Origin of the sequence: Zunongwangia mangrovi (genome assembly GCF_900112105.1) — a bacterium.
Classification (GTDB): domain Bacteria; phylum Bacteroidota; class Bacteroidia; order Flavobacteriales; family Flavobacteriaceae; genus Zunongwangia; species Zunongwangia mangrovi.
This window is the reverse complement of record NZ_FOKV01000001.1, coordinates 1,093,670-1,209,012: the sequence shown is the minus strand read 5'-3', so window position 1 is coordinate 1,209,012 and position 115,343 is coordinate 1,093,670. Positions and strand designations below refer to the sequence as shown.

Below are 115,343 nucleotides of genomic sequence, written 5' to 3'. Positions count from 1 at the left end.
TGGTGTGGTGATAAGTATCGTGACCAACTTCTTCAAGATCGTTATGCTTACCACTTACTCGAAGACATTTTTGCGAATCTGTTACCCGGGTATTTTTTGGCACAGAATTCCCAAGAAAAAACTCTTTAAACTGCACCATCCCGGCATTGGTAAACATCAGGCTTGGATCGTCCTTAAGAACCATTGGTGCTGAAGGTACAATGCTATGTGATTTGGCTTTAAAAAATTCTAAAAAACTTTTACGAATTTCCTGAGATTTCATGTACTATATTTTCTTGTAAATATTATTAAATTATGCAGGCTATAAAACAATTGCTATCTTTGTTCGTTACCGTATAAACTTGCACGCTTTTTGTGCAGATTATGGCAACAAAAATACTATAAATTTAACTCATGTCGAAGGTTAAATATTATTACGATAGCGAGACGCTTTCTTACAAAAAGATCGAACGAAAAAAAGGTCGTCGATTTGGGATTGTCCTGCTTAGTATCTTTGGAAGTTTTCTTGCCGGTTTTCTTTTACTTTTAGTCTACCTGAATATTCCGCAGATCGAAACGCCCAAAGAAAAGGCACTTAAGCGAGAACTGCAAAATATGCAATTGCAATATGGCTTACTGAACAAAAAAATGGATCAAATCCAAAATGTTCTTGGAAACATCGAAGATCGAGATAACAACATTTACCGATTATATTTTGAAGCTAACCCAATTCCTGAAGAAACCCGTAAAGCCGGTTTTGGAGGGATAAACCGGTATAAGGATCTAGAAGGTTTTGATAACTCTAAACTAATCACAGAGACCACCAAGAGAATGGATGTTCTCACTAAACAATTGGTGGTACAATCTAAATCTCTAGATGAAATCGCAGAGTTAGCGAAAGAAAAAGAAGATCTTTTAGCCGCTATTCCTGCCATACAACCTGTAAAAAATGAAGATCTTACCAGGATCGCATCTGGTTATGGCTGGCGAACAGATCCTTTTACCAAAGTAAGAAAGTTTCACTTTGGGATGGATTTTACGGCTCCCAGGGGAACACCGGTTTACGCCAGTGGTGATGGCCGGGTAATTAGAGCTGATAATCGTAGTACCGGTTATGGAAATCATATAAGAATAGATCATGGCTATGGTTATACCAGCCTTTATGCTCACCTTTATAAATATAATGTTCGAAGAGGACAAAAAGTAAAAAGAGGTGATGTTATTGGTTTTGTAGGAAGTACAGGAAGATCTGAAGCTCCACATTTACATTATGAGATCTTTAAGGATGGTGAACATATAAATCCTATTAATTTTTACTACGGAAATCTTTCTCCTGAAGAATTTGACGAAGTGCTGAAAAAAGCACAACAAGAAAACCAATCTTTGGATTAATGCAAGTCGAGCTACCTGAAAAAAGATATTATAGCATTGGTGAAGTAGCCAGAGCATTTAAGGTGAATACTTCCCTAATTAGGTTTTGGGAAAAAGAATTTGATGTAATAAAGCCGAAGAAAAACGCTAAGGGAAACCGCAAATTCACTCCTGAAGACATCAAAAACCTGGAACTTATTTATCACCTGGTAAAAGAGCGTGGTTTTACTTTGGAAGGTGCTAAAACACATCTTAAAGAAGAAAAGCAAAAAACACTGAGCAATTTTGATATTGTTCGTAAATTAGAAAAAATTAAAACTAGCCTAATCAACATCAAAAATCAATTATAGAAAATGAAAAAATGGTTAATTCCTCTAATCGTATTAGTTGTTCTTGGAATCATTGTGTACAGCATGACAGCCGGAGTAAACAATACCGGAGTAGAACTTGAAGAAAAAGCAAAAGAAGCATGGTCTAACGTAGAAAGTTCTTACCAAAGAAGAAATGACCTTATTGGGAACCTGGTAAAAACCGTACAGGGCGCTGCAGATTTTGAACGTGGTACCTTAACCGATGTGATCGAAGCCCGTGCCAAAGCAACTTCTGTAAATGTAGATGCTTCTAATTTAAGTGCCTCTCAAATTCAACAATTTCAACAGGCACAAACAGGATTATCTTCAGCTTTATCCAAATTGCTGGTAAGTGTAGAACGTTATCCTGACATTAAAGCCAATCAAAATTTCTTACAATTACAGGCACAGATCGAAGGGACCGAAAATAGAATTAATGTTGCCAGAGATCGCTACAATGCTGCAGTAACAGATTTCAATACATTCATTAGAAAATTCCCAAACAATATTTTTGCAGGAATGTTTGGCTTTGAGCGTTTGGAAAGATATCAGGCCGATGCAGGTGCTGAAGAAGCTCCAGATGTAGAATTCGACTTTCAATAAAAACTCTTCAAAATAACCAATATGAGCCGCAAAGACTTTTCTCTAAAGACCGAAGATGAAAATGAAATCGTTGAGGCGATAAGAACTGCTGAAAAAAGCACTTCAGGAGAGATTCGCGTTCATCTTGAAAAAACAGCAGGATCTCAGGATATTTTTGAGCGAGCGATGGAAGTTTTCCATCAATTAAAAATGGACAACACCAAGGAAGAAAACGGGGTGTTGATTTATGTTGCTACAGAAGATCGAAACTTCGTTATCTATGGCGACAAAGGAATTAATGATAAAGTTGAGGACGACTTTTGGGAAAGCACAAAAGATGTAATCCTTAATCACTTTAAAAAAGGTGATTTTAAACAGGGACTTGTAGACGGTATTTTAATGGCCGGCGAGCAATTAAAGCGACATTTTCCCTGGCAGGAAGATGACGAGAATGAACTTTCAGATCAAATTTCAAGAGGATAAATGCTACAATTTAATAAAAAGCTTAGCCGCTTAACAAGCTGCATAGGTCTGCTATTTTTACTTATAAGTTTTGTTGGATATGCCCAAAGGGATATTCCGCCAAAACCTTCTAAGCAAACAGCAGTTTATGACGGTGCAGATCTTTTAACTACTTCAGAAGAACAACGACTTACCCAAAAACTGGTTAGCTACGCTGATACGACTTCTACACAAATCGTTATTGCAACCATAGAATCTTTGCAAGGCGAATATGCTGGGACTTACGCCACACATTGGGCAGAAGAATGGGGTATTGGAATGGACGGAAAGGATAACGGATTGTTTATTCTTGTTGCTGAAAAGGAACGAAAGATCCAAATCCAGACCGGTTATGGTTTAGAGCCTTATATGACTGATGCTTACACTTACCAGATCATTAATAATATAATTTTACCTGAATTTAAGGATGGTGACTATTATGCTGGTTTAGACAAAGGAACTACAGCAGTTTTCGAGGTTTTAGCGGGTACTTTTAAAGGAACACCACAACGAAGAGGTGGCTCTGGAAACTCAGCTAAACCTATTGCTATTTTTATTGTTGTATTCATCATCATAATCATTTCGCTTATTGGTAAAAGCCGTGGCGGCGGCAGAGGCGGCGGTCGTCGTGGTCGTAGCACACTTATGGATGCCATTATTTTAAGTTCTCTTGGTCGCGGTAGTTTTGGCGGAGGAGGATTTGGTGGCGGCTCTGGCGGTGGATTCGGCGGAGGCGGCGGATTTGGTGGAGGCTTCGGTGGAGGTGGCTTTGGCGGCGGTGGCGCCGGTGGAAGCTGGTAACTTTAGAAAAAAATATTCAGAATTATACAATCTTGATATTGTATAAAAATGACGGTCTTTTTTAAAGAATTTCGACTTGTAGCCTTTTCAGATTAAATGCCTAGCAAGCAAAAAGCTGCTCGATAAATTTTATATTTTCTCTTTAAGAAGTAAACTACCCCGGGGCAAGCCCTCGAGGCATTCGTTGGAAAAAAAATTTTAATTTCGAGGCAAGCCTCTTGGGTATTATACCCTTTGGCTGCGCCAATAAAATATATCCAAAAATACGTACAAAAAAGCCCAATCTTAGATCTAAGATTGGGCTTTTTTAAATGCTTTTATTTAACAGACTATCTTGGTGGGCCTCTTCTTCCTCCTCTACCCCCAAAGCTTTGTCCTCCAAAATTCTTCAGGTTATAAGTAAAGCTCAGCATTGCATATTGCTCAAGCACTAAATTATCAACGTCCTGGATGTAATCGCCACCTATTTGTCTTCTGGTATTGATCACCTGGTCTAATACATCATAAACCTTCAGCTTAATATTGGCTTTCTCGTTCCAAAATTGGTATCCTAAACTGGTGATCCACATGATGGAAGTATTATCAAATTCCGAAGAAACATTTCCGAATTTATTATAAGAAATATCGTTGCCAAAAACCACATTCTTAGGCCAGTAAGTGGTTACTTCAATGCCTGCGCGTTGATTAACAAACTCTTGATCGTTAAGCGTGTTTATACTGTAACTTGAATTATTGTATTCAATTCCAATGTTTGGATTTAATTCAATTACATCATCCATTGCATATGTAAATCTAACCCTAGGCTCAATGGTCACGTTTTCAGAATTAAATTTCTCTTCATTGGAAAAACCGACATTCTTATCGTAACGCCCATTTAGTGACAATCGATATCTAAATTCACTATTTTCGTTTTTCTTTTGCTTGTTGTAGAAAATCCCTAGGTTGGCAGACATCGCTCCATCGACATTGGTATAAGTTGTAGTCCTGGAGAAATCTGTTGTATCTGTGATCGTTCTGGCTACCACACTATTCTCTGTAAAGCTCATGTTAAAATAGCTAAATATTCCACTACGCTTAGAGAAATCGAAATTACGGTATCCCGCACGAATATTATGACTGTAAGAAGGTCTTAGATTAGGGTTACCCGTAACGATGTTATTTGGGTTAGTACGATCTACAACTGGTTGTAATTGCCTTAAAGAAGGTACATTTGCATCTGTAGAATAATCTATTGATAAACTTTTAGAACGCTCTACTTCATAACGCACACGCGCTCTTACATAAAGGTTGTTATAGGAATTGTTAAAAGAAGTTTCAGACAGGAAATTGTTATTTTCTAAAGTGGTATTTAAAAGACCAATATTGGTATCTACTCGCCATACATCACCTTCGTAATTAATCCCGGCATTTGGTCGATGCTGTCTACTTTTCACTTCAAAATCACTACTTAAAGTATCGTTGATCACGGTATAATTTCCGTTAGCATCTGCCTCGTAAACAAAGCGATCATTCTCATCGTTATTCGATGAAAAATTATACGCAAGATCTAAGAACAGGTCGTCTGATAAAACACTACGTTGCGATACGCCAAAGGAATAATTCTCACTATTGGAATCTTCATCTATAAATTGATCCTGAATTCTGGCAATTTCTTCCCCATCGCGATAATCAAAACTTTCAGAATAAAAATAATTATCGTTCTCCTGAGTATCATAAGAGTTTCGGAATTCTAATTGAAGATAAGCTCCGCGGCTTCCAAAACGCTTTACAAAATCGATATTATTACTAAAGCTATTGCTAAAAATATCTTCAGATTCAGATGTTAAAGAATTATTTACCAACTCCCCATCTTCATTTAATCGTTCTGATGAGCTTCCTCTTTCAGAAAAACCTGTATTAGCCGTAAATCTTGGCGAAATAGAAAGTTGCGTTAGTGTATCGAATTCTATTTCGAATCTTGCATTCGCACGGTGACTATCGTTTACGAGATCACTAAAGCTATTGGAGTTTACAAAGAATGTTTGATCTGGCAAGATATTTTGTCTTTGGATAGATGTTTCCTGCCTGGTATCATTTCTTCCGAAGAAATAATCGCCATTAAGTTCGTATTTATCGTTCCACTCGTTCGTATAATTTGCTCCGGCAGTTTCGGCTTTAGTGATTCCACCGCCTCCACCTCCGCCAAAAACAGAGCGTGCGCCAGATCCACCCATCATACCGTAAACCTCATCAAAACTAAAACCAGAGCTATTGATATTGTTAGAACTTGCAAGAATACTCAAACGCATATCATCTTTGTACATATTAGCAATACCGCTAAGCTCGTATCTATCGTTAGTACCGCCACCAGCAGTAGCTCTGGCAAAATATCCTTTATTCTTATCTTCTTTAAGGGTAATATTTATGGTTTTATTGTCTGGATCTCCAGCTTTTCCCGTAAATTCTTCAGATCTGGTTTTTTGATTAGAAACCTGGATCTTTTCAATAATTTCCTTCGGTAGGTTCTTGGTAGCGATCTGTGGATCGTCTCCAAAAAATTCTTTACCATTTACCTTTATGCTCGATACCGGTTTCCCATTGATAGTGATCGCACCATCTGAATCTACTTCTACACCTGGTAATTTTTCTAGTAATTCTTCAAGATTTGCATTTTGCCTGGTCTTAAAACTATCAGCATTAAACTCTAAGGTATCCTTTTTTAAAGTTAAAGGTGGTCTGGAAGCTACAACGGTTACTTCTCCTAATTGATTATCCTGAAGTTCTAACTTAAGCTCACCAACGTTTTGAGTTCCCTCTTTAATTTCTATCACTTTCCTAAACGGTTTGAAGCCGGCATAAGAAACTAAGAGATTTAAACGCTCTTCTTTAGATTTACCTGAAAGCATAAAGTTTCCTGAAGCTTCAGAAATAGTATAGGTCACTAAAGTACTATCTGAAGGCTTTTCTACATAAACGGTAGCAGATTGAAGTGGATTCCCTTCTGGATCCAAAACTTTCCCAGTCATTTCAAACTCCTGAGAAAAACTTATCGCGCTGATAAAAAGGAACGCGACAACAAGATAAAATTTCATTGATCGATGTTTTAAATTTTCGGTTTAGGTTTTAATTCTAATTATGTGGTGTGAGCTTCTATGATTTTAGACTGCACAAAACCAAAAACGTTTAATAAAACATCAAAAAAATCTAAAATTTAACTAAAAAAGGATTCTTAATATCTTCTAGATATTAAAAATCCTTTATCTATTTAAGAAGTATTTTTCTTTTATTTTTTTCTGAAATAAACCGCGATAGGCACCCCTTTAAAATCGAATTCTTCTCTAAGCTTGTTCTCTATATAACGTTTGTAAGGATCTCTTACATACTGCGGAAGATTACAGAAGAACGCGAATTGCGGCTGAGGCGTTGGTAACTGTGTACAAAACTTAATTTTCACGAACTTACCTTTGTACGCCGGTGGCGGATTATTTTCGATAATAGGAAGCATTATATCATTAAGTTCTCTTGTCTTCACCTTTTTGCTTCTGTTCTCATAAACCTTCACAGCGGTTTCTATTGCCTTGTAAATACGTTGTTTGTTTAGAACCGACATAAATATGATAGGCACATCTGTAAATGGTTCTATTTCCCTACGAATCATTTGCTCGTAAGTTTTCATGGTATTGGTTTCTTTTTCTACCAAATCCCATTTATTTACAAGGATCACAATTCCTTTACGGTTACGTTGTGCTAACCAAAAGATATTTTGTACCTGTCCATCAAAACCACGATTAGCATCTAAAACAAGTAAACAAACATCTGCATTTTCGATGGCTCTTACAGATCGCATTACAGAGTAAAACTCTAAATCTTCTTTTACCCTGGACTTTCTACGAATACCTGCAGTATCTACCAGGTTAAATTCAAATCCAAATCTATTGTATTTGGTATCGATAGAATCTCTGGTGGTTCCTGCAATATCTGTCACGATATAACGCTCTTCCCCAATTAATGCATTTATAAAAGATGATTTACCGGCATTAGGTCTTCCTACCACCGCAAATCTTGGTAACTCACTTTCTTCTTTATAAGTCTCTTCTGGTAAAGATTCGATAACAGCATCTAAAAGATCTCCCGTACCACTACCATTTGTGCTGGCAATAGGAAAATAATCTCCCAGACCTAAAGCATAGAACTCTACCGCATTCTCTAAACGCTTGTTATTGTCTACTTTGTTTACGGCAAGAAAAACTGGTTTGTTTACTTTTCGAAGTAATATGGCAACATCTTCATCCATTGGTGTAATACCAGATTCGACATCTACCATAAAAATTATAACATCGGCTTCGTCGATCGCCAGTTCTACCTGCTTATCGATTTCAGATTCAAAAACATCATCACTACCAATTACGTAACCACCAGTATCGATCAAAGAGAATTTACGACCATTCCAGTCTGATTTCCCATAATGACGATCACGGGTAACACCGCTTACAGAATCTACAATCGCCTCACGACGTTGGATTAAACGGTTAAAAAAAGTAGATTTCCCAACATTAGGCCTTCCTACGATAGCAACAATACCACTCATATCTAAAAATTATTGGCAAAGGTAGTATTTAACAACCGAACTTTAAACAATAATGTTTCAGGAATTTAAATAGGTATTTTATGCTATAGTCTCAAATTGTGCTCAGAAAGCACTTCAACTTATGCACCAGTAAACTACCTTGGGCAAGCCCTCGAGGCATTCGTTGGAAACAAATTTTCAATTTAGAGGAAAGCCTCGGGGTATTATAGCCTTTGGCGGTGCCAATAAAAACCAAGTTTAAAAAAGAGACTTAATTTATCGAATATCAGCTATATAAAATTAGTCCTTAGAATATCCAAAACGACGCAATTGCCGGTCGTTACTTCGCCAATTCTTATTCACTTTTACGTATAATTCTAAATGCACCTGTTTCCCAAAAAACTTTTCGAGATCTTTACGAGCTTCTACTCCCACCCGTTTTAATGCATTTCCTTTATGCCCAATAATAATTCCTTTTTGGGTATCGCGCTCTACCATGATGATACTTCGCATTCTTATAATATTTTCTTCCTCAAAAAACTCTTCAGTATCTATTTCTACGGAATAAGGAATCTCTTTTTTATAATGCATCAGTATCTTTTCACGAATAATTTCGTTCACGAAAAAACGCTCTGGCTTATCGGTAAGACTATCTTTAGGATAAAATGCAGGACTTTCTGGAAGTAATTCTACGATCCTACTAAAAACTTCAGAAACATTAAAACCTTCTAAAGCAGAGATTGGATAGATTTCAGCATTTGGCACTTTTTCCTTCCATAGACCAACCTGCTCTTCCAGTTGCTCCTGGTTAGATTTATCTATTTTATTCAGCAATAATAAAACAGGAATATCGGCATTGATGATCTTATTAAAAAATGACTCATCTTTTAATTCTCGTTCACCAATTTCTACCATATACACTAAAATATCGGCATCCTCGAAAGCAGATTTAACGAAATCCATCATCGATTCCTGTAGTTGGTATGCTGGCTTGATAATTCCCGGGGTATCACTTAAGATCACCTGAAAATCCTCACCGTTCACGATCCCTAAGATTCGATGTCGCGTGGTTTGTGCTTTAGAGGTTATGATCGATAAACGTTCCCCTACAAACGCATTCATTAACGTAGATTTCCCAACATTTGGGTTTCCTATAATATTTACAAAACCTGCCTTATGTGCCATACTGAATTTTTTACAAAGGTATTTTATTTAATTGCTGCATCCTAAAACCAAGGTATAATTTGAAAAAAACCTGAAAAGCAAGTTCTAAGATCATAAAATTTTGATGCGAATTACATAATTACCAGTATTTTATATTACGATACCATTAAAATTTGAAGGCTTTTAAGCGCTATCCTTTCTTATTAAATTTAATTCTATAATTTTGCGGCTTCTTAAATTTAAGCCTAAGGGTTTAAATATCAGGATTAAAACGCAAAACATTTAAAAATGAAACAAGTTTTCAATCTCTTTGATTTCTCCCAAAAAGTGAATTATAAAACCGAGATTCTGGCTGGGCTAACCGTAGCAATGACGATGATCCCAGAGTCTTTATCTTTCGCTATTCTTGCAGATTTCCCGCCATTGGTAGGGTTATACGCTGCATTTATTATGGGACTAATCACCGCTATCTTTGGTGGACGCCCAGGTTTGGTTTCTGGTGGTGCCGGTGCAACGGTGGTTGTTTTAATCGCTTTAATGAATTCGCATGGTTTAGAATATGTTTTTGCAGCAGTAGCCATGGCCGGAATAATTCAAATTGGGGTTGGTGTTTTTAGGCTTGGTAAGTTTATACGATTGGTGCCACAGCCCGTAATGTTTGGTTTTGTAAATGGTCTGGCCGTTATTATTTTTTCGGCACAATTGGAGCAATTTAAAGTAATGGTAAATGGTGAAGCCGAATGGTTAACCGGCAGCCCGCTTTTAATTATGCTTGCTCTTGTAGCTCTAACTATCGCAATTATTTTGGTTTTTCCAAAGATCACCAAAGCAGTACCGCCATCTTTAGTAGCGATATTGGTTGTTTTCGCGATCGTTTATTTCTTCGGAATTGACACTAAACAGGTTAAAGATATCGCTTCGGTAAGCGGAAGTTTACCTCCGTTTCATATTCCCCAAGTACCACTAACTTTAGAAACACTGAAGATCATTTTCCCATACGGACTTATAATGGCAGCGGTTGGATTAACTGAAGGTTTACTTACCCTAAACCTGGTAGACGAAATTACAGGAACCCGCGGCCGTAGTAATAAAGAATGTGTTGCACAGGGAACCGCAAATATTGCTAATGGATTTTTCTTTGGCATGGGTGGTTGCCCAATGTTGGCACAAACGCTGGTAAATTTATCATCTGGATCTCGCGCCAGACTTTCAGGAATTATCGCTGCAATTACTATTTTGGTGATTATTCTTGTTGGTGCCCCGGTAATCGAATTATTACCAATGGCTGCACTTACCGGCGTAATGATTATGGTAGCTTTTGGAACTTTTGAATGGGCAAGTTTTAAAACGCTTAATAAAATGCCTAAACACGATATTTTTGTGATGGTTGTGGTGACTTTAATCACCATTCTACTTCACAATCTTGCTCTTGCTGTACTTATTGGAGTGATTATCTCGGCATTGGTTTTTGCATGGGATAACGCAAAACGAATTCGTGCAAGAAAACGTATTGATGAAAATGGTGTAAAACACTATGAGATTTACGGACCACTTTTCTTTGGTTCTACCACCGCTTTTAATGAAAAATTCGATGTTTTAAACGATCCAGAAGAAGTGATCGTAGATTTTTCTGAAAGTAGAATCGTAGACATGTCTGGTATCGAAGCCGTGAATAAATTAACCGAGCGTTATGCAAAACAAGGCAAAAAACTACATTTAAGACATCTTAGCCAGGATTGCAGACAATTATTAAGCAATGCCGATGCTATTATTGAAGTAAATATTATAGAAGATCCTACGTACCGAGTAGTTACCGATAAGGTGCAATAGATTTCTCTTACTAAATAAAAAAAGGGCTTCAAAATATCGAAATTCGATAGTTTGAAGCCCTTTTTTTTCTGGATTGAAAACTCTCTATTCTGTTTCTTCAGATTCGTCTAAAGAACTGAAGGATTTAATCGCTTCGTTAGGTTCCATGATATTATATCCATCCCAGAATTCGGCATTATATTTTTTAAATTTCTTATAGTCGAAATTATTATTGGTTTCTAAAGATGCATACGCATCCTTACTTAAACTTTCGTCATCATAAATGATCCATTGTGATTTGGAAACATTACTGGCGATAATATCCATTTCCAGGTCTAATTCTTTAAGACGCTTGTTCCAGATCCAACTTCCTTTTTTAACCAGTAGAGTTAAAGGTCGATCTACACCAAAGGTATTGCCGGCACTTCTTTCGATGTATTTAGGATTGTATTTTCCGCTTTCATTTTTAGCAAAGATCATCTTCCCGCTATATACATCTTCTTTATTGCTCACCCCAAAAAGCTTGAATTTCTTTAAGGGTTTTACATTTTCGTAATCCAGGCGATATAGTCCAAAATCCTCGGTGCTTACAAACATTTTTCCTTTAAAATCGGCACCACGCTTTGGTTCAAAATTAATAACGTAAGCTATATCATTTCCAATTTGAGTATAACCTGCCACATCAAATTCGTATTTCCTTGATTTTTCAAAAACATCTAAAGTGAGATCTTCTTTCCAAAACATAGAATTTAAGTTATTACCAATTCGTCTTTGAAGTCCTTTTGTGATATTTTCGTAGCGTTTTATGCTGTCTTTTACTTTTTCTTCGGGTGTTTTTTCTTTGGGTTCGGCAGCTTCCATATCTTCAAGAAATTCTTCACTATCCATTTTTACGCCCAAAAGACCCGATTTTACTTTTACGTACGTGTCTTCTCCCAGATTGTCTTTAATAATTTGCTCTAAACGCTCGCCCAGTTCCTCAACACCTTCCTCGTTAGTTGGATTGTAGAGATTAGCTATTTTTATAGGCTGAATTTTTTGCTCTTCATAATTTCCGTAGAAATCACCAAGATATTCAGTATAACTATCTACATATCGCGGAATCTGGCTAAGCGCATTGTTCACAAATTTCTGGTCAATCTCTGGGATAGTGCTTTCTTCAACTTCCATATCTAAACGACTAATATTGTTGAAAAAAGAGCTTCTGTAAAAAAAGCGTTTCTTTGAAAGCTCGAAATTATAATTCGAGTCGATTTTAGCTAAAACCCGCTCTAATATTTCTTCGCCACTTAGATCTTTATCAGAAAGAAAAACCTCGGTTAAGGCTATAGATGACGGCTTAATAAACAGCGTATCCTTTAAAGCTGAAACAGAAATCTCGGTTTCCTCGTACCCAAGAGAAGATATTTTAATTTTTGTTTCTGCTGAAGTTCCTTCGGGAAGTACAAAAACTCCCTCGTCGTTAGTAACTACTCCTTTATTTTCTCCATACTGAATGGTTGCAAAAGGAATAATCTCTTTGGTCTGGGCATCGGCCAGCACGGCAGAAAATTCTAATTGCTGACTAAATACGCTAGACGAAATTAATAAAAGCGCCTTAATAATTAATGTTCGCATTTTGATCATGGTTTTAGTAAGTTAGATGAACTATCTAAATGAGGTTTACAGTAAACTACCTTAGAGCAAGCCCTTGAGGCATTTTTTTGAAAATCGCCATTGTATCGAGGCAAGCCTCAGAGCATTTAATCTCGATTATCGAGTAAAATACTGTTACACAAATTTAGAATTTTAATAGATGTTATAGATTGAGTTTCTTTATTTAACGCTCGATCATCAAAAAATATTATAAAATATCTAACATAGCTTTGCAATACACTCTTCAGAATAATTGTATTTTTAAGCAAAGAATGCCTAAAGGTCTAATCTATGCCAATTAACGTTCAGGGAGACAAGGAGTTTAATAATGTAACTTCTATTCAGAATAAAGCCCTACGCATCAATCTTAATGAAAATATCTACGGAACTTTTGCCGAAATTGGTGCCGGCCAGGAAACCGTAAGAAACTTCTTTAGAGCGCCAAATCCTACCGGTACGATCGCAAAAACGATGAGTGCCTACGATAAGGACTTTAGTGATGCAATTTATGGCGCAGAACCGGCTAAAAGATATGTTACCGAACCTCGCCTAAAAGCTATGATGGCTTACGAAACCGGACTTATTGAAAAACGGATCTCTCGCTTAAAGCATCCCAATAAACTCTTTTTTAGTTTTGCAAATACGGTTGCGACTATAGATTGGGCAAAAAAATATAAAGGTCATGGTTGGATAGGAATTAGATTTCAAACAGCGCCAAAGGAAGAATACAATGAAATTATTATGCATGTGCAGCTACACGAAAATAAGGCAGCACAACAGCAAATAAGTCTTGGGATCATGGGCGTAAACCTAATTTATGCCGCTTATTATCATCATGACGATCCAAAAACACTTTTAAAACATTTATATGATCATTTAAGCCCTGATAAAATTGAAATTGACACGATCAATTTTACAGGCCCAACTTTTAAAGATGTAGACAATCGCTTAATGAGTTTGCAGCTGGTTAGAAATGGCATGACCGATGCGGTGATGTTTGCTCCTTCCGGGAATAATGTGCTGCCGGCAAATGTATTGTATAAAAAGAATATTCTTACACTACGCGGAAGTTTTAGACCGGTGACCAACGTAAATATTAGCATGTACGAAAAATCATTGCAAATGTTTATGAAAGAACATGAAGTAGAACGAGCTGCTACGGAGGTTATCTTCGAAATGACACTCTTTAACCTGAAGGCTGAAGGTGATGAAATTGATGAGAAGGACTTTTTAAACCGCGCCGATCTTCTTTGCGCTTTGGGGCATACGGTAATGATCTCTAACTTTCAGCAATATTATAAAGTTGTAGATTATTTTGCTCAGTTTACTTCAGAGCAGATTGGGCTTACAATGGGCGTAACCACGCTAATTGATATTTTTGACGATAAATATTACAAAGAATTAAGCGGCGGCATTTTAGAGGCTTTCGGGATTCTTTTTGCCAGAAACGTGAATATTTACCTTTATCCGGCCAAAGACGAAGAAACGGGAGAAATTTTATCTACCAAAAACTTAAGGGTAAATAACAATACTCGTGGTTTATATAATTTCTTTAAACAGAACGATCGCATTATCGATATTACAGATTTTGAAGAGCAATCTTTAGACATCAACTCCAGAAAGATCCACGAAATGATCTTAGAAGGTAAAAGCGGCTGGGAAGAGATGCTCCCCGAAACTGTAACCAAGCTTATCAAAGAAAAGCAGATGTTTACTAAAAAATAGCTTTGTCTAAAATCATCGAATATCAAATTAAAATAAAATAGTCTTTGTATAGAGCCAAGCCTCGGAGCATTTAATCTTGATTATCGAGTAAACAAAAAAATCCCGGCAATGCCGAGATTTTTTATGATATGATTAAAGTTATTCTAGTTTTGATAGAATGACTCTCCTGGCCAGCTATCATTAGAATAATCTACATCTGGTAAGATCTTATCTGGATCGATCTCGATACTTTTTGGAGCTTTATCTGTTTCCACTAAATGGCTCCAGGTGTCACCACGCTGCCAGATCTCTACAGGAAGCGTAAGATCTTCTGAAGAACCATCCTGATAAGTGATCTTCAACTTAACCGGCATTGGCACTTCACCTTTATTTGCAAGATTGATAATGAAACCTTTTCCTTCTCTATTTCCACGGATACCTTCAATAGCAAGATCGATATTTCCTGTTCCGTAGAACCAGCTACCAAAGAACCATGATAGATTTTCGCCTGCTACATTTTCGATATGATTAAAGAAATCTTTTGGTTGAGGATGTTTGTATGCCCAGGTTTTGATGTAAGATTTAAATGCATTATCAAATCTTTCGTGACCTAAAACATATTCTCTTAGCATATACAATCCAACGGCTGGCTTGTAATAAGCCACCATTCCAAGATTTCTAAGATTCGCTACATCTGGATATGTATCGATTCCCTCATGAGTTTCAGACTTAAACCAACCTGTCATATTTCTGGTTTTGTTAAGGCTTGTTGGGTATTCCCCAAATTCCTGAGTACTGTAATAGTTAATAAAGGTATTAAAACCTTCATCCATCCATGCGTATCTTCTTTCGTTAGATCCTACGATCATTGGGAACCAGTTGTGACCAAATTCGTGATCTGTAACTCCCCAAAGTGAAGCTCCTTTACTTCTCCAACCACAAAAGTTAAGACCAGGATATTCCATTCCTCCAATTTCAGCAGCAACGTTAGTAGCTACCGGCCAAGGGAACTCAAACCATCTGTTAGAGTAATTCTCTATTGAATGTTTACTATATTCTGTAGATCTTCCCCATGCGTCATTACCTGCACTTTCTTTTGGATATACAGATTGTGCTAAGATATCTTTACCGCTTGGCAAATCGATCTTTGCAGCATCCCAAATGAATGCATTAGAAGAAGCAAATGCAATATCGTGAGAATTTTCCATTTCGAAATGCCATGTAAGTGTTCCTTCCTGTTTGGCTCTTAAAGACGCATCTTTAATTTCGTCTTCACCAACAATAGTTACAGTTTCGTCACTTTTTCTGGCTTTATCTAAACGCTCTCTCATTTTAGATGAAAGTACCTGACGCTCATTCACTAATTCACCAGAACCTACAACAATATGATCCCAAGGTGCAGTGATCTCGTAATCAAAATCACCATATTCTAAATAAAACTCTCCAGCACCAAGATATGGCTCAACATTCCAACCTTCGATATCATCGTAAACAGCTGTACGAGGATACCATTGCGCCATTGCGTAGATCGTACCATCTTCTACATCTAATCTTCCCATACGATCCATTCCTTTTACAGGAATTTTATAGGTAAAATTCATAGAAACTGTTGCACTACCACCATTTGCTTTTATTGGCTCTTCGAACCAAACCTGCATTCTGGTATCATTTATAATATGTTTTGAAGAAGTACTTCTTCCAGTTTTCGCCTGAAGATTAGAAATTTCGTAACCACCATCTACATCTCCATTATATCGATTGCCGCCAATTGGAGTAGTTAAAGTTCCGCGTGAATTTTCTGTAAAGCGGTTTTGCTCTAAATATAACCAGATAAAAGGTAATTCATCTGGACTGTTATTGGTATACGAAAGAGTGATTTTACCACTTAACGTATGTGCCTCGTCGTCTAAAGTTGCTTTAATTTCGTAATCGGCTTCATTTTGCCAGTAATCTGGTCCTGGAACTCCTGAAGCTGAACGGTAACGATTACCGGTACGATTCATAAATTCATCAAAATCCTGCTGATTGCTCCCTACTACTTCCTGAGCCTGAGACATAAAGCTAAAAGCTCCTGTGAAAGCTAAGGCGAGAACAGCCTTTGAAAAATATTTCATTTTTAAAATTTTTATTTAGTCGTCGCTAATTTAAAGAAAGTATTAAGAAAAATGTATTAAAACATCAAGGAAAATAGGGAAGTAAATCGATTAACTAATTATTGCTGAAATTCGATAATTTCAGGATAAATTTATTTTTAATAAAAATGAAAGGGATAATTATATTTTTGCACTTCGATCGTACATGATAATACTACCTGCAACCGAAACATTTAAACTTAAAGTCGACTTGAATTTCACTAAAAAATGAGATTTCTCTATAGCTTGTTTAGAAAGGCCGTGATCCTCGGCTCCTAAAAGATACACACAACGGCGAGGATGCTCAAAAGTTTCTAAATCCTGGGCCTTTTCATCTAATTCTACCCCAACTAACATAGCGCCTTTGGGTAAATGCGCATAAAAATCTTCAAAAGTCTCGTAATGAAAATACGGCATCGCTCCTACTGCTTTATGCGTATCACAAGCCTGCTTTGCATAGCGATTACCAATGGTAAAAATAAAACTTGCCCCCATATTTTGGGCAGAACGCCATAATACGCCTAAATTTTCAGGAGTTTTTCCATTCTGAATTCCAATCCCGAAGAAACCTTGTTCTAGATTATCCACTTTCATGGCCGCAAGGTATTATTTTAGATTTAAACCTGAAATTCTATAATTTCAGCATTAATTCTTCTAAAATCGATCTAGAAAAAAGTAACCGAAAATCATCGAATATTATTTCTTCTTTTCGAAACGGCTCAAAAAGTTTTTAATAAGCAATTGCATGCTTCCCAATTCTTCTACTGGCGTATTAAGCACTCTGGATAAAGAAAACGGAATTCGTTTTGCTTTCGATTTTAGGGCCTGCCCGGTTGTAGTTATGCTAACTTTAGTTTCTAGTGTATCTGGATCCTCATCCTGAAGCGTGATAAAAGATTTTTGCTGAAGTCCGTTTAGAATCGGCATCAAACTCTCCTTATTTAAATAAAGCTGTCTTCGAATTTGGCCAATATTCACTTCGTTATTCTCCCATAGCATCAACATCACCAAATATTCTGGATAACTTAACTGAAGTTTTGCCAAAACAGGCTGATAAAGTCTTGAAATAATTCGGGTAGAACCATAAACAGGGAAACAAAGCTGTTCGTTTAAGCTAAGGGTAGATTTAGTAGTCATTCTGCGCTATTTTAGAAGTTTTTGGATATCCTTTTCTATTTTTTCTGGTGAAGTTGTTGGGGCGTACCTTTTATAAGGCTCACCATTGGGAGCAATTAGAAATTTTGTAAAATTCCATTTAATTCTTTTGCCTAAAGTTCCTGGCAAAGACTGTTTAAGATATTTAAATATAGGATGAGTTCCACTACCGTTCACCTCTATTTTTTGAGTAAGCGGAAAAGTTACTCCGTGATTGAGCTTGCAGGTTTCTTCCATAGTTTCGTTAGATAACGGCTCTTGCCCTGCGAATTGATTACAAGGAAAACCAATAACTACTAAACCTTTACTTTTGTAATCCTGATAAAGTTTTTCCAGACCTTCGAACTGTGGGGTAAGTCCGCATTTTGTTGCGGTGTTCACAACCAAAATCGGTTGGTCCTTAAAATCTTTAAATTGAAGAGACTGCCCACCGGCAGTTTTTATATCGAAATCATAAATTTTCATAGCAAATATTTCCCATCTTTTTCAAACCCGAATTTCATCAATTCGTACAGTAAATTAAAAGAATCCTCATAAATAAACTTTATGAGGATATTATCTTTTCTTTACTTCAAATTTAAGTGAAAATCAGCGAATAAAACTCTTTTTCAACTAAGAAATAAATTAATTTAATTAACTGGTAATCAGAACCTAAAACAAATTAAAAGCAACCTGAATAGCACCATAATCCTGTACCGGGTTCCAACTAGCCGTAGCAGACACAGGAAGGGTGAATTTATCGAAAATATTAAGGTCTCTATTATAGATAAATCCTACGTTGGTTATGCCAGGTTCGTCTCCATAAAAATGAGCTTCCTGCGGTGCAAAAGACCATGATCCTCCAACCAATCCAGATAAAGACCAGTTGCTTTTATCTAAAATAACATAACTGGCTTCTACGTAATTTGAATATGCATTTCTTAATTGCCCTTCGTCATTTATAAAAGTATCCCTACCCTGCACAATGGTGCTCCAGGATAATTTTAATGGTACTTTTTGAAATTGATATGCTAACGTCACATCTATAAAATGTGAAGTTGCGCTACGATCATAATCAAAAATCTTAGCATCTGGAAAATCACTATAATTATTAATATCCCAAATGGCCAAAGACCATCCATTGTGCATAAAACTTACATAATAATCAAACTCGGTATAATCGCCATTGAAACCTCTACCACCCCAAACTCCGGCTTTAAAAAATCCGTTTTTAGAAGTATAATTAAGATCGACTGCCGTCATTGGTGCATCGGTAACATGTAAACCTTTCCAAAGGTGCATGTTTTTAAGCTGAAGATTAAAATGGAATAACTTAGAATCATCTTCCACCTCTTCTTCATTACGCTCTTCCACGATATTCTCTTCGCTAACCTGAGCATGAGAAACCTTACCCGCCAACAAAACTGCCAGCAGAAAAATAAAATTTATCTTTTTCATAGCATTATTTACCTAAAATTAAAAACAGTCCAGCTGCTATTGCTGCACCAATAATTGGCCCAACAATAGGAATCCATGCATATCCCCAACCGCTATCGATCTTTCCTTTAATAGGCAAAAGTGCATGAACAATTCGAGGTCCAAGATCACGAGCAGGATTAATTGCATATCCAGTTGTTCCTCCCAAAGAAAGTCCTACTCCCCAAACGATAAATGCAACAGGGATTGCTCCAATGGCTCCAAGTCCAACTTTTGTTGTAGATCCTCCAGTGCTTTCAAAAGAAGCATCGGCAAAATAAAATACCGAAATTACCAAAACAAAGGTTCCAAGAATCTCGCTCATTAAGTTCCTGAAGTTATTTGGGATTGCCGGGTCTGTACAAAAAACAGCTCTTTTCAAACCGCCTTCTTCTGTAGCATCAAAATGATCTTTATACATCACATATACGAAGAATGATCCTATCATTGCTCCTAAAAATTCACCGGCTAAATAAGTAGGTACATCTGCCCATGGAAATAATCCTCCAATAGCAAGACCAAGTGTAACGGCGGGGTTTAAATGTGCACCGCTATAAGGTCCTGCAATTACAACTCCGGCAAATACGGCAAGCCCCCAGGCTGTGGTAATACTAACCCAACCGCCGCCTTTACCTTTGGTTCCGTTTAAAATATCGTTGGCAACTACTCCACCTCCTAAAAGGATAAGTATAGCTGTTCCTAAAACTTCTGCAATAAATGGTGTCATATCTTATTACAAATTAAAGTTTAGTCCACTCTTCTAAAGCTTTTACAGCTTTATACCAACCTTTGATTCCATCTTGTACAGCATCCTGATTTTCTGTTGGCTGAAATTCTTTTTCTACCTGCCAGATCTCTTCGATCTCTTCCATACTATCCCAGTAACCAACAGCTAAACCAGCAAGGTAAGCTGCACCAAGCGCCGTAGTTTCTGTAATTTCTGGACGTACAGTTTGGGTATCTAAAACGTCACTTTGAAATTGCATAAGCATATCGTTCACTGAAGCCCCTCCATCTACACGAAGTTGCTTAATATCGATACCGCTATCTGCTTCCATAGCTTTAAGAATATCCATAGTTTGATATGCTATCGCTTCTAAAGAAGCTCTTGCTATGTGAGCGTCTGTTGTTCCACGGGTGATTCCGAACATGGTTCCCTGAGCTTTTTGATTCCAATGTGGCGCTCCTAAACCAGAAAATGCTGGAATAAAATAAACCCCATCTGTACTATCTACAGATCCGGCAAGATTTTCTACATCAGATGATCTTTTAATAATTCCTAAACCATCTCGAAGCCATTGCACAACCGCTCCAGCAATAAAGATCGAACCTTCTAAACAGTATTCTGTTTTCCCGTTGATTCTCCAGGCTACAGAAGTAAGTAAGTTATTTTCTGAAACGATTGGTTCTTCACCGATATTCATTAACATGAAACAACCAGTTCCATAGGTATTTTTAACCATCCCTTTTTTAGTACACATTTGTCCAAATAATGCAGCCATCTGGTCTCCAGCAATCCCAGCAATAGGAATTTTTGATGCAAAAACGGTGGTTTTGGTATGCCCGTAAACTTCGCTAGAATCTTTAACTTCTGGCAGCATACTTCTTGGCACATCGAAAATTTCTAATAATTCGTCGTCCCAATCCATGGTATTTATATTGAAGAACAACGTACGACACGCGTTGGTTACATCGGTTACGTGCAATTCTCCCTTAGTGAAATTCCAAATAAGCCAGGTATCGATGGTTCCCATAATAAGATCACCGGCTTCTGCTTTTTCTCTGGCTCCTTCAACATTATCCAGAATCCATTTCACTTTAGTTCCAGAGAAATAAGAATCGATAACGAGCCCAGTCTTTTTCTTAATTAGGTCTGCTTTTCCATTCTTTTTTAACTCATCACAATACTCTGAAGTTCTTTTATCCTGCCAAACAATTGCATTATAAACAGGATTTCCAGTATTCTTATCCCAAACTACAACGGTTTCGCGCTGATTTGTAATACCGATTCCAGCAATGTTTTTTCCGTTCATCCCATGCTTTGTTGTGGCTTCTGCAGCTACACCAGCCTGAGTTGACCAGATTTCGCTTGGGTCGTGTTCTACCCATCCCGGTTTTGGAAAATATTGCGTAAATTCCTTTTGAGCTACAGACACAATCGTACCTTTCTTATCGAAAAGGATTGCGCGAGAGCTGGTAGTACCCTGATCCAGGGCTAACATGTATTGATCCATAACTACTTTTATTTAATTTGGGCTCATTAAAAAATGAGTAATCCCAGGCTCCCGGGAAAAACCCGAGAGCTATCTTGATTAATAATTGGTTTCTATTTTTAGATTTTAGATAGTGTAGTGTGATGCTATCTCTTTAAAATCAGCTATTTGTTTTTCTACCCATACATCATCCTTTTCTAGTTCTTTAGCTAATATTTTAGCAACTTCTGGAGCACACTCGATAGCGGCTTTAGAATCCATAAATAACATTCTTACCCTTCTGGCCAGAACATCATCTACCGTTCTCGCTAGTTCGTGACGTGCTGCCCAAACAACTTCAGCTTTTAGAAAATCTAATCTAGGATGAAGCTTTTCTCCTAAAGATTGATCTTCTTTTATCAAATTTTGAATTTCTGGCTGATCACTTCCGTAGATATATAAGTGATTCGACAAATCTGGATTTTCCTTTGCCCCATGAATCTTAAGATCCACAGTTTTACACTCTTTTTTAGGTAATTTACCTAAGGCTATAGCTTTATCGACAGTATCCTGGGCCATCCTTCTAAAAGTAGTCCATTTACCTCCGGTGATCGTAATCAAACCGGTTTTGGACACTAAGACTTTATGACTTCTTGAAATCTCCTTAGATTTTTCTGAACCGCCTTTTGGCGCCGCAAGTGGTCTTAAACCTGCGTAAATACTTCTTACGTCATCTCTTGTTACTTGCTTTTCCAGGTAGTTATTGAAGGTTTTAAGAATAAATTCTATTTCTTCTTCTAGTGCTACCGGCTCGAGGCTATGCTCATCTAACTGTGTATCTGTCGTACCAACAATTACTTTATCATGCCATGGCACAGCAAATAAAACTCTTCCATCTTCAGTTTTTGGAATCATGATCGCATCATCTCCCGGAAGAAAAGATTTATCAAAAACCAAATGTACTCCCTGGCTAGGTTTTACCATGTTTCGAGCATCTGGATTTTCCATTCTTAAGATCTCATCGGTAAATACCCCGGTTGCATTGATCACCGCATCTCCAAAGAATTGATGGTTTTCGCCCGTTTCCATATCTTTTGCTGAAACCCCTTTGATCTGATTCTCGTCGATCACCAGATTATTTACTTTAAAATAATTAAGCACTGAAGCCCCTTGCTCTACGCAAGTTTGTGCAACGTTTACAGCAAGACGAGAGTCATCGAACTGACCATCTTTGTAAACAACACCGCCTTTTAATTTATCTCTACGAATCGTTTCTAGACGATTCATTGTTTCCTTTTTATTAATATGAAGTGATTTTCCTAAGCTTAATTTACCAGCAAGAAAATCATATACTTTAAGTCCTACCGTGTAAAACATCCCTTCATACCATCTATAATTAGGAATAATAAAACTCTGATTCTTTACTAGGTGAGGCGCATTTTTACTTAAAAGCCCTCTTTCATATAAAGCCTCTTTTACAAGATCTATATTTCCCTGGGCTAAATATCTTACTCCACCGTGAACAAGCTTTGTACTTCTACTCGAAGTTCCTTTAGCAAAATCTACCTGCTCTAACAATAAGGTTTTATAACCTCTGGTAACACTATCTAAAGCAACACCTAATCCTGTTGCTCCACCACCGATCACGATCACATCCCATTTTTCAACAGATTTAGCCGAATTGACCAATGATTTTCTTGAGTATATATTTTTAGCACCCATAATTTGGAATCTTCTAATTTTCAGCTAAAATAATAAAATTATCTCAAAACGAAACATTACGAAAGAAAATATTAGTTAAAGAAAATAAACGAAAGTGTTAATGAAAGCTCATGAAGCTATATATTCCCTTAAAATTTATATAATTATAGGTTTTATTTCACTTTCTTTCGTTTTAGAAAAACGCTTTAAAGCAGCTAATTTTATACATTTGTAAAGGCCATTATTTTAGTTATGAAAAGACACCAACTAATTTTAGACAAACTTAATCACGAGCAACACGTAGAAGTTTCAGAACTTTGCGAAGAGCTTAATGTTTCGGCAGTTACGATTAGAAAAGATCTAAAATTACTGGAAGACAAAGGTCTTTTGTTTAGAACCCATGGTGGTGCTTCTTTAGAAAATCCATACATCAATGACAGACCGGTAAACGAGAAAGAAAAAATCTCGGTAATGGAAAAATCTGATATTGCGAAAGAAGCAGCAAAATTGATAAAAGATAACGATTCTATCATGATCGCTTCTGGAACCACGGTTCAGCAATTAGCAAAATCTATAACTAATAAAGGAGCCCTAAACGTTATAACCTCATCTTTAAATGTTGCTTTAGAACTATTGAATCATCAAAATATACAGGTGATTCAACTTGGTGGTAATTTAAGACATACTTCTTCCTCGGTTACTGGGCATTATGCTGAACATATTTTAGAGCACATTTCTTGCAATCAATTATTTTTAGGAGTAGATGGTATCGATTTGGAATATGGCTGTACCACAACCAGTCTGGAAGAAGCCTTGTTGAATCAAAAAATGATGAAATCTTCGCAACGCACCATTATTTTAGCAGATTCTTCTAAATTCGGAAAAAAGAGTTTTGGCAGAATTTGCGCCATAGAACAAGTCGACCAGATCATTACCGATAATGGAATTTCTCCCAGCCTGGCTAAAAAAATAAGGGACCTGGGAATTAAATTTAGTATTATTTAGTCCAGGTTTTCACAGCTTACTCAAAATCAAGTATAAAGCTTCAGTTTTAGATTCTACCTTAATTTCCCCTCTTCAGTTTTAATTAAAAGCTAATATTACTTTAAAAACTTCAGGATGTAGATTTAAAACACTAATTTAAGGGCAAGATTACAGGTTTATCCTATTAATTTTTTCAGGATAAAATAATCTTGAAGGCCTAACCACCTTCATTAAAAACTAACCAATTATTACGACCCTTATGAAGCAGGAAGTACAGCTTTATTCTTTATTCACAGATTTCGACATTTCTCTATTCAAAGCAGGTAAACATTACAGAATTTATGAAAAACTAGGCTCACACATTATAGAAGTTAACGGTGTAATAGGTACTTATTTTGCAGTTTGGGCACCATCAGCTAAAGAAGTCTCTGTAATCGGAGATTTTAATTATTGGACAGAGCACGAACATAAACTCTCGGTTAGATGGGACAGTAGCGGTATCTGGGAAGGATTTATTCCCGGTGTTGGCAAAGGCTCCAGATATAAATACAAAATCACCAGTTGTATAGATAATATTAAGACTGAAAAAGCCGATCCTTACGCTCGTAAATGTGAGCATCCACCTGCCACTGCATCTATCGTTTGGGAAGACGATTACCCATGGAAAGATAGAAGATGGCTTAATAGCCGAAAAAATAAAAATACGCTGGATCAACCAATATCAGTTTATGAAGTTCATTTAGCCAGCTGGAAACGAAAATGGGAAGAAAACAGATCGCTTTCCTATATCGAAATGGCAGATGAGTTAGTTAATTATGTGAAAGAGATGGGCTATACCCATGTAGAATTTATGCCGGTAATGGAATATCCATACGATCCTTCCTGGGGTTACCAGGTAACCGGTTACTTTGCTCCAACTTCGCGCTTTGGAACTCCAGATGAATTCAAGTTTCTGGTTGATGCTTTTCATCGTAAAAACATCGCTGTAATCATGGATTGGGTTCCTTCGCATTTTCCTGAAGACGATCATGGTTTAGGGCGTTTTGATGGTTCTCACTTATACGAACATCCCGATCGTCGAAAAGGATATCACCCAGATTGGAAAAGTCTTATTTTTAATTATGGACGTAACGAAGTACGTTCATTTTTAATTAGCAATGCAATTTTTTGGTTAGACCAATATCATATTGATGGCCTACGAGTAGATGCTGTAGCTTCGATGATCTACCTGGACTATTCTAGGGAAGAAGGAGAATGGGAACCTAATATTTTCGGCGGAAATGAAAACCTTGAAGCTATTTCTTTCCTGAAGGATCTGAATATGGAAGTCTATCAAAGCTATGAAGGTGTGCAAACCATTGCTGAAGAATCTACAGCCTATTCAGGTGTTTCTAAACCTATTTATTTAGGCGGACTAGGCTTCGGTATGAAATGGATGATGGGCTGGATGCACGATACCTTAGAATATTTTAAAAAGGATAGTATTTATCGCCAATATCACCAAAACGAAATAAGCTTTAGTCTTACCTATGCATTTAGCGAAAACTTCACATTACCATTAAGTCATGATGAAGTAGTTTACGGTAAAAATTCACTTTTAGGCCGAATGCCAGGAGATGAGTGGCAACGCTTTGCTAACCTAAGATTAATGTATGGTTATATGTATTCGCACCCCGGAAATAATTTACTTTTTATGGGAGGCGAAATTGGGCAATATAACGAATGGAATTATAACTCAAGTTTAGACTGGAGTCTATTGGAATATCCAATTCATAAAGGTTTAAATACACTTGTAATAGACCTCAACAAAGTCTATAAAAAATATCCGGCTTTATACGAAAAGCAATTTAGCCCAGAAGGTTTTGAATGGATCTCGTACGATGATAGCCAAAATTCAGTATTATGCTATCTGCGAAAAGGAAAGGAAGAAAAAGATGATCTTATCATCATCTGTAATTTTACTCCTACCGTTTTAAACGATTATCGCATAGGAGTCCCAAAACCAGGAAAATTAAAAGAGATCCTCAACACAGATAATTCTAAATACGAAGGTTCTGGTGTAAAAAATAAACCTTTAAATATCGAAAACCAGGCATTTCACGGGAAAGATTATTCTGCAGTAATTACAGTACCTCCCCTGGCTAGTGTTTTTTTCAGCATAGAATAAATCCCTAAATGTTTTTAATACCTAGAATATGATTACAAATACAGAATTAGAAAAGAAAGGAAACCTATTCCCCTCTAAATTGGTTTCTTATGAGCAAAACGGAGATTCTATTTGTTTTACTTCTGAAAATGGCGTACAACTTATAATCACTGTAGTGCGAGACAGCATGCTTAGGTTTAGGTATGCTACAGATGGAATTTTTGAAAATGATTTTTCTTACGCCATAGATGAAGATCAATCTCATGGCTACTCGGTTTTAGACCTTACTGAAGACGAAGAATTTATTTGGATAACCACAGAACAAATAAAATGTCGCATAAATAGAGTTGACATGAGAACTGCAATGTTCGATCTTGAAGATCAATTGATCCTTCAGGACGAACTTGGATTTCACTGGGAAGAAAGTTTTGAGTTTGGTGGTAACTACGTAAAAATGAGTAAGAACTCTATGGATGGCGAGAATTTTTACGGTCTTGGCGATAAACCCACTACTTTCAATTTAAAAGGAAAGCGATTAAGTAACTGGAATACAGATCAATATGCTTTTGGGAAAGATCTACCAGAATTATATAAAACAATCCCATTTTATATCGGCCTGCATAGTGCAAAAGCTTACGGGATCTTCTTCGACAACACCTTTAAAACGCATTTTGATTTTTGCCACGAACGCAGGCACATTACCAGTTTTTGGGCAGACGGAGGCGAGATGAATTACTATTTTATCTACGGTCCAAAGATTGCCGAGGTTGTTACAAAATACACCAATCTTACCGGGAGACCAGAATTACCGCCGATGTGGGCATTAGGTTACCATCAAAGTAAATGGAGTTATTATCCAGAAGCTAAAGTAAAAGAACTTGCTGCCGGATTTAGAGACAATAAATTTCCTTGTGATGCTTTGTATCTGGACATTGATTATATGGATGGCTTTAGATGTTTTACCTGGAATAAAGATTATTTTCCAGAGCCTAAAAGAATGGTAGAAGAACTGGAAGATGACGGATTCAAAACCGTAGCAATCATCGACCCGGGAATTAAAATTGATGAGAAATACGAGATTTTTGCAGACGGATTAGAGAAAGATTATTTCTGTAAACGTGCAGATGGGCCTTATATGCGCGGAAAAGTATGGCCTGGAAACTGCGTTTTCCCAGACTTTACAAATCCTGAAGTTAGAGAATGGTGGGCAGATCATTATAAAACCTTAATTGCTGAAACCGGTATTAAAGGCGTTTGGAATGATATGAACGAACCTGCTGTTATGGAAGTACCGGGAAAAACATTTCCTTTAGATGTAAGACACGATTACGACGGGAATCGATGTAGCCACCGTAAAGCACATAATATCTATGGAATGCAGATGGCCCGTGCTACTTACGAAGGAGTAAAAAAATATATTTTCCCAAAACGTCCTTTCACGATTACCAGGGCCAGTTACTCGGGTGGGCAGCGATTTAGTTCTACCTGGACGGGTGATAACCTTGCCAGCTGGGAACATTTATGGTTGGCCAATACTCAAATTCAGCGTTTGGGGATGAGTGGCTTTAGCTTTGCCGGTACCGATATTGGTGGATTTGCAGATCAGCCAACAGGCGAATTATTTACCAGGTGGATTCAGCTTGGTGTATTTCATCCATTTTGCCGCGTGCATTCTTCTGGAGATCATGGAGAGCAGGAACCATGGTATTTTGGTGAAGAAGTGCTAGATATTACACGTAAGTTCGTAGAGTTGCGTTATCAATTGCTTCCCTATTTATACACTGCATTTTATCAATATTGTGAAGATAATGTACCTATTCTTAAACCATTGGTTTATTTCGATCAGGAAGATGTACAAACACATTATCGTGCAGATGAATTTATCTTCGGAAATCACTTTTTGGTTTGTCCAATCCAGGAACCAAATGTACAGGGACGCCGAATGTATATTCCACGCGGGCGATGGTATAATTTCTGGAATGATGCCGTTATTGAAGGTGGAAAAGAACTTTGGGTAGACGCTGCTTTGGATAGCATGCCTATTTTCGTAAAAGAAGGAGCCATTATTCCTAAGTATCCCGTGCAGCAATATGTAGACGAGCTAGAGATCGAAGAACTAAGTTTAGATGTTTACTATAAAAATGGAAAACAAAATTCGGTTTACTACGAAGACGATCATGATGGATATGATTATAAAATGGGACTTTTTAACCTAAGATCATTTAAACTTACGGGTAAATCTAAAGAGATCATTGTTCAGCAGCACGTTGCCGGCACTTACGAATCGAATCTAAAAACAATGAAAGTTACTTTTCATGGATTGCCTTTCGAAATTAAATCGGCTAGCGTAAATAATGAGGATGTAAGCCTGGAAAGTATTGGTTACGATAAAGAAAGTAACACAATTATCTTACAGGAAAACTTTACAGATCTGCGTCTAATTAGCGAATAGCATAAACTTGGGCTGTTAAACAAGCAGGTCCTGAAAAAATTCAGAAAAAAAGAAAAAGAAAACGGATTGGCTTGACCTAGTCCCCACCAATCCGTTTTCTTCTAATGTAAATTAAACTCTCCTTTTTTAGGGCAAAAAAGTGTCTCCTCGTTACTTCTCTATCAAATAATGATGTTGCAAATCATAGGGTGTTTGGCTCATCAATTCAATAAAAAAGATTTGTTTGTTTTGGTACTTATTTTGGGTAAATTCTTCAATCGATCTACTACATAAACAAAGCGCATTCGCTGCGGTAACTCTACCATTTTTTCTTGCTTCTTTCTCGATGTAGGCTTTTACTATTTTATGCTGATAGACAGATCCCGGTTTCCTTTCTGGATCTTTAGCTCTAGCATAAGTTCCCTGCATATTTTCAGCTTCGCAACAGCTTACAAACTGCTTGTTGCTGTAGACCTCGATAGTCACCTCTATCATTTCTCCGTTTGTATTTTCTACTGTTACGTTCATTTTGTGCTTATTTATACCCTAAAATTACTATCAAAAAGCTGCAAAATGAGAAGATTTCGATGTAGTCCTTTTTATCTATCGACCAATGGTAAGGGTTAAAAGTTGGATTGAATGATTTATAGATGGCCTTTTGCTAAGAATTGTTATTTTTACGATTAAATTTTTACAAAATGTCCAAAGGCTTTATCGCAGAAGGCGAAAACTATATTCAGGAAGAAAACTTTATTGAAGCAGTTACCATAGATTGTGTGGTATTTGGATTTAATGAAGGAAAAATGGAAGTTCTTCTGGTAAAGCATGCTGAAGGAATTAGTAAAGACAAATGGGGATTACCCGGGGGATGGATAACCGAAAAAGAATCTATAGATAATTCAGCTAAAAGAGTTTTAAGAGATCTTACCGGATTAGACAATATCTTTTTGGAGCAATTACAGGCCTTTGGTGAACCTAATCGTTTCCCTACCAGCCGTGTGATCACTATTGGATATTATGCACTGGTTAAAAGTGAAGATTATGAAATTGCCGCCGGTTTTACTGCTTCTGAAGCTAAATGGTTTTTAGTTGAAGAACTGCCAGATCTTATTTATGATCATAAATTTATCTTCGAAGCTGCCCAGGAAAAACTTCGAAATCGTGTAAGACAGGCGCCGATTGGTTTCAACTTACTTCCTGAAAAATTTACGCTACTTCAGTTAATGCATCTTTACGAAGAAATTCTAGATGTAAAAATGGACAAACCTAACTTCCGTAGAAAATTTTTAAAGATGAAACTCCTTGTTGATATTGGCGAAAAACAAAAGGATGTTTCGCATCGTGCTGCCAAGCTTTATAGTTTTGATGAAGAAGTTTATCAAAAACTGACTAAGAAAGGTTTTACGTTTGAGTTTTAAAAGCTCCGAGTGAATTTCTACTTAATTTCTAATTTTTCAGAAATCTTCTTCTTATAAATTTCGAGTTCTTTTAGGAAAGTCTCTTCGGCATCAATCGAATCATCTTCAAATCGGTTATGTCCTAAACTAATCTGATCGATCAATTTTCTATTCCGGAAGATATAAATTCCATCAAACCCACCATCAAATTTATTTTTATCCATTTGATGAGACTTGGTATCGTAGCCGAAATATTTAGCGCAATCCCGCACCAACACAAGTTCTTCATTTTCTAAATAGAATGAATAATATTGTATTCCGTAGGAAAGAAATAGTGTAACCGTAATTTTTCTTATTTCGTTGTTAGCAGCATCGTAAAAACCAATTAACTCACCTCCACCATCTAAAGATCCTTCAATAAAATCTTCATTTTCTAAAATGATAGATTGCAAAGAATCCTTATTATCTAAAGCTTTTTCCAGTTCCTTTACATCTGGATATCTTTCAAGGAGGTTTTGAGCATTTAGAGAAAGTCCTATAAAAAGAAATGGAAGTATCACAAATCCCTTCATAAGCGCCTGGTTAGTCAGGAATTTTAGTGACTTCCATAGCGGCTTCGCCGGTAAGACTTAAATAAACATACAGGTCTTGTGGTGCAAATTCGAAATGTGAAATATTAAGCTGATCTAATTGAGCATCGACCAATAAACCTTCCGCCGGTTCGTTATTTTCTTTAAGCTTTGAGTTGATCTTGGTTAATTCCTGCTGTAATTTTTCTGATAGGTTTTGCTTCGATTTTTGTAATACTTTCTTCTGAAGAAATTTATTTAGAATAATCTGAACGATCTTATTCATCAGTTTATTCTGGTTTTCACCAACTGCTTCATAATCTTCCAAAGAAAATTGATTGGTCACTGGATCAAAATTGAACTTAAGATGAATTTTAAGCTCTAATTCTTTATTTTTAAATAGAAATGTTTTGGCTTTTAAACGTAAACCAAGCGTGATATCATAATCTACTTCAGGATTTTTCTCTAGCCATACAAATTTCACTTCGGCATACTCAGCAATGCTATTTTCTTCTTCATCTTCTTCCTGCATCTTCTCTTCGATCACCTTTTCTAAAACAGCATAAGGTAATTTTACAGGAATATTCAGAATTAATCCTTTTTGGTAATCTTCAATCATAGTTTGCGGGCTTTCTTTTAAAGGTATAAAAGAAAAAGCGCCGCAAATCTAATATTAGGTTAAAATTGATTCAAAATTCAACTAAACCCAGCTTCTAGCGAATCTAAGTAACTAAGAATACATCGCCGGTTTGCGATACAATTTATCGCGAAGCCAAAAAGAAACACGTACTAAAAGAATTAGCGCTGGCACTTCTATTAGGGGACCAACGATACCAACAAAAGCCTGACCAGAATTTAATCCAAAAACAGCAATGGCTACGGCTATGGCAAGCTCGAAGTTATTCCCGGCCGCCGTAAAAGAAATGGCAGCGTTTTCGTCGTATTTTGCCCCCGCCCATCTACTGGCAATAAATCCAATCAAGAACATTAATGCGAAATAGATCATCAATGGAATAGCGATTAGCACTACATCTTTAGGAATTTCTACAATTAAATTTCCTTTTAAGCTAAACATCACCACAATGGTAAAAAGCAATGCAATTAAGGTGATTTTGGATATTTTAGGGATAAATTTTTCTGAATACCATTTTTCACCTTTCAACTTCACTAAAACTAAACGACTAACAATGCCCATTAAAAACGGAACTCCTAAATAGATTGCAACGCTTTCTGCTATCGTCGCTACAGAAATATTAACGATACTTCCTTCGTAACCAAAATACGGCGGAAGCTTTGTGATGAATAACCAAGCATAAAAAGAATAGCCAAAAACCTGAAAAATACTGTTTAAAGCCACTAATCCCGCTCCATATTCCTTACTTCCATCGGCAAGATCATTCCACACCAAAACCATCGCAATGCAGCGTGCCAGCCCGATTAAAATTAAACCGGTCATATACTCAGGATGATCGCCTAAAAATAAAATTGCCAGCGAAAACATCAAAATTGGGCCTATAATCCAGTTTAAAAGTATAGAAATACTAAGGATCTTTACATTTCTAAATACCTTAGGTAGCATTTTATAATCTACTTTCGCCAAAGGTGGATACATCATTAAAATTAGCCCAACAGCTATAAGAATATTGGTAGAACCAGCACTATAGGAATTAATCGCTTCTGGCACCGCCGGGATAAAATAACCAAGCCCAACACCTACCGCCATGGCAATAAAGATCCAAAGGGTAAGATAACTATCCAGAAAACTAAGTTTCTTTTTCATAATTCTTTATTTTGAAAGTTCTTTGGCTTTTGTAAATACGTACAATAGATCTGTTGCGATCTCTTTGCTCTTTTCCTGATATTTCTCCAACTCTTCTGGCGTACCATCGCTTACTTTAGGATCTTCGAAAGTAAAAGGGATTCTAGCATCGGCTCCCGGCACAAAAGGACAGGCTTCATTGGCCTGAGAACACGTCATTACCGCTGCGAAGTTTTTCTGCGGATTAAAACCATGATCATAAACTTTCGAAAAACTAATGATCGGCAAGGCATCTTCAGCAAATTTTAAATAGCAAACCGGATTTTTATCTTCTGAAAGTTTCTCTACGGAAAAACCTACACTTTGAAAGGCTTTTAATACTGAAGGATATACCGCCGTAGCTTCTGTTCCACCAGAATAAGAACGCACATCTTTTAACCCTAAATATTCAGCAATGGTTTGTGCCCAGATTTGTGAAAAATGACTTCTTCTTGAATTGTGCGTACAGATAAAATTGAGGTTTACAGGATCCTTCTTTTGAATTTTTTCAGCAATAAAAGAAACAAATCCGTCTAAAGCATTTTTACGTTCTTCACTAATTTTATTGATATCTAAAGCATCAATAAATTCTTGGATAGCATTATACATTTTGAGGTATATTTTCGATTAGCAACAACCAGATCCAGACTTACAAGCAGTAGCTACAGCAGCTGTTTCCGTGAGATCTTTTAAACTTCTTTTTGGCTTTTCTGAAGCGGTTTCTGGAATTCCGCATTGATCCTGGGCAAGACATGTGGTAAATTTATTGACTAGCAAAAATCGCTCGCCATTAAATTCAAGATCATATTTACCTATAGTATTTTCCTGGTATTCAACTTCAATTTCTGAATTTTCATCTAAATGCAGTACATTTTCTGAAAGTTCGATGATCGAAAGTAATTTCTCTGGATGCAAGCGATGATCGTAGTCATTTGCTTCCCATAACTGAAAGCTCGCTTTGGCTTCGTCTCTAAGCGTACCGCCACAGTCTATAAATTTCTTTTCTACACGACCAATTTCGGTAACATGAAAATGAGAGGGCACTAAGTTGCCATCTGGCAATTCAAATTCGATAGTCGTTTTTTCCTTTAATATCTTCTTTATTTCTGCTAATTTCATAAGTCTGAATTTTAATTATCGTAATATTACGATTAAACTTCATTGCAATATTACGATAATTAAGTAGACTTTTAAAAGTGGAGCTTAAATTTTTTATTTAAATATGTTCTTCAGGGAAATAGCAATCGTGAAGCATCTTGTAAACATCGGGATGTTTACGCTTTAATCGCTTAGGATTTTCGAAAAAATATTCACTGGCTGTGGCGAGAAATTCGGCTTCGTTCGTACCGCCATAATTTCGAATATCAGATTTATTTCTATTAATAGCTTCCATTTCTTCGTGTACCATTTTTAGCCACGGAATGGTGTAAGCTTGTTTTAATAATCGCTCGGGGACACCATCTGTTACACCATCTACTTTATCAATTAAATGAACAAATTCATGAATCCCGGTATTTAAACGATCATTGTAATTCTTAAAACCACCATGTAAAGCACGACGGGAAAGGATCATTTGATGCTCGAATCTCCCAGTTCCCACCAATCCCATCACAATTTTATCTTCTCCGCTATTTTCAAAAACTAGATTTTTATTGAAATGATCTGGATACAAGATCACTGTGCTTAAGTTAGAATAATGCCAGTTCTTAAAACCAAAAACAGGGATCACCGCACTTGATGCAACTAAAATTTTATCTAAATCTTCTAATTTAAACGAAACGCTCTCGATATAAACTTCACTTAAGAAGATCATGATTCGCTGCTGAAATCTATTTTGTTCCGAAGTAGATAATTCGGCATAAAACTCAACGTGATCTAATAACAATTGATGCCAGTTTGCAGGAAATGCTGCTATTTTCTTTTTCTTCTTGTGGGTAATCCTGTAAATAATAAAGGCTGCAACGATCACCACTACCAGAATGGCTTGAAAAAGTTTATCCATTTAGAATATGCGTTTCAAAAAATTCAGCTTAAAAATACCTAAAATCGATTCTAATTTTAAGCTTAAACTTCTAAATGTTTCTTCCGGTAATTACTGGGCGTCATCCCGTAGAGGTCCTTAAACTTTGTAGAAAATTTTGAAGTACTCGAGAATCCCACAGCATAGGCAACCTCAGCAATATTTGTACGTTTAGAAACCAACAATGTTGCTGCTTGCTTTAACCTGATATTTGTGATCAATTCTCCCGCAGACTGATTGGTGAGTTGTTTTAATTTTCTGTATAAATGCACGCGACTAATCCCTAATTCTCCCGCGATCATTTCTACATTAAGATCTGGGTTATTGGTATTATCGTTTACCAACTGCATAAATTTCTCTAACAAAGCTTCATCGCCAGATTTAATATCTACTTTTTTGATTTTATCTTCCTGAAGTTGATTTCCTGCATACGTATTCTTTAACAGCGTCCTGTTCTTTATAAGGTTTTTAGCCGTTTTTCTAAGAATCTCGATATTGAAGGGTTTATTGATATACGCATCTACACCAATATCCAGGCCTTCAATATTGGTTTCTTTATCGGTTTTTCCTGTAAGTAAAATAACAGGCACATGATTAATGTAGATATTCTTTTTGATTTTTCGGGTAAAAGTGATTCCATCCATTTCGGGCATCATCACATCACTAATAATAAGATCTGGCGGATTTTTAGCCACTTCTGGGAAAGCAACTTTTGCATTCGGGAAGGTATGCACATTGTAAGTTTCCTTAAATTCGCCAGCAATATAATTCCTTATCTCATCATCATCATCGACGATAAAAACGGTAGGAATATTTTTTTCTGTAGCGTCTTCTTCAAATTCTTCAGAAGAGGAATTCAATAAATTCACTTTAGTCTCATTTGTGAATTCTGTAGGCAATTCTAAGACTATATCCTTTTCATCTAAATGATCTTTTCCTAAAGGCGCCGTGATCACGAACTTACAGCCAGGCTGATCTTTATTGTTTTCGGCTTTTACCGTGCCGTGATGAAGTTCTGCAATAGATTTAGTTAAATGAAGCCCTATACCGGTTCCTTCGAACTGGCGGTGTTCTTTACTCGAAATTCGATAAAATCGATTGAAAATATTTTCAATATCGCTTTCTTTAATTCCTACACCATTGTCTTTAATCACAATGCTAAACTTCTTCCAGTTTTCGCTGGCTTCGATATCGATTTCTATATTGCCGCCCTGTGGCGTAAATTTTATCGCGTTAGAGATCACATTTTGAATGATCTTATCAAAGTGACGCGGATCGATATATGCATACAACTCTTCTTCACGATGCCTTACTTCAAAATGAATACGCCTGCTTTCTACCTGATCGTCAAAAAGGGAAACTATTTTTTTAATAAAGCTTATGATCTCTGTTTTTCTAAATTTAAGCTCAATTTTTCCCTGGTCGATCTTTCTAGCGTTAATTAACTGGTTTAGCAAATGAAGCATACGCTCTGAGTTACGCTCCATGATCTTATAAAGTCTTTGACGCTCGGGTTGAGAATCGTTTTTGATCAACTTATTCAGAGGGTTCATGATAAGCGTGATTGGCGTTTTAAGATCGTGAGAAATGTTGGTTAGAAACTGTAATTTCGCCTCGTTCATCTCTTCAGCCTGCAAATGCGCTTCTAATTTCTTCTTTGTACTTTGTCTTTGCCTAATGATCTGGATGATCACGTAGGTAATAAACATAAACAGAAACACGTAGGCCAGTTTAGCCCAACTAGATAGATACCATGGCGCATGAATTACAATGATGAGTGATCTCGCACCGGTATATTCATCAATATCCTTCGCCTTTACTCTAAAATTATAAGTACCGGGATCAAGATCGTTAAAAGTTACGGTGTTCATTCCCGGTCGTAATTTTATCCAGTTTTCAGAATTTAAAGAATAGGCATAAGTGATCCATTCCTGGTGTTTAAAAGAAAAAGAGGAGAATTCGATACTAAAATCATTATCAAAATGAGCCAATTCTATCGTATCTGCTTCTATGATTGGCTTGTTGATTATCGAATATGAACCAGATTTCATACCTTTTTTTACGGGTTCGTCCTGCAGATAAAATTCTGTTATCCTAAGATCGATATTACTTCCTGTAGCTTCTATTTCTGAAGGTTGAAAAAATGTAATTCCGTTAGTATTTCCAAAATATAACTTTCCATCCTTATCTGAAAATGAAGCATTTTTATTGAATTCATTTCCCTGAAGTCCATCCCTGAAATAGTAATTTTTAAATTGCTTAGTTTCCCTTTCGAACTTAGCGATCCCATGGTTTGTACTAATCCATAAATTATTCTCCATGTCGGGTTCGATAGCACAGATCACATTACTGGGTAAACCATCTGAAGTATTGTAAACTCTTGTGATTGTATCGTTTTTGGGTTTAAAATATAAACCTTCTGAAGTGCCTATCCACAAGTTAAGTTCTTCATCTTCGTAAAGATTATAAATGATCTTATTTCCAAGGATATGATCTTCCCCGCTTTCATTTAGAAAAGTATTCTTGTTAAGATCTAAAGCCGACAAACCATCATAGGTCCCAATATATAGTTTATTGGTCTTGGAGAATAATAAACAGTTGATCCACTTATTATTTATATCTTCTAAACCGTCCTTTTTTTCTATTCGATTATAATTACTGAAGCTTTTAGTAGTTATATCGTATTTAAAGAGTCCGTAACCAAGTGAGCCAATCCAAACGTCTTTTTTATCATCTTCAGCAAAGGCATAAATTCGTTCTACACGATTACCTTTTTCGTCTTTTAATTCAGTACTAAAATCTAATTCGTTTTTAGTTCTATTCAACTTTGCCAAACCTTGAAGGTATGTTCCTACCCAAAGTGTATTATTGGCATCCTGAAACAAGCTCATCACACTGGCCGAGCCCTGCCCCGTATTAGCGGTTATATGAGATTTTTGTCTTGTATTTGTACTAATCCCATAAAGTCCGTCACCATCGGTGCCCACCCAAAGTGTTTCTTCGTTATCTTTTACAAGGGAAACAATGCTGTTAGATCCAATAATATTATTTTTTACAGACTGGTAACCTATATATTCAAAATTATGCGCTCGATCTGGCACCAGCAAAACACCCTTCTGGTAAATACCTAACCAAAAATTATTGGCCTTATCCTGAATTATAGAATGAATCTTTGTTTTCGTAAAATCGAAATTAGCGATACTAAAGTCATTTTCTCTTAGTTTATTATTTGCAGGATCGTACACCCAAAGCCCCTTACCATCGGTTCCTACCATAACTTCATTCTGGTTGCTTATCTGCAAAGATTTTACCGGCAAGTTTTGGGAATCTTCAATAAAAGAGAATTCGTCTAATTCACGATCATAACTAAACAACCCCTTACTTAAGCTACCAACATATAAATCTTCGCTTTCGCTTTCAGCAATAGTAGATATTGAAGCATCTACATCAGAATTTATAAAATATGCTGTTACCTGATTCTCTGCATCGATCTTATAAAGTCCCAAGTTTTGGCTGGAAACCCATAAATTCCCTTTTGTATCTTCAAAAAGATCTTCGAAATACTTTTCGGGCAGCGTACTTACAATTTGCCGGGCAACTAATTTATCTTCATTTCTTTCTAATTTCACTATACCCTGACCTGAAGTACTAAACAGAATCTCACCTGTTTTTCGTTCTAAAATTGAAATTACATGAGATGGATATAAGTAATTATTTCCCACGTATATAGGAATATCATGAAATTCCTCGGTTGCATAGTCGTAGTATTGCAAGCCATTAAAAAAACCGAAATACAATCTCCCACTACTATCCTGGTATATCGACTTTACATAATTATTTTTAAGAGAAGTAGAATCGTTCTTGTTTTGTTTGTAGACTGAAAACTTAGCACCATCATATTTATTTAAACCATCCTCTGTTGCAATCCAAACAAAACCTTTATCGTCTTGATAGATTTGGTTAATTAAACTGCTGGAAAGATCGGCATCGGTAGAAAACAATTTCCCAACCTGTGCATAACTAAGACTTTGCGCTATGAGAAAAAGAAACAACCCAAATACATACTTGTAGTATCGGAAATTATCTTTGGCCGTTTTATTCATTAATCTCGTATTTCAATTAGCAGAGAAGTTTGATTCTTTTTCAAGGTAAAAAACCATCTAAAAACTCTTATAGTTTTATTGACTACAAATTAGTATATTTTAATGATTTTTCAATATAAAACCCAAAATAAAAATATTTATCAAATAATCACTTCTTAATATTGATAAAACATACTTATTGAAGTTTTATTTTAAAATACACACTTTACTTTTCAAGCTATTTTATAGTATTGAAGAAACAGATTGATAATAGAAGACAACCGGACTATTTTTTCAAACAAATTTTAAACTTTTGAATGGAATCAGAATAAATTTTAATAGTCCGAGTTGTCTGGAGGAAACTATTGTGCAGCTAAATCAATTAAATTTTTCACCACTGGCTTTGGTTGGTTTTGCCTGTCGAATAACAGAGGGTAATCTGTTCTTCCCGCCACAGGCCAGTCATTTTTCCAGGAATTCCCGTCGTTTACACCCCAAAATGTTATTCTAGAAATCTTATCCTTATGTTTTAAAAACAGCTTAAAAAAGCTCAAATATCGATCTGTAAATTGTTGTTCTACATTCTTAGGTAATTGTTCTGGAAAAGGATTCATTTCATCTTCATATTCGAAGTTATCTGAAATATTTGCTCCGGCATCGCCCCAAGGCGAAGGCAACACACTAAGATCTAATTCTGATATAGCGACTTCACCTAACTGGCCAAAAGCTTCTATGCTTTTTTCGAACTCAGAAATTTCAGGATAATTTAAGCCAATATGACCTTGCATACCTATACCGTGAATAGGCACGTTATTATCCTTAAGGTCTGTAACCATTCTTACTACACCGGCTCTTTTTTTAGGATTTGCCATGGAGTAATCGTTATAATATAATTTTGCATCTGGATCTGCCTGATGCGCGAACTTAAAGGCTAATTTTATATAATCCTCGCCTATAATTTTATAAAATTTACTTTCGCGAAGGCTCCCATCATCCAGAATAGCTTCATTAACTACATCCCAGGATTTTATTTTCCCTTTATATCTTTCTACAAGTGTAAAAATGTGCTCTTTCATTCTGGAGATCAACTCCTCTCTACTCACGTCTTCTCCATTTTCATCTACAAAAAACCATTTGGGAGTTTGTGAGTGCCAAACCAGGGTGTGCCCATGGATCGCCATATTATTTTCTTCTCCAAAATCAACGAATTGATCTGTAATTTCGAAATTGAATTTTGCATCATCAGATCGAATTCGGCCACTTTTCATACAGTTTTCAGCAACGATCGAGTTAAAATGAGATTTTACCACATTTGTCTCGTCTAAATTTTTACCGGTGATCTGGCTGGTATTTAATGCTGTTCCTATTAAAAATTGATCTTTAAAGGCCTCCTTTAAAGAAACAACTTCAGTATTTGCTTCAGGTTCCTTATTTGTTCTAAAACTGTAAATAACGAAACCTACGCATACCAAAAGAATAGCTGAGGCAATTATTCTTTTAATCATAATATCTATTAATCTTTGTGGGTGTTTTTAATGTTTGATTTGAAATTGATCATTAGATTAAAAAGTTCTCCCGTAAACACTAAGTTCATTCAGCAAAAGTTACACTGCCACCTCAACAATAATACTGCGACGCATTGTTGATGCAGCTTTAAAGTGCTACAGGAGAACTACTAAGTAAAAATCACAAGTATCTAAAATTCAATTTATGCCGCAGTATTTCTTACATATCGCTTAAGGCTTCGGCAAAGCTTTTATAAGCAGGTTTTCTGTTTAGATTGATATCCCATAATCCCTGGTACTCTCCTGCAAGCCAACTTGCATTTTCTGGGCTATCGCTTATTCCCCAAACTGTAATCCCATAGCGTTGTTCTTTAGGTACATTTGCGAGATAAGATTCTACTACGAACCTGTACATATCGGCTTGTTGTTCCAACACCTCTGGTGTAGGCTCGTCTGCATTTGTTCTTACATCTAGCTCAGAAACCTTTACCAGTTTCCCTGAAGCTGCGAGCAACCTAAACATTTCAGCAATTTTCTCTCTATCAGAATCTATACTAATATGCATTTGAGTTCCTATACCATCTACCTGAGCTCCCTGACTTTCGATATATTCTACATATTCGATAATCCCCTTACACTTATCCAGGTTATATTCCAGATTGTAATCGTTAATAAAAAGGAGATCCTCTGGTTCGCCATATTGTCTTGCTAAATTGAAGGCTTTAACTGCATAATCTTTACCCAGGTAATCCTGCCAGTAAAATTCGTCATCCTGAACATTAGAGTCTCTTGCCTCGCTTTTTAACTCGTAAGGATTACCATCGTCCATTGGTTCATTTACCACATCCCAGGCATCGACATAAGGTGTTGCGGTAACAACAGTAGAAATATATCGTTCTAATTCTTCTTCTATAATTGCAGATTTCGTAGCATCGTCTCTTACTAATATTGTCGTTGAACCGCCACCACCGGCTGCATTGGTTAAACTTACATTATCAAGATAAACGGTTCCTGCAAATTCACCATAACTAAAGATTAATCTTCCTCTATCGTCAGCATTTACAGTTGTTTGTACTTCTACCCTTTTCCACTCTGTACCCACGTTAACCTGCCCAAAACCGTCTGAGCTATAATTTGGGCTTTGCAATTCTGGTCTTATAATACCTTCAGCATCACCTTTTACCCAAAAACTAAGAATATAGGTTTCTCCACTTTCCAAAGGTTCAGGAAAATTATAGACTGTTTGTACAGACCAATATCCTGATGTTATCGAAGGATTGGTTACAAAAAATGCCTTCCCTTCGTTACCAAAGCCTAAGCCGTCTTCTGTAAGTCCTCTGGTAGATCCATTACCCCAGCCTCCCCAGCCGGTACCACTTTCGAAGTTTCCATTAGCGACTAAATTGTTTTGCATAGGTTCTCCCTCTAGATCATAAACATAAAGATTGGTAATATCTATCATGTAATTTACACCTGGCTGAGCTCCAAAATTGAAATTAAGACTGAAAGAATCTGACTCAAAATCACTGATTCTGAAACGTATTTCTTTCCATGCAAAATCTGTTTGAAAAGTTTCTGTAGCCTCGCCATCATTATTATAATCTATAAGTGGCATATTTTCATTTAATCCATCAAAACTTATACTTACTTCCCCGGGCATATCAGACTTTATAAAAAAGATCACCTCATATTCATGATCTGTCATTACAGGGATATCTGGAGTACTAAACTGGAAATCTTCAGCATGGGCTGAACCAGAAGGCACAGCAAATTGTATCGCATTCGTTTCGTCCCCTATTCCTTCATTTTCTGCAATCGTAATATTTTCTTCCGCAGTATTAGAAGTATAACCCGTAAAACTACCATCCATTAAACCAGATTTATCGAGATCGTTAGGAATAGATGGAGACTCTATCACCAAAGGTTCTAAAAGACTATTTAAGTAGCTTGCATTTTGATTAGCATGCCAGGTTAAAGTATGTCCATAAATACTGGTTCCTGCCTGCTCTGCAGTTGTTATAAGTTCATTAACCTGTGTTAGATCTATATCTCCGTTAGCACGAACTATAGCTCCATGCTTCATACCGTAGTGCAAGGTCAACTCATCAAAATTTCTGTTGATCAACCGGTGCATCACCCCTTTGTTATTATATTCTGAAATTGAAACTGCTCCGCCTAATTTAAAATCTGCATTAGAAGTACTATTTATATAACTTTTCAAAGAGGCGTATTCGTTTATTTCCTGTTGCGCATCCCAACCTTCTGGTTTTTCAACTTCGAACTCTAATGGATCTGGATCTGCACAAGAACTAATTATCGACAACAATCCACCAAAAACAAGTAAGCGATTTAAATATTTCATAATCAATATCTTTATATTATTCTAATACTGGTGAGAAAGTTTCCATTGTCACACCTCGATCTCTTAATACTAATGTATCCTGAGTACTCACCGTAATTTCCTCTAGATTCACCTGATAGTCCAGATATAATGCATTTCTATCTTTACCTCCCCAACTATTTTCTTCTCCATCTTTTACAAACTGGCCACTTCCTGAAGCGGTATAATCCTCTGAAGCTGCACTAACAGTACAATTGCCGGAATCATCAAAACTTAAGATCAGTGTGCAGTTCACTGCATAACCCTCACTGTTTTGAAAAACAAGATCTAAAGAAACATCTTCTAAAGCTGTAGTGGTTAGAGAAGTAACCTCATCATCTACCACGTATTCTTCTCTTCTTACTACGGTATCATCTAAATCCTCGTTACCAGGTGTTCCTTCGATAACATCTACACCTCTGCGCAGATAATTACCATGCCAGGGATTTACATATTTTACTGCATAAAGAATAAAATCTTTAGGCACCACATCCCAATCTTCTGCAACCGGTTTTCTTGCTCCGGCCATAAGTGGCACTCCAGATAAAATAGAGTCGGCACTCATAACATTTGTCATTTCCAATGGTATCACATAATTTCTACCAATAGCCTGCTCGTCTTCAAAAAAGGCATCTGTTAATTGAAATTCTACACCTCCAATCAATTCTCCTTTTGGGATCATGATTTGATCTGCAGCAAGCGTATAATAGCTCTGTGGCATTGCCTGCACAGGGCTCCCATTTTCTTCAAACAAAAGTCCATCTACCAAAGAATTATTAACCTGAACGTCTATTAAAACATCCTGAGGATTATTGTAAGTACCACCTGTTGTAGCCATAATTACAGCTTTACCTTCATTATCCAGCGTAGTATCAAAAATATCCTCTCCCAAAGTGATAGTTCTTATGGGATACTGATAAGCAAAATACACGGTTTGAAATTCGTAATCTGGAAACTCCCAACTATCATTCTCACAAGAAGTAAGCCCGGCAAGAACTAATAATGCGATTATATATATTCTATTTTTCATCTTCTATCTTTTTATATTCAATAATTACCAGCCTTGATTTTGAAGCAAAGCATCATACTTTAGAACCTCGCTAAATGGTATAGGCCCATATCGCATATATTCTTCGTAGACTCTATTTTCTACATTTATCGTTTCATGGTTACCATTTTGTATACTAACCCCACGCGCCTGCTCATTTAGATCTTCATCCCAACGACGTAGGTCCCAAAAACGCAAGCCTTCAAAACATAATTCCAGGCGTCTTTCATTACGTATTAATTCTCGCATTGCGTCCTGATCTGTCCCTGCTATTGCTAAATATTCATCGGGCTGAGTTATTCCTGCTCTTTCTCTAATGGCCTGAATTACATCGTAGGCTGAAAATCCAAAGCTACCAGTTCCCTGTGGACCCCAGGCCTCATTTGCTGCCTCTGCATAGATTAAGTATAATTCTGTATAACGTAACCTTGATCTATAATGCTGTTGCGTATTGTTGATCACCGGATCCAGATTAACATCCTGTCTTAGTAGTTTTCTTAAATAATATCCTGTCCTTGTAGAAGTTTCTACTGCATTCAATGCGTCGTTAGTAGTCCCATCTGCAGCTGTGATTATTGTTTCATTATTTGCACCAGCCGTGCTTCCATTAACCAATACATAATGATCTAGTCTTGGATCCCTGTTAGCGTATGGATTCTCTGCATCAAAACCACTGGCAGGATCATCGATTGGATATCCGTTAGCCATTGGAAAAGAATTTACAAGGTTTTGCGTAGGATTAATTCTACCATCACCAAATAAGGTTGGTGGAAAATTTTGTTGCTCTAAGGTGCTGGTTTCAGTTACATCTGTACGCCAGATAATTTCAGGTGGATTATCACCTCCTCCTATAGAACTAATTTGAGCTGTATTTTTGTACCAGGTATGTCCATCTGGTGCGATTCCGCCTACACCACCATTCGATGCTAAAACATCACCGGCATAATTTGCTACATCCTGCCATGTTGTTGTATTTCCACTGGCATAAGCAGGGCTAGCTGCTAATAACGCTGCTTTAGCTTGAAAAGACTTTGCGATTCTGGCCGTCATTCTTTGTTTTGCATACTCTCCAAAAACACGGTTATAATCTGCCAAATCTGAATATCCAGCTGGTAAATTATCTAATGTTTCGTAATCTAATGGTAGTAATTCTTCAGCCATTGCAACATCTGAATATAATTGTTGCATACAAGCCTCGAAAGTTGCTCTAGGCTGATTAAAATCTGAATCGGTTTGTTCTGGCTCTAATACAATTGGCACGCCTAAAAGTTCACCATTTACCCAACCTGAGTGTTGTCTTAGTAAGTAATACATATATAATGCTCTAAGACCGTAAGCTTCTCCTTTAAGTCGATCATTAAACATCGCACTAATATCTTCGTCCGAAGCCCAGGTCACTTTATCTGCTTCAGCTAAAAAAATATTTAAATATTGAATCGCAGCACGTGCATTTCTCCATTGATCGAAAGGGTTATTTTGAGCCGTCCATTGGCCTGTAGCTATCTCTCTGTATTGATTATCTATATCGTTACTAACTGCATCGTCTGTAGCGACATCACTAAAAGAGTAATTATTATTAGGTAATCTTGTATATCCATTAAGTAATATACCCTGCGCATATTCTGCTTCAGCATACATATCCTCAAGACTTCTGTTGTTTTCTATCGCTGGCTCTAAAAGATCATCACAGCTTGTCATAGAAACGACTATAAATAAAAGAAGTAGTATTTTACTTTTCATTTCCGTCCTTTTTTTAATTTTTAAAATATTGCTTTAATCCCCAGATTATAGAATCTATTTTGTGGCGCACCTCCAACGCTTAATTCCAAAATTTCACGCTCTGGCGAAACTGTTAAAAGGTTTGTCCCACCTACATACACACCAATCTCTTGCACAAAAGATCTATTAAACATGGCTTTAGGCAGATTATAAGATATCTGTACTTTGGCCAGATCAAAACGATCTGTAGAATACATCCAGAAATCTGAACTTCTAAAGTTGTTATTACTTGTAGTAGTTGTTAATCTTGGATAGGTAGCAGTTTCGCTGGTTTCTGGTGTCCAACGATCTCTAACTACTTCAGAGTACTTATCTTCTCCATCTACCCAGAAATATGAGTTATTTCGCATGGCATGAGCACCAAATCTTCCCATTCCTAAAGCAAAAAAGCTAAAGTTTTTCCACTCGGCCGTAAAATTTATTCCTAATGTGAACGGGGCTCCAAACCAACCGGCTTTTCCTAAATACACTACATCCTGGTTATCTACAAGTCCGTCTCCGTTTTGATCGATATATTTGATATCTCCTGGCTGCACTTCTCCAAAACTTGGTGTGGCAGAATTCTCGATTTCTTCTTCATTCATAAAGAAACCATCGTTTTCTAATCCCCAAATACCATCTAAAGAAGTTCCCTGGCGATTTTGATAAGCATCCTCATATCTTTCAGCTCTTTTTGAAGCTTTGGTATCATAATATGTTCCTACGAATCCCAAAGTAGTTTCAACTTCACCTATTTTTTGATTCCAATCAACTCTAAAATCAAAACCAATTCGTTCATCTTCATTATAATTTACAAAAGGAATAAAAGATGAGTTTGGCCAACCTGTGGTAAAATAATTGGGGTACAATATCGAATTTTGCACAATATTTCCAGAAATTCTATTCGCAAAGAACGATCCCTGCACATAAAATAAATTATTGAGTAAGGAGGCTTCTAAACCAAAGTTTATCTCTTCTCTTTTCGCAAAAGTAAGATCGTAATTTTGCCCTCTTCTAGAATCTGTAGATCTACTTAAAGCTCCGTCACGCCAGTTAAACCAGGCCCCATCAGTTTGTGTATAGATACTTTCGTAAAGGTAATATTGATCTATATCCATATCTGTATTTAAAATACCTGCAGAAGCCGTTAATTTTAGATCATCAAATACGCTTGAATTCTTTAAGAAATTTTCTTCAGACAACCTCCATCCTAGAGTTAATGTTGGAGAAAAAGCCTGTCTATTGCCTTCCGGTAGCTTAGCTGAATGAACAACTGCCCCACTAAAATCTGCATAGTATTTATCCAAATAGCTATACCCTAAATGAAGCCCAAGGTTTGCATTACTTGTTCTGTGATATTCTTCTGAAACAGATTGCTGAAAACCATTTGCTAACAGAATAGCAGAAATATTATGATCTTCTATCTTAGTCTCATAATTAAACTGTCCTGAAAATGAAATGGTTTGTCGATACCAACTATCACTGATATTTTGAACTCCAGATCTTGCATCCTGACCATATTGCGTTAAACCGGCAATTAAACTCTCACCGTTATAATTGGTCCAACTTGGCTGATAAACAGCATACTCATTATTATATGATTGGTTGTAGGAGGTAGAATAATCTACCCCAAAGCTAGAATGAAAACTTAAACCTTCTAACAAATTAGTAAGATCTGCACCAATACCAGTATTGAATTGAAATTGTCTACTGGTATAATTATTACTGCCACCTGCGTATATCGCAGCAAATGGATTAGTTTGATCTAATTGCGTTCCACCCAGTAGATATTGGTTGTCAATTAAGAAACTGCTATTATTTACATATTGCATGGAATTCTCATCAGATTCTTCGATCATTCCAATCGGAATTAAAGGAGAAAATCTATTAGGTCTTAATCTGGCAGCATCGCCCCAATAATTTGCATTAACACCTCTACCATTGTAATACACAGCAGAAGCTCCTACGGTTGCATATAAATAATCTGTTATATCGATATCTACATTACCTCTAATATTAAATCTTTGATTGCTATTTTTGGAAGCTTCACCAAAGTCTAATAAAGAACCTGCCGTGTAAAAACCTAAATTAGTATAGTATTGAGCAGTTTCATTTCCTCCTGAAATTTGCGCTGTAGCGTCATAACGATTATAACTTTCCTGCAAGTAATCTGACGAGTAATAGTTTACGTCAGGATAACGATAAGGGTTATTACCAGTTGCATGGTTATATATGGTTTCTTCATCATATAGCTCACTTAAGCCATCATTAGCTCGCGCTTCGTTATACAGGGTCATATATTCAGCAGAGCCTAAATATTTTGGAAAGCTCTTTGGCGTATAAAGACCAGCATTCATTCTCACTTCGATCTTTTGCTTCTGGATCTTACCTCTCTTGGTAGTAATTTGAACCACACCTTTCGCAGCTCTACTTCCGTAAAGAGCAACCGCTGCTACTCCCTTCAGAAAACTAATTTGATCGATCTCTGTTGGCAATATACTCCCGGCATCTCTGGGCACCCCATCTATCAAGATTAGATATTCGTTCATTCCCCAGATATTTCCATGAAAACCATTCGCTAGAGCCGTCATATTTTCTAGTGAAGATGTATTGTAACTTTTCTCCATTAATTGTTCAACATCTATCGTTGTAACTCCGCTAATAAGATTACGTTTTTCTACTTTTCGAAAAGCTACATTTACATCTTTATAAGCTTCAATTGGTTCTAAGCTTATATTCTCTATATCTTCTTTTACTATAATTAATCTAGGCTGATATTGATTAGCCTGAATCGTTATTTCTGAAAAAAGAGGAACTGATACTTCAAAAACTCCCAAAGAATCGGTTAAAGTAGTACTAGATGATGTTATGATTGTTGCCCCAGCAATTGGATCTCCACTCTTACCTCGAACGGTGGCCTCTACATCTATTTCTTCAGATGTTTGAGAGAACCCCAAGTATGGTAAAAAGAGGAACAGGGCACTAAAAACTATTTTAAATTGAATATTATTCATTCTCTCTCTGTTTAATATTGAATAAGAAGGGACTACCATCCTGGATTTTGATTTAATTCCATGTACATGTTAACATCCACGTTTTTAAGTGGTAGCCAGTAATGCTTGCTACTATAATTTCTCTCCAGGATCACTTCTTCTCTTAGGTTAAGTACCCTGTTTTGAGAAGGATCATCTGTATTTAATTCACCTGCTCGGTCAAATTCTACAGAGGTTTTTAATGTATATGGACTTTCTGCCAGTAACAACCAGCGTCTTAGGTCATTAAAACGATGTCTTTCAAACGAGAGTTCTACAGCACGTTCACGTCTTATTTCACTCATAAAGTCATCGATATTTCCTAGAAATTTGCTAGCTACATTCCCCACACCTGCTCTATCTCTCACAAAGTTTACTGCATCTACAGCGGTTCTATTGTAATTAGAAACCTGCCCTGTAGGTGATTGATAGGCCTGCGCAGCAGCTTCAGCATACATTAAATACACATCAGCAAGACGCATATATGGTAAGTGAATATTTAAATTATTACCATAACCATAACCCTCGTCGTATTTATTGGCCGTCATTGGTATAAACTTATAAAGCATATATCCCGTTCTACTACCTGTACGTTCATTACGATAGCTTCCTCCTGTAAAAAGATTAGCATATCTGTTATACTCCTCACCGTCTGGCATAGAACCTTGTACGGTTCTTACCCCATCGTACACAATATCATTGTAAAATCTTGGATCTCTGTCTCTCCAAGGATATTCAGGATCATAACCTGATTCTGGATCAGCTTCAGTAATATTTTCTATAGGCAATCCATTTGCCATTCCGTAGAAATCTACATAGTTGGCGGTTGGTAAAAATTTCACATCACCATCAACCAAAATTGGTGCAGGCTGGTACTGTTTTGCCGTACCATAAGTAGATCCATGCGCTCCATAATATGGTCCTCGGAAAATCGCCTCTGTACTTCCAGGCATTTGCCAGTTCTGCCCGGTGGTATAAAAATTAAGGTAATAATCTTCAAAAGGTACAAGAGAATAATCTGCCTGTCCTGATTCACATAGGCTAAGTAACTCTCCAAAAGCTTCTGCAGCCCTTTGAGCATAAGATGTATTATAACTGGTACTACCTGTAGATTCCTGATTCATTAATGGACTTGCTGCCCATAAATAATTTTTACCTAAATAGCCCAACGCCATGATCTTATTAATTCTAAGCTGATTTTTACCTAAGGTCGCTCTACCGGCATCGGTTTCGTCCCAGTCTACAGGAAGTAAATTTGCTGCTTCCTGGAAATCCTGCCCAGCAAGATCTGCTGCTTCGTGATAACTAAGTCTTGGTAATTGAAGTGGCTCATCACTTGGTAAAACTTCATTTATATAAGGCAGCCCTCCAAAATACTGTATGATCTGAAAATGAAACCAACCTCTAAAGAACAATAATTGCCCGCGTATGAGATCCTTTTCTTCCTGTGTAGCATCTGTAAGTTTATCAAGATTAGCCAAACCAATATTTGCTTTTCTAATCCCGTACCAACCAAGAGTCCACATATCTTTACTCATACGGTCATCGTTGGTAGAAGCATCGTTTCTATTCATCCAACCGGCATCCCAACCATCGAATTCGTGTTGCCATGCCCAAAAGTTACCATTCTCGAACTTCACCAGAATATGAAAGTCACGAGCTGTCGATTGAATTTCGTCGTCTCCCCAATTCCAAGAATTCGTCCAGTATGCATTGGTAAAATCTGGAATACAGTGATATAATTCTTCAGTATAGCCCTGGAAATTCGTAAAGTTTTTAAAAGCCTCTTCTTCAGAAACTATAGATTCTGCTTCCCGGTCTAGATAATCTTCACAAGATGTGATAAAAACCAGTGCACAAATAGCTAAACTTAGTTTTATAGTATTTTTGAAATAAATTTTCATAACAGCTCGTTTTAAAAAGTAATGTTCAATCCTAAATTAAATCGCTTTACAGTTGGATAAGCACCTTGGGATGCCCAACCGGTTCCGGCAAAATTAGACTCCCTATCATCTGGCATATCTGTCCATAAAAACAGGTTGTTACCGCTTAAGAATAATCTTAAGTTTTTAACCCCTAACCTCTCTGCTAAACTAGAAGTCGAATCGAACGTGTACGCGATCTCTGCATTTTTAAGTCTTAGATAAGATCCATCGTACATATACCTATTGGCTACATTGTAACTACTAGGAGTTGTAAGCCATCTTGGTACCGGAGAATCTGCATTCATGTTATTTTTAGACCAGTAACTTCCTTCTTCGTAAACCACATGGTTTTGAGATGAAAGACTTCCTAATACCACCTGGCGTGTTACGTTTTCTACACCATAGAATTGTACATAACTACTAAAGCCCTTCCAATCGAAACCTACCGTAGTATTATAGGTTCTTTGTGGTGATCCTGTAAATCCATACGGTATATTATCATAATTATCGATCACACCATCACCGTTAAAATCTACCAGGTGATAATTTCCTGGTAATTTTTGATTGTCATTTGTGTTGTGGATTGTACTACCGTATAACTGATCCCAGTTGTTATAGAATCCAGGAGTCACATAAGAATATGCCTGTCCAATCTGAAATCCTGCGTTTTTTTGATATGCAGGTAGTAAAGATGGATCATCTGCATTGATCACTTCATTTTGCGCTAATGTCATATTTACATTAGACCATAATCTTAATCCGTTTTCGAATCTGTAGTTTAAGTTTACATCAAACTCGAAACCTTCATTTTTCACTTCTCCAAGGTTCGCAACAGGAGCTTCTGTACCGTAATAAGACGGTATAGCTCTACTATTTCCGTTAATAAGAATATCTGTTCTTTCATCTCTAAAGTAATCGAAGCTACCTTCAACAAAACCATTAAAAAATCCAAAATCGATACCTATATTCGCTTTTTTAACTCGCTCCCAAGAGACTTCTGGATTTCCAACAGATTGCTCGTTAAACCAAGTGTAAGGACTTTGCTCTGCTGCCTCACCGGTAACACCCATTCTAGATTGACCTCCATACCCCCATTGTGTCATGTATAGAAAGCGACCGTTTACATTATCATCTCCTATTTCACCATAATTAGCTCTAAGTTTTAAAAGGTCAAGCCAGGAAACTTTTTCTAAGAGTCGTTCTCTCGACAATATCCAGCCTAAACCACCAGAGGAGAAAAATGCGAATCTATTTTCTGGACTAAATTTCTCTGATCCATTATACGCACCATTGTACTCCAGGGTATATTTATTATCGAATGTATAAGTTGTTCTAAACACCCAGTCTTCGCGGAATCTAGGAATTTCACTACCTGTGGCATTTTCATTTCTATTCATTAATCCCATCACAGCCAAATCGTGTTTACCACCAAAGTTTTTAGCATACTTTAACTGGAATTGATAGAATAACTTTCTATAGGAAGACCAATCTCTTACGGCTCCAGGACTTGTTGTCCATTCTACACCTTCCTGAAAATCGAAACGACTGTTTGGATTATAACTTTGCTGAAATAAAACGGTTCCCGTTGCTGGATCTATCCATTTTTCCTGGGTATCGTTATATTGATCGTTAATTCCCCGATCGGCTTCTACAAAAGTGTTATCTAAAGCAATGGTTCCATTAAAATTTAAACCATCCAAAATAAAATCAAGATCCTGATCTAGAGTGAAATTTGTGGTAAGTCTTGTAGTTGTTATATACTGAATACCACTTATCGCTAAGGTTCTAACCGAGTTAGAGGCCGCTCCTTCGTTAGGTGCATAATATCCCCATGCCCCGTCTGCATATCTTGGAAGAAAGGCATCTGGCGCAGTAGAATATGCAGCTAACCATCTTGTATATTCGTTCGCAGTAGACCACGGACTTTTTCTAACTCCGTGCGATCCTGCAAGATTTACCTGAAATAATGTAGATGGTGTTATCTGAAAATCCAGATTTCCCCTAACATTTAAACGATTAAAGGCATATCCAGGATCATAACCTCTACCATTATCATAATCTCTCATTAGATCTCCTTCACGAAGAAAATCTGCCGTAGTAAAATATTTTACAAAATCTGTACCTCCACTAACGTTTACGTTTGCATTGTAAGACATTGCATACTCTCTAAATAAAGTATTTGCCCAATCGACGTTTGGATAACGCTCTCTCTCTTCAAGATTTGCAGGATTACGGTATTTATCGATAATATCTAAAGGCAGATAATCGTTCCAAGCATTGGGGTTTAAAGCCAGTTCATTTTCTATAGCTTCGTTCTTAACACGTAAAGCATCGTAAGCATCGTACTTACCTGGTAATTTAGAAGGCACTTTCACAATAGTGTTTACTCTAGCTCTAATAATAGCTTTACCTTTTTCCCCTCTTTTCGTCGTGATAAGAATCACCCCGTTCGCTCCACGAACACCATAAACCGCTGTTGCTGATGCATCCTTTAACACCGAAATAGATTCTACAGATCCTATTGCCACACTAGACATTGGTCGCTCTACACCATCTACTAAAATAAGCGGCCCAGCATTATTCCAGGTACTCTGTCCCCTAATAAGGATTCTAGGATCTTCCTGTCCCGGCATCCCAGTACTCGCGCTGGTGACCACACCGGGAACATTCCCTGTAAGTGCAGACCCAATGTTGGTTACCCCACCTGTTCTTTCCAACGTTTCACCATCTACAGCGGCAATCGAGGCAACTACACTTTCTTTCTTTTGTTGACCGTAACCTACGATAACAACCTCTTGCAAGGCATCCTGATCTGGATCCATTACAAGATTAATTTCTGTACGACCACCGATTTTACGTTCTACAGTTTTGTAACCTATAAAACTAAAGACCAGAGTTGCATCTCCCGGTGCAGTGATAGTATAATTTCCATCCATATCTGTTACCGCACCAAGGTTCGGTACTTCCTTCACAAAAACATTAACTCCGGGAATACCTAAATTATCCTCTGAAGATGTTATGGTACCGCTGATACTTATTTGATCAACTTCCTCGGTTTCTGCACCGTAAACCGAAGTATTTAGAAGAAAATTAATCAACAGCCCAATAACAAACAGCTTTGTTAGATATGGGTGATCAAGTAATTTTATTTTCATATTTAGCTTGTTTTAATTCGATTTAAGCGATATAAAATCAATTTAATTCGCATAGTTCCTTTTCTTCGATAACGTTGTAGTAACTGAATTAAGAAAAAGAGAAATCAGATATCTCTTAGAAAATTCTTGCTGAAACGATAATGTTGTAAAATAATCTTTCACTCCTTTTTTGCTTTAAGTTTTAAATTTGCTCGATCCCAAAACCTTATTTAAAAATGAATGCGAAATACTCTAAAACGAAAGAGATTTAAGCTTAATTGAGGAAATTTTAATTTTAAGCGTAATTATTACACTATTATCAATTTTAACCCTCGATTAAATTCCTTTTTTTAGGTTTTGTTAACAGAATCAAATATATCTGTTAATTTGCTTTAACAAACCAAAGCATGTTACAAATACTTTACGCTATGTTACATTTGATATTCAACGATAAAGATCGAAAAAGGAAGAAGTAGCAAATAGACAGTAAAACCTTATAAAACAGATAATTAAATGGTTTTAATGTATTTGTTACATGTATTTTTTAAAATTGAAGAATAACTGAAGAAGAACGAACTCAAATTTATTCTATAAAAAGATTTTGGTATAGAATACAGGCTAAGAGTCCTAATAATAGCATATAAAAATTCATCATTTATATATTTTAAACACTTAAAAAGGCAGGGAATAAAAAATCACTGCAAATCTATGCTTTAAGTAGAACTAAAACCTAAGGTTCATTTCGAAGAAACTATTAAATTCAATTTTTTGTATGGGAATTTTATAGAAGAAGAAAACCTATAATTCTTTACAATATCAAACTGAAAAATGTCTTACTAAAAGTTGTAAAATAAAAAAGCCAGCATTTCTGCTGGCTTTTTCTTAGTAGCGGGAACTGGACTCGAACCAGTGACCTTCGGGTTATGAGCCCGACGAGCTACCTACTGCTCTATCCCGCGATATATATTGTATAATATCTTATTTCAGTATGTCTTGATATCGCTTATTGCGTTATCGGGATGCAAATATACGACGCTTTTTCACTTCTCCAAAACTTTTTTCAGAAAAATATTCAGTCTTTATAATGAATATCAAAATTGGATATTTTGAAGAAACATTTTTATACAAATTCGCTTCAGTCAAATCACTTAGGATCAATTCATTTCAAAATAAACATCCAGAAGATTCTGAAATTTCACCTTATTTGGGTTATCGAAAAAAATTTCAATTTTCTTTACAATCTTGAATAATGAGATGCGATAAATTTTCCGCAGCAAAAAAAAGAACTAAAAAGTATCGAAAATCAAAAAATCTTGCTATTGTTCTATACTATCTGCGGCAAACTCAATTAGTTCGCCATCCTGAAAAGCTACTCTAAATTCTATTGGATTACAACAATTCTCACAATCTTCGATATAAGTCTGTTGTCGTACAGAAGGATCTAAAAGTACTGAGATCTCTTCCCAGCAATACGGACATTGAAAAAAGTGTTCAAACATATCAAAACTCAATATTCAGCAATTGCCCGGTTAATTGCAGCAATTGCAATTCGGCTAATTTTGCATCGTATTTAGCTAAATTAAGACTCGTTTTGGCATCCAACAAATTAATTTGCGCCTGTCTAAACTCGATCGAAGATATTTGTCCTAATCGATATTGTTCTTCAGAACGATTAAAATTATCCTGGTTGGTAAGTACATTTTCTTCCTGAACGCGATAGATATAAAGCTTATTTTCGTAATCTCCCAATGCATTAGCGATATCACGTTCTACTTCTAACTCTATCTGTTTTTTCTGAAGTTTTTGATTTTCCTTACTAATTTTTGCATTCTGAATAGCGACACTGGTTTGCCCACCATCAAATAGATCCCAGGATAAATTTAAACCGGCTGAGAGTCCATCTGTAGTTGTGATAGAACCCGGAAAAAAGGCTGTAGCAGCACTAATATTTCTATTCCACCCATAAGAACCAGTAAGTCCAACTGTTGGTAAATATCCAGATTTACTTACTTTAATATCATAATCACTAATAATAATATTGCTTTGCGCCTGAAGCAAGCTTACGTTATTGTAAGCAGATTGCTCTAAGAACGACTCGATTTGCAACTCTGGTATAAAATTGACCAATGTATCTACCTGAAATTGGCGATTATTGATATCCCTGTTTAAAATCACATTCAAATCTCTTTTTGTGTTTTGTAATTGCTGGCGGGTTTCGATAATATTAATACTATCGGTATTCACATCTACTCGAGCATTTAAAACTACAAGATTGTTGGACTGCCCATACTCAAATTGATATTCGGCTCTTTTTACACGTTCCTGAGAAATTTGAAGCGTTTCTTCTAAAACCTCCATGTTTTCGCTTAATCTTGCTACTTCATAATACACCGTTAAAAGCTGAAGGATCGTATTCTCTATAGTTTCCCTGGCTTCTAGCTGCGAAAGATTATACTGTTCTTTTAAGCTTTTATAATTATAAAATCGGCCTAAACCATCAAAAAGCGTATAATCCAGGTTTATCGAAGTGCTATAAGATTCTCCCTCGATACCACGCTGATCTACATCATCTCCTTCTTCTGGTTCGGTTAGTCGATCATTTAGATCGTAATTATATCCTCCAACAGCTCTTACACTTGGTAAATAACCCGAGTTTAAAATACTCTGATTATTTTCTGCAATTTCAACATTATTATTGGCCATTTTTATACCGAAATTACTTTCTAAGGCCCTGGCAATAACCTCGTCCTTGGTAAGCAAGCTATCCTGTATACTTTCTTGCGCGTTCACTGAAAAACATAGCAACCCGAAGAAAAAGATCGTAAAATGTATAATCTTAGTATTCATCTCTATTTTTTTCAGATTCGTGTAATTCTTTAATTGTTCGCTCTACAGATTCTCGTTCTACCCTATTTCCAGTGGCCAGCCATTTGCTTTCCACTTTTATACTATTGGTGATCGATAGTAGTAATGGTAATAAAAATAGCGTTAATAAGGTAGCAATTGCAATCCCGTAACTTATTGAAATTGCCATTGGCTTTAAGAATTGCGCCTGTCTGCTCTTTTCTAAAAGTAATGGTGCCATCCCGGCAATCGTGGTTAAAGACGTTAAAAAGATGGCTCTAAAACGCGATTTCCCTGCTTCGTAGATTGCTTCTTTGAATTTTAAACCATCCCGTAAATTTCCATTGTATTTCCCTATAAGAACGAGCCCATCGTTCACCATAATTCCCACCAGGGCAATAATTCCTAATGCTGAAAGCATATTGATAGGAAAATCGTGAACCCAATGCCCCCAGGCAACACCAATTACACTGAATGGAATCATTAACATTAATAAGAATGGCTGACTGTAACTTCTGAAGGTAAAAGCTATAGTTGCATAAATCAGGAATAAAATAACCGGTAAAACGGCACTTGCTGAACTTACCAGTTTTCCCGCTTCACGATTTTGACCTTCGTAAGACACACTTAAACTTGGATATTTCGCCAATAGATCTGGCATTACATTTTCCTGAATATCGGTAAGAATATCTGTAGAACTTCCGTTAGGATCTTCCATATCTGCGCTTACACGAATTTCTCGCATTCCATCAAGGTGGCTAATAGATTCGGTTCCACGAATAATTTCATAATTAGCGATCTCATCGAAAGGAACACGATTTCCTGATGGTGTTACGATACGCATATCATCAAGATCATTTATCGAGGATCGGTTTTCAAGATCGTAACGCACCCAAACGCGAATCTCATCCTGCCCACGCTGAAAACGCTGTGCCTGCGTCCCAAAGAAACCATTTCTTACCTGTCGCATTACTTCGGCAAGATCTAAGCCTAAAGCGTAGGCGTTATTCTTAAGATTGATATTAATTTCTTTAATTCCCTTAGGATCGCTATCGTTCACATCTTTAAGCAGCGGATTATTTTCAAAAATCGCTTTAAGATCTTTTTTTGCAGCCTCTAGTTCTTCAAGATTATTCCCCAGTAATGAAACCGAAACAGGATCGCCACCAAAATTTCCTCCAGAACCAAAGGTTAAGGTTTCTACACCATAAACAGGACCAACTTCATCTCTAATAGCATTGGTGATTTCTGGAGCCCCAAAATCACGCTCCTCACCCGGCAATAAGTTAACCTGTACAGAAGCTTTATTATTTCCCGGTCCTACTCTTTTTATCGTATTTTCTATTACAGAAAGGTTTCCAGTTTGTCGCTCTGTAAAATCCTCATTAACCTTCCAGGCTGCATTTTCAACCATTGTAATGATAGAATCTGTTCGTTCAGGATTAACACCTTCAGGCATTAAAAGATCTATCGAAATTCTATCACTCGCTACACTTGGAAATAAAGTTATTCTAATAATACCACCCCCAATTGCTCCAAAAGTCAAAATTAAAACCGCCAAAAGAATCCCGATACTTAAAATCTGCTGTCTAAGAATAAAATCTAAAATTGGTGCGTATAGTTTATCTCGCAGATAGATCATCACACGATCACCAACCTTATTTACATTTCGCATCTTCTCAAAAAATCTGCCTATGGCTGACTTTGGTTTTGGTGCATTACGCTTTAAAGCTTTTGAGTGCGCAATGTGCGCAGGTAAAATAATTAGTGCTTCTACTAACGAAACCACCAGCGTTAGCATCACTACGGTAGATACTTCGCCAAAAAATTCGCCGATCCGGCTATCCAGAAAAAGAAAACTCGCAAAAGCTAATATTGTAGTAATTATTGCTGAAATAATTGGAGGTACAACTTCGATCGTTCCATCTAAAGCCGCTTTGATAGGGTTTTTACCCATCTCGAAGTGCTGATAGATATTTTCTGAAATTACAATACCATCGTCCACCAGGATCCCGATCACAATGATCATCCCAAATAGAGAAAGTACGTTTATGGTTACCCCGAATTGTTCAGCAAAAATGAACATCCCTAAAAATGCAACCGGTAAACCAAATGCTACCCAAAAAGCAAGTCGTGTATTTAAGAAAAGTGATAAAAAGAAAAGTACCAATACAATTCCCATCACTCCATTTTCTACTAAAAGCTGGGTTCTTTGCTGTAATCGAATAGAAGAATCAAAAATAACATCCAGTTGCACATTACTGCTTCTTCGATTATAATCTTCAATATACTCGTTAACCTGTTCTGCCGCAGCCAAAAGATCTTCAGAATTGGTGTTACTTATCGTAATATTCACACTCTGATTTCCATTGAAAAAAGATGCATTGGGTGTTTCTGAAAATTGATCTGAAACCCTGGCAACATCAGAAAGTCTTATGATTTCACCACTAGTGGTAGATTTTAAAACAAGATCCTGAAGATCTTCAGCATAATAAGAACGATTATTAGCTCTAATTAGATAATCCTCACTGCTGGTTTTAATAGTTCCCCCGGTGGTTAAAATATTAGCTCCAGAAACAGCCTGGGCTACTTCTTCAAATGTAAGATTGTATGCTAGAAGGTCATTTTCTCTAACGGCGATTTCAATTTCTTCTTCAGGAAAACCATCAATTTCGATCTGAGAAATACCGTCCATCATTCGCAGATCATTTTCTATCTGCTCACTGATTCTTTTTAAAGTTACCAGCGGAATTTTCTCTCCACTAATGGCAAACCTAATGGTAGGACGTATAGATTCTTCTTTTGCAACGATTAAAGGTTCCATTCCGGTAGGAAAAGTGGGAACGCGATCTACCGCATTTTTCACTTCGGTAAGCATCACGTCTATATTCTCGTCGCGCTCGATCTCTACCGTGATCGATCCACCGCTCTCACGTGCAACGGAGGTAACCCGTTCTATCCCATCTAAACCTTTTAAATTATCCTCTATTTTAAGAATAATTCCTTCTTCGATCTCCTCTGGTGCAGATCCTGGATAAGTGACATTTATATTGATCATTCGGCTTTCCTCTAGTGGAAAAAACGATGATTTTAGTGTAAAGGCTCCAATCGCTCCAAATAGAAGGAAGGCGATAATTACGATATTTACCGCAACTTCGTACTTTATAAAGTAACCAATAAGTTTTCTCACAGCTATTCTGTTTTTGCGGTGTCTTCTATTTCTTCAGCATTTACTAACTGCCCGGCATAAGCTCCCGGCACAGATGCTGCAAGCATTTTTGTACCGTCTTCTAAACCTTTTACAACAACAGTTTCTGTACTAAAATATACCGGCTCTACACGAACCAAGTCTAAAACGCTATCTTTTACCACGTACACTTTAGAACGCTCTACTAATAATTCCCTCGGAATTTCAAGTGCATTTGGTTCTTCCTTGGCATCGAGCATTGCTTCTAAATACATCCCTTCCTGGATGTTTTGCCCTTCAACGCGAATAAACACCTGGATGGTTTGTGTTTCAAGATTTACCCTTCCGTTAATTCGGCTTACAGTACCAGTGTATTCTTGAGTTCTATCTAAATTCTGAAGTTTTACTTCTTTACCAATCGCTAATAGATCACTAAACTTTTTGGCAATGGAAACCTGAAGCTCATAAACCGATGGATCTATAAATTCACCCAGTTTTTGTCCAGATCTAATAAGTGTTCCTTCTTTTACTAAAGCTTCGGTTAAAATACCATTGAAAGGCGCAACATGCGTATATTTGCGCAAACGCTCTTCCAGATTTTTAATATTATAATAAGACGATACGATACCTCGACCACTTATAAAGTACTTTTCTTTATCATTTTCGATCTCAGGAAGATCAGGAACAGATTTATTAATGCCGAAATTGTTTAAATAATCCTGCCATTTTTCGAAGACTTCAGGATAATCCAAACGTAAATCTGGCATTATCGCTGTGATACTGTTATAAAGATCACTTTTAGCCGATTGTACGCTGGCGGCATATTCCGCAGAATCGATATTCAATAAAACCTGACCTCTTTTATATTCCTGCCCGGGCAAGAAATTATGACTACTACTTCTAAATATCCCCTGAACTTCTGAGTAAAGTTCGAGTTTTCTTAAAGCAGAAACATTTCCATTAGCGGGAATACTAATAGGAACAGTGTCGTTTTTTACTGTTTTTACAAATACGTTTTTTACAACCTTTTGAATTTTGGGATCCTCTTTTACGTTACTATCGATGATCCACTTCGCTGCAAATACGGCTCCAACGATAAGTAGGAGTCCAAGAACTGAAAGAATTATTTTGCGTTTATCCATAATTATTTAATTGGACTCTTAAAACCCGTTAAAGTTTAATTGAATATCTTAATTTTTTAAGAAACTAGCTAATACCCTCTATTTCCAGCTGTACACCCTCCCATTCCTTCATTAAGGATTTTAAGTGCTTCTTCTTATCGTTGTAACTATCCAGAAAGTTTGGCTGGGCAATAGTCTTTTCGTAATTAGTTGCTAATTCGTGATCTTTCTTTTTAAGATCCTTTTCAATTTTAGTGATTTTAGACTCTATTTTACTCAACCTGTTATTTAGCCCTTTTAATTTTTTCTGGTCTTCGTAAGATTGCTTTTCTGTAGTTTCTTTTTTTACCGTAGCTTTTGGAGTTTTATCTCTTTTCTCCACCGCACGCATATCTTCAAGTTTACGCTGCTCTAAATAATAATCGATATCGCCTAAATACTCTTTTATCTTTTTATTTCTGAATTCGTAAACGGTACTTGTTAAGCCCTGAAGAAAATCCCTGTCGTGAGAAACAATGATTAAGGTTCCTTCAAAGTTCTTACAGGCTTCTTTTAAAACATTTTTAGATTTAATATCCAGGTGGTTGGTAGGCTCATCCATTACCAGCACATTAAAAGGCTGTAGCAACATTTTACAAAGCGCCAACCTGTTACGTTCCCCTCCAGATAAAACTTTCACTTTTTTTTCTACATCGTCCCCACGGAATAAGAACGATCCCAGCATGTCACGAACTTTTGATCTATTGCTCTCGTTTGCAGCATCGACCATGGTGTCGTAAATACTTTTTTCTCCGTCTAAATAATCGGCCTGATTTTGTGCAAAATAACCCAGCTGAACGTTATGCCCTAATTTTAGATTTCCGGAGTGAGAAATTTCATCGATTATAATTTTCGCCAAGGTTGTTTTTCCCTGACCGTTTTGTCCAACAAAAGCGATCTTACTTCCACGCTCGATAAGTAAATTAATATCATCTAAAACCTGGTGTTCACCGTACGCCTTACCCACATGCTCGGCTTCTACAACCACTTTCCCAGGCTGAACAGAAACCGGAAAACTAATATTCATCACCGCATTATCATCTTCATCTACTTCGATACGATTAACCTTATCCAGCTTTTTTATTAATGACTGTGCCATCGAAGCTTTAGAAGCTTTTGCTCTAAATTTTTCGATAAGCTTCTCTGTCTGCTCAATCTCTTTTTGCTGATTTTTCTGAGCAGCCAGTTGCTGTTCTCGGAGTTCACCTCTTAGCTCTAAATATTTAGAATATGGCTTTTTATAGTCGTAAATTCGGCCTAAGGAAATTTCTATTGTTCGGTTGGTTACATTATCCAAAAACATTTTATCGTGAGAAACTAAGATCACACAACCGGGATAAGAATTAAGGAAACTTTCTAACCAAATGATACTTTCAATATCAAGGTGGTTAGTAGGCTCATCGAGCAATAAAATATCGTTATTCTGAAGTAAAAGCTTTGCTAGTTCTATTCGCATTCGCCATCCTCCAGAAAAAGTATCGGTAAGCTTTTCGAAATCTTTTCTTTTAAAACCAAGACCAAGCAAAACTTTCTCTGTTTCTCCTTCGTAATTATAACCACCAATAATTTCATATTGATGGGTAACATCGGTAAGCTCCTGAATTAACTCTGTATAAGAATCGCTCTCGTAATCTGTACGCGTTGCTAATTGATGATTAATTTCATTCATTTTAGCCTCCAGGCGTTTAATTTCTTCAAAAGCCTGATAAGCTTCATCTAAAACAGTACGACCCTGTACAAAATCGATATCCTGCTTAAGAAAACCAATTCTTAGATCTTTATCCTTGGCAATCTGTCCGCTATCATATTCCTGATCTCCAGAAATAATTTTTAACATTGTAGATTTCCCGGCTCCATTTTTACCAATAAGACCTATACGGTCACCGGAACCTAAACGAAAACTAATTTCCTGAAATAAATATTCTCCTTGAAAAGAGACTGAAAGATTATGTATGTTGAGCATTATTGTAACTAAAGTATCTTATGATTCGTGCAAAGATGACTAAATTTGTAATGCAAAAAAAATATTATGAAATTCTTAAAAGGCACTAAGTTGTATAGCATATTCACCGGCACCTGTCCTGTATGCCAGGAAGAAAGCATGTACAAAGAGAAAAACCCTTTTAAACTAAGCAAGGTGTACGAAATGCACGAGCATTGTTCACATTGCGGGACTAAGTACAAAATAGAGCCTTCTTTCTTTTATGGAGCTATGTATGTTAGTTATGCGGTTGGAGTTGCGTTTGCTGTTGCTTCCTTTATCATTGCACATTATTTTTTGGGCGGCGGATTATTAACTTCCTTCTTCGCTATCGTTGGGACGTTAATTATCTTTATGCCTATAATCATGCGCCTTTCGAGAAATATATGGATTAATTTTTTCCTGAATTACGATAAGGACGCTGTTGCGAAGGCAAAACGGCAAAATCAGGATCTATAAAATTTCTTCTGAAAACGCCGAATATCAACCTCTGGCGGTAACGGAATTTCATCTTCTATAAAATTAAGCAGCTTTTCTGAAATCAAAGGAGCTATTAAAACACCACGGCTTCCAAAACCATTACAGATAAACAATCGTTGATGCTCTGGATGATTTCCTGCCAACGGACGACGATCTGATGTCGCTGGGCGTATCCCGGCAACCTGATCTACAATTTCGTATTTGCAATTGATCATTTTATCAAGATCCATCTTCAATTTTTCTTTTGCTGCTAAGGTGGGGGCCTGAGTTTTATCCTGATGATTATAAGTCGCCCCAACCTTGTATAAATCATTTCCTAACGGAAGGATGAAAATCGATGATTTTACAGCCTGTTTTAACTGAAGTTCTTCCGATCTAATCACTAGATACTCACCTTTATTCCCTCGCAACGGCAAATAATTGAAATAAGGATTATTTACAACTCCAAAACCCTCACAAAAAATAATATTTCTGGCTTCCAGCCCATCATAAGAAACGCCCTTCCCACTAATTTTCAGTTTAGAATAATCGAAGCGTTGATTTTTTAATATTTGATGTTTTTCAAGGTATTCTCTATAGGTTCTAACAAGTAATTCAGTATCCAAAGCTCCAGTTTTCTCTACTTTCCCAAATGAAAAATCTCCGGGAATAGCATTATTTACCTGCCGTATAAGTTGTGTATTTAAAAATGGAGATAATCTGAAATTATCGGCAGCCTCAAACCAGTTATTCTGTTCTTCAATCGAATGAAATCTACGGTAAATATTGAATGGTTTTAAAAGCTTTTCATCAAGCTCCTCTTCCAATTTTTGATAAAATGGAATGGAATAATTTATCTGTTTATCGGCTTCCCAAGCAAGCGTAAATCGCTTTAAAATAACCGGATTATAAATTCCGCCAGCAACTTTTGTTGAAGTTTGAGAATTATCTTCAAAAACAACAAAACTGCGCCCTCGTTTTTGCAACTGACTTGAAATTGCGATTCCGCTAAGTCCTAAACCAACAACTATATAATCCAGCATAATTTATGTTTAAAAACTACAAATTAAGAATAAAAAAAGCGCCTCTAAAAGGCGCTTTTCAATTATTTATAAAGAATTATCTCTTAATAATTCCACATATCCTGTTCAAAATTTCTAATCTGCTCCTTAATACGTTCAGATTCCAATAATTGTAGAAAGCTATTATCAACAATATAATCATTGATTTGGCGATCGCCCTGCACATTATCTTCTTTGAAGATCACAGCATTAAATCGTCTCGCATTTAAGAGTTGATCAAAAGAAATGGTCGTATTATTACCAATATAAGCTTTTGCATCATAAAGTACTTCTCTGGCATCTGGATACCAAACCCAGAAAAGATCTACTAATTCATTCCCAAGTTCAGAATCATCAATAAAGTTAACATCTGGAGCTCTAGGTGCAATTCCTAAAATTCTATATTTCAGTTCGGCCTGTCTTTTATCAAAGTACCAAATACCACGAATCTTATATTCCTGAATATCTGCAGCTCCAAGATCTCTACGATCTATAAACTGTTCTTCAACTTCCTGACCGGCATTATACTGTTCGATACCGTAATCTGTTGTATCAACTTTAGAAATTGTTGCCTGAATATCTTTTAATGTCCTTTTTTCAGTAAAATAAGAATCCGCATAAATATTTTCGATCTTACCATCTTTAATAGCTCTAATCAAAACATCATACAAGGATCTTCTATTTGCTGAAATATTTAAAGTATCAACGGGATAATACAAAGGAAAATTCACTCGTTCATCTAAATCGATGATCTCCCAGGTACCTTTAGACCACAGTACATCACGATCATCTACATAACCATACTCTAAAGGGCCTCCATCAACATTTTCTGCGATTTCCGCATTACGTGACTTCCCAATATCTTCAGGTTTTTCAGCATTTAAAATATTAGCTGTTTGTGCTACGCCAGAAAAACTAACAAGCCAAAACAAACTATATATTATATATTTCCCTTTCATAATATTCTACTTTTCTTAATTCGTAAGTTCTATAAAAACCGGAGCTATCTTCTTAAGCTTATAACCACTATTAGTAGTTAGAGTAGCGTCAATATCAAAGATTTGTACAGTTTCTCCTCTACCAGCTCTACGCAATGCAGCCTTAGCAGCATTATCTAACCTATTACCTCTAACAGTAACCGTTGGTTGTCCAGAAACTTTAAAGCTAAATCCTGTTACTCTTAACCCAATATCGAAGTCGAAATCTGGTAGCTCAGCTCCTACCTCAGAACCTTCTAAACTGTTTCTCTGCATTTTTACTGAACCAGTTTCTCTTCGTATTGATCCAACCGGACTTGGAATATCTTTAATTCTGAATGTTGAACTAGAAGGGTAACTTTTCCCGTCAATTGTTCCCGTGACATTGATCTTAACTTCTCTTTGCTGAAGTGAAGTTACATCCATTACATAACTACTTCCAGAAGTTCTTGATAAACCAGGTGCATTTGCCTGAACATTATTATCTGGAACACCAGCCATTGAAATGGTCAATGGGTTTTTTACTCCACGATAAAGAACATTCATTTTATCTGCAGAAATTGTTGCTGAATTTGGTTTTGGGATTACAGCAAACTTTTGGTTTACAGGAACCTCTATAGGATCCTCTTCTCCTTCATTAAACACAAGTTGACCAGTAATTGTGTGATCCCCTGCATTTCCTGCCGGAACGTTTAGCACAACTCTACCACCCTGAAGGGAATAATCATCTTCAGAAAGTGTTCTCCCGTCTAATTTTAATTCAATTTTATTAGGCTTTGTAGTTTCATCACTTCTCCCAAGAACAATAGCTCCGTTAAAAGTTTCACCCTGATAATAAGCTGATTTTTCAGCTTGCAAGATCGTGGTATAATTACTCATAGAAACTTCCTCTTGTAACTGTCCAGCTAACATGGCTGATAGAACATCATTCTCAGTAGTTTTAACATCAGATTGCAATTGAGTTAACTGAGTGATTGAAGCTATTAGTGGAAAGCCTTCAAAGTTATAAGTTAGCCATGGTTTTTTTGTTCCTTCACTATCTTCTACCTCATCGGTATTGAACTTACGAGCAATTTCATTATTTAAAGAACTAAACTCTTCTCCTAAAATATTGATAATACTTTCACGATAAGTGTTTATCTTATCTACAAATTCCTGACCTTCAGGACTAATTTTACCTCCTTTAAAGAACTTCTCGTCTAAAACATCTGTTTTATCCATCGCTTGATAATCCTTTGGATCATCTAATTCTCCGGTTAAATCATTTTTCACCCCAGCAATATAAGTATCTAATTCCTGAGATAATTGATTTATAGTTTCTGCTTTTTGAGCCAACTCAGCATACTTTTCAGCTTGCTCGTTTGCTTTGGTTTGTAAACCTTGCATTGCTGCAACATTTCTTTGCTCGGTAGTGGCGTTAGATTCCTCTAACCTTTCATTCATCGAACCAAAGGCTACAAGAACCTCCTTAGACATATTAAGCGCCATCATCGCGATGAACACTAAATACATCAGGTTGATCATCTTCTGTCTAGGGCTTTGTTTTCCTGATGCCATTTATTTATTTTCTAATTAGTTTATTAATATAAAGTATCAAAAAAATTAAGCTCTTCTTTGTACATTCATAGCAGTAAGCATACCACCATAAACTCCATTTAAAGAAGCTAAGTTTTCAGTTAGAGAATCCATCTCAGCTTTAAGCTTGCCAGCATTTTCAGCCACAGCCTTATTAACTTCAGCTTGCTTAGATGCAGATTCTACCTGAACTTTATATATACTATTTAGAGTTTCCATTTGAGTTGCAGCAGTTGTTAATTCCTGGCTATATTTTTTCTGTGATGCCATGGCATCTACAGTTGGCGCTATACCTTTGGCAGCACCTTCAAAGTTCCTTATACTATCTCCAAGACTACTCATTAACGAAGCATCTACTTTTGCATCGCGTAACATTTCATCTAGTTTCTTAGAAAGCATTCCCTGTGCATCTTTAGTCTCTTCGATCACTGTTTCTTTTTTTCTTGGGGATGTGATCGCTGCACTTCCCTGTGCTAATTCTGGATAAACAAGGGACCAATCGTATCCTTCGTCCACAGGTTCAAAAGCAGATACAAGGAAAACAAATGCTTCAGTTACAAGACCAGCTATCAACATCTCGTTACCAAAAGGCCAGTGCATAATTTTAAAAAGCGCTCCAATGATAACTACGGCTGCACCAATACCGTATACCATATTCATAATTTTCGCTCTAGTTTTTGATTGTGCCATAATAAATAATGATTAAGTTTTTTAGATTGTTATTTAGGGGGTTGTTGGTTATTCTAATTTGAAGGCGTTTGTTGGTTAAGTGGCACGTCGTTACCTAGATAATCCTGCACTGTTCTAAAACCAATATAACTTCTTGCTGAATCTGCATACTCGTAGTCTCTCGATGACACCTGTAAGAAGTAAGCCACATCTTTCCAAGATCCACCTCTTACTACTTTTCTAGGATCCTCATAATCATCTACGGTAGGATTCATAGAAGACATATAATCATAAGATGAAGCATCGTAAGAAGAGTTAACCCATTCTGCCACGTTACCAGCCATATTATATAATCCATATCCGTTAGGATCAAAAGATTTTGCTTCAACAGTATATAAAGCTTGGTCTGCAGCATAATCACCTCTTAAAGGCTTGAAGTTAGCCATAAAACATCCACGATCATTTTTAGTATAAGGACCTCCCCATGGGTAAGTTCCTCCTTCTAAACCTCCACGTGCGGCATACTCCCATTCTGCTTCAGTAGGTAATCTGTAATGAGGAACATTATTATCTCCTCTGGATTTACGAAAGTCGTTATTGTATTTTGTTCTCCATTGTGAAAAAGCTCTGGCTTGTTTCCAGTTAACTCCCACTACAGGATAATCATCAAAAGCACTATGCCAAAAATAATCGTTATGCATAGGCTCATTGTAAGAATAATTAAAATCTTTGATCCAAACTGCAGTATCTGGATATACCTCAACAACTTCAGTTTTTACATAATCACGACGTTCACCTGTTCCTCTCGCTGCAGCCTGAACATCCATCCAGCTATACTTAAATTTTAGTTGCTTTACATCTATCGTTCTGGTTCCGTTAAAAGCATCTTCCTGCGGAATGTATAATTGATCCATTACTCGAGCATAGGCTACATCTGGATAATCTTCAGTATCCCACTCAATATCTATATCTTTATTTAATTTACGGTTTTCATAGGCATCCATTTCTCCTCCTGTACCATAAGTCTCTAGCATATATTGCTGATACGGAGTAAGATCTGATTCATCTGCATCTGCAAAAGCATACTCTCCAATACCATCTGCACCTGGAGTAGCTCCTTCAAGCTCTGCTTCCATTGCAAGCATAACGCGCACAACTGAATCTTTGACGTAATTTACAAATTGGCGGTATTCAGAATTCGTAATTTCGGTTTCGTCCATGTAAAATGAGTTGACTGTAACCGTCTTTGGCGGAGCATTTAGTTGTCCTGCTATATCATCATCAGACTTCCCCATAATAAACGATCCTCCCGGGACCAACACCATCCCAAAAGGTTCTTCAGGGTTCCATCTTTTTCCTTCCGCACCTACAAGTTGCCCTCTGTCATTACTTCCACAACTGTAGATTAAAGCAAGAACAGCAACCAGCGAAACAATTTTCTTCATAATACTTTTTAGGTTAAGACATCTCAATTTAAGGCAGTAAACCTATCTAATTATTTTCTAAAAAACAATAGTTTTAAGAAAATTACAATATATATAGGCTTGGCCAAAGTCTATTAAACTTCGTTTTTTCTTTTTGCTTTATACCATCTTTCTGGAATAACCTGATTGCAGGCTTCCAAATAATCTTCTTCACTACATGGTAATAACGTGCTTCTTTTTAATTTAGTATTAGCATCTGCTACGTACGGAATTTCGATCCACCACCGACCGCTAACCGGACTTTTAAAAAACACTAGTACATCATCATCAATTGGCACCTGATATTTAATAAATTCCTGTTTTGCCGCTAAAGTATTCTCGTTATTCCTGTAGTTAACACCTTCAGCAAAATACCAGATCATCTGCGCTAACAACATATTAGACAATTCTCCTAAAGATGAATTATATTCAAAAACTCCAAAAGAACTTACCTTATCACTTAAGCCGGCATATCTAGAAATTGCACAGATCTCTTTACCATTAAATCCATTTGGCGATCTAAAAAATGTAGTTCCCAGAGATCCAGAATCCACACAATTTAAATCTACACTAACTAAATTGGCCGCTCTCATTATGGGTTCGATAAGTGAAATATCATTACTAATTTCACCCAGACGATAAGCATCAAAAAATAATCTATCCATCAACTCTATTTCATCCTGAGAATTAAAATAGGTTTGATATCCAATATTAGAATAATTGAATAAATTGTAAGGTTCGTTTACTATGATCTTAGAAACATAAGATTTATTAGAGATTACCTGTTCTGCATCTCCAAGATCAAATCTTGCATCTACATTTACAAGGTTCACCATTTCGTCTAAGGTATCGTAGGCACGGTACTGTGCATAAATAAGGTCCTGTGAACCACCGAGTAAAACCGGAATAACATCCATTTTCACTAATTCGGCTACCGTTTTTTCTACAGCAAAATAGGTATCCTTTACACTATCTCCCTGCTGGATATCTCCAAGATCTGCAATATTCACATGCCAATTCCCCGGGAACAAACTATAAAAAGCCTTTCTTATTCCGTCGAAATTCAAAAGTTCGTCTTCATAAGATTCAGCTAAACGATTTTCCCGAATTCCAACTATAGCGATCTGAACATCAGTTAGATCTGGCAAGCCGTTTAAAACCGAATTAAATTTTGCTTTTGCACCAATACTATGCTGACTCAAAGCTTCAGCATAACTTATCAACTCATCACTTACAGGACTTAAAAAATCCAATTCCATTCAGTTATTTTTTGGAAGTTTTCTTCGTTGTTTTCTTAGTCGTTTTTTTAGCAGTTGTCTTCTTTTTAGTAGTCTTTTTAGCCGCTTTTTTCTTTGGCGCTTTTTTAGCTATGATCTCTTTTGCTTCCTCTAAAGTAATCTTAGTAGCATCTACTGTTTTAGGCATTTCAACTTTTGTCTTACCTTTTATAACATTAGATCTACCCCACCTGGCCTTCTCGACTCTAATTCCTTCTTCTTCCCAATTGCTAATGATCTTCTCGCGCTCCTTACGCTTCTTATCTTCGATAAGTTCTACAATATCCTCATCAGACAAATTATCGAAATCGTATTTTTTATTCACATTAATAAAAATACCATTCCATTTTAAGTAAGGACCAAAACGACCGACTCCTTTTTGAACAGGCATATCCTCATATTCATAAATAGGAGCATCTGCTTTCTCTTTTTCTTTGATAAGCTCCATAGCGCGATCAAAATCAACACTCATTGGATCTTCCCCTTTTTCTAAAGAGACATATTTTTTACCGAATTTCACATAAGGTCCATAACGGCCATTATTTACCTCTACTTTTTCTCCTTTATATTCACCTAATTCCTTCGGAAGTTGAAAAAGATCCATCGCCTCTTCATAAGTAATACTATCTAAGGTTTGATCTGGACCTAAACTTGCAAATTTTGGCTTTTCATCGTCTTCTACAGATCCTATCTGAACCATTGGTCCAAATTTCCCTAAACGCACACTTACCGGCTTTCCAGTTTCAGGATCTTCTCCTAGGATTCGCTCTCCAACTTCACGATCTGCGTTCTTTGCAACATCCTGGACATGGGGATGAAAATCGGTATAAAAATCCTTCATCATTTTTGTCCATTCTTCATTTCCTTCAGCAATATCATCAAAGCTTTGCTCTACTTTTGCTGTGAAATTGTAATCAAGAATATTAGAAAAATGATTCACTAAAAAATCATTTACTACCTTTCCTACTGCAGTGGGTACTAATTTTCCTTTATCACTCCCTACGGTTTCGCTTAATTTCTTTTCTGAAATTTTCCCGTTCTCAAGGATAAATTGAGTGTATTCACGTTCTGTTCCATCAACAGAACCTTTTTCTATATAATTTCTATTCTGAATAGTTGAAATCGTAGGCGCATAAGTAGATGGTCTACCTATCCCTAACTCTTCTAACTTTTTAACTAAAGATGCTTCAGTATAGCGATAAGGCGGTCTCGTAAAACGTTCAGTAGCATTTATAAAAATATTCTGAAGCTCTTCATTCACCTTCATATCTGGCAGCATTCCGCTTTGCTCTTCAGAATCTTCGTCGTCACTTCCCTCTAAATAAACCTTTAAAAAACCTTCGAATTTCAATACTTCACCATTAGCGGTAAAAAGTTTATCGTGTTTATTCGCTTCGATCTTTACATTGGTTCGCTCCAATTGCGCCTCAGACATTTGTGAAGCAATAGCTCGTTTCCAGATCAATTCGTATAAACGCTGTTCATCACGATCTGCTTTAACGCTGTGACTCGCAAAATTAGTTGGACGAATTGCTTCGTGAGCTTCCTGCGCTCCTTTAGTTTTACCCCTAAATTGTCTTGATTTAGCGTATTCTTCTCCGTATGCTTTAAGGATCTCACGCTTCGCTCCTTTTCTTGCATCATCAGATAGGTTTACACTATCTGTTCTCATATAAGTAATATGACCGGCTTCGTAAAGACGTTGCGCCAAAGTCATCGTTTTACTTACAGAAAAATATAATTTTCTTGAGGCTTCCTGTTGTAATGTAGAAGTTGTAAAGGGTGGCGCCGGTGATTTTTTCGCAGGCTTTTTTGTAAGATCTGCAACTTTAAAATCGGCTCCTAAATTATCATTTAAGAAAGCTTCTGCTTCTTCTTTAGTATCAAAATTCTTAGGAAGTTTAGCTCTAAAAGTTTTACCTTCAGCATTAGCAAATTCAGCATCGATTCTATAGGAAGCTTCCGGAGTAAAATCTTCGATCTCACGCTCACGTTCCACAATTAATCTTACTGAAACACTTTGCACCCTTCCGGCAGAAAGTCCTCCTTTTACTTTACGCCATAAAACGGGCGAAAGTTCATAACCTACTAATCGATCTAAAACCCTTCTTGCCTGCTGCGCATTTACAAGATTATAGTTTATACCTCTTGGGTTTTCGATCGCATTTAAAATGGCAGATTTTGTGATTTCGTGAAAAACAATTCTCTTGGTGCGATCATTCTTAAGCTTCAATTCTTCGGCCAGGTGCCAGGCGATAGCTTCCCCTTCACGATCCTCATCACTTGCGAGCCAGATCATTTCAGCATCCTTCGCTAAGCCTTTAAGCTTTCTTACTACATCTTTCTTGTCTTTAGAGACGATATATTTAGGAGAAAAATCTCCTTCTGTATCTACTCCTAACTCTTTGGTAGGTAGGTCTGCTATATGCCCAAAGCTTGAAGCCACCTTATAATCTTTCCCCAAAAACTTTTCAATCGTTTTTGCTTTGGCAGGAGACTCCACGATCACTAAATTTTTTGCCATAGTTTACATTTTTGTAAGTGCAAAAGTATATCAATTTTTTTTTAACCTAATAAATGATTTATTAAATAGGTTTTAAATTAGAAGTATTATAAGCTATTGAGCCTTATTTTGAAAGTATTTTACACAAAAATCACATGCCCGCAACGAGGCGGGCATGCAAAAATAAACCAAACATAAATAACAATCGTAATTAAGAAACTTAATAGATTGATTTTATTATCTTTATACCAAATTACAACTAGTGTTTACCCCGATCGGTAACAGTCATCATTAGGCAGAATTATTTCATAGGTGTTATATTCTTTATTGACTTTGTTAGCATTGATCGGGGGTTTCACTCTTTTCCCCTTTTTCAAAATCTTTCTCCCTTCTCAATTTTTCCTAAAAAATTTTAATCATTTAATACCAAAAAGCCAGGCCTTTTTTATTGGTTTTCATCTTTTAGATGTCCGATTTTATAAAAGGTTGCGTAAAAATTTTAAAAAATTTTACTGCCACTTTGTCACAAGAACCTTAAAACGTATCTTTGCCACCTAATTACCTTAGCTTAGTAAAGCATTATGGAGAAGATTATTGATGAAAAGCAACAGGGGAACTCCCTGGTAATGGAGCCAAAGACAGAAAATAAGCGTAAGCTTTTTATAGAATCTTATGGTTGCCAGATGAATTTTAGTGATAGTGAAATTGTAGCTTCTATTCTTTCTAAAGAAGGTTACAACACTACCCAGCAATTAGAAGAAGCTGATCTTGTTTTGGTAAATACCTGCTCGATTAGAGAGAAAGCCGAACAAACGGTAAGAAAACGTCTTGAAAAATATAACGCCGTAAAACGTACAAACCCAAACATGAAAGTTGGGGTTTTAGGCTGCATGGCAGAGCGACTAAAAAGTAAATTTCTTGAAGAGGAAAAAATCGTAGACCTGGTCGTAGGACCAGATGCTTATAAAGATCTTCCTAATCTTATCAATGAAGTTGAAGAAGGAAGAAATGCTGTAAATGTAATTCTTTCTAAAGAAGAAACTTATGGTGATATTTCGCCGGTGCGTTTACAAACAAACGGAGTTTCTGCTTTTGTATCGATCACCCGTGGATGTGATAACATGTGTACTTTTTGCGTGGTCCCTTTTACTCGTGGTAGAGAGCGTAGCCGTGACCCGCAAAGTATTATCGAAGAAGTTAATGATCTTGCAACTAAAGAATATAAAGAAATCACTTTATTAGGGCAAAATGTAGATAGTTATCTATGGTATGGTGGCGGACTTAAAAAAGATTTTAAGGATGCGACGCCAATGCAAAAAGCTACGGCTACTAATTTTGCTGCACTTCTAAAAATGGTTGCTGAAGCACAGCCAAAAATGAGAATTCGTTTTTCTACTTCCAATCCACAGGATATGACCTTAGATGTTATAGAAGTAATGGCCGCTCACCGCAACATTTGCAATTACATTCATTTACCAGTACAAAGTGGTAGTGATAAAATGCTTAAAAAGATGAATCGTCTTCACACCCGTGAAGAATATTTCAGTCTTATCGATAATATCAAAAAAATCATCCCAGATTGTGGAATTTCGCATGATATTATTACCGGCTTTCCTACCGAGACCGAAGAAGATCACCAGGATACTATTTCTTTAATGAAATATGTAAAATACGATTTCGGATTTATGTTTGCTTATTCTGAACGACCCGGAACCATGGCTGCAAGAAAATTTGAAGATGATATACCTGAAGAAACTAAAAAAAGACGGCTATCTGAAATTGTTGCTCTTCAGCAGGAACATAGTAAATATAGAACTGAGCAATTCTTAGGAAAAACCGTTGAAGTTCTTATCGAAAAAGCTTCTAAGAAATCTGATGCACATTGGAGTGGTAGAAATACTCAAAACACCGTAGTAGTTTTCCCTAAAGAGAACTACAAAGTTGGTGATTTTGTAAATGTAAAAGTTAACGATTGCACCAGTGCGACACTAATTGGTGAAGCTGTTGGATATAGTGAGAATAATTGAATCTAAAATTTAAGGTTTCAAATTTAACAACAAATCAATAACACTAAATAGCACACACCTTAAATGGAATCAGTACAGGCTATAAAACAACGTTTTGGTATTATAGGCGACGACCCAAAACTAAATAGAGCGATAGAAAAAGCCATCCAGGTTTCTCCTACAGATATTTCGGTACTAGTAACCGGGGAAAGTGGTGTTGGTAAAGAAAGTATCCCTAAAATAGTGCACTCGCTATCGCATCGTAAACATGGTAAATATATTGCTGTAAACTGCGGAGCTATTCCTGAAGGAACTATAGATAGTGAACTTTTTGGTCACGAAAAAGGAGCATTTACAGGCGCTACCCAAACAAGAAGCGGTTATTTTGAAGTTGCCGATGGCGGTACCATATTTTTAGATGAAGTTGGTGAATTGCCACTCCCAACCCAGGTAAGACTTTTGCGTGTTTTGGAAAACGGAGAATTTATCAAAGTAGGTTCTTCTAAAGTTCAAAAAACAAATGTTCGTATCGTTGCCGCGACCAACATAAACATGTTCGAGTCGATCAAAAAAGAAAAATTTAGAGAAGATCTTTATTATCGCCTAAGCACGGTAGAAATTCATTTACCACCACTTCGCGAACGTAAAGGCGATATCCATCTATTATTTAGAAAATTTGCTTCAGATTTTGCTTTAAAATATAAAATGCCAACCATCAGATTAGAAGATGACGCCGTACTTTTAATGCAAAAATATCACTGGGGTGGGAATATTCGTCAGCTTCGAAATATTGCTGAACAAATTTCAGTTCTAGAGCAGGATCGTTCAATTAATGGTAAAGAGCTTAAAGAATATTTGCCAGATATGGGCAGCAATTTGCCGGCGGTAATTTCAGATAAGAAAAAGGATAGCGACTTCAGTAATGAAAGAGAGATCCTTTATAAGGTTCTTTTTGACATGAAAAATGACCTTAACGATCTTAAAAAACTTACCTTAAAATTAATGCAGGAAGGCAATTCTAAGGAAGTTCGTGATGAAAATGAAGGGCTTATTCAAAAGATCTACGGTAATGGAGACGAGGACACTGAAGATTTTAATGTAGAGGATCTGGATAGCGATAATCTTGAAGTACTTCAAATACCGCAACAAAGTAGCAGAAGTGAATATGAATCTCCAGAGCCAGAAAATCTGTCTGAAAAAGACAAATATCACTTTGCTGAAGAGATCGAAGAAGAGGAAACCCTGTCACTTCAGGATAAAGAGTTAGAACTGATCAAAAAATCGCTAGAGCGCCATAACGGAAAACGTAAAGCTGCGGCTGAAGAATTAGGGATTAGCGAAAGAACACTTTATCGTAAGATCAAGCAATACAATTTATAATTACTGAATTTCGTTCTAAAAACAGCGAAATTTACGATCTATACCTATGAAGAAATTAGGACTTATTTTATCGATTTTTAGTGTTTTAACGCTAGTTTCCTGCGGTATTTATTCTTTTACCGGGGTATCCCAAGGTGATGAAGAAACATTTCAGGTAAATAATTTCCAGAACACTGCAAATTTAATAGAACCGGGAATCGAAAGAACCTTTAAGCTTAACTTACAGGATCTTATCCAAAGCCAAACAAATCTTACCTTAACTAATAATAACGGCGATTTGATATTTGAAGGGGAAATTATCGATTATTACATCGCCCCAATGACGGCGACTGCGCAAAACACAGCGGCACAAAACAGGCTAACAATTGCGGTTCAAGTAAGATTTTATAACACGCTAGATCCTGAAAAAAATTTCGACAGGCGTTTTTCTTTCTATTATGATTATCCGGCTGGTCAACAGTTAATTGGCTCTACCTTAGATACAGCAATAGAACAAATTTACGACAGGATAACACAGGATATCTTTAATGCAGCTTTAACCGACTGGTAAAATTAGCTATGGATTTAAAGAATTTCACATATTTATTAGAACATCCCGAGGAGGTTTCCCCACAGGAAACTCGTGCTTTGGAAGATATTCTTATCAATGCTCCTTACTTTCAGGCGGCACGTGCAATTCGATTAAAAGGCCTTAAAGATGCAGATAGCCCATCTTATAATTCGGCTTTACGAAAAACTGCGGCTTTTACTACCGACCGTGAAATCCTTTTTGAATACATAAGCTCTATCGATTTTAACCAAAATCGCATAGCGCATCAAATTAAAAAACAGGAGGAAAAACTTAACAATCTTGAGGTTTACGAACCAATAGAAGTTTTAGGCAAAAAAAGTATGGCGATTGATGAAGCTATACAAATGAAGCAGGACGAATCTGACAAGGTGATGGATCCTGAGCTTTTTGAGCGTTCAAAAAACAAGAAAAGCGAAGAAGAGTTACCAGAAGAACAACTAAAAATTGGCAAACCACTACAATTTAATAATGCAGAATCACATAGCTTTTCAGAATGGCTTAGATTAACTTCTGCCAAACCTCTTGAGCAGCAAAAACAAGCTAAAAAAGAAGAAGACGCCCCAGAAAATATTCAGAAGAAATTCGACATTATCGACCGTTTTATTTCTAAGAATCCAAAAATAAAACCGGCTAAATCTTCACCAAAAGCAACTGCTCCAGATCTCTCTAGCCCGGCACCCGAAGCCTTAATGACAGAGACTTTAGCACGGGTTTACCTAGAACAAAAAAACTACAAAAAAGCCATTCAGGCATATAAAATTTTAATTTTGAAAAATCCCGAAAAAAGTGGTTTCTTTGCAGACCAAATTCGGGCAATCGAAAAATTACAGGAAAATAATACAGATAAAGAATGAGCACATTCACAATTTTTTTAGTTTTAATAGTTATCGTAGCATTTTTGCTAGTGGTAGTTATCATGGTGCAAAATCCTAAAGGAGGCGGTTTATCATCTTCTATTGGTGGCGGCGGTCAACAAATTGGTGGTGTACAAAAGACAAACGATTTTTTAGACAAAAGTACATGGACATTAGCAACCGTTCTATTAGTACTTATCCTAATAAGTAATGTTTCTATTATGGATGGCAGCAGCGGTTTTGGAGATTCTAAGATCTTTGATGAGAACGAAGTAGAAAATGCTTTACCAGAAGCAGATCCTGCACCAGCACAGCAAAACGAGCAAACTCTAACTGCTCCAGCTACAGATAGTGCTCAGTAAAAAATAAACCCATTTTTATAATAAAATGCCAGCTTGTCACAAAGCTGGCATTTTTTATTTATTAATGTCAGCTTTTTTTGAGTGGCATAATTTTCGAAATATTCAGAATCGAGTATTTAAAAATTAATTAATCAAAATAAATTTAAAGAAAATGGGACTAAACATTAAACCGCTTTCAGACAGAGTTCTTATCGAGCCTGTAGCAGCTGAGACTAAAACAGCTTCAGGTATCTACATTCCAGAGACTGCAAAAGAAAAACCTCAAAGAGGTAAAGTTGTGGCAGTAGGTAAAGGAACCAAAGATCATGATATGACTGTTAGTGTTGGTGATATGGTTCTTTATGGCAAATATGCCGGTACCGAACTTAAATTAGAAGGTACAGATTATCTTATCATGAGAGAAGACGATATCCTAGCGATCGTATAATTTCTTTCTCAAATTCAATCGTAATTAAAATTAACCAATTTTTAGCTGAATTTTTCGGCTACTAAAATTTATAATAAAATGGCAAAAGATATAAAATTTGACATCGAAGCACGTGACGGTATTAAGCGCGGTGTAGATGCTCTTGCAAATGCAGTAAAAGTAACTTTAGGACCAAAAGGTCGTAACGTAATTATTAGTAAATCCTTTGGTGCTCCAACAGTAACAAAAGATGGTGTTTCTGTAGCTAAAGAAATCGAATTAGATGACGAGCTAGAGAACATGGGAGCGCAAATGGTAAAAGAAGTAGCTTCTAAAACTAACGATCTTGCGGGTGACGGTACTACAACTGCTACTGTTTTAGCGCAGGCTATCGTAAAAGAAGGACTTAAAAACGTTGCTGCTGGTGCAAACCCAATGGATCTTAAAAGAGGGATCGATAAAGCAGTAGAAGCTTTAACTAAGAACTTATCTGAGCAAACTCAGGAAGTTGGAGATTCTTCAGAAAAAATTAAGCAGGTAGCTTCTATTTCAGCAAACAATGATGACCTAATTGGTGAATTGATCGCTGAAGCTTTTGGAAAAGTTGGTAAAGAAGGAGTTATTACTGTAGAAGAAGCTAAAGGAACAGATACTTATGTAGATGTTGTAGAAGGTATGCAATTCGACAGAGGATATCTTTCTCCTTACTTTGTAACGAACAGTGAGAAAATGACCGCTGATCTTGAGAATCCTTATATTCTTCTTTTCGATAAGAAGATCTCTACTATGAAGGATCTTATGCCAGTTTTAGAGCCGGTAGCTCAATCTGGAAAGCCACTTCTGATTATTGCTGAAGATGTAGACGGTGAAGCACTTGCAACTTTAGTAGTAAACAAATTAAGAGGTTCTTTAAAAATTGCTGCTGTAAAAGCGCCAGGATTTGGTGATCGTAGAAAAGCAATGTTAGAAGATATCGCAATTCTTACTGGTGGTACTGTAATTTCTGAAGAAAGAGGTTTCTCTTTAGAAAATGCAACTATCGATATGCTAGGTACTGCAGAGAAAGTAGCTATCGATAAAGACAACACAACGATCGTAAATGGATCTGGTGACGATAACGCAATTAAAGAGCGCGTTAACCAAATTAAAGCTCAGATCGAAACTACAACTTCAGATTACGACAAAGAAAAACTACAAGAGCGTCTTGCTAAATTAGCAGGTGGTGTTGCAGTTCTTTACGTTGGTGCAGCTTCAGAAGTTGAAATGAAAGAAAAGAAAGACCGTGTAGATGATGCACTTCATGCAACTCGTGCAGCTGTGGAAGAAGGAATCGTTGCCGGTGGTGGTGTAGCTTTAGTAAGAGCAAAAGCTGTTCTTGACGCTATCGCTACAGAAAATGCAGATGAGGCTACAGGTATCCAAATCGTAGCTCGTGCTATCGAATCTCCACTAAGAACGATCGTTTCTAACGCAGGTGGCGAAGGTTCTGTTGTGATCAACAAAGTATTAGAAGGTGATAAAGATTACGGATACGATGCGAAAACAGATACTTATGTAGATATGATGAAAGCTGGTATCATCGATCCTAAGAAAGTGACTCGTGTTGCTTTAGAGAACGCAGCTTCTGTATCTGGAATGATCTTAACTACAGAATGTGCTTTGATCGATATCAAAGAAGATAATGCTGGTGGCGGAATGCCTCCACAAGGAATGGGTAGTGGAATGCCAGGAATGATGTAATCACATCACAAACCCAATAATTTTAAAAGCTGTCTTATTCATTTAAGGCAGCTTTTTTTATGCTGAATTTTTAAGATGGAAATTCCATTTTAGAAAATAAAAATCAGAAATCTACAAAACAGCTATTCATTGTTAAGTATCAAGATATTCTGCGAGTGTTAGAATAAAAATTGATTTTGAAAATACTATCTCGAAAAGACAGATTTCTGCTAATTACTGAAAAGACCTATTTTAATTTTGATATAACTCGCCTACTGAAATTCACGAGTTTCATAACGAAGAAATTAGCAAATTTTAAGACCTTCTTTGCTTAGTGTAGAAATGCACCTAATAGCCCGGCCTTAAAATCACTCCAATCCATAATTATCTGAAAAACAACGATTGCCAGAATAATTAGAACTGCTGTTCTTAATTTAGCCTCTGGTTTTCCTTTCTGCTCAGTATTCATATAAAAAACGTTTGGATTAGCTAAATTATAAAAAAATATTAAAATGCACCAAGAATTCGGCGACCATGATAGGCCCGCGCACCGATACTTTTATGTATTTCGTCTAAATTTTTATTTGTAACCCGGCCGGCCGGCATGATTTCCAGTTTATTACCGGAAACAGCAATCATATTTTTTAAAGTTGAAATTCCTTCTTTTGCTGTCGCTTTTCCACCTGAACTTAAAATTGTAGAAATTCCATCGATTTTCGATAATTCTTCAGTAGCTTTTAAAATATCTGGTGTTTCATCAATGGCTTTATGGATTACTACTTTTAATGGTTTAGAAAGTGCTACCAAAGTTGAAATTCGTTCTAAATCCAAAGTGTTATCTTCTTTTAGGATTCCAAAAACAACTCCTTCTACTCCAATTGCTTTACAAAATGAGATATCCTGCTTCATTACTTCAAATTCGGCTTCAGAATATACAAAATCGCCTCCACGAGGACGAATCATCACGCGAAACGGAATCTTCAATTGTGCTTTTGCCTTTTCAATAACATTTCTTTCAGGAGTAATTCCATCTTGCGACAAGTCTGCGCACAGCTCTACTCGGTCTGCGCCAAGTGTTTCAGCTTTTAAGGCTTCTTCTAAAGATTCCACACAGGCTTCTTTGACGAAATTTGTCATTTTACAAGGTAAATTTTAAGGTGGCTAACACCTGCGATGGCCGTAATCGATAACTACTTTGCACGTAATAATACTCGTTATTATACGCATTAATAAAGGTATCTGTATTTAAAATATTTCGCCAGCTAATGTTAAGATCCATTTTAGGTTTCTCAAAAGTAAACTGATAGCCTAGGTTCACAAAATAATTGGTGCCATTTTCAGATAAAGAATTGCCATAATATTCGCCTCCCGCACTTAGGTATTGGTTGTCCTTTGGATAAAAATAAAGATCGAGCGTATGTTGATGAGTTTCTATTGTTTGAAAATCTCCATCTTCGAAACCTGAAGTATAAGTAGTATAATTACCCGAATAATTCGCAATTAACCAACTGGAAATTTCAGCATCTAGGCTTCCCCGAAAATTTAAACTTCTTGTGTTTACTTCGGCCAGCGTATTATTTAAAAGCTGCTGACGTTTTGATAAATTATAAGAAGTATTCAATTTAAGCGTTGTTTTCATTTTCCTAAAATACTTACTTCCACCAGCTCTAAAACTATGATTATCGGAGTTATTATCTAAAGCTACAGCTTCTAAAATTGTTGTCCCATTTTCACCAATATTAGAACTGTACAGCAAATTATTTTCAGAATAATTATAAGAATAAGATGCGCTTAAGAATAACTGTTTTAAGGGATTTCGATACCCCAGCCCGGCATTATAAATTTGTCTTGTTTCTTCGGAAATTGGGGCGTTATACCTATTTAGATTTCGATATCCATTTAATAAAAAGCCATAATATAATTGCTGAAGTTCTCCAAAATCATACCTTAAGGCTGCTGAAGCATTTGCATCCCAATAAGCAGAAAGTTTTTTATTCATAGAAAAATAAGGTTCAAAAATCAGCCGATCCAACTCCCTGGTTTCTTCAAAATTATCATCATCTAAACGAAAACTTTTAAACTCTAACGGCGTACTTAAACTCAAATTCCAGGTTTCATCTTTACTTTTAAATCTGAAAGAATTTTTAAAATAGACTGAAGATTCTACAAATTCGGTTCTGTTTTTAAAATCAGCATCCAAAACCTCTTCTCCATCTTCCAGAAAAATATCGGTATCTAATTGCTGATTCTGGATAGAAAATCCAAATTTTGGTGCTATGGTAAATTTCCCTAACGCTTTGGTAAAGCCGGCCGAATTATCGGTGTATATTTTTCTGGTTGAAACTAATTGCTGAAGCTGTTCATAAGGCTCACCATCGTTAAAAATGGCTTCAAACTGTCCCGGCTTTACTAAAAGATCCTGATTATTTTCAGCAAAACCTGTATTTGAAGTAAAAGTGATCAATTGCTTTCCTACAGTTCTAAGCAGGCCCAAATCGTTTTTAATTCCGAAGAAAGGATTGCCCATCTGCTGCATTATTCGTGTATCAGGACGATCTATTAAACCGCGTTTAGCATTCCAGGATCCATTAAAGGCTAATTGATCTTTAAAATAATTTTTATCAGCATTATTCTCTAAAGTAAGCTCTCCTTCCAACTTACTTATAAAAATATCGTTATTCGTATTTTCGATGACATCGATCGTATCTGTAGGAGTAAAATAGCGTGTTTGGGTACTACCATCCTGTTGCTGATAATCATTAAGGTAAGAAATATTCAATTTTAGATCTAAATCTTTTTTAATACGCTGTAAAATATTTCCCGAAAGTAAATGAACATTATTATCCAGCCAACGCTCGGAAGAAAATGGAGGTAGCGACACATTTTGTATCGAAACCCAATTTTCTTTATCAATATCAAAATTATTTCCATAGAAGTTCTGTGAAAAATTAAGAACTTCACCAGAGGCATCTACGCCAGTATTGTTACTTTGGTAGGTAACTATTGCCTGCCTTTTCTTAGTAAATACCATGGGCGTTACTCTAGCTTGCCATAGCAAAGGCGCCGCACCGATCCCAGCGGTTGCTGTTCCGCTAAACGTGATATCTTTTTTGAGCTTTATATTGATCGAAGCTCTTTCTGAAAACTCTAAACTATCCAAAACCTTTACCGGCTGATGGTTTTCTAGAATTTCGATTTTAGAAACCGCATCGGCCGAAAGGTTATTATTGGCCAGATTGTAACGCCCTTCCAACATATCTAAACCTTCAATATAATATTTCTGGATTGGCTCATCTTTGTAATAAATCCCCCCATTTGGTCGAATTTCGATTCCTGGAATTTTCTTTAGCACATCTGCAATTACCCGGTCATTTTTACCTTTAAAAGCAGCTACAGAAAAACTGAGCGTATCACCGCGTTGCTGTAAAATTTCAGATTTTACGATTACTTCTTTTAGAGCCTCAGAAGAAGGCGAAAGTTCCACTACTAATTGTTGCGCTTTATTGAGAATAGTTTTTTCGAATGTAGCAAAACCAATGTAAGAAACTTTTAAAAATAAGGATTCACTCTCACTTTTCACGGTTACCTTAAATTTTCCATCGGCGTCTGAAATTCCATAAGCAAGAATCGAAGAAACCGAATCTTTACTGATCATTACCGTTGCGCCACTAAGCTTTTTACTTTTATCGTCTAAAACCTGTCCCGTAATCTCAGTTTGAGAATAGCCTGCAAAAAGAACGAATATTGATAGAATTATGAAGAGGATTTTTTCCATGCTATTCCAGTTCTATGGGATTATTTTCTTTTTCAAGCATTTTCGTAAAAGCCTCGATGTATTTCTTATGAACTTCTGGCGAAATAGTAATATTTGGATCATTTACATAAGTAAAAGGATCTTTGAGATAACGAAGGTTAGTTGCTTTTAATTCGGCCGGACTTGTTTTTATAATCTGATTAAATTTTAATTGAAAATCCTGTTTTGGAGATAGCTTTTTTAAACCGACAAATTCAAAATTCCATTCACTTTCAACGTCTAAAATCTCTAAAATTAATCCCGGCAAACCATTAAATTTATAAGGTCCGTCTGAGATTGGAACCTCTGGAGTAAACCATGCCACATAATCTCTCCCTGCAAAGCTTGTAATGGCTTTTTGGATTTTATATCCCTTTATTTCTTTGGTTTCTGTTTCTATTTGCCAATTGAAGAGATTCTTATCCTGTCCAAAATAAAATCGATCTGCAGCGATTGTATGAATATAAAATAACCTATCGTTTTTTATTTCTTTTAAAATTTGATAATGAAAATTGGTTAAGGCATTTTTGGATGTACTGCCAGAGTTTCCCTTTACTTTTATTTGATCTGCAAAATTTTGAGCCCTACTTATATAATATGAATAATCTTTTCCCAGATAAAGCATCATATATTCACTTTCGGGCTTAACAAGAGTAGAATCTAATTTAAAAGACAACTTATAAATTACTTCATAATCGAATTTTTCTTTTATAGTTCCCTGTGCTGAAATCCTAAAAGAGAAAAATATTAATAGGAATAACAACTTTAGTTTCATGATGAATTTCGATTGATGATAGTTTTGCTACGGAAGCTCAATTGGATTATTTCGTCGTTTATATTTTTTGGTTAGTTCCTTTCTTTGTTTAGCTTCATCTTCTTCGCTCCAACCAAATCTAATTCCTGCCTTCTGCATTGTACCAATAGGATCACGATTATAATCGTCTCGAACCTGGTCGAGTTCTTTTTGAGAAACTGTTTTATAGTCATCCAAATTCAATATTTTACTTACTGGTTTCTCTAATTCCTGAAAACTTGTTAAGCTAAAATGATATTGATTTTGCACATCTGAAATTTCTAAAATAAGTCCCGGCAAACCAGCAAATTTGTATGGCCCATCTGAAAATGGAAGCTCTGGCGCGAACCAGGCTTCGTAATTTCTACCTGAAAAAGCACCTGTAGCTTTTTGAACCTTAAAGCCAATTATTTCTTTAGTTTCTGATTGAATTTCCCAATCGATCTGATTTAGATCCTGCTTATATTTAAAACTGTATTGAAAAACCTTTTCAGCTAAAACAAGTTCACTATTCTCGTAATCTTTAAAGATCGTGTATTTAAAATCGGTCATTTGATTATACTGGTCCATTCTTAAAACTTCAGGATTGGGCATATTCTCTAAAGAATCTTTAATCGCCTGGCCTAAACTGGAATATTGTGAATGCCCATCACCTAAATAAAGGACACCAACTTCAGACTTTATAGAATTTTCATCAGTAGAATCTTCCTGATACTCGAGCTGATAGGTAGCCTTATAATTGAACTTTGCCTGTAATTGTTCTTGTGCTGAATTCTTAAAAGAAAAGAAGAGCAATATTAGAGCTATTTTGAATCTCATAATCATTTTCGATTTATAAATTTATTTTGGTTGAAGTTCAATTGGATTATTTTGCTTTTTATGTCTCTTCTGGAATTTCCTTCTGGCTTCTTCTTCCTGCCCATCTTTCCAATGAATAGTTACACCGCCGTTGGTCATTGCAGTAAGTGGATCTCTTTTATAATCACCACGAACCTGATCGAGATCTCCCTGAGAAACTTCTTTATAATCATCTAAATTCAATGTTTTAGACACTATTTTTTTTAATTCCTGAAATTCCATTATGCTAAAACGATAATGATTTTTAGTGTCTGAAATCTCCAAAATAAGTCCCGGCAAACCTCCAAATTTATAGGGACCGTCTAAAAATGGCAGCTCTGGCGCAAACCAGGCTTCGTAATTTCTGCCGGCAAAAGAGCCTGAAGCTTTTTGAACTTTATATCCTAAGATTTCTTTGGTTTCTGACTGAATTTCCCAGTCGATGGGATTTAAAGTCTGTTTATATTTTAGTTGATCTTTAAAAATCTTTTCGGCTAAAATAAGCTCGTTATCATTGTAATTTTTGAAGATCTTATAATGAAAATCGGTATCTGGAGTTAGACTTCTTATTCGATAAAATTCAGCCATACTTTTATTTGAAGGATCTAAAGTTGCGGTTAAAGAATCTTCAACAGCCTTACCAAGACTTGAATATCTAGACACCCCTTCTCCTAAATAAAGTACAACAGTTTCAGATTTCATTGAATTTTGATCGGTAGAATCTTCCTGATAATCCAATTGATATGTTGCTTTATAATTATATTCTTCTCCGTGTTTTTCTTGTGCTGAAATTTTCAAAGAAAAGATGATAACTAAAAGAAAAAGCTTTAGTTTCATGATGTTTTGATTGATGATGACGACTATTTATTCCTGAAGTTCGATAGGATTATTTCGCCTCTCGTATTTCTCGCTTAACATTTTTCTAGTTTCAATTTCATGCTCCTTTTTACTAAAAGCGATTTTTAGACCTGCATTTCTCATGGCAGCAATGGGATCACGGTTATTATCGTCTCTAAATTGGTCAAGTTCTTCCTGAGAAACCAATTTATAATTATCCAAATTCGATGTTTTGGTTACCGGTTTTTCGAATTCCTGAAATTCAGTTAAGCTAAAATGGTAATCATCTTTAAGATCTGAAATCTCTAAAATAAGTCCAGGCAAACCATTAAACTTATAAGGTCCATCTAAAAATGGAAGCTCTGGCGCAAACCAGGCTTCGTAATTTCTACCGGCAAAAGAGCCTGTTGCCTTCTGAACGGTGAAACCTAAAATTTCTTTGTTTTCTGGTTGAATCTCCCAGTCGATCGTTTTCAGATCCTGTTTGTATTTAAATTTATACTTATCTGCTGTAATTTTTTCAGTTAAAATAAGCTGGTTCTCTTTATAGTTTTTGTAAATCATATAATGAAACTCAGATCCTTCACTACCTCCTATAGAATCTTCTATAGCTGTACCTAAACTAGAATATCGCGAATGTCCATCGCTTAAATAAAGCACAAAACTTTCAGATAATATCGAATTTTCATCGGTAGAATCTTCCTGATATTCGAGATTGTAAGTCGCTTTATAGGAATATTGAAAATCGGTTTTCTGAGCATAGAATAGCACAGAAAAGCACAAGAAAAAAGGCATCAGGATAGATTTCATAAAAGAAATTTTATCTAAGATGCCTTAAAAAAACTTACGAAGCAAGAAATCAACTAGTTTTTTAGTAATAAAACTAGAAAACCAAGCTATTTCACCGGAATCACCATTCGATCTGTATTCCAGCCTTCTATCGAAATTTGAAGATCTTTCACTTCATTTTCTGGCGCTTCCAAAATGATTTCCTTGCTTGCTCCAGGTACTATAGAGAAATAATTTTCGTCATAAAAAGTTGGTAAAATTCGTTCTCCATTCTCTGCATTTTCTAAAGAGATTCGGTTAAAAAATGATACCGTATTATTTTTAGGATTGGTAATTTTCAGTTTAAATTTATTTTCAGCTATTTTTTCAACCTCAGCTTTAAGTGCAGTTTTTTCTAATTTCTGTAATCCAGAATATGTGCCGGTACTGTCTGGAATCCAATAGAAATTCTCATCTAAAACCTCCTGATGCTGATTCTTAAGATCTAATTTTAAAAACAAACCTTCTTCAGCAGCTAATGTATCGATCTGCTTTTTTAACGATAATATCTTTTTTGTGCTTGATGCTTCGATATAAGCAAATACCTGGGTTACCGGTTTTTCATTACCATCCATATCGTACAGTTTTATGCCTAACATAAGATCGTACTGGGCTTCAAAACCATTATTTACCAAATGTACATCGCCGGTTGTAGCATTATACATAAAGTGTAAAGGCTTACTACCTTCACGTAACCCAAACAAACAGGCGTTGGGATCTAAATAATAATCGTACATCTGCCCACGCAAAGCAGTCCACGGATTTTGGGTTTTCCAGATGATCGAACCCGTGTACCAATCCCACATATGCGAACTAAAACCTTCCATCAAACCGCGATACTGGTTGTAATTTACCAATTGGGCTTTTTTGGCAAAATCGGCCATATTTTCTGGCGTACCATAAGCTTCTAAAGAATTGCCATAATCGATGTATTTGTGATACGTCCAAACAGGATCTTTCACGGCTTCTGTTCCTTCATATTCTACCGGAACGGTATAATTTTCTTCCGGAAGAAAACGCTTTAAACTTACCTCATCTCCTACTCCTACAGATCCAACTTCAGAATTAAAAGGCCAGGTACGCTCGTTCCAAAAAGTCGAAATATCCTGAATTCCGTAAGGGCCGTCACCATTTCCGCCTTTAAAATTATAAGACATGTCATCTGAATTTGAGTAATCGATAAACCAACGTGTACCATCTAATTCCGGTAGAATTTCATCTTTTATGGCATACAAAATATCCTGTGGCGGTGTGATCTCGTTCCCACCGCACCAGATAGCAAGTGAAGGATAATTACGCAGCATTTTTACCGCATCTGCAGCAGATTCGATAAACAATTCGTGATCGTCTGGATATTGTCTGCGCGTCCATTGATCGTCTTTTTTCATAGGATCTACCCATCTACCATTACAGTCACCAGACATCCAAAAATCCTGAATCACCAGCATCCCATATTTATCACAGGCTTCGTAAAATTCTGGTCTTTCTGGTAAAGCACCACCCCAAATTCTAATAAGATTTAAATTCATATCACGGTGAAAACGAATCTCGGCATCATAACGCTCTTTAGTAAAACGAAGCATCGCGTCTGAGATGATCCAGTTTCCTCCCTTTATAAAAATAGGCTGCCCGTTAACGAATATCTGCTTACTACGTGTGTGCGAATTCCATTCGGTTTGGATTTCACGGATTCCTACTTTAAGCGTTTCTTTATCTGAAGTTTTATTTTTTATGCTGAATTCAACTTCGGCATCGTATAAATTTTGCTCGCCATAACCAGAAGGCCACCAAAGTTTAGGATCTTCAATTTCGAACTCTGGAAGTTCTACCAGCATTTCAGTATTAGCTGCCAGACTTACCTCCTTTTCGATGTTTTTATCTGCAATTTTAAAAGACAGTGTTCCTTCAACTGTTTTTGAAGTTGGATTTTCAACTTCCGCAGTAAAAGAAATTTTTGCTGGCTCCTGCTTTTCTCCCGGAAGTCGTTTTCCAGGCACTTTGGTCACCACATGCGGATTTTTAAGATTTACCGCACCGGTTTTTTCAATAATCACCTTATCCCAAATCCCCGTATTTCGATCGCGAATTGGCTGAATCCAATCCCAACCGGCAACGTATTGATGCGCCACACCACGGGCGATCGTTCCATCACCTCCCTGGCCGCCGTTAGGATTCCCAACATGCGGTGCAGGATATACGATCACTGCAAGGCGATTTTGGCCATTTTTAGCAAGAAATTTTGTGATATTAAAACGCTTCCTAAGAAACATCCCTTTGTATTCTTCCTGGTTGACTTTCTCGCCATTTAAAAAAAAATCTACACTGTAATTTATTCCTCGGAAATTAAGCCAAACCTGCTCGTCCTTCTTAGCTTTCTCTTCGAAATCCTTTACAAACCAATAGGTGTAAAAATCGCGACCAACATCATAGATATCCGGAATTTCTTCATTGTTCATCCCGTAAAATGGGTCGGGAATTTCACCATTATTAAGTTGCGTGGTAAGCACCGTCCCGGGAACTGTGGCCTTTTTCCAGTTTTCTACGGAAAAAGATGTATTTGAAATTTCTTCTCCGGTTGATTCTACATCGCCAATGGAAAGGGTTTTCCAACCTGAATTGAGTTCGTAATTTTGCTGAGCATATCCAAAAATGCTAATCAGGCTAAAAGCAATAAAAAGGAAAGTAAATTTATTTCGCATAAAAATGAGAGTTTTAGAACTTTCAAATTGCTTAATAAATCCAATATCTTAAACTTTTTTCGACAAACAACGAGACACAAAAGCTATACGATTCACAATTTTTTAAGAAAACCATTTCGTATAATGCAAAGTATAAATTACTGTAACTCGATGGGATTATTCTTTTTGGCTAACTTTTCCTGCTGCTTTTTCAGATAATCCTTTTTATCATCACCTACAATTTTAATACTTACGGTTTTGCCACCCGCGCCCACATAATTATTTATATAACTAATTGGGTCTTTTTCATAAGTTGACACTAAATCCAGAAGTTCTTTTTTCTTCACTTCTTTAAATCCTTTAGGAACAATCTGATATTCTAAAGGATCAACTAATTCTTCAAAACCTTTGAATTCAAAGATGTATTCATCTTCTGTATCCCGGATCTCTACGATCAAACCAGGTAAACCGGCAAATTTATATGGCCCATCTGAAAGCGGAATTTCAGGAGTAAACCAGGCAATATAATCTCTACCGGCAAAACTTGTTGTTGCTTTTTGCACCTGATATCCTGAAATTTCTTTGGCTTCAGCCTGTATCTCCCATTGTATTTTATCGATATCCTGCGAGTAATACAATTTATCGTCCATCAGTTTAATTCCGTATCCCAGCTTATTTTCAGATTTATTTTTAAAGATCTTATACTTAAAATCGGTTTTAGCAGCTTTTATTCTACTTTTCCACCTTTCAGATCCAATATCTGCAACACTCACATTTACAGACATAGAATCTTTTAGTGCTGCTCCTCTACTTAAAAAAAGGGAGGACTCGTTATTGGCAAAAAGCCACATGATTTCAGATTTACTGGATTCCAGATCTGTAGAATCTAGTTTATAGGTAAGCTTATAGCTCACCCGATAATTGAGTTCGTTTTGTGCCCGAAGCTGAAAAAAATTGAATACTAAAACGCCTAAAATGAAGATGATCTTATTGCTCATAATGATAGTTGATTGATTTTTCCTTTGCAATATCTAATATAAAACCGATGCATACAAGAAATAAACTATTTTTTTAGTAATAAAACTAATTTAATAGTAATTAATAGGCATACTGACTTCTGCAGAAAATATTTATCTTCCCGTCGATAATAAACTATCTCGGGGCAAGCCCTCGAGGCATTATCCGTTGGAAAATAATTTTTAATTTCGAGGCAAGCCTTTGGGTATTATAACCTTTGGCGGTGCCAATAAATCATAAATGAACAGTAGTCTTAAACGCATAATCCTAATTGCAGGTCCGTTAATTTTTGCAATATTTCAGCTTTTACAGCCACCAGAAGGAATGTCACCAGAAGCTTTTGATGTTTTAGCCGTAACGATCTGGATGGCGATTTGGTGGGTTACCGAAATTATCCCAATTGCCGCTACTGCTTTACTACCCATCGTATTTTTTCCTTTAAGCGGCGCTTTAGATATTGGTCTAACCACAGCATCTTACGGTCACAAATATGTTTTTCTTTATATGGGAGGATTTATTATCGCTGTAGCTATCGAAAAATGGAATTTACACCGTCGTATCGCACTTAATATTATCAATTTAATCGGCACCAATATTAAATTGATCATTTTGGGCTTTATGGTAGCCACCGCATTTTTATCGATGTGGATCTCTAACACCGCAACATCGGTAATGATGCTTCCTATTGGGACGGCCATTATCTTGCAGCTAAAAGACAATCCTAAAACTAGCGAAGATGAAAATAAAGTCTTCGGAAAAGCATTAATGTTGGCAATTGCGTACAGCGCTTCTATTGGCGGAATAGGCACTTTAATTGGTACACCGCCTAACCTTGTTTTTGCCGGAATTGTTGAAGAATTATACGGAATTGAAATTAGCTTCTTGAAATGGGCACTTTTAGGAATGCCAATTTCAATTTTAATGTTGATCTTCTGCTGGAAGTATATTACAAGTTTTGCTTTCAGTTTTAAACAGACTGAATTTCCCGGCGGAAAAACAGAAATTAAAAGATTACTGGACGAACTAGGAAAAATAAGTATTCAGGAAAAACGAGTATTGATCGTATTTGTATTAACCGCACTTTGCTGGATCACTCGTTCCTTCTTTCTGCAGGAATTCTTACCCAATATCGATGACACCATTATTGCGATGACGGCAGGAATCTCTTTATTCTTGATTCCTTCTGGAAAAAACAAAGAGAAACAAAAACGCCTATTAAGCTGGGAAGAAGCGGTGAAGATTCCCTGGGGAATTATATTACTTTTTGGTGGTGGTATGGCCTTGGCAAAAGCTTTTAACGATACCGGTTTAGCTAACTGGATTGGTGAACAGTTAGTGAATCTGGAAAATTTACCACTATTTTTATTGATTTTGATCTTAGTTGCCTCTGTAAACTTTTTAACGGAAGTTACTTCTAACCTGGCAACCACGGCCATGTTATTACCAATATTGGCTCCTATGGCGCTGGCTTTAAATCTGCATCCTTACTTGCTCATGGTAAGCGCAACATTAGCCGCCAGCTGTGCATTTATGCTTCCGGTTGCGACACCTCCAAATGCCGTGGTGTTTGGATCTGGCTATCTAAAGATCGCAGATATGATGAAAACCGGCTTTTGGCTAAATTTACTATCGATTATAGTCATTAGCCTGGTTATTTATTTTGTTTTGCCTATGCTTTGGGACTTCGATCCTTTCAGCGTTCCAAAGATATTTAAGTGATCAATTAGATCGTTTCAACCTAAAATATTTTATCTTTTTTCGATCGTAGGTATAGGTGATATGAATTTCGCCGTTTTCAGCCTGAATTATTGCCGGGTAGCTAAACTCGCCTTCTTCCTCATTTTCGAGTTTTAAAACGTCTTGCCAATGCTCGGCATCTTCAGAATATGCTAAATTCAGTTTACTTCTACCATCCCACCAGTCGTCTCCACTAGCCATAGGATTATAAACCATTAGAAATCCGCCGTTTTTTAGACGTACAGCATCGATTCCTGAATTTGGGTTTGCAAGTTCTGAAGCACTAAAATCACTCCAGGTTTCTCCATGATCTTTGCTGAAACTTTCTAAAACAACATCTTGATCACTTCTGAAAAAAGCTTTTAAATCGCCATTTGTAAGCTGAACAATTGTAGGCTGAATTACTTTATATTCTGAATCCTGATTCACCTTAACTTTGCGCCAGGTTCTACCAAGATCGTCTGAAATTTCTATGTGAGCATGCCAAATTTCACCATCCTGAAGTTCTACACTAGACGGACTTACAATTCGGCCATTTTCTAACTGAATTGGCTTGTTTTTTATTGGTCCTAAAATACCTTCTGGCAATAATTTTTTATCGCTCCAGGTTTCGCCATTATTTGTTGAAGTTTTATAAGCGCCCCACCAGGTTGAAGGTGAAGGTCCAATTTTGTAAAATAAAAAGAGTTTATTTTCAGTATTAAACAGTACAGGATTCCATGTTGGGTAACTTAGCGTATCATTTTGAAAACCGGTGGCAACTTTCTTAGGAGAAGACCAACCATTCTTGTTTTTTTTACTAGTATAAATGCTAACATCTGGATGTCTTTCGTGCGTACCACCAAACCAGGCGGCAATTAGATCGCCATTATCTAATTCTTCGATCGTAGAAGCATGCGCATTGGGAAAATTAGCTTCAGCATAAATAAATCCAGAGTCTAAAACTTCAAATTTCACCTTTTGCTGAGCAATTAATTTCAAACTAAAAAATACGGCTAAAACAACGAATTTGGCTTTCATATGTTCTGAAAATTTTAATTCTCCAATGAAATGAAGATTATTGGTAAATCATGTGTTAACAAGAAGCACTACAATAGAAGGACGAAAATTAATTTAATCTCGATTATCGAGTAAAAAAAGGGAAGAGGTAAACTACTCCTCTCCCCTCGCAATGTATGAAACAAACTTACACTTACTTGAAATTCTATATTTAATACTTCCCATAAAACTATTAGGAGTATTGAACTAACTTTTTTAAAAAGGAAGGAGGATGGCGGTCCTCCTTCCGTTGTCAAACAAACTATTCACTTTTATGTGAACATAACATGAAGACTTATTGAGACAAGCTGTCCAAAATCGGCCTTTCCAAACCTGAAATTCTTGATTTTGGGTCTTCATTCAGCTGCTCTAAAATTGTAATCGTATTTCCTTTTTCTTTTAACCAGCTCCCCGGTAAATAGAGGGTTTGCTGTGGACCAACTTTCCAGTAACGACCAAGATTGTGGCCATTTACAAAAACGATTCCTTTGCCCCATTTTTGCATATCAAGAAATGTATCTCCTATAGTATCCAGATCAAATTCCCCAGAATACAATACTGGTAAACCTTCTTTAACTTCGGTTGATTCCTCTAGATTAGGTGCAGCATCAAAAGGTGCTTTATACATTTCCCAACCACCAGATATTTCGTAATCGTTAATGCTTACCGCACTAATAATTCCTTTAGTATTTTCGGTAATTTTAGCTCCGTAATTTATACGTCCCATATTCTCTACAAGAATCTCTAAAGTCCCATTAAACGGAATTTTAATATCCATCTCGTATTGGTTGTAAATACGATTTAGCTTTCCTACGTACTTACCATTTACATATACGGTAGCATAATCACGCAAACCTGGTATTTGTAATTTTCCGTTTATAGGCTGCGTAAACTTTTTACGATATAAAACATATCCAAATCCCTGGTCTAGTTCCTCAAAACTCATAGGAGCATCGGCTATAACGGGCTTAGATGATTTAATATATTTGAGCACGTTTTGCTTTTTATCCAACGTAATTTCTGGGATAGCTATTACCGGAATTTGAGCCGGAATTTCAGGAATATCATATTCTACATATTCCTTCATTAATTTTCTTATCGCCATATATTTTGGCGTTGCCCATCCAGCTTCAGAAATTGGTGCATCATAATCATAACTTGTGATATCCGGTTGGATATCGTGATCGTCGTTATAGTTTGCACCACTGGTAAAGCCAAAATTAGTACCGCCGTGAACCATATAAATATTAAAATCTACATCGTTCTTAAGATATACTTCAGTTTGTTTAGCAATCGCATCTGCACTAATTCTTGTAAAAGGCTCTGCCCAATGGTCTAACCACCCGGGATAAAATTCGGCTACCATATAAGGGCCTTCCCCATTATGATATTCGTTTACTGCTTTTTTAAGATTGGCAATATTATTTTCGCCATTCGCGGTGGGCAATGCACCTTCTACAGCACCACCGTTAAACAACCATGTTCCATCTGAAGTGAAAAACGGCCCGTCTAAACCAGAATCCTTCAGCATTTCAAAGATCTTTTGTTTGTAGGCTTTGTGGTCTTCTGCTGAAATATCCTCTCGTTGCGAAACAAAAGAACCAAATTCATTTTCAGCCTGAACCATAATTAAATTCCCACCTTTACTTGCTTGAAGCGGTTTTACCTGCGCTGCAAGCTCGTTGATATACGAGCGACAAGAATCTAAAAACGCTTCGTTATTTTGACGAATCTTAAGATCTGGATTCTTTTGAAGCCACCACGGGTAACCTCCAAATTCCCACTCGGCACACGCGTAAGGCCCCGGACGAAGAATTACAAAAAGTCCTTCTTCTTCAGCCAGTTTTATAAATTCTGTTAGGTTTTTATTATCTGATTTCCAATCCCATTTTCCCGGAGCGGTATTATGATAGTTCCAGAAAACATAAGTGTTTACAGCATTTAAACCTAAAGCTTTCATCATTTGTAAGCGATGGCGCCAGTATTCTTTTGGGATCCTGGCATAATGCATCTCTCCTGCATAAATATGAATTGACTCTCCTTTATATTTAAAATCGCCATCTTCAATCTTAAAAACCTCATCTTGCGCCTGCACAGTAAAGCTGAAAAGACATACAAGAAGAACGAGTTTTGATAAAATACGCATCGATCTTAATAAATTTCAAGATTAGTAATTACCGGGCTGGCTTTTGCCGCCTTGAACTCTACTTTTAGAGCTGTGGTTTCTACAGAAGGAACTTCAAGTATTCTTTTGTATCCAATCGTAGTGCCTTCAGCAATTTCTTCCCATTCACCATCAATCATTGCTGCAATATGAAACTTTTCTACACGTTGTCCTAATGCTATATTTTCCTGTAGTAATACAAAATTAACCGTTTTAGCAGAATCAAATTCTAATTCGATAGAAGATTCAATAACTCCTTCATCGGTTACCCAAAACGAATCAGCATTTCCATCAATTAAATTCGCCGCAGCATAGTCTTCAGACTCTCCTCTAAAATTACTAGCCGAGATTTGAACATTTTCAGCTAAATTTTCAGCAAAAACACTATCGATAATTTTTCGCATTCCAAGTAAAGAAGCTACATCATTTTCATGAAACTGCCCTCTTTGATCTGGCGGAACATTAAGCAACAAAGTAGATCCTCTACCCACAGATTGCATATAAGTTGTAAATAATTCTTCTGGAGACATCACTAAAGAATCCTCTTCTTTATGGTAAAACCAACCCGGGCGAATAGATGTATTTACCTCAGCCGGGATCCAATCTGTACCATCTTTAGATCCTGTTTGTAAAACATCGCCAATACCTGGTTTCCCGGCATAAAGCGTATCTGGTGTAATTGTGTTCCAGTTTGTTGATCCACCAACACCGTCTTCGTTTCCTACCCAACGCAAGTCTGGACCGGCATCACTAAAAAACAGCACCGCAGGTTGCATTTCTTCGACCATCGCCAAAGTTGTTGGCCAATCATAATAGTTTTGTTTATCGATTCTTCGCTCTTCGTTAGCGCCGCCGTAGTAACCGTCACCACCATTAGCTCCATCAAACCACATCTCGAAAATATCTCCGTAATTAGTAAAAACTTCTTTTAACTGATTTCGGTAATATTCTACATAAGATGCCTCTCCATAATCTTCACGATTACGATCCCACGGAGAAAGATAAATCCCAAATTTTAATCCGTGTGCTCTGGCAGATTCTGCTACTTCTTTCACCAAATCTCCTTTTCCATCTTTGTAGGGAGAATTTGCAATATCATGCTCGGTATAATCTGAAGGGAAAAGTGCAAAACCATCATGATGTTTTGCCGTTAAAATCACTCCTTTAAAACCTGCTTTTTGCAAAGTTTCCATCCATTGATCTACATCAATAGCTGTTGGATTAAAAATTTCTGGCGATTCGTCACCAAATCCCCATTCTTTACCTGTAAATGTATTAGTGGTAAAATGAATGAACGCATTCATCTCCATATCATGCCAGGCAAGTTGCTCTTTTGTTGGCGTTGGTCCTACAGCCTGTGGTGCTTTAACTTCCTGCTTTTCGTTACAGGCAAATAAGAGGCTGGCAATACCAATCCCGGCAATGGTTTTGTTTAAATTTCGGATCATTTATGTATTTAATTTTCTATTGAAAATGCTATTCCTGAAATATTCTTTTTTGAACGGATTTCCTTTGGAAGGCTAATCTCTACTTTACCATCTTTAATTTTAAAATCTACTTTTTTACCGGTTTCCAGTAACTTGATCTTAGCGTTTTCTGAAGGTAAATTTTTGCTGAAGCTTATCTTTTTTGGTAATTCTTCACCATCTTCGAACATTGCTATTGCAAATAATTTGTCTTCATTTTCTGTAAAGTAAACATTTCCGTCCTGGTAATCGTCGATAGCATGAGTATCATAGATCGCTTCACCATTTTTCTCTAACCAATCACCTATTTCAGCTAATTGATCGATAACATCTAATGGTAAAGTTCCATCTGGTTTTGGTCCTATTCCTAAAAGCATATTCCCTCCTTTAGAAACAATATCCACAAGTGTATTAAGTACTTTGGTTGTCGATTTATAAGGATCATTTGGCACATATCCCCAGTTATTTCCTAAAGGTAAATTACTCTCCCATGGATTATCTAATTTGGTTTCTGGCACTCTACGCTCTGGCGTTTGGTAATTCTCGTAAGGACCATGTACTGTACGATCTGCAAAAATTATCCCTGGTTGTTTTTCCCTTGCCATTTCAGCAATCTTAGGCATATCGATCTCCTGACTAAAATCTGGAATTGGTGCTCCCCAGGATCTTACCTCGTCGGTAACGGTTTCTCTTGGTCTAACCCAACCTCCATCTAACCAAAGAATATCGATCTCACCATAACCGGTCATTAATTCTTCGATCTGGTTGTAAGCAAATTCTTTAAATTTATTCCATCTCCAATCGTACTTTTCGATATCGTAGTTCACGTTTCTATCTGGAGTCGCATATTTATCCCACCAGAAATATTGAGAATGCCAATCGGGCTTAGAATAATAAGCACCGATCATAAAATCTTTTTTTCTAAAAGCATCAAAAATATGCTTTGTAACATCTGCTTTTGGATTATTTTGGAAAGGACCACTTGTGATCTTATAATCTGTTTGTTTTGTATCGAACATATTAAAACCATCGTGATGCTTTGTGGTAAATACAACATACTTCATCCCTGCAGATTCAGCTGCATCTGCCCAGCTATCTGGATCAAAATTTACCGGATTAAAGATTTTATCTAAATTCCAGTACCATTTTTTATAGTCATTATAGGCGATCGTGCTATCTCTTTCGATCCAATCTTCTGAAACCAAATTCCAGCTTTCCATGATACCCGGCACTGAATAAAGCCCCCAATGAATAAGCATACCGAATTTAAGATCTCCCCATTCATCTAGCTTTTCTATAACCTGAGGATCGGTTGGTGCTTCATAGGTTTCAGAACGGCCATGCACGCCGTGTTCATCTTCTTCTTGCGTTTGGGCCTGGAATGTGTTTGCCGCACACACTAAGGCTACCAACAGTAGGGATTTTATTTTATTCATTTTAAACATTTTAGCTAGTTTATTTGTTTAGTGTAATTGTTTTAGAAATTTCGAATGTTGTTTCCAGTTTAATATCTTCAGAAGAAGCACCAATCATTAATTTAAATTCACCGGCTTCTACTTTTTGGATCATTTCAGCATCAAAAAGTGATAATTCCTTCGGAAGCAATTCAAATTGAATACTTTTGGTTTCTCCTGCTTTTAAAGAAACACGCTCAAAACCGCGTAGTTGTTTTATAGGGCTAAGCACGCTGCTCACCATGTCGCGAATATAAAGCTGAACAACTTCATCACCATCTATATCGCTAATGTTAGATACTTTTAAGCTAATATTTATTTTAGTGTTTTGACCTTTTCCTGAAGTGTTCAATTGTAAATCTGAATATTCAAATTCAGAATAACTTAAACCATAACCAAATGGAAATAATGGTTTTGCATCACTTTCTACATAATCTCTCCTAACCGGGAACCAGTAATTATAATATACCGGAATTTGCCCTAAGGATTTTGGTACAGAAACCGGTAATCTACCCGCAGGATTAAAATCTCCAAAAAGAACATCGGCGATCGCGTTACCACCTTCTTGCCCGGGATACCAGGCATCTAAAATAGCTGGTACATTTTCTGAAGGCCAGTTTAGCAATAATGGGCGACCTTTAATTAACACCAAAACAGTTGGTGTTCCTGTGGCCACAACGGCTTGAAGTAGTTCCATCTGTTTCCCCATTAAATTAAGGGTAGAACGATCGAATCCTTCGCCACTTTCCATATCTCCCAAAATTTCATCTTCTTTTGAGGAAACAGTAGCAGCACCGGTTTCAAGATATTCAGTTTTAAAATCTCTGGCACTGGAACCACCTAACACAACGATGGCAACTTCAGCAGTTTTTGCAGCTTCTACAGCAGCCGGAATATCGGTTTGCGTAGTATCACGAACAGCTGTTCCTTTTACATAATCTATTGTTGCGTTTGGTAATTTATTCTGAATGCCTTCTAAAGCGGTAACGATATTATCTTCAGATTGCGGGCCAGTGTAATCTCCTAACTGATTGTATTGCATATCTGCATTCGAACCAATTACAGCGATACGCTTTAAATCTTTACTTAGTGGAAGAAGATTATCTTCGTTTTTAAGCATCGTTACAGATTGGCGAGCAACTTCTCTGGCTAATTCAATATGTTCTGTATTCCTTACTAGCTTTTCAGCTTCTTTTTCGCTGGTAAAAGGATCTTCAAAAAGCCCTAATTTGAACTTTACAGCAAGAATTCTTTTTACAGCTTCATCGATTCTTTCTTCAGAAACTTTACCTGCTTTTACGGCATCTAATAAAGCATCATCGAAGCCATTTCCTCCTAAATCTACATCTACACCGGCATTCATGGCTATAGCAGCAGCATCTTCTTCAGTATCTACAATATGATGATCTCCCAAAAGACCTTCGATACTTGCTAAGTCTGAGATCACAAAACCATAAAAGCCCCACTTTTCACGAAGTGTATTTGTTAATAGACTTTTATGCGCTGTACTGGGTACTCCATCAATAGAACTATAAGCAGTCATCACCGATAAAATACCACTATCTACTGCTTCTTTAACCGGATACATATAATTTTGAAATAGATCGCGTTCTCCAATATGAACTGCAGCACCATTATGCCCGCCTTCTGATACTCCGTAAGCAGCAAAATGCTTTAATGTGGCAGCAACATGTTTTTTTGTTTTTAAATCACTTTCGTTATCTCCCTGAAAACCCTTTACAATAGATTTTCCCATCTGAGCGATAAGGTAAGAATCTTCACCAAAGGTTTCTTCTACTCGAGACCACCTTGGCTCTCTGGCGATATCTATAATAGGACCATAAGCGGTGTTCGCTCCCTGCGCTCTAATTTCTTCAGCAATAACTTCAGCCATTTTTTTGATCAGATCAGGATTCCAGGTACTAGCCTGACCTATCGCAGTTGGGAATACTGTAGTCCCTACTGCCATATGCCCGTGCATAGCTTCTTCTTCAAGTAATAATGGAATTCCTAAACGACTATTTTCAATAGCATATTTTTGTATTGCATTGGTAATCTTTGCTGCTTCTTTAGGGTGTAAGCCAGTTTCTAAAGTTTTTTGAGTCCATGGGTCTGCTCTTAAAACTCCCCATAAACCACCAATATGTCTATTTCTTATTTCTTCTTTGTAAAGTTCGCTTAAGCTTGCCTTACTTCCTGCCTCTTTAGTATACATCTTCCAACCAAGCGGTGTGGTAAGCTGTCCTATCTTTTCATCGAGGTTCATTAAAGAAATTAAGTTCTCTACTCTCTCATCCACACTTAACTCACTATTTTTGTAAGGAGCGTTTTTAAAATCCTGAGCATTCAGGAAACTTGAAATTAGTAAAAAACAAAGGCAAATCTTTTTCATCAATTTTAAATTTTAAAAGGAAAACTGGTTGGTTATTCACCAACCAGTTTTCACCTAACTAAACAGAAACAATCGAAACGGTTGTTTTATTTTTAGAAGTTGCTCGCTCCGGTATCCCACCAAACTCTGGTACCTCCATTATCTGGACCACCAAGAAGTTCAACACCGGTTTGTACTCCTTCATTGTGTATATTGTATTCTTCCGAAGGGAAAGGTGTTCTTCTAACAAATTCTTCGGTATCAATCAAACCACCACTATAGTTCACCACAACAGGTATTAACCTTGGATATCCTGTTCTTCTAAATTCAGACCAGGCTTCCTGACCGTTAGGGAACAAAGAAATCCATTTTTGGGTGATAATTTTTTCCAATTTAAGCTCGTTAGAAGCAGCATCATCCCAGGCGATAGTTACATCACTGGACCCAGAAAAACTGTTTTCAGGATTTTTAGGATCTGTATAATCTGCAAAAGTACTGGTAGCATCAGCTAGATAATCACTAGCGCCAGCAGTATTAAATTCATCGAAACTAAGTTGCACACCCTGAGCATAGAAATCTTCAGCTGAACCTCCCATATTCCAGCCTCTTAAAGCTCCTTCTGCTCTTAAGAAAGCAACTTCTGAGGCGGTCATGATCTTAACATCTGTAGCTGAACTAAACATAGTTCCGATAGCTGAAAAATTTACATAGGTATTCTTAGATGAAATCTCAATACCCTGTCTAATTCCCTTAAACTCTCCGGCTACATCTTCATCTGTCGCTGGTTGAAAATATACAGGTAAACGGGGATCTTCATAGCCTCCTAAAATAGACTCCATAGTAGCAGACATTCTTGTATCTTGCCAACTATTGCTGAACATCCATAGAGGGTGCATATTTCCTAAAAGAGACATTCTTAAATTGTCTTCATTACTCTCCATTACTCCATAAGGATTAGCGATTGCCTTTTCTGCCTCTTGTTGTGCAAGACTAGGATCAACTTTTACAATCCTCATGGCCAATCGCAATCTTAATGAATTAGCAGCTCTAATCCACTGAGATACATTACCGCCAAAACTTGAATTATCAAATTGTACAAAATCTTCACTATCTGCATAGTCAGCTAATGTTGATACTGCTTGATCTAATTCAGCAAAAAATTGAGTATAAACCTGCTCCTGGCTATCATAAGGAACGAAATTAGTAGAAGAACCGTATTGACTGTACATTATAGGACCATAATTATCGGTGACTTTATGCATTGCAAATACTTTATGAATAAGTCCCCAGGCATAAAAATCTGGATAATTTTCGTCTACATTATTTATTTCGAACCTACCCATGTAGGCCATAATGTTGTTATATTTAAGACTCATCTGCCTATCATACCAGGTAAAGTTGTAAGTAACATTATTCCTGTTTGATACGAAAGGTGTAGGTGGAACCAAGAACTGAGAGAAAGCATCTCCCGTCAAGTTTTCTTCTACTTGAAGCCCGGCATCAATTGTTCTTATGTATGGTTGCATTGAATTAACAAAACCACCTATGTTATTCCCATCCTGTTCTAAAGATTCGTCTGTAATCCCATAAGGATCTGTATTGAATTCATCAAAGTCATCAGTACAGTTCGTTAGCACAAGAGAAGTTGTTGCGACTAATATTGTATTTAAAATTCTTTTCATCTTTTTTCTTTAATTAGAAGTTAGCAGATAGATTTAAACCAAAGTTTCTCGTAATCGGTGGACCAAAGTTTGTCACCGCTTGAGTTCCATTACCTGTACTAATCGCAAAGTCTGGATCTGTTGGCGCTTCGTTGTAAAAGAAGAATAGATTATTTCCTACTAAACTAACATTTAGGTTTTTAACAAAGCTATCTTCTTCAAAACCGAAATTATAACCTAATGTAAATTGTCTAAGTCTAATATTCGTAGCATCGTATACATAACGCTCTTTTATACCATTTCTACCTCCTACACCACTAAAGTAGTCTCTTGCATCAACGACACCACTAAATGGCGTACCGTCATTTAAAACTCCGTCAACTTGAACACCTCCTGCGTCTCTGGCAGCAGCCGTTGTTTCTGTAGCGCCCAATGCATCTAAGTAAGCTTCTGTTTGTGAGACAAACTTTCCTCCAAATCGAGAATCAATTAAAAAGCTCAAATTAATCTTTTTAAAGCTTATAGAATTATTCCAACCGAGCATAAAATCTGGGTTAGCGTTACCAACTAATTTCATTCCATCAGTACTAGTTGCGTTAACAGGAACACCATCTTCCGAAACTATAATATTACCACTATCGTCTCTTAAGTAAGCGTTTACATAAATATCACCCAATGAACCTCCTTGGACAATAAATGTCTCGTAACCTTCACCACCACCTCCAACAATTCTATTTCTCTGGCCATTATAGGTTTCATTCAGGTCTATAATCTCATTGTCATTATGTGTGAAATTAAAGTTTGTATTCCATGTAAAATCTTCAGTTTCGAACACATCTGCTCCAAGGGTAATTTCTACTCCATAATTTCGAACGTGTCCAGCATTTACATAATAAACCTGATATGGTGTACCTAGAATAGCATCCATAGGTAAAAATTGATCTCTTGTGTCTATTTGGTAGTAAGTCGCACTAAAATTAATTCGACTATCTAAAAACCTAAAATCTGCACCGAACTCCCAACTGTCTTGCATTTCAGGATTCAACTCGGTAAATGGCAATTCCATATTTATACCCACTTGGGAATAAGCTGCAGTATTGATAGGGTTTGTTCTAAATGCAGGAACTTCGTTGGCAACCTGAGCAAAAGAAGCTCTTAATTTCGCAAATGATATAAACTCCGGTAATTCGAATGCTTCACTTGGCAGAAATGTTAGTCCTGCTGAAGGATATAAATACGAAGAATTTTCTGTAAATGATAACGTTGAAGCCCAATCGTTTCTAGCAGACAGGTCTAAGAATAACATATCTTTATACCCCAAAGATGCATTAGCGAAAGCAGATTGCTTAATCAATCTTGAATTTACTCGCTGAGCACCTGAAAATGCTTGCAATCCAGTAATATTTTGAATATTAAAGATATTAGGAGCATACAATCCGAAAGTTTGACTATCTACTGAAATCCCTTCTCCTATAATTCGTTTTTGGTAAGCCCCACCTAAGACACCATGAAAATCCCAATCTTCACCAAATTGCTGATCGTAAGTTAAGATCATGTCGGCATATGCTTGCCAGCTTTCCACATTTTCATAAACATAACGACCATTATCGCTTATTACCACAGGACTACTTCCTGCCATCGCTTTTTGCTCGTAAATTTGACGAGTAAAGTCATAACTACCACGACCACTTAAAGTCAATGCATCAGAAATAGTATATTCTATAGAAGCATTTCCAATAAAACGTTTTGTTCTTTCAACGTTAGGCGTATTGTTTAATATCCAATAGGGATTCATATTTGCTTCACTGTTACCTAAGATTGGCCAGTTTTGCGTCATAATATTTCTTTGAGGATCCAATACCTGATAGTTATTAGCATATTCATCAAAATCCAAACCTCTAGGAAAAGTATAAAGCCCTAATAATGGATTAAAATAATATCCATTCAACATTTTATTATCAACCTTTTGATCTGTCAACAACACATTAGAGGTAACTTTAAGCTTATCATCGAAAAATTTCGAAGTCTGTTTAAAAGTTAGGTTATTTTTATTAAACTCGTTTGTTGGCATCGTTCCGGTAGCATAGGTATTTGCATAAGAAAAATATGTCGTTGTCCTGTTATTTCCTCCACTTAAAGATATTGCATTTTGAAGCGTAATCCCGGTATCGAAAAAGTCGTCCACATGATTTTCGTAGTCTCCTGGGGCTCCCCAGCTTGAATCTGCACCAGGCTCATCTGTTGCTCCATATCTAAATTGAAGATCTGGATAGTCATAAACGCTTTCAAACTTAGTTGTAGAACTAATATTGATTCTTGTTTTACCCTCTTCTCCCTGTTTAGTATTGATTAGAATTACACCATTTGCTCCCTGGCTACCGTATAGTGCAGCAGCGTTAGCACCTCTAAGAACTGTAATACTTTCGATATCTTCTGGATTAATATTAGACAATCCATCACCACTATCGCGACCTCCATAAAAACCACTGGCATCTGAAGTTTGGTAGTTGGCCATAGGTATACCATCGATAACAAATAACGGCTGATTTGATGAAGTAATGTTTGATGCACCTCTTAGCTGAATTTTAGTCGAACTACCAGCACCTGCAGTACCCTGCCTAATTTCAACCCCAGCAACTTTACCATTTAGTCCCTGAGCAAAATTAACGTTCTTACCCTGAGTAACTTCATCAGAGCCTAGGGTTTGCGCAGCATAGGTAAGTGCCTTCGATTCTCTTTTAATACCTAGCGCAGTTACAACAACTTCATCTAAAGCTTCAGTATCTGTTGCCATTTCCACGTTAATATCTCCGCCGGTTACAGGAATTTCCTGCGTAACGTATCCAATCATAGACAAGACCAATGTAGCATCATCGCCCACATCTAAAGAAAAATTACCATCAAAATCTGTAGAAGTACCATTTGATGTTCCTTTTTCCATAACAGTAACCCCTGGTAAAGGCATTCCTGTTTCTGCCTCTGTAATGGTCCCACTTACTGTTTGCGATTGCGCAACAGCAATTTGATTAAGCCCCATCACAAGCAGAAACGAAAAAATAATTTTTTTAAACATACTTGTATTTAATTTTAGTTAGTACCGTAATCAGTAGTGTGCGACTACTAATTTTATCTTAAATGTTATAAATAAGTTAAGTTTTCTAAAATAAAATCGACGGACAACTACTATGAATAGACCAACAACTTAATAATAAATTTAAGTTTTAAATAAAGTTTATATATAATTTTAAATAAAGTTTAAACACTAATTGAACATTTTTATTTTTTTATTGAATTTTACGTATTACTTAATCGATTAACCTATATTTTAAATATATGCTATCGATTTAAAGAAAACGATTGAGAGCAATAATACTCTGGAAATCGTTAATTTTTTAAGAAATAAAAAACCAGAATGCGTCATTACATTCTGGCTTTACAACTAAAACAAATCGAATTTATTTAACTAACAAGTATTATCTATTCCAAACGAACTCTCCATTCTTTATCGACCAGTCATTACCAAAAAATCCACTAAATTTTACACCTTCCAAACCTTCTTTAGACATCGTTTCATCAAATACCATTACATCCGGAAAAAAAGTTCCATTTTCAAGATAATCATTAGCATAAGCAGCATGCATACCTTCCATACCCGTAGCACTAACTACTCCTATATTTGTTGCAGCATTATCTTTATTTGGATAAATAAAATAAGTACCATATTGAGACCCTTTCAAATTTTCGTCCCCAATTTCTATCCTACCATTAGATACCTGTATTGGTGAATCTTTAAGTAACTTCTTCCAAGCCGCGTTATTAGAGCTGTTTCCATAGAGAATAATATTTTTGCCTTCAAAATCATCCAATTTGAAGTTGATATCTTTTACTAATTCTATATTCCCATTTGCTCGATACCAAAATTTTTCAGCATCAAACTTGGCGCGGTTATAATACCACTCATTTTCTTCATCGCTTCCTTTACTGGCAAAAACAAGAACCATATTATTTCTAAAAGCGTCTTTAAAACCACCATATCTAAGCGGACTTTTTTCTGAAGCTGCCGGTTGATCAATAATTTGCCATTTCCCTTCAGCTTTTGAAAGGAATATTTTATCAGAAGAAACTAATTCAAGCGGCTGCTTGTCTATAGAAACTTTGGTTAGATTCTCATGTGCCATCGCTTCTAGATCTACTAATAATATCTTGACGTTTGTAGTTGTTATTTCAAAGCCATTTTCATTTCTATCAAATTGGAAATTACTAATCTCAAATGGTTGTTCTTGCTGAAGAATACTAACAAAATGAGAACCTTTAGATACTCCTGGTGAAGCTGTTGTAAAGTTAATATTGTTGATTTCGTGATCCTTTTTTATTTTTCGTCTATTAAAGAAATAAAAGATAGGAGGCCAGTCTACACTTTCATCTCCAAACCAGTGCTCTCCTCCTGGATACTCATAATAAGCAAAATCATTATGAAATTTACCTAATCGCTCACGCATATCTTGCGCTAAAAAGGTAGGAACTACATTATCTGAATCTCCATGAAGGATATAGACACCATAATGCAGGTAATTTTCTTTTAATTTTAAAGTTCTGCTAGTGTTTCCGGCACGTCTAATCATAGCATCCATTTGCACCTTATTGCCGCTACCTAATATTGGATTTAATTTTTGCTCAAAATCGGCTAAACTCATACCAAATCTTGTTTGTGTCATTTCATCATCAAGATTTCTGGTAAAACTATGTCTATATTCCAAAAGATCTGGATAACCAGCAGCTGGTGCTATCGCTGCAAACTTATCTGGATAAGTTGCTCCCAAATACCAGGTTCCATGACCTCCCATAGAATGACCTGTTAAATAAGTATGCTGTGCATTGGTTTTGTATAAATCTGAAGCATGTTTTAAGACTTCTAATGCATCTAATCTGCCCCAATCTTCCCAGGCAAAACCAAATGGCCTTCTGTTTGTTGGCGCAACTACATGTCCCCAGTCTTTTTGTTTATATGCATTGGCCTGGTTTACGGCTTCTACAGAAGCTCCGTGAACAGACAAAAATAAAGCTTGATCTTCTTTATTTTTAGTTAGTGATGGTGCTATACTGTAATATTGAACACTATGATCTATATCACTTAAAAAAGTATTTTTATGATGTTTATAAACCGACTTTACATCTAGACTAATTCTCGCTGTATCAATTATTCTATTATTCTTAGCTTTTAAATAAAGTGTGGCAGTTACAGATTCTCCTTCTTTTAAATCTTTAGGATTCGGAATAAGAAAAGGTACTTTTCGTACATATTTTGGAGCTACAGCCGGTATTTTGATGACTTCGGAATTTCCATTCAATTTAACTTCAATAGAAGCATTCCTAAAAAATTCATCTTCAGTATTAATAATTCGTATTGCACCCCAAAGTGATTCACTACCTTCAGCTATTAAATCTGGCAAGGTAAGATCTCTTATGGTAAATTCTACTGGTTTAAACGTCTCTAATAATCGAGCTCTTATCCTTGGAAATCTTCCTCCTGAAAGTAAAAATGTATTTTTGCCATTCTTTAAGGTTATAGGAATCAAATTCCAACCAAAATCGTAATGATCGCCTTCGTGCGGCAATCCATTTATCAAAGCTTTAGTATGCCCAGAAGCTTCAAAAAGAACCGTTTTTTCTTCTTCTGAAGTATATTCCAGGTACAAATAACCATTACGTCTCAAAAAAGGATCATTAAATTCACCATTCTCAGCAATAGTTATTTTTTCCCATTTAACAGATTTTTCCTGAAAGCTATCATAAACCTCTTTACCTTCTGAAATTCCGGAGTTAGAAGCATTATTTAAAAAATCTGCAAAAACAGGATCATATTCTACAGAAGCATTACTAAAAGGAACTCCTGTAGTTTTTAAAATTAATCCTTCTTTAAATAAATGAATCACCTCTCCTTCACTTACATCGTTTACTTTCTCTTTACCAAAATATTCAACAATATTTCCTTCCCTTTGTTGGGCAGAAACTTTAGTAGTTGTTATAACTAAGCAGGCAATAAATAATATTCTAAAAAATGTCATTGTGTAAATTGAAAAAGAGGTGATTAAAGTTTTAATTTTTTATTATTCTACATCCCACCAAAGTCTGGTACCACCGGTATCAGGACCTCCAAGTAGATTGATCGCTTCATTAACTGCTTCTCCGTTAGAGGAGATTTCGTTAGTTACATAAATCACACGTTTCATTAACGATGTTCCTACTCCGGTATCTGGATTATCGGTATATAGAAGTGGATAGATGACTTGCTCATCTGTTCTTCTCAAATCTGCCCAGGTTTCCCAAGATTCAGGGAATAAAGCAAGATATTTTTGTACTGCAATTTGCGTGCGCTGCTCTGCTTCATTTGCAGACCAGCTTACCGGTAGATCTACAGGTGTATCATACAAATCTAAATCAGGATACAACTCTGTGATTACAGGTACAACTGGAGTTGAATTTCCTGCGATGTAAGAGTCTATTGCTGCAGAATCAGTAACATCCCACTGGTTCATTGATAAACGGATTCCGTTCTCGTAAAAGCTCTCTGCATCTCCATTCATGTTCCAGCCGTTCAATGCTCCCTCTGCTCTGTTCAAGTAACATTCAGCAGCCATTAAAATTTCGATAGGTTTAGTTTCTCTGTAATCGTTACCTAAAACATCATCATTAAATGCTGAAAATTCAGTAGTCCCAAACTGGTCATTTAAGCCTCCTGCAGGTTGACCTCTAAACTCTCCATCTTCAGTTGGCTCAAACCAAACTTCCATTCTCGGATCGTCGTATCCTTTTAAGATACTTTCCATAGAAGCCGTCATAAAATACCCCCAACTATTAACAATCATATTTAGATTATTAGGAGTTATATCACTTACCGCAAAGAATGCACTCTCATCATTACTTTCCATAACTCCATTTGCTACTGCTAACTCTGCTTGTGTTTGTGCTCTTTGGGGATCTACATCAGATATTCTTAGTGCAAGTCTTAAGCGCAAGCTATTTCCAAAAATTCTCCAGTTCTCGATATCTCCATTATAGATACGGTCTGAAGTTTGAAAAAGTCCGGCTGTAGACTCGGAAGTTGAACTCAACACAGCGTCTGCCTCATCAAGTAACACAAAAAAATCATCATAAATCGCACTTTGAGGATCATAGGCTACACTTTCTGCTCCAGACCCTGCTTCTGAATAAGGGATAGGACCGTAATGATCTGTCATTTGATTGTACATAAAAACTTTCCAAATCTTAAGTATAGCTTGAGCTTCATCATCCCCTTCTGCTGCTTCCATAGCATTTTGCAGTGCTGGTACTGCAACAGTATAAAATCTTAACCATCCTCGCGACTCGTATCCACCAAAAGCATTTCTCTCGGTACTAAAACCAGTATTCATATACTGTACAAATGTTGAGGAAATGATTCCTGTTGCAATCCCCCAAGTTCCCTGGTCATCTACACCAGGAGAAGAATAAGATCCATTGTGAATCCCTGCATACTGTGCCGAAGCAAATGCAGGTCCCGCAAGACTTGCATCAAGCTGATCTGTTGTAAGTGTATTATCGTTTGTATTGATCTCATCAAAATCATCTGTACATCCAATAGCCAATCCAACTAAAAGCGATACAGCTGCTGTTTTAATATTTAAGTATTTTTTCATTTTACTTTTTTTTTTAAAATCCAAATTTCACACTAACTCCGTAATCTCTTGTCGAAGGGATGTTAAAAGACTCTATCCCTTGAAGGTTACCAGTTCCTGCTCCTTGCTCAGGATCAAAATACTCTGCTTCATTAAGAATAAAGAATAGATTACGCCCTACTAAAGAAAAGTTCACACTTTTAAAAGGAGAATTCTCCAGTAAACGTTTTGGCATTGCATAACCTAAAACCAATTCTCTTAAACGAATGTTTGTCGCATCAAAAATAAACGGCTCCGCCACTGGAGTACGCTGCCCGATTGCTGTCCAATATTGTTCTGCAGTAATATTAGTTGTGTTTTGTGAGAATGTACCATCGCCATTATCTACAACACCATCAACTACAAAACCATTTTCACGACCTGCAAGAGTCATTTCATTTACCCCTAAACCTGCTTGTCTTGCCTGAGTATACGAAATAACATCACCGCCTATACGCATATCAATCAAGAAGCTTAAAGAGAAATCTTTATATCTAAAATCATTTTTAAGACCACCGGTCCAGTCTGGATTAAAGTTTCCACCGTAAACATCAAAACTGTTAGTTGCTAAAGGAATACCTGCTTCATTAACAATTACCTCTCCTTCGTCATTTCTTTGGAATCCTTGTACATATAAGTCCCCATATTGACCACCTACAACAACTTTACTCCTAACTAAACGTCCCTGACCAAGAACAAGCTCCTCTCTTCCTTCAAAAATTGAAACAATCTCTGAATCATAAGAAGCATAGTTTGCTAAAATATCCCAAGAGAAATTTTCAGTTTCAACAGGAGTTGCAGTAAGAGAAAGTTCTATACCACTATTTTGTACTTCTCCTCCATTTACGATTGCATTTGAATATCCTGAAGATTCTGGAGTATTAATGCTGAATATTTGATTCTTGGTATTGGTTTTAAAATATGTAAAGTCTACGCCTAATCTATTGCTAAGGAAACGTACATCTGCACCAAATTCAACTGAATTTGAGATCTCTGGCTTTAGGTTAGGATTAGCTGCTGTAGTTTGCGCATAAAGCATACCACCGTTACCTCCAATATATGAAAGCTGTGGACTTAATTGGTAAGGATCTGTATCATTACCTACCTCTGCGTAAGAAGCCCTAACTTTTGCATAAGTAAAGAATTCTGGCAATTCTACCATTTCTGAGACAATACCAGAAATACCTATTGAAGGATAAAAGAATGAACGATTTGCTTCTGGTAATGTTGAAGACCAGTCGTTTCTTGCTGTAACATCTAAGAATAACTTACTTTGATATCCTAGTTGTGCAAAACCGTAAACCGAGTTAATTTGCTTTTCTCTTTTTGTAGAAGTAGAACTTATTGTCTCTACGTTGGCTAAAGCAAAGAAGTTACGTAAACTAAGTACACCTCCTGAATTTAAAGAAGTATTGCTTTGCTTAAGCATATTGGCTCCTAAATTCATATTTAAGCTGAAGTCACCAAAAGTATTATCATATGATAGAAGTGCATCACTGTTAAGCTCTCGTACGGTCTCATAATATTCATTATATGCCCCAAGATCATTGTTAAATGCATTAGTTGCATATCTATTTCTAAAAGTTTTATTACTCATATCATCAATACCAGTTCGCACTTGTAAACTCAAATGATCTGTGAATTGATACTTTAAAGATGCCATACCAATAAAACGATTTCTTCTATCTGTTCTATCATCATTCCTTAAAGCTGACCAATAAGGGTTACCACCCGGAGCACCAACTTCATCTCTAAAATAATTAGTTTGTAATTGTCCTTCAGCGTCGAGATATTCAAAATCTTCATATTGGCTGTGCGCAATACTTCGCGGCAGTAGATAGGCTGAAGTACCTATAGATTCTTCACCTGTTCTTAATAGGTTATCGATGTCTTGAACAATATAATTTGTTTTAACATCCACAGACAACCTATCTGTTAACTGACTATTTAAACGCAAATTAGCATTATGTCTATCAAGTTTGTTACCCTCTACGATACCTTCTGCAGTGGTATTTGTATAAGAAAAGTATGCTTGTGTTTTATTCGCTCCTGTAGTAATAGACAAAGTATTTGCTAGATTATAGCCTGTTTGAAAAAAGTCAATTACATTATCCGGCTGCGGTGCGTATGCATAGGTTGCGGGTCCTTCATAATCCGGATTTCTTACCAGTTGCCAAGCTTCTACCTGACTTCCATCTAACCTTCCACCCCAGCTTGAACTTGAGTTAGGAACATATTCGCCATTAGTACCCTGCCCATATTCATTTTGTAGATTTAATAAATTATAAGCCGATGAAGCCATGAAGTTCGAAGAAACAGTAATACTGGTACCCTGCGCTCCATTTCCTGATTTAGTAGTAATTACAATTACACCATTACTCGCTCGTGTTCCGTAAAGTGCCGCAGCAGATGGACCTTTTAAAACACTAATGTTTGCAATATCATCGGGATTAATATTTGATATACCGTCAGGCTGTGTTGTTCCACCAGTATCAATGTCTGAATTACGATTACCAGAACCATTACTAATAGGCACACCATCTACTACGTACAAAGGTTGGTTATTACCAGTTAAAGATCTATTCCCTCTTAACGTAATTCTAGAAGAACTACCTACACCATTTGAGGTTGTAGAGAAGTTAAGCCCGGCAACTTTACCAGATAACGAGTTTGAAACGTTAAGCGAACGTGCTTCTGAAAGTTCATCTACCTCGACATTCTGGGCTGAATAGGTTATCGCTTTCTTTTCTCTTTTAATACCTAATGCAGTTACAACAACTTCTTCTAAAGCTTCAGTATCTGTTGCCATTTCTGCATTGACTTCCCCACTAGTAACAGGGATCTCCTGAGTAACATATCCAATCATAGAAAGGATTAGTGTAGCATCATCGCCCACATTTAAAGAAAAATTACCATCAAAATCTGTAGAAGTTCCATTTGATGTTCCTTTTTCCATAACAGTAACCCCCGGTAAAGGCATTCCTGTTTCTGCTTCTGTAATGGTTCCGCTAACTGTTTGCGATTGCGCAAAAGCCATTTGAGTGAGCCCCAAAACAAGCAAAAACGAAAAAATAATTTTTTTAATCATACTTGTAATTAATTTTAATTAGTGCATAATCTAGCAATGATATATTGCTAATTTTAAGTTAATAGATTAATTAAAATTTTTAACGAAATAGATAACAAACAATATTTATTTATTTGAAATTACATTATTCAAACCTAAATATCGTTTTCGATTAGAGTTAAAAATATAATTTGCAACTAATTTAAAACAATAAATAAAAAAATAACATTATTTATTAAAGAAACTTTATTTTTTTAGGAAAGTTATCTTTTGTTAAATTTAACAAAAGCCTTTTTATAGACGAACCGTCGATTTGAACCTCTATCTCTCCTGAAGCAGTATTATTTTCAATTATCAGCTCCCCATTCTCATAAAAATCTTTATTAAGGTGTAGCGTAATTTTATCGAAAGTTGGAGTTACGAAGGTGTAAACGGGTTCAGCGGGAGTTATTGGGTAAATTCCCATCATCGAATATATAATCCAGGCACTCATAGTTCCTGTATCATCATTTCCTGGGATTCCGTCTGGAGAATTTTTATAATAAGTTTTAATCAATTCATGAATTTTTTCTGAAGCCTTGTATTCTTTCCCCGGAATAAAATTATAAAGATAGCCGTAGGCGAAATCTGGCTCGTTAGCCATGTCGAACTGATCTTTTTCAAAAAGTTCATCTAACCGAGCTTCAAATTGGTTATTTCCACCCATTAATTTTTTTAACCCGTCTACGTCATGTGGCACCATAAACAAGTATTGCCATGCATTCCCTTCGATATAACCAGGATTATGGGCAAAATTAGCTCCGGCTAATGGATCAAATTCAGCGAACCAACTTCCATCACTATTTTTTGGCTGAATAAATTTGGTCTCTGGATTATACAATTTCTTATACGACATCGAGCGTTTTAAAAACTGCTTATAATCTTTCTTTTTACCCAACTCTTTGGCTAACTGCGCAATCGCATAATCTGCAATATTATATTCCTGAGTGGTAGACACAGGCCCTTCAACCTCACCATCTACTCCTAGATAACCATTATCGATATATTCTTTTAAACCTGGTCGCAACGGATTATCGGTGGTATCTAATGCACTTTTCAGCATCGCTTCATAGGCTTTTTCAACATCAAAATCGGTTAAACCACGTAAATAGGTATCGGCTAAAACTACCGCCGCAGGATCTCCAACCATCGTAAAAGTCTCGGTTGAATTTAGCTCCCACTTTGGCAACCATCCATTTTCGTCATACATCTCTAACATCGATCTCACCATATTCAGCTGCTCTTCTGGAAACAACAAACTCATTAGCTGATGATAATTACGATAGGTATCCCATAATGAAAAAGTGGTGTAACGAGTTCCTTCAGTCTTTCCAATTTTCCCTGTAGCGATTTCCGGATATTCACCGTTGATATCGTTTAAAGTATTTGGATGTATTTGTGTATGATACAAAGCGGTATAAAAAATCGTTTTCTCATCGTTTGTTCCACCTTCAACTTCAGCAACCTGCAATTTCTTTTTCCAGGCATTTTTTGTTTCCGCCAACACTTCTTCAAAAGTGGAATCTCCAACTTCTTTTGCTAAATTTTCACGAGCATTTTCAATACTTACATAAGACACCCCAATTTGAACTTCTACTTCTTGTGGTTCTTTAAAATCGTATGTCATATACGCACCAATGCTATCGCCAACAACCTCTCTGGTAAATCCTTTTTTAATTCGGGTTTTCCCATTATATCCCATCCACTGGGATTCTAAACCTTCGTATTTATAAGGTGTTTTCCAAACGCCAAAATCATCGGCTGGTTTAGAGAATTTTGCCACAAAATATACTGGATAAGCAGCTTCTGCATTATTGTAACAAAAACTTCCTACCATTCGCATTCCTTCGATCTCATCTGGCCCAACCACATGCACCATAGCACCCTGCTCGTTGGTTAAGCCTAAACCTAAATTCAGTAATACATTCGATTTTCCTGCCGGAAACGAATACCTGCTTACTCCTGCTCTCGTGCTTGCTGTGGCCTCAGCTTTTACATTGTATTTATCTAGCTGTGCCGAATAATATCCTGCTTCAGCGGTTTCTTCAGAATAAGTTGTTCCGTACTCTATATGATCTGTTTCTAATTCTCCCGTAGTTGGCATGGTAATGATCACGCCAAGTTCCGGG

General features: G+C 36.5%; 80 protein-coding genes and 1 tRNA gene (2 of these 81 running past the window's edge). 20 read left to right on the top strand and 61 right to left on the bottom strand.

The annotated features are described in order from the left end of the window. A protein-coding gene (gene alaS / locus BM201_RS05325) for an alanine--tRNA ligase (RefSeq protein ID WP_092540313.1) crosses the window boundary here: on the bottom strand, nt 1-262 show its 5' portion. The gene continues 2,348 nt to the left of window position 1, outside the view; the window shows 262 of its 2,610 coding nt (coding positions 1-262); its start codon is at nt 260-262; its stop codon lies beyond the left edge, outside the window. 131 nt (nt 263-393) lie between these two features. Between alaS and BM201_RS05320 the strand changes: the two genes are divergently transcribed. From BM201_RS05320 to BM201_RS05300, 5 genes are read left to right on the top strand one after another with little or no spacing between them, the layout of a single operon-like run. Further along, nucleotides 394-1,371 carry a M23 family metallopeptidase gene (locus tag BM201_RS05320; protein ID WP_092540312.1) on the top strand — a complete coding sequence of 326 codons (978 nt, stop codon included), beginning with the start codon at nt 394-396 and terminating at the stop codon, nt 1,369-1,371. Next, nucleotides 1,371-1,700, top strand: a complete 330-nt coding sequence (locus BM201_RS05315) for a MerR family transcriptional regulator (RefSeq protein WP_084840366.1) — start codon at nt 1,371-1,373, stop codon at nt 1,698-1,700. The genes BM201_RS05320 and BM201_RS05315 overlap by 1 nt, the downstream gene beginning before the upstream one ends. A 3-nt stretch (nt 1,701-1,703) precedes the next feature. Further along, nucleotides 1,704-2,303, top strand: a complete 600-nt coding sequence (locus BM201_RS05310; RefSeq protein WP_092540311.1) for a LemA family protein — start codon at nt 1,704-1,706, stop codon at nt 2,301-2,303. 21 nt (nt 2,304-2,324) lie between these two features. Next, nucleotides 2,325-2,765, top strand: coding sequence for a TPM domain-containing protein (locus BM201_RS05305; protein ID WP_092540310.1), 441 nt, complete (start codon nt 2,325-2,327; stop codon nt 2,763-2,765). Further along, nucleotides 2,766-3,584: a TPM domain-containing protein gene (locus tag BM201_RS05300; RefSeq protein WP_092540309.1), complete on the top strand. Its 819-nt coding sequence runs from the start codon at nt 2,766-2,768 to the stop codon at nt 3,582-3,584. A gap of 329 nt (nt 3,585-3,913) precedes the next feature. Here BM201_RS05300 and BM201_RS05295 read toward each other — a convergent pair whose 3' ends face one another. The 3 genes from BM201_RS05295 to era all read right to left on the bottom strand — a co-directional run bounded on the left by BM201_RS05295 (nt 3,914) and on the right by era (nt 9,315). Then, the gene (locus BM201_RS05295) at nt 3,914-6,655 is read right to left on the bottom strand and encodes an outer membrane beta-barrel protein (protein WP_092540308.1); all 2,742 of its coding nucleotides are present in this window, start codon (nt 6,653-6,655) and stop codon (nt 3,914-3,916) included. A 191-nt stretch (nt 6,656-6,846) separates the two neighbouring features. Beyond that, nucleotides 6,847-8,151: a ribosome biogenesis GTPase Der gene (gene der / locus BM201_RS05290; protein WP_092540307.1), complete on the bottom strand. Its 1,305-nt coding sequence runs from the start codon at nt 8,149-8,151 to the stop codon at nt 6,847-6,849. Nucleotides 8,152-8,430: 279 nt separating this feature from the next. Next, nucleotides 8,431-9,315, bottom strand: coding sequence for a GTPase Era (era, locus tag BM201_RS05285; RefSeq protein ID WP_092540306.1), 885 nt, complete (start codon nt 9,313-9,315; stop codon nt 8,431-8,433). Nucleotides 9,316-9,582: 267 nt separating this feature from the next. Here era and BM201_RS05280 point away from each other — a divergent pair, with 267 nt between their 5' ends. Beyond that, nucleotides 9,583-11,124 (top strand): SulP family inorganic anion transporter, encoded by a 1,542-nt coding sequence (locus BM201_RS05280; protein ID WP_092540305.1) that lies wholly within the window; start codon nt 9,583-9,585, stop codon nt 11,122-11,124. 84 nt (nt 11,125-11,208) lie between these two features. On the opposite strand, the gene BM201_RS05275 is transcribed toward BM201_RS05280, so the two are convergent. Further along, complete coding sequence (locus tag BM201_RS05275; RefSeq protein ID WP_175486982.1) at nt 11,209-12,720, bottom strand: carboxypeptidase-like regulatory domain-containing protein; 1,512 nt, start codon at nt 12,718-12,720, stop codon at nt 11,209-11,211. Nucleotides 12,721-13,029: 309 nt separating this feature from the next. Between BM201_RS05275 and BM201_RS05270 the strand changes: the two genes are divergently transcribed. Beyond that, nucleotides 13,030-14,463 carry a nicotinate-nucleotide adenylyltransferase gene (locus BM201_RS05270; protein ID WP_092540303.1) on the top strand — a complete coding sequence of 478 codons (1,434 nt, stop codon included), beginning with the start codon at nt 13,030-13,032 and terminating at the stop codon, nt 14,461-14,463. A gap of 143 nt (nt 14,464-14,606) precedes the next feature. Here the strand turns inward: BM201_RS05270 and BM201_RS05265 are convergent, their stop codons facing one another. From BM201_RS05265 to BM201_RS05230, 8 genes are all read right to left on the bottom strand, one after another. Continuing rightward, nucleotides 14,607-16,556, bottom strand: coding sequence for a M1 family metallopeptidase (locus BM201_RS05265; RefSeq protein ID WP_092540302.1), 1,950 nt, complete (start codon nt 16,554-16,556; stop codon nt 14,607-14,609). Between the two features lie 159 nt (nt 16,557-16,715). Beyond that, nucleotides 16,716-17,168: an RNA methyltransferase gene (locus BM201_RS05260; protein ID WP_092540301.1), complete on the bottom strand. Its 453-nt coding sequence runs from the start codon at nt 17,166-17,168 to the stop codon at nt 16,716-16,718. 102 nt (nt 17,169-17,270) lie between these two features. After that, a complete protein-coding gene (locus tag BM201_RS05255; protein ID WP_092540300.1) occupies nt 17,271-17,711 on the bottom strand; it encodes a MarR family winged helix-turn-helix transcriptional regulator in 441 nt (146 codons plus the stop codon). A gap of 6 nt (nt 17,712-17,717) precedes the next feature. Then, the gene (locus BM201_RS05250) at nt 17,718-18,194 is read right to left on the bottom strand and encodes a glutathione peroxidase (protein ID WP_092540299.1); all 477 of its coding nucleotides are present in this window, start codon (nt 18,192-18,194) and stop codon (nt 17,718-17,720) included. A gap of 186 nt (nt 18,195-18,380) precedes the next feature. Further along, the gene (locus tag BM201_RS05245) at nt 18,381-19,166 is read right to left on the bottom strand and encodes a hypothetical protein (protein WP_092540298.1); all 786 of its coding nucleotides are present in this window, start codon (nt 19,164-19,166) and stop codon (nt 18,381-18,383) included. 4 nt (nt 19,167-19,170) lie between these two features. Next, nucleotides 19,171-19,911 (bottom strand): MIP/aquaporin family protein, encoded by a 741-nt coding sequence (locus BM201_RS05240; RefSeq protein ID WP_092540297.1) that lies wholly within the window; start codon nt 19,909-19,911, stop codon nt 19,171-19,173. Between the two features lie 13 nt (nt 19,912-19,924). Then, on the bottom strand, nt 19,925-21,418 hold the full coding sequence (glpK, locus tag BM201_RS05235; protein WP_092540296.1) for a glycerol kinase GlpK: 1,494 nt from the start codon (nt 21,416-21,418) through the stop codon (nt 19,925-19,927). Nucleotides 21,419-21,523: 105 nt separating this feature from the next. Then, entirely contained in the window at nt 21,524-23,098 is a 1,575-nt protein-coding gene (locus tag BM201_RS05230; protein WP_092540295.1) for a glycerol-3-phosphate dehydrogenase/oxidase, read from the bottom strand. A gap of 231 nt (nt 23,099-23,329) precedes the next feature. Between BM201_RS05230 and BM201_RS05225 the strand changes: the two genes are divergently transcribed. The 3 genes from BM201_RS05225 (at nt 23,330) to BM201_RS05215 (ending at nt 28,659) form a co-directional block, all read left to right on the top strand. Next, nucleotides 23,330-24,082 carry a DeoR/GlpR family DNA-binding transcription regulator gene (locus BM201_RS05225; protein WP_092540294.1) on the top strand — a complete coding sequence of 251 codons (753 nt, stop codon included), beginning with the start codon at nt 23,330-23,332 and terminating at the stop codon, nt 24,080-24,082. Between the two features lie 238 nt (nt 24,083-24,320). Next, nucleotides 24,321-26,228 (top strand): 1,4-alpha-glucan branching protein GlgB, encoded by a 1,908-nt coding sequence (gene glgB / locus BM201_RS05220; RefSeq protein WP_092540293.1) that lies wholly within the window; start codon nt 24,321-24,323, stop codon nt 26,226-26,228. Nucleotides 26,229-26,256: 28 nt separating this feature from the next. Then, complete coding sequence (locus BM201_RS05215) at nt 26,257-28,659, top strand: glycoside hydrolase family 31 protein (protein WP_092540292.1); 2,403 nt, start codon at nt 26,257-26,259, stop codon at nt 28,657-28,659. Nucleotides 28,660-28,809: 150 nt separating this feature from the next. Here BM201_RS05215 and BM201_RS05210 read toward each other — a convergent pair whose 3' ends face one another. After that, a complete protein-coding gene (locus BM201_RS05210) occupies nt 28,810-29,166 on the bottom strand; it encodes a hypothetical protein (protein WP_092540291.1) in 357 nt (118 codons plus the stop codon). A gap of 170 nt (nt 29,167-29,336) precedes the next feature. On the opposite strand from BM201_RS05210, the gene BM201_RS05205 reads away from it, so the two are divergent. Beyond that, on the top strand, nt 29,337-30,056 hold the full coding sequence (locus BM201_RS05205; protein ID WP_092540290.1) for an NUDIX hydrolase: 720 nt from the start codon (nt 29,337-29,339) through the stop codon (nt 30,054-30,056). A gap of 17 nt (nt 30,057-30,073) precedes the next feature. Here the strand turns inward: BM201_RS05205 and BM201_RS05200 are convergent, their stop codons facing one another. From BM201_RS05200 to BM201_RS05105, 20 genes are all read right to left on the bottom strand, one after another. Next, nucleotides 30,074-30,607, bottom strand: coding sequence for a hypothetical protein (locus tag BM201_RS05200; RefSeq protein WP_092540289.1), 534 nt, complete (start codon nt 30,605-30,607; stop codon nt 30,074-30,076). A 10-nt stretch (nt 30,608-30,617) separates the two neighbouring features. Further along, nucleotides 30,618-31,223, bottom strand: coding sequence for a DUF4403 family protein (locus BM201_RS05195; protein WP_092540288.1), 606 nt, complete (start codon nt 31,221-31,223; stop codon nt 30,618-30,620). A gap of 111 nt (nt 31,224-31,334) precedes the next feature. Next, the gene (gene arsB / locus BM201_RS05190; protein ID WP_092540287.1) at nt 31,335-32,384 is read right to left on the bottom strand and encodes an ACR3 family arsenite efflux transporter; all 1,050 of its coding nucleotides are present in this window, start codon (nt 32,382-32,384) and stop codon (nt 31,335-31,337) included. A gap of 6 nt (nt 32,385-32,390) precedes the next feature. After that, complete coding sequence (locus BM201_RS05185) at nt 32,391-33,011, bottom strand: low molecular weight phosphatase family protein (protein WP_092540286.1); 621 nt, start codon at nt 33,009-33,011, stop codon at nt 32,391-32,393. Nucleotides 33,012-33,029: 18 nt separating this feature from the next. Next, on the bottom strand, nt 33,030-33,521 hold the full coding sequence (locus BM201_RS05180) for a DUF6428 family protein (RefSeq protein ID WP_092540285.1): 492 nt from the start codon (nt 33,519-33,521) through the stop codon (nt 33,030-33,032). A 97-nt stretch (nt 33,522-33,618) separates the two neighbouring features. Continuing rightward, nucleotides 33,619-34,404 (bottom strand): M90 family metallopeptidase, encoded by a 786-nt coding sequence (locus BM201_RS05175; RefSeq protein WP_092540284.1) that lies wholly within the window; start codon nt 34,402-34,404, stop codon nt 33,619-33,621. A gap of 62 nt (nt 34,405-34,466) precedes the next feature. After that, nucleotides 34,467-38,525, bottom strand: a complete 4,059-nt coding sequence (locus BM201_RS05170; protein WP_092540283.1) for a hybrid sensor histidine kinase/response regulator transcription factor — start codon at nt 38,523-38,525, stop codon at nt 34,467-34,469. Nucleotides 38,526-38,866: 341 nt separating this feature from the next. Next, complete coding sequence (locus BM201_RS05165; protein WP_092540282.1) at nt 38,867-40,009, bottom strand: endo-1,4-beta-xylanase; 1,143 nt, start codon at nt 40,007-40,009, stop codon at nt 38,867-38,869. 220 nt (nt 40,010-40,229) lie between these two features. Beyond that, nucleotides 40,230-42,371 (bottom strand): endo-1,4-beta-xylanase, encoded by a 2,142-nt coding sequence (locus BM201_RS05160; RefSeq protein WP_092540281.1) that lies wholly within the window; start codon nt 42,369-42,371, stop codon nt 40,230-40,232. Between the two features lie 16 nt (nt 42,372-42,387). Beyond that, nucleotides 42,388-43,419 carry a DUF5627 domain-containing protein gene (locus tag BM201_RS05155; RefSeq protein WP_092540280.1) on the bottom strand — a complete coding sequence of 344 codons (1,032 nt, stop codon included), beginning with the start codon at nt 43,417-43,419 and terminating at the stop codon, nt 42,388-42,390. Nucleotides 43,420-43,443: 24 nt separating this feature from the next. After that, nucleotides 43,444-45,177 (bottom strand): RagB/SusD family nutrient uptake outer membrane protein, encoded by a 1,734-nt coding sequence (locus BM201_RS05150; RefSeq protein ID WP_092540279.1) that lies wholly within the window; start codon nt 45,175-45,177, stop codon nt 43,444-43,446. Between the two features lie 20 nt (nt 45,178-45,197). Continuing rightward, nucleotides 45,198-48,209, bottom strand: a complete 3,012-nt coding sequence (locus BM201_RS05145; protein ID WP_092540278.1) for a SusC/RagA family TonB-linked outer membrane protein — start codon at nt 48,207-48,209, stop codon at nt 45,198-45,200. A 32-nt stretch (nt 48,210-48,241) separates the two neighbouring features. Then, nucleotides 48,242-50,131, bottom strand: a complete 1,890-nt coding sequence (locus BM201_RS05140; RefSeq protein WP_092540277.1) for a RagB/SusD family nutrient uptake outer membrane protein — start codon at nt 50,129-50,131, stop codon at nt 48,242-48,244. Between the two features lie 11 nt (nt 50,132-50,142). Continuing rightward, a complete protein-coding gene (locus BM201_RS05135) occupies nt 50,143-53,307 on the bottom strand; it encodes a SusC/RagA family TonB-linked outer membrane protein (protein ID WP_092540276.1) in 3,165 nt (1,054 codons plus the stop codon). Nucleotides 53,308-54,172: 865 nt separating this feature from the next. Next, nucleotides 54,173-54,245, bottom strand: a tRNA-Met gene (locus BM201_RS05130). 357 nt (nt 54,246-54,602) lie between these two features. Next, complete coding sequence (locus BM201_RS05125) at nt 54,603-54,785, bottom strand: CPXCG motif-containing cysteine-rich protein (RefSeq protein WP_092540275.1); 183 nt, start codon at nt 54,783-54,785, stop codon at nt 54,603-54,605. Nucleotide 54,786: 1 nt separating this feature from the next. Further along, nucleotides 54,787-56,133: a TolC family protein gene (locus tag BM201_RS05120; protein WP_092540274.1), complete on the bottom strand. Its 1,347-nt coding sequence runs from the start codon at nt 56,131-56,133 to the stop codon at nt 54,787-54,789. Then, on the bottom strand, nt 56,123-59,320 hold the full coding sequence (locus tag BM201_RS05115) for an efflux RND transporter permease subunit (RefSeq protein ID WP_092540273.1): 3,198 nt from the start codon (nt 59,318-59,320) through the stop codon (nt 56,123-56,125). Before BM201_RS05115 ends, BM201_RS05120 begins: the two co-directional genes overlap by 11 nt. A 2-nt stretch (nt 59,321-59,322) precedes the next feature. Then, nucleotides 59,323-60,459: an efflux RND transporter periplasmic adaptor subunit gene (locus BM201_RS05110; RefSeq protein WP_092540272.1), complete on the bottom strand. Its 1,137-nt coding sequence runs from the start codon at nt 60,457-60,459 to the stop codon at nt 59,323-59,325. Between the two features lie 64 nt (nt 60,460-60,523). Beyond that, a complete protein-coding gene (locus tag BM201_RS05105; RefSeq protein ID WP_092540271.1) occupies nt 60,524-62,440 on the bottom strand; it encodes an ABC-F family ATP-binding cassette domain-containing protein in 1,917 nt (638 codons plus the stop codon). 66 nt (nt 62,441-62,506) lie between these two features. On the opposite strand from BM201_RS05105, the gene BM201_RS05100 reads away from it, so the two are divergent. Further along, nucleotides 62,507-62,917, top strand: a complete 411-nt coding sequence (locus tag BM201_RS05100) for a DUF983 domain-containing protein (RefSeq protein ID WP_092540270.1) — start codon at nt 62,507-62,509, stop codon at nt 62,915-62,917. Here the strand turns inward: BM201_RS05100 and BM201_RS05095 are convergent. From BM201_RS05095 to topA, 7 genes are all read right to left on the bottom strand, one after another. Continuing rightward, entirely contained in the window at nt 62,905-63,960 is a 1,056-nt protein-coding gene (locus tag BM201_RS05095; protein ID WP_092540269.1) for an NAD(P)/FAD-dependent oxidoreductase, read from the bottom strand. The genes BM201_RS05100 and BM201_RS05095 overlap by 13 nt on opposite strands. A gap of 83 nt (nt 63,961-64,043) precedes the next feature. Next, complete coding sequence (porN, locus tag BM201_RS05090; RefSeq protein ID WP_092540268.1) at nt 64,044-64,937, bottom strand: type IX secretion system ring subunit PorN/GldN; 894 nt, start codon at nt 64,935-64,937, stop codon at nt 64,044-64,046. 15 nt (nt 64,938-64,952) lie between these two features. After that, nucleotides 64,953-66,512, bottom strand: coding sequence for a type IX secretion system motor protein PorM/GldM (porM, locus tag BM201_RS05085; protein ID WP_092540267.1), 1,560 nt, complete (start codon nt 66,510-66,512; stop codon nt 64,953-64,955). A 45-nt stretch (nt 66,513-66,557) separates the two neighbouring features. Beyond that, nucleotides 66,558-67,220 (bottom strand): type IX secretion system motor protein PorL/GldL, encoded by a 663-nt coding sequence (porL, locus tag BM201_RS05080; protein ID WP_092540266.1) that lies wholly within the window; start codon nt 67,218-67,220, stop codon nt 66,558-66,560. A gap of 53 nt (nt 67,221-67,273) precedes the next feature. Beyond that, a complete protein-coding gene (porK, locus tag BM201_RS05075) occupies nt 67,274-68,644 on the bottom strand; it encodes a T9SS ring complex lipoprotein PorK/GldK (protein WP_092540265.1) in 1,371 nt (456 codons plus the stop codon). Between the two features lie 113 nt (nt 68,645-68,757). Next, nucleotides 68,758-69,921, bottom strand: coding sequence for a formimidoylglutamase (locus tag BM201_RS05070; protein WP_092540264.1), 1,164 nt, complete (start codon nt 69,919-69,921; stop codon nt 68,758-68,760). A 4-nt stretch (nt 69,922-69,925) separates the two neighbouring features. Continuing rightward, nucleotides 69,926-72,463: a type I DNA topoisomerase gene (gene topA / locus BM201_RS05065; protein ID WP_092540263.1), complete on the bottom strand. Its 2,538-nt coding sequence runs from the start codon at nt 72,461-72,463 to the stop codon at nt 69,926-69,928. A gap of 560 nt (nt 72,464-73,023) precedes the next feature. Here topA and miaB point away from each other — a divergent pair. The 7 genes from miaB (at nt 73,024) to groL (ending at nt 79,761) form a co-directional block, all read left to right on the top strand. Beyond that, complete coding sequence (gene miaB, locus BM201_RS05060) at nt 73,024-74,469, top strand: tRNA (N6-isopentenyl adenosine(37)-C2)-methylthiotransferase MiaB (RefSeq protein ID WP_092540262.1); 1,446 nt, start codon at nt 73,024-73,026, stop codon at nt 74,467-74,469. 63 nt (nt 74,470-74,532) lie between these two features. Continuing rightward, a complete protein-coding gene (locus BM201_RS05055) occupies nt 74,533-75,828 on the top strand; it encodes a sigma 54-interacting transcriptional regulator (protein WP_092540261.1) in 1,296 nt (431 codons plus the stop codon). Between the two features lie 46 nt (nt 75,829-75,874). Beyond that, nucleotides 75,875-76,378: an LPS assembly lipoprotein LptE gene (gene lptE, locus BM201_RS05050; RefSeq protein WP_092540260.1), complete on the top strand. Its 504-nt coding sequence runs from the start codon at nt 75,875-75,877 to the stop codon at nt 76,376-76,378. Between the two features lie 8 nt (nt 76,379-76,386). Next, on the top strand, nt 76,387-77,253 hold the full coding sequence (locus BM201_RS05045; RefSeq protein ID WP_092540259.1) for a hypothetical protein: 867 nt from the start codon (nt 76,387-76,389) through the stop codon (nt 77,251-77,253). Next, the gene (gene secG, locus BM201_RS05040) at nt 77,250-77,615 is read left to right on the top strand and encodes a preprotein translocase subunit SecG (protein ID WP_092540258.1); all 366 of its coding nucleotides are present in this window, start codon (nt 77,250-77,252) and stop codon (nt 77,613-77,615) included. Before BM201_RS05045 ends, secG begins: the two co-directional genes overlap by 4 nt. A gap of 151 nt (nt 77,616-77,766) precedes the next feature. After that, entirely contained in the window at nt 77,767-78,042 is a 276-nt protein-coding gene (locus tag BM201_RS05035) for a co-chaperone GroES (RefSeq protein ID WP_092540257.1), read from the top strand. A gap of 78 nt (nt 78,043-78,120) precedes the next feature. Then, nucleotides 78,121-79,761, top strand: coding sequence for a chaperonin GroEL (groL, locus tag BM201_RS05030; RefSeq protein WP_092540256.1), 1,641 nt, complete (start codon nt 78,121-78,123; stop codon nt 79,759-79,761). Nucleotides 79,762-80,071: 310 nt separating this feature from the next. On the opposite strand, the gene BM201_RS18090 is transcribed toward groL, so the two are convergent. From BM201_RS18090 to BM201_RS04990, 9 genes are all read right to left on the bottom strand, one after another. Further along, on the bottom strand, nt 80,072-80,209 hold the full coding sequence (locus tag BM201_RS18090) for a hypothetical protein (protein ID WP_175486981.1): 138 nt from the start codon (nt 80,207-80,209) through the stop codon (nt 80,072-80,074). A gap of 38 nt (nt 80,210-80,247) precedes the next feature. Next, nucleotides 80,248-80,877, bottom strand: coding sequence for a copper homeostasis protein CutC (locus tag BM201_RS05025; RefSeq protein WP_092540255.1), 630 nt, complete (start codon nt 80,875-80,877; stop codon nt 80,248-80,250). Between the two features lies 1 nt (nt 80,878). Further along, nucleotides 80,879-83,515, bottom strand: coding sequence for a carboxypeptidase-like regulatory domain-containing protein (locus BM201_RS05020; protein ID WP_092540254.1), 2,637 nt, complete (start codon nt 83,513-83,515; stop codon nt 80,879-80,881). A gap of 1 nt (nt 83,516) precedes the next feature. Next, the gene (locus BM201_RS05015; protein ID WP_092540253.1) at nt 83,517-84,308 is read right to left on the bottom strand and encodes a GLPGLI family protein; all 792 of its coding nucleotides are present in this window, start codon (nt 84,306-84,308) and stop codon (nt 83,517-83,519) included. Nucleotides 84,309-84,335: 27 nt separating this feature from the next. Beyond that, complete coding sequence (locus tag BM201_RS05010) at nt 84,336-85,145, bottom strand: GLPGLI family protein (protein WP_245758578.1); 810 nt, start codon at nt 85,143-85,145, stop codon at nt 84,336-84,338. Between the two features lie 21 nt (nt 85,146-85,166). Continuing rightward, entirely contained in the window at nt 85,167-86,000 is an 834-nt protein-coding gene (locus BM201_RS05005) for a GLPGLI family protein (RefSeq protein ID WP_092540252.1), read from the bottom strand. Nucleotides 86,001-86,027: 27 nt separating this feature from the next. Then, complete coding sequence (locus BM201_RS05000) at nt 86,028-86,810, bottom strand: GLPGLI family protein (RefSeq protein WP_245758577.1); 783 nt, start codon at nt 86,808-86,810, stop codon at nt 86,028-86,030. Nucleotides 86,811-86,896: 86 nt separating this feature from the next. Further along, nucleotides 86,897-89,527: a glycoside hydrolase family 2 protein gene (locus BM201_RS04995; protein ID WP_092540251.1), complete on the bottom strand. Its 2,631-nt coding sequence runs from the start codon at nt 89,525-89,527 to the stop codon at nt 86,897-86,899. Between the two features lie 137 nt (nt 89,528-89,664). Further along, complete coding sequence (locus BM201_RS04990; protein WP_092540250.1) at nt 89,665-90,504, bottom strand: GLPGLI family protein; 840 nt, start codon at nt 90,502-90,504, stop codon at nt 89,665-89,667. Between the two features lie 259 nt (nt 90,505-90,763). Here BM201_RS04990 and BM201_RS04985 point away from each other — a divergent pair, with 259 nt between their 5' ends. Next, complete coding sequence (locus BM201_RS04985; RefSeq protein WP_092540249.1) at nt 90,764-92,242, top strand: SLC13 family permease; 1,479 nt, start codon at nt 90,764-90,766, stop codon at nt 92,240-92,242. On the opposite strand, the gene BM201_RS04980 is transcribed toward BM201_RS04985, so the two are convergent. The 11 genes from BM201_RS04980 to BM201_RS04930 all read right to left on the bottom strand — a co-directional run. Then, nucleotides 92,243-93,280 (bottom strand): sialidase family protein, encoded by a 1,038-nt coding sequence (locus tag BM201_RS04980; RefSeq protein ID WP_092540248.1) that lies wholly within the window; start codon nt 93,278-93,280, stop codon nt 92,243-92,245. Between the two features lie 313 nt (nt 93,281-93,593). Next, nucleotides 93,594-95,444: a beta-galactosidase gene (locus BM201_RS04975; RefSeq protein ID WP_092540247.1), complete on the bottom strand. Its 1,851-nt coding sequence runs from the start codon at nt 95,442-95,444 to the stop codon at nt 93,594-93,596. A gap of 5 nt (nt 95,445-95,449) precedes the next feature. After that, nucleotides 95,450-96,910 carry an alpha-L-fucosidase gene (locus BM201_RS04970; protein WP_092540246.1) on the bottom strand — a complete coding sequence of 487 codons (1,461 nt, stop codon included), beginning with the start codon at nt 96,908-96,910 and terminating at the stop codon, nt 95,450-95,452. 8 nt (nt 96,911-96,918) lie between these two features. Beyond that, nucleotides 96,919-98,364, bottom strand: a complete 1,446-nt coding sequence (locus BM201_RS04965) for an alpha-L-fucosidase (RefSeq protein ID WP_245758576.1) — start codon at nt 98,362-98,364, stop codon at nt 96,919-96,921. A 19-nt stretch (nt 98,365-98,383) separates the two neighbouring features. Continuing rightward, nucleotides 98,384-100,774, bottom strand: a complete 2,391-nt coding sequence (locus BM201_RS04960) for a glycoside hydrolase family 3 N-terminal domain-containing protein (RefSeq protein WP_092540244.1) — start codon at nt 100,772-100,774, stop codon at nt 98,384-98,386. A 92-nt stretch (nt 100,775-100,866) separates the two neighbouring features. After that, a complete protein-coding gene (locus BM201_RS04955; protein ID WP_092540243.1) occupies nt 100,867-102,435 on the bottom strand; it encodes a RagB/SusD family nutrient uptake outer membrane protein in 1,569 nt (522 codons plus the stop codon). A 13-nt stretch (nt 102,436-102,448) separates the two neighbouring features. After that, nucleotides 102,449-105,487: a SusC/RagA family TonB-linked outer membrane protein gene (locus BM201_RS04950; RefSeq protein ID WP_092540242.1), complete on the bottom strand. Its 3,039-nt coding sequence runs from the start codon at nt 105,485-105,487 to the stop codon at nt 102,449-102,451. Between the two features lie 400 nt (nt 105,488-105,887). Continuing rightward, entirely contained in the window at nt 105,888-108,479 is a 2,592-nt protein-coding gene (locus BM201_RS04945; RefSeq protein ID WP_092540241.1) for a prolyl oligopeptidase family serine peptidase, read from the bottom strand. A 42-nt stretch (nt 108,480-108,521) separates the two neighbouring features. After that, nucleotides 108,522-110,090, bottom strand: coding sequence for a SusD/RagB family nutrient-binding outer membrane lipoprotein (locus BM201_RS04940; protein WP_092540657.1), 1,569 nt, complete (start codon nt 110,088-110,090; stop codon nt 108,522-108,524). A gap of 13 nt (nt 110,091-110,103) precedes the next feature. After that, nucleotides 110,104-113,196: a SusC/RagA family TonB-linked outer membrane protein gene (locus BM201_RS04935; RefSeq protein ID WP_092540240.1), complete on the bottom strand. Its 3,093-nt coding sequence runs from the start codon at nt 113,194-113,196 to the stop codon at nt 110,104-110,106. A gap of 214 nt (nt 113,197-113,410) precedes the next feature. Beyond that, a protein-coding gene (locus BM201_RS04930) for a GH92 family glycosyl hydrolase (protein WP_092540239.1) crosses the window boundary here: on the bottom strand, nt 113,411-115,343 show its 3' portion. It continues 305 nt past the right edge of the window; only the last 1,933 of its 2,238 coding nucleotides appear in the window; the start codon falls outside the window, past its right edge — the gene reads right to left on this strand; the stop codon is at nt 113,411-113,413.

Bases quoted from the DNA above. Each gene is read 5' to 3' on its own strand.
- BM201_RS05320 (WP_092540312.1), top strand. From the start codon at position 394: ATGTCGAAGGTTAAATATTATTACGATAGCGAGACGCTTTCTTACAAA.
- BM201_RS05315 (WP_084840366.1), top strand. From the start codon at position 1,371: ATGCAAGTCGAGCTACCTGAAAAAAGATATTATAGCATTGGTGAAGTA.
- BM201_RS05310 (WP_092540311.1), top strand. From the start codon at position 1,704: ATGAAAAAATGGTTAATTCCTCTAATCGTATTAGTTGTTCTTGGAATC.
- BM201_RS05305 (WP_092540310.1), top strand. From the start codon at position 2,325: ATGAGCCGCAAAGACTTTTCTCTAAAGACCGAAGATGAAAATGAAATC.
- BM201_RS05300 (WP_092540309.1), top strand. From the start codon at position 2,766: ATGCTACAATTTAATAAAAAGCTTAGCCGCTTAACAAGCTGCATAGGT.
- BM201_RS05295 (WP_092540308.1), bottom strand. From the start codon at position 6,655: ATGAAATTTTATCTTGTTGTCGCGTTCCTTTTTATCAGCGCGATAAGT.
- der (WP_092540307.1), bottom strand. From the start codon at position 8,151: ATGAGTGGTATTGTTGCTATCGTAGGAAGGCCTAATGTTGGGAAATCT.
- era (WP_092540306.1), bottom strand. From the start codon at position 9,315: ATGGCACATAAGGCAGGTTTTGTAAATATTATAGGAAACCCAAATGTT.
- BM201_RS05280 (WP_092540305.1), top strand. From the start codon at position 9,583: ATGAAACAAGTTTTCAATCTCTTTGATTTCTCCCAAAAAGTGAATTAT.
- BM201_RS05275 (WP_175486982.1), bottom strand. From the start codon at position 12,720: ATGCGAACATTAATTATTAAGGCGCTTTTATTAATTTCGTCTAGCGTA.
- BM201_RS05270 (WP_092540303.1), top strand. From the start codon at position 13,030: ATGCCAATTAACGTTCAGGGAGACAAGGAGTTTAATAATGTAACTTCT.
- BM201_RS05265 (WP_092540302.1), bottom strand. From the start codon at position 16,556: ATGAAATATTTTTCAAAGGCTGTTCTCGCCTTAGCTTTCACAGGAGCT.
- BM201_RS05260 (WP_092540301.1), bottom strand. From the start codon at position 17,168: ATGAAAGTGGATAATCTAGAACAAGGTTTCTTCGGGATTGGAATTCAG.
- BM201_RS05255 (WP_092540300.1), bottom strand. From the start codon at position 17,711: ATGACTACTAAATCTACCCTTAGCTTAAACGAACAGCTTTGTTTCCCT.
- BM201_RS05250 (WP_092540299.1), bottom strand. From the start codon at position 18,194: ATGAAAATTTATGATTTCGATATAAAAACTGCCGGTGGGCAGTCTCTT.
- BM201_RS05245 (WP_092540298.1), bottom strand. From the start codon at position 19,166: ATGAAAAAGATAAATTTTATTTTTCTGCTGGCAGTTTTGTTGGCGGGT.
- BM201_RS05240 (WP_092540297.1), bottom strand. From the start codon at position 19,911: ATGACACCATTTATTGCAGAAGTTTTAGGAACAGCTATACTTATCCTT.
- glpK (WP_092540296.1), bottom strand. From the start codon at position 21,418: ATGGATCAATACATGTTAGCCCTGGATCAGGGTACTACCAGCTCTCGC.
- BM201_RS05230 (WP_092540295.1), bottom strand. From the start codon at position 23,098: ATGGGTGCTAAAAATATATACTCAAGAAAATCATTGGTCAATTCGGCT.
- BM201_RS05225 (WP_092540294.1), top strand. From the start codon at position 23,330: ATGAAAAGACACCAACTAATTTTAGACAAACTTAATCACGAGCAACAC.
- glgB (WP_092540293.1), top strand. From the start codon at position 24,321: ATGAAGCAGGAAGTACAGCTTTATTCTTTATTCACAGATTTCGACATT.
- BM201_RS05215 (WP_092540292.1), top strand. From the start codon at position 26,257: ATGATTACAAATACAGAATTAGAAAAGAAAGGAAACCTATTCCCCTCT.
- BM201_RS05210 (WP_092540291.1), bottom strand. From the start codon at position 29,166: ATGAACGTAACAGTAGAAAATACAAACGGAGAAATGATAGAGGTGACT.
- BM201_RS05205 (WP_092540290.1), top strand. From the start codon at position 29,337: ATGTCCAAAGGCTTTATCGCAGAAGGCGAAAACTATATTCAGGAAGAA.
- BM201_RS05200 (WP_092540289.1), bottom strand. From the start codon at position 30,607: ATGAAGGGATTTGTGATACTTCCATTTCTTTTTATAGGACTTTCTCTA.
- BM201_RS05195 (WP_092540288.1), bottom strand. From the start codon at position 31,223: ATGATTGAAGATTACCAAAAAGGATTAATTCTGAATATTCCTGTAAAA.
- arsB (WP_092540287.1), bottom strand. From the start codon at position 32,384: ATGAAAAAGAAACTTAGTTTTCTGGATAGTTATCTTACCCTTTGGATC.
- BM201_RS05185 (WP_092540286.1), bottom strand. From the start codon at position 33,011: ATGTATAATGCTATCCAAGAATTTATTGATGCTTTAGATATCAATAAA.
- BM201_RS05180 (WP_092540285.1), bottom strand. From the start codon at position 33,521: ATGAAATTAGCAGAAATAAAGAAGATATTAAAGGAAAAAACGACTATC.
- BM201_RS05175 (WP_092540284.1), bottom strand. From the start codon at position 34,404: ATGGATAAACTTTTTCAAGCCATTCTGGTAGTGGTGATCGTTGCAGCC.
- BM201_RS05170 (WP_092540283.1), bottom strand. From the start codon at position 38,525: ATGAATAAAACGGCCAAAGATAATTTCCGATACTACAAGTATGTATTT.
- BM201_RS05165 (WP_092540282.1), bottom strand. From the start codon at position 40,009: ATGATTAAAAGAATAATTGCCTCAGCTATTCTTTTGGTATGCGTAGGT.
- BM201_RS05160 (WP_092540281.1), bottom strand. From the start codon at position 42,371: ATGAAATATTTAAATCGCTTACTTGTTTTTGGTGGATTGTTGTCGATA.
- BM201_RS05155 (WP_092540280.1), bottom strand. From the start codon at position 43,419: ATGAAAAATAGAATATATATAATCGCATTATTAGTTCTTGCCGGGCTT.
- BM201_RS05150 (WP_092540279.1), bottom strand. From the start codon at position 45,177: ATGAAAAGTAAAATACTACTTCTTTTATTTATAGTCGTTTCTATGACA.
- BM201_RS05145 (WP_092540278.1), bottom strand. From the start codon at position 48,209: ATGAATAATATTCAATTTAAAATAGTTTTTAGTGCCCTGTTCCTCTTT.
- BM201_RS05140 (WP_092540277.1), bottom strand. From the start codon at position 50,131: ATGAAAATTTATTTCAAAAATACTATAAAACTAAGTTTAGCTATTTGT.
- BM201_RS05135 (WP_092540276.1), bottom strand. From the start codon at position 53,307: ATGAAAATAAAATTACTTGATCACCCATATCTAACAAAGCTGTTTGTT.
- BM201_RS05125 (WP_092540275.1), bottom strand. From the start codon at position 54,785: ATGTTTGAACACTTTTTTCAATGTCCGTATTGCTGGGAAGAGATCTCA.
- BM201_RS05120 (WP_092540274.1), bottom strand. From the start codon at position 56,133: ATGAATACTAAGATTATACATTTTACGATCTTTTTCTTCGGGTTGCTA.
- BM201_RS05110 (WP_092540272.1), bottom strand. From the start codon at position 60,459: ATGGATAAACGCAAAATAATTCTTTCAGTTCTTGGACTCCTACTTATC.
- BM201_RS05105 (WP_092540271.1), bottom strand. From the start codon at position 62,440: ATGCTCAACATACATAATCTTTCAGTCTCTTTTCAAGGAGAATATTTA.
- BM201_RS05100 (WP_092540270.1), top strand. From the start codon at position 62,507: ATGAAATTCTTAAAAGGCACTAAGTTGTATAGCATATTCACCGGCACC.
- BM201_RS05095 (WP_092540269.1), bottom strand. From the start codon at position 63,960: ATGCTGGATTATATAGTTGTTGGTTTAGGACTTAGCGGAATCGCAATT.
- porN (WP_092540268.1), bottom strand. From the start codon at position 64,937: ATGAAAGGGAAATATATAATATATAGTTTGTTTTGGCTTGTTAGTTTT.
- porM (WP_092540267.1), bottom strand. From the start codon at position 66,512: ATGGCATCAGGAAAACAAAGCCCTAGACAGAAGATGATCAACCTGATG.
- porL (WP_092540266.1), bottom strand. From the start codon at position 67,220: ATGGCACAATCAAAAACTAGAGCGAAAATTATGAATATGGTATACGGT.
- porK (WP_092540265.1), bottom strand. From the start codon at position 68,644: ATGAAGAAAATTGTTTCGCTGGTTGCTGTTCTTGCTTTAATCTACAGT.
- BM201_RS05070 (WP_092540264.1), bottom strand. From the start codon at position 69,921: ATGGAATTGGATTTTTTAAGTCCTGTAAGTGATGAGTTGATAAGTTAT.
- topA (WP_092540263.1), bottom strand. From the start codon at position 72,463: ATGGCAAAAAATTTAGTGATCGTGGAGTCTCCTGCCAAAGCAAAAACG.
- miaB (WP_092540262.1), top strand. From the start codon at position 73,024: ATGGAGAAGATTATTGATGAAAAGCAACAGGGGAACTCCCTGGTAATG.
- BM201_RS05055 (WP_092540261.1), top strand. From the start codon at position 74,533: ATGGAATCAGTACAGGCTATAAAACAACGTTTTGGTATTATAGGCGAC.
- lptE (WP_092540260.1), top strand. From the start codon at position 75,875: ATGAAGAAATTAGGACTTATTTTATCGATTTTTAGTGTTTTAACGCTA.
- BM201_RS05045 (WP_092540259.1), top strand. From the start codon at position 76,387: ATGGATTTAAAGAATTTCACATATTTATTAGAACATCCCGAGGAGGTT.
- secG (WP_092540258.1), top strand. From the start codon at position 77,250: ATGAGCACATTCACAATTTTTTTAGTTTTAATAGTTATCGTAGCATTT.
- BM201_RS05035 (WP_092540257.1), top strand. From the start codon at position 77,767: ATGGGACTAAACATTAAACCGCTTTCAGACAGAGTTCTTATCGAGCCT.
- groL (WP_092540256.1), top strand. From the start codon at position 78,121: ATGGCAAAAGATATAAAATTTGACATCGAAGCACGTGACGGTATTAAG.
- BM201_RS18090 (WP_175486981.1), bottom strand. From the start codon at position 80,209: ATGAATACTGAGCAGAAAGGAAAACCAGAGGCTAAATTAAGAACAGCA.
- BM201_RS05025 (WP_092540255.1), bottom strand. From the start codon at position 80,877: ATGACAAATTTCGTCAAAGAAGCCTGTGTGGAATCTTTAGAAGAAGCC.
- BM201_RS05020 (WP_092540254.1), bottom strand. From the start codon at position 83,515: ATGGAAAAAATCCTCTTCATAATTCTATCAATATTCGTTCTTTTTGCA.
- BM201_RS05015 (WP_092540253.1), bottom strand. From the start codon at position 84,308: ATGAAACTAAAGTTGTTATTCCTATTAATATTTTTCTCTTTTAGGATT.
- BM201_RS05010 (WP_245758578.1), bottom strand. From the start codon at position 85,145: ATGAGATTCAAAATAGCTCTAATATTGCTCTTCTTTTCTTTTAAGAAT.
- BM201_RS05005 (WP_092540252.1), bottom strand. From the start codon at position 86,000: ATGAAACTAAAGCTTTTTCTTTTAGTTATCATCTTTTCTTTGAAAATT.
- BM201_RS05000 (WP_245758577.1), bottom strand. From the start codon at position 86,810: ATGAAATCTATCCTGATGCCTTTTTTCTTGTGCTTTTCTGTGCTATTC.
- BM201_RS04995 (WP_092540251.1), bottom strand. From the start codon at position 89,527: ATGCGAAATAAATTTACTTTCCTTTTTATTGCTTTTAGCCTGATTAGC.
- BM201_RS04990 (WP_092540250.1), bottom strand. From the start codon at position 90,504: ATGAGCAATAAGATCATCTTCATTTTAGGCGTTTTAGTATTCAATTTT.
- BM201_RS04985 (WP_092540249.1), top strand. From the start codon at position 90,764: ATGAACAGTAGTCTTAAACGCATAATCCTAATTGCAGGTCCGTTAATT.
- BM201_RS04980 (WP_092540248.1), bottom strand. From the start codon at position 93,280: ATGAAAGCCAAATTCGTTGTTTTAGCCGTATTTTTTAGTTTGAAATTA.
- BM201_RS04975 (WP_092540247.1), bottom strand. From the start codon at position 95,444: ATGCGTATTTTATCAAAACTCGTTCTTCTTGTATGTCTTTTCAGCTTT.
- BM201_RS04970 (WP_092540246.1), bottom strand. From the start codon at position 96,910: ATGATCCGAAATTTAAACAAAACCATTGCCGGGATTGGTATTGCCAGC.
- BM201_RS04965 (WP_245758576.1), bottom strand. From the start codon at position 98,364: ATGAATAAAATAAAATCCCTACTGTTGGTAGCCTTAGTGTGTGCGGCA.
- BM201_RS04960 (WP_092540244.1), bottom strand. From the start codon at position 100,774: ATGAAAAAGATTTGCCTTTGTTTTTTACTAATTTCAAGTTTCCTGAAT.
- BM201_RS04955 (WP_092540243.1), bottom strand. From the start codon at position 102,435: ATGAAAAGAATTTTAAATACAATATTAGTCGCAACAACTTCTCTTGTG.
- BM201_RS04950 (WP_092540242.1), bottom strand. From the start codon at position 105,487: ATGTTTAAAAAAATTATTTTTTCGTTTCTGCTTGTGATGGGGCTTAAT.
- BM201_RS04945 (WP_092540241.1), bottom strand. From the start codon at position 108,479: ATGACATTTTTTAGAATATTATTTATTGCCTGCTTAGTTATAACAACT.
- BM201_RS04940 (WP_092540657.1), bottom strand. From the start codon at position 110,090: ATGAAAAAATACTTAAATATTAAAACAGCAGCTGTATCGCTTTTAGTT.
- BM201_RS04935 (WP_092540240.1), bottom strand. From the start codon at position 113,196: ATGATTAAAAAAATTATTTTTTCGTTTTTGCTTGTTTTGGGGCTCACT.